The sequence below is a fragment of the Dokdonia sp. PRO95 genome, assembly GCF_000355805.1.
Lineage (GTDB): Bacteria > Bacteroidota > Bacteroidia > Flavobacteriales > Flavobacteriaceae > Dokdonia.
Window position 1 is genome coordinate 1,278,777 of the sequence record NZ_CM001837.1, and the last position, 115,343, is coordinate 1,394,119.

Annotated in this window: 125 protein-coding genes (2 of these 125 cut by a window edge); 61 read left to right on the forward strand and 64 right to left on the reverse strand. The window is 38.0% G+C overall.

The genetic code is table 11. The annotated features are described in order from the left end of the window. The 13 genes from atpH to D017_RS05615 all read left to right on the forward strand — a co-directional run. A protein-coding gene (atpH, locus tag D017_RS05555; RefSeq protein WP_035335154.1) for an ATP synthase F1 subunit delta crosses the window boundary here: on the forward strand, positions 1–2 show a 2-nt sliver of it. The gene continues 535 nt to the left of window position 1, outside the view; just 2 of its 537 coding nucleotides fall inside the window; its start codon lies off the left edge, out of view; only part of the stop codon is in view: it crosses the left edge, with 2 bases visible at positions 1–2. A 62-nt stretch (positions 3–64) separates the two neighbouring features. Then, entirely contained in the window at positions 65–1,642 is a 1,578-nt protein-coding gene (gene atpA, locus D017_RS05560) for a F0F1 ATP synthase subunit alpha (RefSeq protein ID WP_035326318.1), read from the forward strand. Between the two features lie 121 nt (positions 1,643–1,763). After that, positions 1,764–2,627 carry an ATP synthase F1 subunit gamma gene (gene atpG, locus D017_RS05565; protein ID WP_035326320.1) on the forward strand — a complete coding sequence of 288 codons (864 nt, stop codon included), beginning with the start codon at positions 1,764–1,766 and terminating at the stop codon, positions 2,625–2,627. 197 nt (positions 2,628–2,824) lie between these two features. Then, on the forward strand, positions 2,825–3,355 hold the full coding sequence (locus tag D017_RS05570; protein WP_035335157.1) for a hypothetical protein: 531 nt from the start codon (positions 2,825–2,827) through the stop codon (positions 3,353–3,355). 47 nt (positions 3,356–3,402) lie between these two features. Further along, positions 3,403–4,866, forward strand: coding sequence for a polysaccharide biosynthesis C-terminal domain-containing protein (locus D017_RS05575; protein WP_035335159.1), 1,464 nt, complete (start codon positions 3,403–3,405; stop codon positions 4,864–4,866). Between the two features lie 55 nt (positions 4,867–4,921). Beyond that, positions 4,922–5,356, forward strand: coding sequence for a dUTP diphosphatase (gene dut / locus D017_RS05580; RefSeq protein WP_035335161.1), 435 nt, complete (start codon positions 4,922–4,924; stop codon positions 5,354–5,356). 6 nt (positions 5,357–5,362) lie between these two features. Continuing rightward, entirely contained in the window at positions 5,363–5,815 is a 453-nt protein-coding gene (locus D017_RS05585; protein WP_035335163.1) for a hypothetical protein, read from the forward strand. Positions 5,816–5,854: 39 nt separating this feature from the next. Further along, complete coding sequence (locus D017_RS05590) at positions 5,855–6,874, forward strand: sugar phosphate nucleotidyltransferase (RefSeq protein ID WP_035335165.1); 1,020 nt, start codon at positions 5,855–5,857, stop codon at positions 6,872–6,874. A gap of 9 nt (positions 6,875–6,883) precedes the next feature. Beyond that, entirely contained in the window at positions 6,884–8,266 is a 1,383-nt protein-coding gene (locus D017_RS05595) for a tetratricopeptide repeat protein (RefSeq protein WP_035335166.1), read from the forward strand. Then, complete coding sequence (locus D017_RS05600) at positions 8,266–9,048, forward strand: DUF4292 domain-containing protein (RefSeq protein ID WP_035335168.1); 783 nt, start codon at positions 8,266–8,268, stop codon at positions 9,046–9,048. Before D017_RS05595 ends, D017_RS05600 begins: the two co-directional genes overlap by 1 nt. Further along, positions 9,035–10,267: a peptidoglycan DD-metalloendopeptidase family protein gene (locus D017_RS15510; protein ID WP_035335169.1), complete on the forward strand. Its 1,233-nt coding sequence runs from the start codon at positions 9,035–9,037 to the stop codon at positions 10,265–10,267. The genes D017_RS05600 and D017_RS15510 overlap by 14 nt, the downstream gene beginning before the upstream one ends. Before the next feature lie 114 nt (positions 10,268–10,381). Continuing rightward, complete coding sequence (locus D017_RS05610) at positions 10,382–10,891, forward strand: hypothetical protein (RefSeq protein WP_035335170.1); 510 nt, start codon at positions 10,382–10,384, stop codon at positions 10,889–10,891. 112 nt (positions 10,892–11,003) lie between these two features. Then, the gene (locus tag D017_RS05615; RefSeq protein ID WP_035335171.1) at positions 11,004–11,189 is read left to right on the forward strand and encodes a CsbD family protein; all 186 of its coding nucleotides are present in this window, start codon (positions 11,004–11,006) and stop codon (positions 11,187–11,189) included. 46 nt (positions 11,190–11,235) lie between these two features. On the opposite strand, the gene D017_RS05620 is transcribed toward D017_RS05615, so the two are convergent. Continuing rightward, entirely contained in the window at positions 11,236–11,745 is a 510-nt protein-coding gene (locus tag D017_RS05620; protein WP_035335172.1) for an acyl-CoA thioesterase, read from the reverse strand. A 66-nt stretch (positions 11,746–11,811) separates the two neighbouring features. Next, a complete protein-coding gene (locus tag D017_RS05625) occupies positions 11,812–12,747 on the reverse strand; it encodes an SPOR domain-containing protein (RefSeq protein WP_035335173.1) in 936 nt (311 codons plus the stop codon). Positions 12,748–12,848: 101 nt separating this feature from the next. Here D017_RS05625 and dprA point away from each other — a divergent pair, with 101 nt between their 5' ends. From dprA to lysM, 3 genes are all read left to right on the forward strand, one after another. Further along, on the forward strand, positions 12,849–13,952 hold the full coding sequence (gene dprA / locus D017_RS05630) for a DNA-processing protein DprA (protein WP_035335175.1): 1,104 nt from the start codon (positions 12,849–12,851) through the stop codon (positions 13,950–13,952). A 197-nt stretch (positions 13,953–14,149) separates the two neighbouring features. Further along, positions 14,150–15,112, forward strand: a complete 963-nt coding sequence (locus D017_RS05635; protein ID WP_035335176.1) for a hypothetical protein — start codon at positions 14,150–14,152, stop codon at positions 15,110–15,112. Positions 15,113–15,390: 278 nt separating this feature from the next. Next, positions 15,391–15,891, forward strand: a complete 501-nt coding sequence (gene lysM, locus D017_RS05640) for a peptidoglycan-binding protein LysM (protein ID WP_035335178.1) — start codon at positions 15,391–15,393, stop codon at positions 15,889–15,891. 98 nt (positions 15,892–15,989) lie between these two features. Here the strand turns inward: lysM and D017_RS05645 are convergent, their stop codons facing one another. The 13 genes from D017_RS05645 to D017_RS05705 form a co-directional block, all read right to left on the reverse strand. Then, positions 15,990–16,319 carry a hypothetical protein gene (locus D017_RS05645; RefSeq protein WP_035335179.1) on the reverse strand — a complete coding sequence of 110 codons (330 nt, stop codon included), beginning with the start codon at positions 16,317–16,319 and terminating at the stop codon, positions 15,990–15,992. A 5-nt stretch (positions 16,320–16,324) separates the two neighbouring features. Next, positions 16,325–16,903: a nicotinate (nicotinamide) nucleotide adenylyltransferase gene (nadD, locus tag D017_RS05650; RefSeq protein ID WP_035335181.1), complete on the reverse strand. Its 579-nt coding sequence runs from the start codon at positions 16,901–16,903 to the stop codon at positions 16,325–16,327. Positions 16,904–16,921: 18 nt separating this feature from the next. Next, positions 16,922–17,266, reverse strand: coding sequence for a HopJ type III effector protein (locus tag D017_RS05655; RefSeq protein ID WP_035335183.1), 345 nt, complete (start codon positions 17,264–17,266; stop codon positions 16,922–16,924). 7 nt (positions 17,267–17,273) lie between these two features. After that, positions 17,274–17,873, reverse strand: a complete 600-nt coding sequence (gene gmk / locus D017_RS05660) for a guanylate kinase (protein ID WP_035335184.1) — start codon at positions 17,871–17,873, stop codon at positions 17,274–17,276. Then, positions 17,873–18,736, reverse strand: coding sequence for a YicC/YloC family endoribonuclease (locus tag D017_RS05665; protein WP_035335186.1), 864 nt, complete (start codon positions 18,734–18,736; stop codon positions 17,873–17,875). The genes gmk and D017_RS05665 overlap by 1 nt, the downstream gene beginning before the upstream one ends. A gap of 85 nt (positions 18,737–18,821) precedes the next feature. Further along, positions 18,822–19,154 carry a hypothetical protein gene (locus D017_RS05670; RefSeq protein ID WP_035326367.1) on the reverse strand — a complete coding sequence of 111 codons (333 nt, stop codon included), beginning with the start codon at positions 19,152–19,154 and terminating at the stop codon, positions 18,822–18,824. Beyond that, on the reverse strand, positions 19,154–19,915 hold the full coding sequence (locus tag D017_RS05675) for a DUF1080 domain-containing protein (RefSeq protein WP_035335187.1): 762 nt from the start codon (positions 19,913–19,915) through the stop codon (positions 19,154–19,156). The genes D017_RS05670 and D017_RS05675 overlap by 1 nt, the downstream gene beginning before the upstream one ends. 3 nt (positions 19,916–19,918) lie before the next feature. After that, positions 19,919–20,677, reverse strand: coding sequence for a DUF1080 domain-containing protein (locus D017_RS05680; protein ID WP_035335189.1), 759 nt, complete (start codon positions 20,675–20,677; stop codon positions 19,919–19,921). Beyond that, positions 20,674–20,982, reverse strand: a complete 309-nt coding sequence (locus D017_RS05685; protein WP_152023869.1) for a hypothetical protein — start codon at positions 20,980–20,982, stop codon at positions 20,674–20,676. The genes D017_RS05680 and D017_RS05685 overlap by 4 nt, the downstream gene beginning before the upstream one ends. A 59-nt stretch (positions 20,983–21,041) precedes the next feature. Beyond that, a complete protein-coding gene (locus tag D017_RS05690; RefSeq protein WP_035335192.1) occupies positions 21,042–22,094 on the reverse strand; it encodes a sugar phosphate isomerase/epimerase in 1,053 nt (350 codons plus the stop codon). Positions 22,095–22,175: 81 nt separating this feature from the next. Next, positions 22,176–23,312 (reverse strand): Gfo/Idh/MocA family oxidoreductase, encoded by a 1,137-nt coding sequence (locus D017_RS05695; protein ID WP_035335193.1) that lies wholly within the window; start codon positions 23,310–23,312, stop codon positions 22,176–22,178. Between the two features lie 100 nt (positions 23,313–23,412). Then, positions 23,413–24,636, reverse strand: coding sequence for a nucleoside permease (locus D017_RS05700; protein ID WP_035335195.1), 1,224 nt, complete (start codon positions 24,634–24,636; stop codon positions 23,413–23,415). Positions 24,637–24,641: 5 nt separating this feature from the next. Continuing rightward, a complete protein-coding gene (locus D017_RS05705) occupies positions 24,642–25,631 on the reverse strand; it encodes a sugar phosphate isomerase/epimerase family protein (RefSeq protein ID WP_035335196.1) in 990 nt (329 codons plus the stop codon). Positions 25,632–25,821: 190 nt separating this feature from the next. Between D017_RS05705 and D017_RS05710 the strand changes: the two genes are divergently transcribed. The 8 genes from D017_RS05710 to D017_RS05745 all read left to right on the forward strand — a co-directional run bounded on the left by D017_RS05710 (position 25,822) and on the right by D017_RS05745 (position 32,751). Next, entirely contained in the window at positions 25,822–27,501 is a 1,680-nt protein-coding gene (locus D017_RS05710) for a GMC family oxidoreductase (protein WP_035335198.1), read from the forward strand. Position 27,502: 1 nt separating this feature from the next. Then, on the forward strand, positions 27,503–28,147 hold the full coding sequence (locus D017_RS05715; protein WP_035335199.1) for a gluconate 2-dehydrogenase subunit 3 family protein: 645 nt from the start codon (positions 27,503–27,505) through the stop codon (positions 28,145–28,147). 67 nt (positions 28,148–28,214) lie between these two features. Next, a complete protein-coding gene (locus D017_RS05720) occupies positions 28,215–29,165 on the forward strand; it encodes a TIM barrel protein (protein WP_035335201.1) in 951 nt (316 codons plus the stop codon). A gap of 90 nt (positions 29,166–29,255) precedes the next feature. Continuing rightward, on the forward strand, positions 29,256–30,134 hold the full coding sequence (locus D017_RS05725) for a permease-like cell division protein FtsX (protein WP_035335202.1): 879 nt from the start codon (positions 29,256–29,258) through the stop codon (positions 30,132–30,134). Positions 30,135–30,153: 19 nt separating this feature from the next. Continuing rightward, positions 30,154–30,417, forward strand: coding sequence for a DUF3098 domain-containing protein (locus tag D017_RS05730; RefSeq protein WP_035335204.1), 264 nt, complete (start codon positions 30,154–30,156; stop codon positions 30,415–30,417). A 37-nt stretch (positions 30,418–30,454) separates the two neighbouring features. Next, on the forward strand, positions 30,455–31,249 hold the full coding sequence (gene uppP, locus D017_RS05735) for an undecaprenyl-diphosphatase UppP (RefSeq protein ID WP_035326397.1): 795 nt from the start codon (positions 30,455–30,457) through the stop codon (positions 31,247–31,249). 4 nt (positions 31,250–31,253) lie between these two features. Then, positions 31,254–31,979 (forward strand): tRNA pseudouridine(55) synthase TruB, encoded by a 726-nt coding sequence (gene truB, locus D017_RS05740; protein ID WP_035335205.1) that lies wholly within the window; start codon positions 31,254–31,256, stop codon positions 31,977–31,979. 58 nt (positions 31,980–32,037) lie between these two features. After that, entirely contained in the window at positions 32,038–32,751 is a 714-nt protein-coding gene (locus tag D017_RS05745; RefSeq protein ID WP_035335206.1) for a hypothetical protein, read from the forward strand. A gap of 9 nt (positions 32,752–32,760) precedes the next feature. Here D017_RS05745 and D017_RS05750 read toward each other — a convergent pair whose 3' ends face one another. Next, complete coding sequence (locus tag D017_RS05750) at positions 32,761–33,375, reverse strand: thioredoxin family protein (protein WP_035338035.1); 615 nt, start codon at positions 33,373–33,375, stop codon at positions 32,761–32,763. A gap of 68 nt (positions 33,376–33,443) precedes the next feature. On the opposite strand from D017_RS05750, the gene D017_RS05755 reads away from it, so the two are divergent. Continuing rightward, complete coding sequence (locus tag D017_RS05755; RefSeq protein ID WP_035335208.1) at positions 33,444–34,013, forward strand: DNA-3-methyladenine glycosylase I; 570 nt, start codon at positions 33,444–33,446, stop codon at positions 34,011–34,013. An 8-nt stretch (positions 34,014–34,021) separates the two neighbouring features. Here the strand turns inward: D017_RS05755 and aat are convergent, their stop codons facing one another. The 4 genes from aat to D017_RS05775 form a co-directional block, all read right to left on the reverse strand. Further along, the gene (aat, locus tag D017_RS05760; RefSeq protein ID WP_035335209.1) at positions 34,022–34,678 is read right to left on the reverse strand and encodes a leucyl/phenylalanyl-tRNA--protein transferase; all 657 of its coding nucleotides are present in this window, start codon (positions 34,676–34,678) and stop codon (positions 34,022–34,024) included. Between the two features lie 31 nt (positions 34,679–34,709). Then, positions 34,710–35,075: a hypothetical protein gene (locus D017_RS05765; RefSeq protein ID WP_152023870.1), complete on the reverse strand. Its 366-nt coding sequence runs from the start codon at positions 35,073–35,075 to the stop codon at positions 34,710–34,712. Positions 35,076–35,159: 84 nt separating this feature from the next. Next, a complete protein-coding gene (locus D017_RS05770; RefSeq protein ID WP_035335212.1) occupies positions 35,160–35,543 on the reverse strand; it encodes a DUF3127 domain-containing protein in 384 nt (127 codons plus the stop codon). A gap of 36 nt (positions 35,544–35,579) precedes the next feature. Beyond that, a complete protein-coding gene (locus D017_RS05775; protein WP_035335213.1) occupies positions 35,580–36,455 on the reverse strand; it encodes a flavin reductase family protein in 876 nt (291 codons plus the stop codon). A 520-nt stretch (positions 36,456–36,975) separates the two neighbouring features. Here D017_RS05775 and D017_RS05780 point away from each other — a divergent pair. The 4 genes from D017_RS05780 (at position 36,976) to D017_RS05795 (ending at position 40,225) form a co-directional block, all read left to right on the forward strand. Next, positions 36,976–38,115: an SPFH domain-containing protein gene (locus D017_RS05780; protein ID WP_035335214.1), complete on the forward strand. Its 1,140-nt coding sequence runs from the start codon at positions 36,976–36,978 to the stop codon at positions 38,113–38,115. A gap of 61 nt (positions 38,116–38,176) precedes the next feature. Next, the gene (locus D017_RS05785; protein ID WP_035335215.1) at positions 38,177–39,277 is read left to right on the forward strand and encodes a DNA helicase PriA; all 1,101 of its coding nucleotides are present in this window, start codon (positions 38,177–38,179) and stop codon (positions 39,275–39,277) included. A 45-nt stretch (positions 39,278–39,322) separates the two neighbouring features. Continuing rightward, positions 39,323–39,673 carry a tRNA-binding protein gene (locus D017_RS05790; protein ID WP_035335216.1) on the forward strand — a complete coding sequence of 117 codons (351 nt, stop codon included), beginning with the start codon at positions 39,323–39,325 and terminating at the stop codon, positions 39,671–39,673. Between the two features lie 135 nt (positions 39,674–39,808). Further along, the gene (locus tag D017_RS05795) at positions 39,809–40,225 is read left to right on the forward strand and encodes an OsmC family protein (protein WP_035335217.1); all 417 of its coding nucleotides are present in this window, start codon (positions 39,809–39,811) and stop codon (positions 40,223–40,225) included. Positions 40,226–40,304: 79 nt separating this feature from the next. On the opposite strand, the gene D017_RS05800 is transcribed toward D017_RS05795, so the two are convergent. From D017_RS05800 to D017_RS05820, 5 genes are all read right to left on the reverse strand, one after another. Further along, complete coding sequence (locus D017_RS05800) at positions 40,305–40,988, reverse strand: hypothetical protein (RefSeq protein ID WP_035335219.1); 684 nt, start codon at positions 40,986–40,988, stop codon at positions 40,305–40,307. A gap of 21 nt (positions 40,989–41,009) precedes the next feature. Next, entirely contained in the window at positions 41,010–41,960 is a 951-nt protein-coding gene (locus tag D017_RS05805; protein ID WP_035335220.1) for an OmpA family protein, read from the reverse strand. A gap of 290 nt (positions 41,961–42,250) precedes the next feature. Continuing rightward, positions 42,251–43,804: an aldehyde dehydrogenase family protein gene (locus D017_RS05810; protein ID WP_035335226.1), complete on the reverse strand. Its 1,554-nt coding sequence runs from the start codon at positions 43,802–43,804 to the stop codon at positions 42,251–42,253. A gap of 185 nt (positions 43,805–43,989) precedes the next feature. After that, on the reverse strand, positions 43,990–44,526 hold the full coding sequence (locus D017_RS05815) for a 3-hydroxyanthranilate 3,4-dioxygenase (protein WP_035335227.1): 537 nt from the start codon (positions 44,524–44,526) through the stop codon (positions 43,990–43,992). A 122-nt stretch (positions 44,527–44,648) separates the two neighbouring features. Further along, the gene (locus tag D017_RS05820) at positions 44,649–45,143 is read right to left on the reverse strand and encodes a CAP domain-containing protein (protein WP_035335228.1); all 495 of its coding nucleotides are present in this window, start codon (positions 45,141–45,143) and stop codon (positions 44,649–44,651) included. A gap of 216 nt (positions 45,144–45,359) precedes the next feature. Between D017_RS05820 and D017_RS05825 the strand changes: the two genes are divergently transcribed. Genes D017_RS05825 through D017_RS05835 form a run of 3 tightly spaced genes read left to right on the forward strand, consistent with a single transcriptional unit; the run spans position 45,360 to position 47,396 of the window. Next, the gene (locus D017_RS05825) at positions 45,360–46,430 is read left to right on the forward strand and encodes an isoaspartyl peptidase/L-asparaginase (protein ID WP_035335229.1); all 1,071 of its coding nucleotides are present in this window, start codon (positions 45,360–45,362) and stop codon (positions 46,428–46,430) included. Positions 46,431–46,489: 59 nt separating this feature from the next. Next, positions 46,490–46,837, forward strand: a complete 348-nt coding sequence (locus D017_RS05830; RefSeq protein WP_035335230.1) for a hypothetical protein — start codon at positions 46,490–46,492, stop codon at positions 46,835–46,837. A 31-nt stretch (positions 46,838–46,868) separates the two neighbouring features. Continuing rightward, the gene (locus tag D017_RS05835; protein ID WP_035335233.1) at positions 46,869–47,396 is read left to right on the forward strand and encodes a GNAT family N-acetyltransferase; all 528 of its coding nucleotides are present in this window, start codon (positions 46,869–46,871) and stop codon (positions 47,394–47,396) included. A 4-nt stretch (positions 47,397–47,400) separates the two neighbouring features. Here the strand turns inward: D017_RS05835 and D017_RS05840 are convergent, their stop codons facing one another. Further along, complete coding sequence (locus D017_RS05840; RefSeq protein WP_035335234.1) at positions 47,401–47,865, reverse strand: CBS domain-containing protein; 465 nt, start codon at positions 47,863–47,865, stop codon at positions 47,401–47,403. Positions 47,866–48,066: 201 nt separating this feature from the next. Between D017_RS05840 and D017_RS05845 the strand changes: the two genes are divergently transcribed. After that, entirely contained in the window at positions 48,067–50,364 is a 2,298-nt protein-coding gene (locus tag D017_RS05845) for a M28 family peptidase (RefSeq protein ID WP_225969334.1), read from the forward strand. 91 nt (positions 50,365–50,455) lie between these two features. Continuing rightward, positions 50,456–51,259: an NAD(P)H-binding protein gene (locus tag D017_RS05850; RefSeq protein ID WP_035335236.1), complete on the forward strand. Its 804-nt coding sequence runs from the start codon at positions 50,456–50,458 to the stop codon at positions 51,257–51,259. Positions 51,260–51,332: 73 nt separating this feature from the next. On the opposite strand, the gene D017_RS05855 is transcribed toward D017_RS05850, so the two are convergent. The 4 genes from D017_RS05855 to D017_RS05870 form a co-directional block, all read right to left on the reverse strand. Then, a complete protein-coding gene (locus D017_RS05855) occupies positions 51,333–53,393 on the reverse strand; it encodes a M13 family metallopeptidase (protein WP_035335238.1) in 2,061 nt (686 codons plus the stop codon). 96 nt (positions 53,394–53,489) lie between these two features. Then, positions 53,490–56,885, reverse strand: a complete 3,396-nt coding sequence (locus D017_RS05860; RefSeq protein ID WP_035335239.1) for a T9SS type A sorting domain-containing protein — start codon at positions 56,883–56,885, stop codon at positions 53,490–53,492. 142 nt (positions 56,886–57,027) lie between these two features. After that, positions 57,028–57,531, reverse strand: coding sequence for a nuclear transport factor 2 family protein (locus D017_RS05865; protein ID WP_035335241.1), 504 nt, complete (start codon positions 57,529–57,531; stop codon positions 57,028–57,030). Position 57,532: 1 nt separating this feature from the next. Next, positions 57,533–58,135, reverse strand: a complete 603-nt coding sequence (locus D017_RS05870) for a hypothetical protein (RefSeq protein WP_035335242.1) — start codon at positions 58,133–58,135, stop codon at positions 57,533–57,535. Positions 58,136–58,248: 113 nt separating this feature from the next. Between D017_RS05870 and D017_RS05875 the strand changes: the two genes are divergently transcribed. Genes D017_RS05875 through arfB form a run of 3 tightly spaced genes read left to right on the forward strand, consistent with a single transcriptional unit; the run spans position 58,249 to position 59,741 of the window. After that, positions 58,249–59,199: an NAD-dependent epimerase/dehydratase family protein gene (locus tag D017_RS05875; RefSeq protein ID WP_035335245.1), complete on the forward strand. Its 951-nt coding sequence runs from the start codon at positions 58,249–58,251 to the stop codon at positions 59,197–59,199. Positions 59,200–59,208: 9 nt separating this feature from the next. Continuing rightward, complete coding sequence (locus D017_RS15165; RefSeq protein WP_081804642.1) at positions 59,209–59,343, forward strand: DUF2256 domain-containing protein; 135 nt, start codon at positions 59,209–59,211, stop codon at positions 59,341–59,343. Then, positions 59,340–59,741: an alternative ribosome rescue aminoacyl-tRNA hydrolase ArfB gene (gene arfB, locus D017_RS05880; protein ID WP_035335246.1), complete on the forward strand. Its 402-nt coding sequence runs from the start codon at positions 59,340–59,342 to the stop codon at positions 59,739–59,741. Before D017_RS15165 ends, arfB begins: the two co-directional genes overlap by 4 nt. Positions 59,742–59,839: 98 nt before the next feature. On the opposite strand, the gene azu is transcribed toward arfB, so the two are convergent. Next, positions 59,840–60,346 carry an azurin gene (gene azu, locus D017_RS05885; RefSeq protein WP_035335247.1) on the reverse strand — a complete coding sequence of 169 codons (507 nt, stop codon included), beginning with the start codon at positions 60,344–60,346 and terminating at the stop codon, positions 59,840–59,842. A 47-nt stretch (positions 60,347–60,393) separates the two neighbouring features. Then, positions 60,394–61,251, reverse strand: coding sequence for an alpha/beta fold hydrolase (locus D017_RS05890; protein WP_343215432.1), 858 nt, complete (start codon positions 61,249–61,251; stop codon positions 60,394–60,396). A gap of 290 nt (positions 61,252–61,541) precedes the next feature. Between D017_RS05890 and D017_RS05895 the strand changes: the two genes are divergently transcribed. Together D017_RS05895 and D017_RS05900 are read left to right on the forward strand one after the other, a co-directional pair. After that, on the forward strand, positions 61,542–62,132 hold the full coding sequence (locus D017_RS05895) for a TetR/AcrR family transcriptional regulator (protein ID WP_035335250.1): 591 nt from the start codon (positions 61,542–61,544) through the stop codon (positions 62,130–62,132). Between the two features lie 93 nt (positions 62,133–62,225). Then, positions 62,226–62,702 carry an acyl-CoA thioesterase gene (locus D017_RS05900; RefSeq protein WP_035335251.1) on the forward strand — a complete coding sequence of 159 codons (477 nt, stop codon included), beginning with the start codon at positions 62,226–62,228 and terminating at the stop codon, positions 62,700–62,702. A 65-nt stretch (positions 62,703–62,767) separates the two neighbouring features. Here the strand turns inward: D017_RS05900 and D017_RS05905 are convergent, their stop codons facing one another. The 4 genes from D017_RS05905 to D017_RS05920 all read right to left on the reverse strand — a co-directional run bounded on the left by D017_RS05905 (position 62,768) and on the right by D017_RS05920 (position 65,797). Next, on the reverse strand, positions 62,768–63,136 hold the full coding sequence (locus D017_RS05905; RefSeq protein WP_035335252.1) for a nuclear transport factor 2 family protein: 369 nt from the start codon (positions 63,134–63,136) through the stop codon (positions 62,768–62,770). Between the two features lie 284 nt (positions 63,137–63,420). After that, positions 63,421–64,551, reverse strand: a complete 1,131-nt coding sequence (locus D017_RS05910; protein ID WP_035335254.1) for a peptidogalycan biosysnthesis protein — start codon at positions 64,549–64,551, stop codon at positions 63,421–63,423. Next, positions 64,544–65,437 (reverse strand): DMT family transporter, encoded by an 894-nt coding sequence (locus D017_RS05915; protein WP_035335255.1) that lies wholly within the window; start codon positions 65,435–65,437, stop codon positions 64,544–64,546. Before D017_RS05915 ends, D017_RS05910 begins: the two co-directional genes overlap by 8 nt. A gap of 6 nt (positions 65,438–65,443) precedes the next feature. Further along, positions 65,444–65,797 (reverse strand): ArsC/Spx/MgsR family protein, encoded by a 354-nt coding sequence (locus tag D017_RS05920; RefSeq protein WP_035335258.1) that lies wholly within the window; start codon positions 65,795–65,797, stop codon positions 65,444–65,446. Between the two features lie 84 nt (positions 65,798–65,881). Between D017_RS05920 and D017_RS05925 the strand changes: the two genes are divergently transcribed. After that, a complete protein-coding gene (locus D017_RS05925) occupies positions 65,882–66,346 on the forward strand; it encodes a DinB family protein (protein ID WP_035335259.1) in 465 nt (154 codons plus the stop codon). On the opposite strand, the gene D017_RS05930 is transcribed toward D017_RS05925, so the two are convergent. Continuing rightward, positions 66,336–67,058, reverse strand: coding sequence for a hypothetical protein (locus tag D017_RS05930; RefSeq protein ID WP_152023871.1), 723 nt, complete (start codon positions 67,056–67,058; stop codon positions 66,336–66,338). The genes D017_RS05925 and D017_RS05930 overlap by 11 nt on opposite strands. Positions 67,059–67,213: 155 nt before the next feature. On the opposite strand from D017_RS05930, the gene D017_RS05935 reads away from it, so the two are divergent. Next, a complete protein-coding gene (locus tag D017_RS05935; RefSeq protein ID WP_035335263.1) occupies positions 67,214–68,356 on the forward strand; it encodes a cystathionine gamma-synthase in 1,143 nt (380 codons plus the stop codon). Between the two features lie 67 nt (positions 68,357–68,423). Here the strand turns inward: D017_RS05935 and D017_RS05940 are convergent, their stop codons facing one another. Then, positions 68,424–69,266, reverse strand: a complete 843-nt coding sequence (locus D017_RS05940) for a hypothetical protein (protein ID WP_035335264.1) — start codon at positions 69,264–69,266, stop codon at positions 68,424–68,426. Positions 69,267–69,477: 211 nt separating this feature from the next. Between D017_RS05940 and gdhA the strand changes: the two genes are divergently transcribed. The 4 genes from gdhA to D017_RS05960 all read left to right on the forward strand — a co-directional run bounded on the left by gdhA (position 69,478) and on the right by D017_RS05960 (position 76,405). Beyond that, positions 69,478–70,821: an NADP-specific glutamate dehydrogenase gene (gene gdhA / locus D017_RS05945; RefSeq protein WP_035335265.1), complete on the forward strand. Its 1,344-nt coding sequence runs from the start codon at positions 69,478–69,480 to the stop codon at positions 70,819–70,821. A 173-nt stretch (positions 70,822–70,994) separates the two neighbouring features. Continuing rightward, positions 70,995–73,274: a two-component regulator propeller domain-containing protein gene (locus D017_RS05950; protein ID WP_051583818.1), complete on the forward strand. Its 2,280-nt coding sequence runs from the start codon at positions 70,995–70,997 to the stop codon at positions 73,272–73,274. Further along, positions 73,274–73,993: a DNA repair protein RecO gene (gene recO / locus D017_RS05955; protein WP_035335267.1), complete on the forward strand. Its 720-nt coding sequence runs from the start codon at positions 73,274–73,276 to the stop codon at positions 73,991–73,993. Before D017_RS05950 ends, recO begins: the two co-directional genes overlap by 1 nt. Next, entirely contained in the window at positions 73,994–76,405 is a 2,412-nt protein-coding gene (locus D017_RS05960; protein ID WP_035335269.1) for a TonB-dependent receptor, read from the forward strand. It begins immediately after the preceding gene. 36 nt (positions 76,406–76,441) lie between these two features. On the opposite strand, the gene rsmI is transcribed toward D017_RS05960, so the two are convergent. The 4 genes from rsmI to D017_RS05980 are packed head-to-tail and all read right to left on the reverse strand — an operon-like array spanning position 76,442 to position 78,741. Further along, the gene (gene rsmI, locus D017_RS05965) at positions 76,442–77,116 is read right to left on the reverse strand and encodes a 16S rRNA (cytidine(1402)-2'-O)-methyltransferase (RefSeq protein WP_035335272.1); all 675 of its coding nucleotides are present in this window, start codon (positions 77,114–77,116) and stop codon (positions 76,442–76,444) included. A 41-nt stretch (positions 77,117–77,157) separates the two neighbouring features. After that, positions 77,158–77,520, reverse strand: a complete 363-nt coding sequence (locus tag D017_RS05970; RefSeq protein ID WP_035335275.1) for a DoxX family protein — start codon at positions 77,518–77,520, stop codon at positions 77,158–77,160. After that, positions 77,517–77,873: a hypothetical protein gene (locus D017_RS05975; protein WP_035335276.1), complete on the reverse strand. Its 357-nt coding sequence runs from the start codon at positions 77,871–77,873 to the stop codon at positions 77,517–77,519. Before D017_RS05975 ends, D017_RS05970 begins: the two co-directional genes overlap by 4 nt. Positions 77,874–77,892: 19 nt before the next feature. Then, positions 77,893–78,741: a hypothetical protein gene (locus D017_RS05980; protein ID WP_035335278.1), complete on the reverse strand. Its 849-nt coding sequence runs from the start codon at positions 78,739–78,741 to the stop codon at positions 77,893–77,895. Between the two features lie 113 nt (positions 78,742–78,854). On the opposite strand from D017_RS05980, the gene D017_RS05985 reads away from it, so the two are divergent. The 8 genes from D017_RS05985 to D017_RS06020 all read left to right on the forward strand — a co-directional run bounded on the left by D017_RS05985 (position 78,855) and on the right by D017_RS06020 (position 86,776). After that, positions 78,855–79,514, forward strand: a complete 660-nt coding sequence (locus D017_RS05985) for a thymidine kinase (RefSeq protein ID WP_035335279.1) — start codon at positions 78,855–78,857, stop codon at positions 79,512–79,514. Further along, positions 79,514–80,611 carry an alanine racemase gene (gene alr / locus D017_RS05990; protein WP_035335281.1) on the forward strand — a complete coding sequence of 366 codons (1,098 nt, stop codon included), beginning with the start codon at positions 79,514–79,516 and terminating at the stop codon, positions 80,609–80,611. The genes D017_RS05985 and alr overlap by 1 nt, the downstream gene beginning before the upstream one ends. Before the next feature lie 83 nt (positions 80,612–80,694). Next, positions 80,695–81,099 (forward strand): large conductance mechanosensitive channel protein MscL, encoded by a 405-nt coding sequence (gene mscL / locus D017_RS05995; RefSeq protein WP_035335283.1) that lies wholly within the window; start codon positions 80,695–80,697, stop codon positions 81,097–81,099. Between the two features lie 230 nt (positions 81,100–81,329). Then, positions 81,330–82,319, forward strand: coding sequence for an aspartate-semialdehyde dehydrogenase (locus D017_RS06000; protein ID WP_035335284.1), 990 nt, complete (start codon positions 81,330–81,332; stop codon positions 82,317–82,319). Between the two features lie 81 nt (positions 82,320–82,400). After that, positions 82,401–83,033: a CatA-like O-acetyltransferase gene (locus tag D017_RS06005; RefSeq protein WP_035335287.1), complete on the forward strand. Its 633-nt coding sequence runs from the start codon at positions 82,401–82,403 to the stop codon at positions 83,031–83,033. Positions 83,034–83,092: 59 nt separating this feature from the next. Beyond that, positions 83,093–83,467: a DoxX family membrane protein gene (locus D017_RS06010; protein ID WP_035335290.1), complete on the forward strand. Its 375-nt coding sequence runs from the start codon at positions 83,093–83,095 to the stop codon at positions 83,465–83,467. A gap of 111 nt (positions 83,468–83,578) precedes the next feature. Further along, positions 83,579–85,747, forward strand: a complete 2,169-nt coding sequence (locus D017_RS06015) for a prolyl oligopeptidase family serine peptidase (RefSeq protein WP_035335291.1) — start codon at positions 83,579–83,581, stop codon at positions 85,745–85,747. Between the two features lie 30 nt (positions 85,748–85,777). After that, complete coding sequence (locus tag D017_RS06020) at positions 85,778–86,776, forward strand: NAD(P)H-dependent glycerol-3-phosphate dehydrogenase (protein WP_152023918.1); 999 nt, start codon at positions 85,778–85,780, stop codon at positions 86,774–86,776. Between the two features lie 35 nt (positions 86,777–86,811). Here the strand turns inward: D017_RS06020 and D017_RS06025 are convergent, their stop codons facing one another. The 3 genes from D017_RS06025 to D017_RS06035 all read right to left on the reverse strand — a co-directional run bounded on the left by D017_RS06025 (position 86,812) and on the right by D017_RS06035 (position 88,793). Beyond that, positions 86,812–87,207, reverse strand: a complete 396-nt coding sequence (locus D017_RS06025; protein WP_035335296.1) for a hypothetical protein — start codon at positions 87,205–87,207, stop codon at positions 86,812–86,814. 86 nt (positions 87,208–87,293) lie between these two features. After that, entirely contained in the window at positions 87,294–88,310 is a 1,017-nt protein-coding gene (gene pheS / locus D017_RS06030; RefSeq protein WP_035326534.1) for a phenylalanine--tRNA ligase subunit alpha, read from the reverse strand. Between the two features lie 120 nt (positions 88,311–88,430). Continuing rightward, the gene (locus D017_RS06035; protein WP_035335302.1) at positions 88,431–88,793 is read right to left on the reverse strand and encodes a hypothetical protein; all 363 of its coding nucleotides are present in this window, start codon (positions 88,791–88,793) and stop codon (positions 88,431–88,433) included. A 179-nt stretch (positions 88,794–88,972) separates the two neighbouring features. Between D017_RS06035 and D017_RS06040 the strand changes: the two genes are divergently transcribed. Then, positions 88,973–89,530, forward strand: a complete 558-nt coding sequence (locus D017_RS06040; protein ID WP_035335304.1) for a CvpA family protein — start codon at positions 88,973–88,975, stop codon at positions 89,528–89,530. A 51-nt stretch (positions 89,531–89,581) separates the two neighbouring features. On the opposite strand, the gene D017_RS06045 is transcribed toward D017_RS06040, so the two are convergent. From D017_RS06045 to D017_RS06100, 12 genes are all read right to left on the reverse strand, one after another. After that, positions 89,582–91,459: a SulP family inorganic anion transporter gene (locus D017_RS06045; protein WP_035335305.1), complete on the reverse strand. Its 1,878-nt coding sequence runs from the start codon at positions 91,457–91,459 to the stop codon at positions 89,582–89,584. Between the two features lie 146 nt (positions 91,460–91,605). Continuing rightward, positions 91,606–92,232, reverse strand: a complete 627-nt coding sequence (locus D017_RS06050; protein ID WP_035335307.1) for a carbonic anhydrase family protein — start codon at positions 92,230–92,232, stop codon at positions 91,606–91,608. A 3-nt stretch (positions 92,233–92,235) separates the two neighbouring features. Beyond that, entirely contained in the window at positions 92,236–93,825 is a 1,590-nt protein-coding gene (locus D017_RS06055) for a SulP family inorganic anion transporter (RefSeq protein WP_035335309.1), read from the reverse strand. A 123-nt stretch (positions 93,826–93,948) separates the two neighbouring features. Continuing rightward, positions 93,949–94,248, reverse strand: coding sequence for a hypothetical protein (locus D017_RS06060; protein WP_035335311.1), 300 nt, complete (start codon positions 94,246–94,248; stop codon positions 93,949–93,951). Positions 94,249–94,486: 238 nt separating this feature from the next. Next, positions 94,487–95,251 carry a tetratricopeptide repeat protein gene (locus D017_RS06065; protein ID WP_035335312.1) on the reverse strand — a complete coding sequence of 255 codons (765 nt, stop codon included), beginning with the start codon at positions 95,249–95,251 and terminating at the stop codon, positions 94,487–94,489. Position 95,252: 1 nt separating this feature from the next. After that, positions 95,253–97,016 (reverse strand): BatD family protein, encoded by a 1,764-nt coding sequence (locus D017_RS06070; protein ID WP_035335315.1) that lies wholly within the window; start codon positions 97,014–97,016, stop codon positions 95,253–95,255. Further along, complete coding sequence (locus D017_RS06075; protein ID WP_225969335.1) at positions 97,016–97,918, reverse strand: tetratricopeptide repeat protein; 903 nt, start codon at positions 97,916–97,918, stop codon at positions 97,016–97,018. Before D017_RS06075 ends, D017_RS06070 begins: the two co-directional genes overlap by 1 nt. An 89-nt stretch (positions 97,919–98,007) precedes the next feature. Continuing rightward, positions 98,008–99,042, reverse strand: coding sequence for a VWA domain-containing protein (locus D017_RS06080; protein WP_035335321.1), 1,035 nt, complete (start codon positions 99,040–99,042; stop codon positions 98,008–98,010). 28 nt (positions 99,043–99,070) lie between these two features. Beyond that, entirely contained in the window at positions 99,071–100,075 is a 1,005-nt protein-coding gene (locus D017_RS06085) for a VWA domain-containing protein (protein WP_035335323.1), read from the reverse strand. Continuing rightward, on the reverse strand, positions 100,075–101,739 hold the full coding sequence (locus D017_RS06090; RefSeq protein ID WP_035335327.1) for a hypothetical protein: 1,665 nt from the start codon (positions 101,737–101,739) through the stop codon (positions 100,075–100,077). Before D017_RS06090 ends, D017_RS06085 begins: the two co-directional genes overlap by 1 nt. Positions 101,740–101,790: 51 nt before the next feature. Further along, positions 101,791–102,657, reverse strand: a complete 867-nt coding sequence (locus D017_RS06095; RefSeq protein ID WP_035335329.1) for a DUF58 domain-containing protein — start codon at positions 102,655–102,657, stop codon at positions 101,791–101,793. A gap of 61 nt (positions 102,658–102,718) precedes the next feature. Beyond that, positions 102,719–103,723, reverse strand: coding sequence for a MoxR family ATPase (locus tag D017_RS06100; RefSeq protein ID WP_035335332.1), 1,005 nt, complete (start codon positions 103,721–103,723; stop codon positions 102,719–102,721). Positions 103,724–103,891: 168 nt separating this feature from the next. Here D017_RS06100 and D017_RS06105 point away from each other — a divergent pair, with 168 nt between their 5' ends. From D017_RS06105 to D017_RS06135, 7 genes are all read left to right on the forward strand, one after another. Further along, the gene (locus D017_RS06105; RefSeq protein ID WP_035335334.1) at positions 103,892–104,758 is read left to right on the forward strand and encodes an aldo/keto reductase; all 867 of its coding nucleotides are present in this window, start codon (positions 103,892–103,894) and stop codon (positions 104,756–104,758) included. 28 nt (positions 104,759–104,786) lie between these two features. Continuing rightward, positions 104,787–105,536, forward strand: a complete 750-nt coding sequence (locus D017_RS06110) for an SDR family NAD(P)-dependent oxidoreductase (protein WP_035335336.1) — start codon at positions 104,787–104,789, stop codon at positions 105,534–105,536. Positions 105,537–105,563: 27 nt separating this feature from the next. Then, the gene (locus D017_RS06115) at positions 105,564–106,700 is read left to right on the forward strand and encodes an ATP-binding protein (protein WP_035335338.1); all 1,137 of its coding nucleotides are present in this window, start codon (positions 105,564–105,566) and stop codon (positions 106,698–106,700) included. A gap of 19 nt (positions 106,701–106,719) precedes the next feature. Next, entirely contained in the window at positions 106,720–107,448 is a 729-nt protein-coding gene (locus tag D017_RS06120; protein WP_035338039.1) for a metallophosphoesterase family protein, read from the forward strand. Positions 107,449–107,529: 81 nt separating this feature from the next. After that, positions 107,530–108,723, forward strand: coding sequence for a HAMP domain-containing sensor histidine kinase (locus D017_RS06125; protein WP_035335340.1), 1,194 nt, complete (start codon positions 107,530–107,532; stop codon positions 108,721–108,723). Beyond that, positions 108,720–109,307: an NUDIX domain-containing protein gene (locus tag D017_RS06130; RefSeq protein ID WP_035335348.1), complete on the forward strand. Its 588-nt coding sequence runs from the start codon at positions 108,720–108,722 to the stop codon at positions 109,305–109,307. Before D017_RS06125 ends, D017_RS06130 begins: the two co-directional genes overlap by 4 nt. A gap of 22 nt (positions 109,308–109,329) precedes the next feature. Continuing rightward, the gene (locus tag D017_RS06135; RefSeq protein WP_035335350.1) at positions 109,330–109,674 is read left to right on the forward strand and encodes a hypothetical protein; all 345 of its coding nucleotides are present in this window, start codon (positions 109,330–109,332) and stop codon (positions 109,672–109,674) included. Between the two features lie 2 nt (positions 109,675–109,676). Here the strand turns inward: D017_RS06135 and D017_RS06140 are convergent, their stop codons facing one another. From D017_RS06140 to D017_RS06170, 7 genes are all read right to left on the reverse strand, one after another. Continuing rightward, the gene (locus D017_RS06140) at positions 109,677–112,319 is read right to left on the reverse strand and encodes an outer membrane beta-barrel protein (protein WP_081804644.1); all 2,643 of its coding nucleotides are present in this window, start codon (positions 112,317–112,319) and stop codon (positions 109,677–109,679) included. 236 nt (positions 112,320–112,555) lie between these two features. Next, positions 112,556–113,287 carry a GLPGLI family protein gene (locus tag D017_RS06145; RefSeq protein WP_035335355.1) on the reverse strand — a complete coding sequence of 244 codons (732 nt, stop codon included), beginning with the start codon at positions 113,285–113,287 and terminating at the stop codon, positions 112,556–112,558. A 12-nt stretch (positions 113,288–113,299) separates the two neighbouring features. Then, positions 113,300–113,521: a hypothetical protein gene (locus D017_RS06150; RefSeq protein ID WP_035335358.1), complete on the reverse strand. Its 222-nt coding sequence runs from the start codon at positions 113,519–113,521 to the stop codon at positions 113,300–113,302. A 140-nt stretch (positions 113,522–113,661) separates the two neighbouring features. Further along, positions 113,662–114,381 (reverse strand): GLPGLI family protein, encoded by a 720-nt coding sequence (locus D017_RS06155; protein WP_035335360.1) that lies wholly within the window; start codon positions 114,379–114,381, stop codon positions 113,662–113,664. An 85-nt stretch (positions 114,382–114,466) separates the two neighbouring features. Then, complete coding sequence (locus tag D017_RS06160; RefSeq protein ID WP_035335361.1) at positions 114,467–114,700, reverse strand: hypothetical protein; 234 nt, start codon at positions 114,698–114,700, stop codon at positions 114,467–114,469. 127 nt (positions 114,701–114,827) lie between these two features. Beyond that, positions 114,828–115,217, reverse strand: a complete 390-nt coding sequence (locus D017_RS06165) for an HIT family protein (protein WP_035335363.1) — start codon at positions 115,215–115,217, stop codon at positions 114,828–114,830. Positions 115,218–115,269: 52 nt separating this feature from the next. Then, a protein-coding gene (locus D017_RS06170) for a four helix bundle protein (protein WP_035335365.1) crosses the window boundary here: on the reverse strand, positions 115,270–115,343 show its end. The gene runs 277 nt beyond the window's last position; 74 of the gene's 351 nt are visible here — the last part of the coding sequence; its start codon lies off the right edge, out of view; the stop codon is at positions 115,270–115,272.

The following is a 115,343-nucleotide window of genomic DNA, read 5'->3' on the forward strand; positions in this document are numbered from 1 at the left end:
AAATAAACGGCTCATCGTGAGGTGAGAAAAATTTCGCGAAAGCGAACTTATAAATTTAGATCAAATGGCAGAAGTTAAACCAGCAGAAGTTTCGGCAATTTTAAAGAAACAACTTTCAGGTTTTGAAGCAACAGCTTCCCTTGACGAAGTAGGAACAGTACTAACTGTGGGTGATGGTATCGCTCGTATTTACGGACTTGCAAACGCACAATATGGTGAGCTTGTAGAGTTTGAAAGCGGTCTTGAGGCAATTGTTCTTAACCTTGAAGAAGATAACGTAGGGGTTGTACTCTTAGGTACTTCTTCATCTATTAAAGAAGGTGATACCGTAAAACGTACACAACGTATCGCATCTATCCAGGTAGGTGAGGGTATTACTGGACGTGTGGTAAACACGTTAGGTCTTCCTATTGATGGAAAGGGACCTATCGCTGGAGAAACTTATGAGATGCCACTTGAGCGTAAAGCGCCTGGTGTTGTTTTTCGTGAGCCAGTAACAGAGCCATTACAAACAGGTATTAAGGCAATTGATGCTATGATACCAGTAGGTAGAGGGCAGCGTGAGCTTGTAATTGGTGACCGTCAGACAGGTAAGTCTACTGTTTGTATTGACACTATCCTTAACCAAAAAGAATTTTACGATGCTGGTGAGCCAGTACACTGTATATATGTAGCTATTGGACAGAAAGCTTCTACTGTTGCACTTATTGCACAGGTACTAGAAGATGCTGGAGCAATGGCATACACAACTATCGTAGCGGCAAATGCATCAGATCCTGCAGCAATGCAAGTATATGCACCATTTGCTGGAGCTGCAATTGGAGAGTACTTTAGAGATACAGGTCGTCCTGCATTAATCATTTATGATGATTTATCTAAGCAAGCAGTTGCATACCGTGAGGTATCACTTCTTCTTCGTCGTCCACCGGGACGTGAGGCATACCCTGGAGATGTATTCTTCTTACACTCTAGATTACTTGAGCGTGCTGCAAAGGTGATTAATGATGATGCTATTGCAAAAACAATGAATGATCTTCCAGATAGTCTTAAGCCTATCGTAAAAGGAGGAGGATCACTTACTGCACTTCCTATTATTGAGACACAAGCAGGTGACGTATCTGCTTATATCCCTACAAACGTAATTTCTATTACAGACGGGCAAATCTTCTTAGATGGAGATTTATTTAACTCTGGTGTACGTCCAGCTATTAACGTAGGTATCTCGGTATCACGTGTAGGAGGTAACGCGCAGATTAAGTCAATGAAGAAAGTATCTGGTACACTTAAGCTGGATCAAGCAGCTTTCCGTGAACTAGAAGCGTTTGCAAAGTTTGGATCAGATTTAGATGCTGCTACCCTTAACGTAATCGAAAAAGGAAAGCGTAACGTAGAGATACTTAAGCAAGCAGAAAATACGCCATTTACAGTAGAGGATCAGATTGCAATTATTTATGCAGGATCTAAAAACTTATTACGTGACGTGCCTGTAAACAGAGTTAAAGAATTTGAAGCAGAATATATCGAGTTCTTAAACGCAAAGCACAGAGGTATCCTTGATACACTTAAGTCTGGAAAGCTTACAGATGAAGTTACAGATACACTTGTAGCAGTAGCAAAAGACCTATCTGCTAACTATAACTAGTAGAATTTCGCTTTGGCGAAAAATATAATTCAACAACTCCCGCGCAAGCGGGAGACTTGTCAAAATTAAAGACAAATCGTGCCTAGCAAGTCTTACTTGTAAACACGGGAATTTATACAAGATGGCAAACTTAAAGGAAATAAGAAACAGAATTTCATCAGTATCTTCTACGATGCAGATTACCAGTGCTATGAAAATGGTATCTGCTGCAAAGTTGAAGAAAGCACAAGATGCAATTACAGCAATGCGCCCATATTCTGATAAGCTTACTGAGCTTTTACAGAACTTAAGTGCAACGCTAGAAGGAGATTCTGGAAGCAAACTCGCAGAAGATCGTGAGATTAATAAGGTACTTATTGTAGCTATTTCATCAAACAGAGGTCTTGCAGGAGCTTTTAATACAAATATTATTAAAGGTGTAAATGCACGTGTTGCTGCAAAGTATGCTGGCAAAGAAGTGCACCTAGTAACCTTAGGTAAAAAAGCAGATGCTATACTTGGTAAGACTTTTAAGGTAATCGAAAATAATAATGATATTTACGATGATCTTACTTTTGATAACGTATCAGCTATTGCAGAAGATTTAATGGCTCGTTTTGAAGCTGGTGAATATGACCGTATAGACATCATTTACAACAAGTTTAAAAATGCAGCAACGCAAATTGTTACTCCTGAGCAGTTTCTACCTATCGTAGCAACCGTACAAGAAGAAACAACTGCCACTGCAGATTATATCTTTGAGCCGTCTAAAGAAGAGATTGTAGAAGGATTAATTCCTAAAGCATTAAAGACACAGCTTTTTAAAGGTATAAGAGACTCTGTAGCATCAGAACACGGTGCACGTATGACTGCGATGCACAAAGCAACAGATAACGCAACAGAGCTTAGAGATGCACTTAAGTTGCAATATAACAAAGCACGTCAAGCGGCTATTACAAATGAGATACTCGAGATTGTAGGTGGTGCAGAAGCTTTAAATAACTAGTATTGATTTAAAATATCACTATTATAACTTATAGAGTAAACCCCAATCGGAAACGGTTGGGTTTTTTATTGCATATTTACTGAGGGAACACGCATATTACTTAATAGTTATGCATAAGGATTTATTTAATTTTCTTAATAATAATCTTTACTATCTTTATGGCAAGGGTTTTGAATATTAACCCAAAACAACCAATTATGAAAATGTACAAACTACTAGCGCTTTTAAGTATAGGTTTTTCCTCTTTATTATTAACCCAATGTAAGTCTAGCGCTGTGTCAGAAGCTCAAGAAACTATGGTACTATCTCAACCATCCTTTGCATCAAGTCCAGCATATTATAATACGTATGTGGCCGGTATGGCTCAAGCAGGCTCGGGAGTAGAGTTTTATTTAGATATAGAAGCATTAGAAGCAGATGTGGTATTAGAGAATGTTTATTTTCGCGAAAGCGTTGGAAAATTTATGCGTGGTAGTGATAATTATGTTGCTCGTTTTAGAACGGACCAAGGTCGCAATCAAGATCTAGTGATGTCTGATAACATAGAAGATGAGGCGGTAAATACTCCTCCTGTTCAAAATGACGTATTTCCATTTAAATTATCACCATCTGAAGCTGGTATAACGTATCGCGATAACGGAGTGCTTAAATACGCTAAAATCACAAACGTTATAAAGAAAGAAACTAAAGCCTACCCTAGTCAGAAACCACGTGGTGGTCGTAACTAGTTGCTAGTATAATTTCTGTACTTTTGGCTACTTAAATACAAAATTATTTGAGTTCTCTTAAAAGCCTTTTCAAACACACCTTTGTGTATGGTCTAGCGACGGTATTACCGCGCGTGCTTACGGCTTTACTCACACGTCTCTATACCGGATATTTACCAGATAAGGAGGCCTTTGGAGAAGTGACAATCGTATTTTCTTATGTGATGATATTCAACGTGCTTCTGACGTACGGAATGGAAACCGCTTTTTTTAGATTTTTTAATGATGATAAGTATAGTGCTAAGACGCTATCTACATCGCTCATAGCCTTACTGGTCTCTACTGTTGCATTCACAATTATAGCATTTTTGGGTATTGACACGCTATCTCAAATATCCGACGTTCCCGTTACATACTGGCGATGGGTTATCCTCATTATTGCATTTGATACACTCACCGTGATCCCTTTTGCATACATGAGAGCGCAAAAGAAGTCTGGAACATATGCACTTATAAAATTGCTCAATGTTGTTATCTCAACAGGACTCTCTGTACTTCTTTTAGTATGGCTACCTGGTTTAGATGGGGTTGCTACTTGGTTACCCTCAGACAAGATAGAGCTCGTTTTCATAGCATTTTGTTTACCAAGTATTCTCACTTTTTTAATTGTGATCAAGCCATATTTTGTAAAGTGGTCTTTTGATGCAGACTTGTGGAAAAAGATGCTTACCTATGGAGCGCCTGTATTACTGGCAGGTTTAGCTTTTACAATTAATGAATCTTTTGACAAGATTCTATTAGAAAAGTTACTACCAGAAGACATCGCCAAAGGGGAAGTGGCTATTTATGGCGCCTGCTATAAATTATCGATTGGTATGACACTGTTTGCTACTGCATTTAGAATTGGGATTGAACCTTTCTTTTTTAGCGAAGCAAAAAATGAAAATGCACAAGTCATGTATGCTCAGATTACAAAGGCATTTGTAGTCTTAGGCTCTATTGCATTATTTGCTTATGTGGTCCTCGTAGACGTTGTAAAAGTAATGTTACTCGATGGAGAAGAGTACTGGGAAGGCATGTACATCGTGCCACTTATTCTCGTAGCATACCTGTTTTTTGGAATTTATCAAACGCTGTCCGTTTGGTATAAAGTGACAGATAAAACTAGATATGGCGCTTATATTTCAGTTGCAGGGGCATTACTTACCATAGTGATAAATGTCTTACTCATCCCAAAAATAGGATATCTCGCCAGTGCCATTGCTACCTGTAGTGCTTATGGATTAATGATGGTCGTATCTTATCTCATGGGACGTAAACATTTGGCAGTTCCTTATGATGTAAAAAATATACTTTTGTATCTAGTCATGAGTATTGCATTTTCTTGTCTTTTCTTCTATGGTTTTAGAGATTATTTTGGTGTTGGGAGCTTACCATTGTATCTTGTAGGAGTCGGTATGATTGTAGTGCTAATAGGCTTTATTAGCTTTCGCGAAAAAGAGCTTTTATTAAGATTGTTAAAAAGAAAATAAAGTCAACTCTTAGTTTAATAAAAACACCGCAGCTGCGGAATTGAAATAGATTATAATGAAGATTAAAGTCATTAATAAAAGTGCACACGCACTTCCTCACTATGAAACCATTGCTAGTGCAGGAATGGATTTACGTGCAAATATCACAGAGTCAATCACGATAGGATCATTAGAAAGAGCCATCGTTCCTACCGGGATATTTATGGAACTTCCTATAGGTGTTGAGGCGCAAGTAAGACCACGTAGCGGACTAGCTGCCAAAAAAGGAGTCACCGTACTCAACGCTCCAGGAACCATAGATGCAGATTATAGAGGGGAAGTGGGAGTAATCCTTGTGAATCTATCTAATGAACCGTTTACTATTGAAAATGGTGAACGCATAGCACAGATGGTAATTGCAAAACATGAGCAAGGACAATGGGAAGAAGTAACAGAACTTTCAACCACAGATCGTGGTGAAGGCGGTTTTGGGAGTACTGGTGTAAAATAGATAACTATGAAGAAATTTATAACTTTATTTATAATATTAATATCATTTAGCCTTAATGCACAGTCTAATCCTGAGCAAATTATTGAGGATTTTTTTAGTGACTATCAGTCTAAAGGTGTGGTTCAAGCCATTGACAATATTTATGCAAGTAATCCTTGGATAAATACTCAAACTGACGCAATAATTAACTTAAAGAATAAAATGAGTGACCTCACCGAGGAATACATTGGTAAACTGCACGGTCGAGATTTAATAACTAAGAAAGAATTTTCGGATAAATATGTGATTTATACATATTTAGTAAGATATGATAGGCAACCTGTAAGATTCACCTTTGAGTTTTACAAGCCTAAGAATGAATGGCGTATACATTCATTTAAATATAATGGGGATGAATTTGAGTCAGAACTTGAAGAACTAACCAGATTGTACAATTTAGACTTAGAGAATAAAAACTAAGTAATCCATATAAATGGAATAAATAAAGATTTATAAAAGATGAAGATAATAGTACCAATGGCCGGACTCGGCTCGAGATTAAGACCACATAGTTTAACAATACCTAAACCACTAATTCCTGTTGCAGGAGCACCTATTGTGCATCGTTTAGTGCGTGATATTGCAAAAATTTTAAAGCAACCAGTAGACGAGATTGCTTTTATACTTGGTGATCCTACATTTTTTGGGGATGCTGTAATTGCACAACTTGAGGAACTTGCACAAAGCCTTGGTGCAAAAGCATCTATTTATCGTCAGGGAGCGCCATTAGGAACTGGTCACGCTATTATGAGTGCAGAGCCTTCTTTAAGTGGTCCAGCAGTAATCGCATATGCAGATGCACTAATACGTGCAGATCTGGAGCTAGATCCAAAGGCAGATAGTGTAATCTGGACTAAGAAAGTGCCTAATCCAGAAGCTTACGGAGTTGTAAAACTTAATGAGAAGGATGAGATTGTAGAGCTTGTAGAGAAGCCAGAATCATTTGTATCTGATCAAGCTGTCATAGGTATATATTATTTTAAGGATGTAGCCGTTCTTAAAGAGAAGCTTCAAGAAGTGCTAGATGAAAATCTAATGAATGGAGGTGAATACCAGATTAACGATGGTATAAAGAAAATGATGGCAGAAGGTCGTATTTTCAAAACTGGAACCGTAGATGAGTGGATGGATTGTGGTAATAAAGAGGTTGCCATAGATACTAATTCTAAGATGTTACAGTTCTTACACGATGAGAAGGAAGAGCAACTCATAGCAGACTCTGTTGTAAATGAGAACTCAACGATTATTGAGCCTTGTTTTATAGGTAAAAACGTAGTTCTTAAAAATTGTACCATAGGTCCAGGTGTTGCGATTGGAGCTGGCACAACTATTGAAGATAGTACCATAAGCCATAGCTTAATCCAAAAGGATAGTGTTATTAAAAACGCACAGTGGACAGAAGCCATGATAGGTAACAAAGTACAGTATAACGGGGAGCACACACGTGTAAGTCTTGGAGACTACACAGTGATGAAATAATCTAAAGTGATGAATAAAGGAATTTACATACTCATATTAACGGTGTTTTTTACGCTTTCGCGAAAGCGTATGAACGCACAGCAACCGCAAGAGATAACACCTTTTGCAGATGAGAATGTAGATGACTTAGGTGATGTGTCAGATGCTTTTCAAACCGCTTTTTTTGAAGCTCTTAAGCAAAAGGGGATTGAAAATTATGAACGCGCCATTACCTCACTAAATAAGTGTATCGCTCTAGAACCTGAACTTGCCATATTGTTTTTTGAAAGAGGTAAAAACCAAGTCTTTCTCAAAAACTATGATGAAGCTGCTTCAGATTTTAATACGTACTTAGATATTAAACCTAATGATGTAGATGTTTTAGAGGCGCTATATGAGGTCTACTTTCAGCAGCAGGACTATGAGTCTGCTGCCTCCACAGTAAAAAAACTTATAGGTTTTGATGTGCAGTACAAGGAAGATCTTGCGCGTATTTATACTAGCACAAAGCGATACGAAGAAGCACTTGACCTCATAGAAGAGCTCGATAATGAGATAGGTGGTGATATATATCGAGATCGCTTGAAAAGTAAATTATACAGACTTTCTGGTAATACGAATAGACAGGTAAAGGAGATAGAAAAAAACATTGCATCAAATCCAAAGAGCGAGGCAGAGTATCTCAAACTTATATTACTGTATAGTGAGCAAGGCGACACGCAAAAGGCATACGAAACAGCACTTGAGCTGCAAAAGGTAAACCCATATGCAGACGAGGTCCACCTAGCTTTATACAAGTTTAACCTTAATGATGGGAAGATTGATGACGCAATTAGCTCTATGCAAAAGGTACTTGAGAGCACTCGAATGAGTCCGCCAGCGAAGCATCGCGTGCTTAATGATTTTGTACTCTTTGTAAATAGAAATCCCAAGTACGAGCCAGCGCTTGAGCGAGCTATTGCAATTTTTGACACCCAAGTAGCAGATGCAAATATTTATCAAGAACTAGCTACATATTATATCCAAAAAGGAAATAAAGCTAAGGCCTTACCATACCTTACTAAAGCGTTAGATAGTGAGCCAGAAAATCTCGAGCTTATAAAAAATACAAGTTTATTATTGCTAGATGCAGGTGATTTTGAAAAAGTAGAAGATGTAGTGGCAGACGGTCTTGATTTATACCCATCGCAGCCGTTATTGTATCTTACTTATGGCGTGGCATTAAATAAACAGGGTAAGTTCAAAGCTGCTATTAATCAGTTGGAACTTGGTGTAGACTATATTATTGAAGATTTGTTGATGGAGATGGACTTTTACAAGCAACTAGGTGATGCACATACTGGTGATGGTGATGCTGTAAAGGCAGCTCGTTATTACAGTAAGGTAAAAGAACTTAAAGCACAAGGAAATTAATGAAGAAGCTAGGCTACATATTATTAGTAATAGTGCTCGCAAGTTGCGGAGGGGCAAAGAAAGTTACTACCACAGAGACGGTAGAAGATATTTCTTCTAAGCGCCTTGTAAAGGAATATTATAATAATGCGATAGATTTTACAACTTTTGACGCTCGTACAAAAATTAAGTATAGGGATAAAAAAGGAACTAAACCTACAGTTACTCTTACTATCCGTATTGAAAAGGATAAACAAATCTGGATGAATGCATCCTTGATAGGTTTTTCTGGTGCTCGTGCTTTAATAACTCCACAAAAGGTGCAGTTTTATGATAAGCTCAACAATCAGTACTTTGACGGTGACTTTGCATTTTTAAGTCAGTATCTCGGTGTAGAAATAGACTTTTTCCAATTGCAGCGTTTACTTACTGGGCAAACTGTGTATGACTTGAGAGAAGGGAAGTATACGTTTAAAGAAACTCAAAATGGCTACGAGGTTACTCCAAGAAAGCAACTTGATGAAGTTAGTTTATTTTTTGGGATTAATACTCAAAACTTTGTTACTCAAGAACAACGCATAGAGCAAAAGGATAATGGAGGATCACTTGATATTGCATATGGTGATTATAAAGAAGTAGGAAATAAAATCTTTCCTTTCTTGCTAGATATCCTCGCAGATGATGGTAAGAATCAATCACAGGTTCAAATTGAGTATCGCGATATTGATTTAAACGGAGAAGTACGCATGCCATTCTCTATTCCTTCTGGTTACCAAGAAATCAAGCTCAATGCAAAAAAGTAAGTTAGCATACACCTTTATTGTAAGCTGTTTCTTGACGTTGTTTATGTCTCAAGCAGCCTTTGGGCAGAGTGCAAAGCAAAGACAGCTAGAACAACGCAGAGAGGCTCTTAAAAAGGAAATGCAGCAATTGCAACGCTTGCGCGAAACAAATAAGAAGAAAGAAATATCTATCCTCACACAAGTAGAAGATCTAGATACAAAAATTAGACTGCGATCAGACCTTATTAAAATAACTAACAGTCAGGCCAACTTGCTCACTCGTGAGATTAATGAGAACCTCGAGAAAATGGAAAATCTACGCAAGGAACTTGCTATTCTCAAAGAAGACTATAGTGATATGATACGTAAGTCTTATAAAAGCAAGAGTGGTCAGAGTAAGATTATGTTCCTCTTATCTAGTGAGAGCTTCAAACAAGCATATAAGCGTACGCAATACATGAAGCAGTATGCAAATTACCGCAAGAAACAAGGCTTGCAAATTAAGGAGCGCACCACACTTATTCAAGAAACAAATAAGAAGCTAGTAAAACAAAAAGGTGATAAGGAAGCCCTTATTGCAGAGAATCGTATAGCTAGACGAGAGCTTGATAAAGAGAAAGAACGTCAAGATGAGCTTGTAAAAGAGATTAGAAAAAAATCAAGTAGTTACATTGCCCAGATTAAAACTAAACAACGAGAGGCAGATCGCATAGATAGACAAATAGATAAACTCATTGCAGATGCTATTGCAGCAAGTAATAAAAAGGCAGGAAAGTCGGCTAGCAGTAAGACATTTGCTATGACTCCTGCAGAGGTTGCACTAGCTAAAGAGTTTTCTGGAAACAAAGGAAGATTAATATGGCCAGTAGTGCGAGGTAGAGTCACTCGTCGCTTTGGTAAATCTGCACACCCTACGCTACCTGGAATCACACTTACTAATAGCGGTGTAGATATTGAGACAGCACCAGACGCAGCAGTGAGAGCCGTGTTTGCCGGAGAGGTTACTCAAATACAGGATATGCAAGGAGGTGCCATTACAGTTTTTATACGTCATGGAGATTATCTTACTGTCTATACAAATCTTAAGAGTATCAAGGTGAAGCAGGGCGACCAAGTTTCCTTTAAGCAAGAGATAGGACAAGTAACGCGCAATGCCTTTAGCGGTAAGAGTATTCTTAAATTTTCGGTACGTAAAAACACTTCAAAACTCAATCCAGCAGACTGGGTACTTAATATGTAATGTTCTTTTTGCGCTTTCGCGAAAGCGTACTTCTAAATATCATTTGGCACTTCATTTATGTTTTTTGTAATAAGCTTAACATAAGCGTGTTGTATAAGTTTTAAATTTAAGGCTATGAAACATCTTAGCCTCTTACTCTTAATTTTATTCGCTTCAATTATTAGTGCTCAAAACACTACAACCACGGCAGAACCTCGTTTTTCTCTAAACTCGATAGGTGCGCTACCTAGTAATGTAGGAGAACCCAATAAAGAATTTTATGATCAAACACGCACGCTACTTGTGGGTACATCTTTAGGTTATAAGTCTAGCTTGCAAGGTGGGATATCAAGGTCACGTGTAGGTAATGACGAGGTGCTTGAGTTTCCTCTTATTTTTAGATATCAAGCCACAAAGGGTATAAGTGCATACCTGGGCGTACAAGGACAAGTGGTGAGAGGACCTAATACTAATGGGGCGTTGTTTACAGAACTTTCTCCTACCATGGGAGTTGATGTGCAATTTACACCAGAGTGGGATGCAGGTATTCAGTTTGTGGCACCCGTATATCAAAATAGTGCTGCGCCTGCAGTAAGCTACGAGCTATCACACCCTATGAGATTAAGAACAGGGATTAAATTTTAGTGTTTACTAGGCTTGCAAACTTTAGCACAACCATAACACTTTTTAATACTCTCTTATTACAATAAAGCGCTCATTAAAAGTAATTTAGTGGTAAATTTAAAAAGAGAAGATTATGAACAGCACAGAACTAGAAGGAAAGTGGAATCAAGTAAAAGGAGAGTTTAAACAGAAATACGGAAAGCACTTTGACGACGACGAGACATTTGCAGATGGAAAATTTGATGAAGTTGTAGGTCGTATCCAAGAAAAAACTGGAAAAACCAAAGAAGCTATTAAAGAAGAAGTAGAGAAGTGGTAAACACCACAAGCATAAAAAAAAGCCTCGAATTGGAGGCTTTTTTGCGTTATATAAATAAAGCTTTAAGCTCTGTTGCGTCTTCTGGTTTCATCTTACCAGCGAGCACAAGAGATAGTTGCTTACGTCGCAGTGCGGCGTCATATCGTTTCTTCTCAAGATCAGACTCTGGAGTTACCTGTGGTACTAGAACTGGGATTCCTTGCTCATCTACGGCAACAAAGGTATAAATTGCTTCATTAGCCTGCGATTTTAAGCCGCTTTCACGGTCTTCTATCCACACATCAATTACTATCTCCATAGAGGTTCTAAAAGCGCGAGAAATCTTTGCTTCTACAGTTACTACACTTCCTAGAGGAACCATGCGGTTAAAGGCTACGTGGTTTACAGATGCAGTTACTACAATACGACGAGAGTGTCGTCTTGCAGCAATACTTGCAGCTCTATCCATACGAGCGAGTAACTCACCTCCAAAGAGATTACCCAAAGGGTTAGTCTCACTAGGTAGTACTAAGTCTGTTAGTATAGTTTTTGAATCAGTAGGCGTACGTGCTTCCATTACATTTCAATTTTGGCGCAAAGGTACGTCAAACTCGAAAGGTTAAAAATGAAAATGTGAAAAGGATTAATTCATTTCTTGTACAAGAAGCCATGCTTCTTTGTTATCTGTACTGCGTATTGATTTTAATGCAGCTAGTGCTTCTTGTGAGTCTGTATAGCTTCCATACACTACTTGATGAAGGCCATATTTATTAGTTCCTATCTTGCGAGCCTTAAAACCTTGTTCTGTAAGTTGGTCCACACGTGTTTGTGCATTTTCTTCCATACGGAAAGCTCCTGCAACAATGTGATAGCTCCCTACAGGCTTTGTAAGTGATAGCTTAATCGCTGGTAGCGGATTAGGTATCTCAAAAGTAGCTTCTTGAATTTTATCTTCAAGTTGCTCTTTTGCCTCTTGATGAGACACATAGTTATGCTGCTCTACATCTTTTACATAGTTAAATCCTACAGCGCCTATAAGTCCAAAAGCGATTACAGCCGCAGCTGCATACTTCATCCACGAGCTCGTTGCCTTGCGTTCTGGAGTAAAAGCTATAGGAGTTGTGCTTTCTAGAGCAGTAACTTCTTCTTTGTATACTTCTCTTAAAATCTCTGGAGAGGTAAATGAAGAAAGACCAAAAGAATCTGTAAGATAATTAAGGTGGTATGATGGCTCAAACTGTAACCTGCTTTCTGTGTCTAGAGAAAGAGTACCTATGTTTGATAGTGTTTGTGCTTCTCCCTTATGAAGACTGTCAAATAGAAAACGAACGTATGTTTTAATACGAGTACTCGCTTCCTCATGAGGGATCATCTCAGTTTTAGAAATATAATTTGCTAGCAATCCATCGCTATCTGTAAGTTGCGCGTTAAAAGAAAGTTTCTTCTTGGGCGGGTAGAAGGCATGGGTTGTTGAGTGAATCTGTGCACTCTGGATCTGAGTCAAAAAAGCCCCAAAACCAGGTAATATCACACATTCATATCTATATAATAAATCGCTTATGTACTGATCTAACTGCATAATTCAAAATTAATCAAAATGCATAACCCTCCAAGATTTAGTGATTTATTTTATTAACAGATATAATAGTTGTTACTTAGATGTCTTAAAATCAACAGTTAATGTCCGAAAAAGAATTACTTTCCTTGCTTACATTACAACATACTCCTAATCTAGGTGATGGTACCATCAAGAAATTAATACAACAATTTGGGAGTGCAGAGGAGGTACTAAAACAGTCCAAAACCACGCTTCTCAAAATAGATGGGATAGGAAATCATAAACTTAGTGCCTTCGGTGAGGAGAAGTATTACGCTTTCGCGAAAGAAGAACTTTCTTTCATTCAGTCTAATGATATTAAGCCAACTACCTACACAGACCCAGACTATCCACAGCGGTTGAAATATTGTATAGACGGACCAGTTGTTCTCTTTTCTCGAGGGAATATTAACTGGAATAATCCGCGAGTCATAAGTATTGTGGGAACTCGTAAAATCACTACTTATGGTGAGCATTTCTTAAAAAAGTTCATAAAAGAGATAGCTCCGCTCAATCCACTTATTATTTCGGGATTTGCTTATGGAGTAGATATTACAGCTCATAAAGCGTGTATTGACCACGGTTTACAAAACATAGGCGTACTTGCTCACGGCCTTAATCAAGTGTATCCTAAAGTACACAGCAAGTATATGAGCGGAGTAGAGGCAAACGGAGGTTTTGTTACAGATTTCTGGAGTCGTAGTAGTTTTGTGCATACTAACTTCTTGCAGCGCAACCGGATTATAGCAGGCCTCTCTGAAGCGACTATTGTGATTGAATCTGCCGAGAAAGGAGGTTCTCTTGTCACTGCAGATTTTGCAAATGGCTACAATCGCGATGTATTTGCGGTACCAGGTCGAGCAGACGATAAGCAAAGTTTAGGGTGTAATAATCTCATCAAACAACAACGAGCAAATCTCATGACAAGCGCAGCCGACCTTGTGTATATTCTCAACTGGAAACTAGAAGAAAAACAGCAGCCAGCCGTTCAAAAACAACTTTTTGTAGAACTCACAGAAGAAGAAAAGGTCGTGTGGCGATTCCTTAACGAGAATGGAAAAGAGCTTATGGATATTATTGCTCTCAACTGCAAGCTACCCACTTTTAAAATCGCGAGTATATTATTGCAAATGGAACTTAAAGGAGTGGTAAGACCATTGCCAGGGAAGTTGTTTGAGTTGACTTAATCTTTGAAATATTTTAAGAGGTTTGGTTATGAGTTAGTTACTCTCATCGTAAGTGTGTACTTTATAGATAATGCACTTATAAGAGGTTGAGAACATTTTCGCGAAAGCGAAATTAAAACACAATGACCTAATAGTTAGTTGTTTATATTTTTGGCACGCCGTTTGAATACTGTTAAGGGAATCAAAAAACAAACAGTATGAAAACGATCAAACATTTTTTTGCAGTAGCGCTCGTCGCCGTGTTGTTTACTTCTTGTTATACAGAAGAGATCGTAGTAGTAGATCCTTATGTTGAAGTAAATAATGGACCTTCACTTAACCAAGTGTTAAGTCAGTATGAAATATTTTATGTAGATATTGATGCCTCTTCCGGTAACCTTACCGTGCCGTTTTTACAAAAGGCATTTACAGTATCCTTTAGAAATGGAACCATCTTTGCAAACAATAACTTATCTGGTCTAGGTCAGAACGGTGGAGGATTTGGTATTGATGTAGGAGCATATGACACCTTTGACTATGAGCTAGATGCATACCATGATCTAGATGGTGATTATTCCTTTGATGTTCGTGTATTATCTAGCAATGAGATAGAGTTATTTCACCCATCAACTGGAGCAGTTTATATTCTAGTAGGATACCAGAGAAGCACTTTTGATTATGACTTGGTTTTTTATAACAACATCCATTACTTCTTACAGGAATTTGAAGCTTGGGAGAAAATATACACCAGTGAAGAAGGAGAAATAAATCCTTTTGATAATGAGAATTTCTTACAGTTTTTACCTGCGGGACAGTCTGGAAACTTTAGAAGCTCTGAAGATGGAAACGGAACATCTACAAATAATATCTTTTGGGACTATGATGGAATCTATGATGTAAATGATGTGCCTGGAGATTTCTACTTAAAGACTTTAACATTAGATTATAATTTTCCAGACAATGAGTTCTTTGACCTTACCGTTATTGATGATGAAACGATAGAGCTGTTTCAAGTAAATACAGGAACTACTTACCAGTTTAGAGGTAGAGGTTATATCCAGTTTAGAACAGCAACAGATGGAAAGAGTAAAAATGCTCCGAAACTTCGTAAGAAAACGGCAGACATTAAAGCAGAAATAAAAGCGCTTACCGAAAAGAAAGCAGCAGCGCTTAAAAAGTAACAATCACTGCACTAACCATAGCAGTGTAGTTTAAGATTTTTTGGTTGGTTATTTAGTTGGAGAATCCTCACCTAAGTGTTACTTAGTGTGGGGATTCTCTTTTTTATGAAGTGACTCATGTAAGCAAGATTTTACAGAAACATAGATAATCTACTCAAATGTTAGGTAAGGGTTAATATACTTTCAGATTTACTAAAGTCATCATAACAATGTATTGATAACTCTAGGTTTTTTGTAAATTGACTACACAATAAAAACACTAACTAAATATTATAATTATGGGATTATTTTCATTCATTAAAAATGCAGGAGCAAAAGTTTTTGGAATAGGAAAAACAGATGCAGAAGAAGCAGCAGAAGCAGCAGCGGTAGCTGAAGAAAAGATTGCAATGGAAAATGCAAAAGCAGCAAGTAACATGGCAGAAACTATTAATGACCTTGGTCTTGATGTTGATAACCTTGATATCTCAATAGATGGAGATGTTGCTGTAGTTACTGGAAGTGCAAACGATCAAGCAACTAAAGAAAAGGTAATCCTTGTAGTAGGAAACTCTACAGGTATTGCAACGGTAGACGATAGACTTACTGTTGAGAACCCAGAGCCAGAAGCTCGTTTTTATACAGTAGAAAAAGGAGATTCTTTAAGTAAGATCTCAAAAGCGATGTACGGAGACCCAATGAAGTACCCACAAATTTTTGAAGCAAATAAGCCTATGCTTAAAGACGTAGATTTAATTTATCCAGGTCAAGTATTACGTATTCCTCACTTAGAGAAATAAAAGAAAGCGCTCAAGCGCGATTATAGACTAATTAAAAGAACAAATATGAAGGGCGATAGTCTGGAATGTTTGTTCTTTTTTTTATGTAATAAATTCATCTAGTTTAATGAACCAAAAATGTGCAGAACCTCTTTGCTCATATTCATTAAGACTAATATCCAGAATACTACAGCGAGCCCTGCAAAGAGTTTTGCTTTGCCCAGGTGAGTATTATGAGGTTCTTTTCGAGCCTTGACGTATTTTATAATTGTAAAGACACTGGAAACAATAAATATTGCCGTGGCAAAACCTGTTAAAAAATCAGGTAAGTCATTACTTGATTTAATGACTCTGTTTAATACAAAATATACTAGAAAAGACACAACCATCATAAGTCCATAGTAAGTGGCTTCTTTTGTATTTTGGTCAGTGAGATCTCTTTTAGGCATCAGGATTATCTATAAAAACTCATCTCGTCTATAAAGGTGTAAACTTCTGGAGGAAGTAATGGTCGTATGTTTTTATCCTCCTTAATCGCCTTACGTATCATTGTAGATGAAATCTCCATTATAGGAGCGTCTACTTTGTGAATCTTTGGATGATTATCAAACTGTGTTTCAACCGTACCTTCAGAGATTCTAGGGTATACATAGATGTCGTGACGCTCCAAAATAACTTCATAATTTTTCCACTTATGAAGGCTTTTAAGGTTGTCCTCACCCATTATTAAACAAAACTCGTGCTGAGGATACTTTTCTTCTAGATGAGCTAGCGTGTATACCGTATAGTTAGGTTGTGGTAGGTCAAACTCAATATTACTTGGCTCGATTTTATCATAATGCTCTACAGCCTCCATAACCATCTGGTAGCGGTGGTGATTGTTAAGAAGACTACTCTTCTTCTTAAAAGGGTTGTGAGGCGTGATAACCATCCAGATTTTATCTAGATCACTATACTCTGCCATATGATTTGCAATAGCAAGATGCCCTATGTGAATAGGGTTAAAAGTTCCAAAGTATAGACCTATTTTCAAGGGATAGTAAGTTTTGAGTTATTTCTTTTGGAGCGGTTTTGTGTCAAAGGCAATTCCGTCCCAACCGTATTTGATAAAATTTCTAATATTTTGGTGATCTATACCCTCTGGGTTTTGTAACACATCTTCTCTGTAATATGCGCCAAAACATTGTAGCGTATCACTTTTACTTAGTCCTTGTTCTTGTGCAAATGCAAACAGCTTACAAGAGCCATTGTTCTCACCTGTGTCATTATGAATATCACCATTCTTAAAAGAGCTAGGCGTAAAAGTATATAGCGCTTCTATAACAGCTATTGTATCTGTAAACTCAATCTCAGTGGGTGCGCTGGTAAGTTTGGTATTAAAATCTTGTAATGTCATTGAGGTACTATTTTACAAAATCGGTAACAAGTGTGACCGCCTCTTTAAGAGCTTTTTCTAAATTATCATTAAGGATAATATGATCAAATTGTGGTGCTGTGGCAAGCTCAACAGAGGCTTTTGCAACACGCATATTGATTTTATCCTCACTTTCTGTACTACGTTTTTTAAGACGTATTTTGAGCTCGTCTACACTAGGTGGTTTTACAAAAACGGCAAGTGTCTTATCTGGAAACTTTTTCTTTATGCGTAAACCGCCTACTACGTCTATATCAAATATAACGTGCTTACCCATCGCCCAGATACGTTGTACTTCTTTCCAGAGTGTACCGTAAAAGTTGTCACGATAGACCTCTTCCCATTCTAGAAAGTCGTCTGCTTTGATATGATTTTTAAACTCCTTAAGAGAGATAAAGTAGTAATCTGTGCCGTGTACTTCTGTGCCACGAGGTTCTCTACTAGTCGCAGAGATACTAAACTCTAGATTGAGCTCTGGTTGACCCAAGAGATGTCTTACAATTGTTGTTTTACCACTACCAGAAGGCGCCGAAAAAACAATGAGTTTCCCCGTGTGATTTAGTTCTTGTGCGTCAGGTTGTTTTCCCATTAGAGTACGTTTAATACTTGCTCTTTTATTTTTTCTAGCTCATCCTTCATTTGCACCACTAGCTGTTGCATAGGTGCATAATTAGATTTTGAGCCTATGGTATTAATCTCACGACCTATTTCTTGACCTATAAAGCCCAGTTTTTTACCGTTAGAATTATCAGAATCTAGTGCTTCTGTAAAGTAATCTAAGTGATTTTTAAGACGTACCTTTTCTTCTGTGATGTCGTATTTCTCTAGGTAATAGATAAGCTCTTGCTCAAACCTATTTTCGTCAAGATTAACCTTGAGATCTGCAACGGCCTTTTCTAGACGTACTTTTACATCTGCAAGACGATCTTTATCAAGAGTGATAACTTCATCTAGTAAACGCTGTAGATTTTTAATGCGCAGTTCAAACTCAGTCTTGAGAGAGTTACCCTCATCTAGTCTGTAAGCGTTTATTTCCTTAAGCGCACCTTCTAGATTAGTTACAATGGCTTTGTACTCATTTTCATCCAGTTCTTCACGCTCAGTTTTGAGAGCATCTGGAAGTCTCACAGCCATTTTAAGTAGCTCTATCTCGCTAGGCTCACCAGCAACAGCGTTTGACAGCTGTTTCATATACGTGTTTACAACAGATTCATTAATCGCTGTATTAGTGTTTTCGCCAGTGCTTTCTATGTAGAGACCTACATCTATCTTACCACGTTCTAGAGCTTTTGCCACCATATTGCGTAGTGCGAGTTCCTTCTCACGATATGTAGAAGGGATACGTGCATTGAGATCAAGGTTTTTGCTGTTAAGCGATTTGATCTCGATAGTAATCTTTTTTCCGGGAAGCTGTACGACACTCTTCCCAAAACCAGTCATTGATTTTATCATAGCGCAAAGATAATGGTTCAGTAAGTAATGAAAAATTAAGAATGACTGTGGTTTTTTTACGCTTTCGCGAAAGCGTAATCACATCCTATTTTACTTTTTCTTGCATATAAGAGCGCACCTGGTAGTTAGCCAGCACAACATATGCTACTAATGCTATATAACCACCGTATGCGGCATAAGGGCTTTCTAAAAAGAGAAGACAACTACAAATTGCAAAAAGTGCAATGGTGCCTATCCCATACTTTTGAGCAAGAAAAGAGTATGCTTTATCCCAAGTGGCTTGATCTCTCATCCACCATTCTGGAGCTTTTGATAAAAAAGGATTACCCAGCGATGGCGGAAAGTAACGTGTATTTATAAATAATGCCAGACTTATGAGTGCTGGGGCAAATGTTGTAAGGAGTGCAGGGAAGTTCATTAATCTAATTTACGTAACCAAATATTTCTATATCCTACACCACTCATATCTCCGTGATCTTGCAGTACAATTGGGCCGTCACCGTGAGCATTGTTTTTTGGGAAACCTATGTATTCTGTACTTCCTTTGATCTCGTAGTGATCTTGTATGAGTACACCATTTAAAAATACGGTGATTGTAGCAGCTCTTGTTTTTTTACCTGCAGCATTAAATGCTGGCGCGTGAAAAACAATATCATAGCTGTTCCACTCTCCAGTAGGTTTTGCAGCCATAACGTCTGGAGCTTTTTGCTTATAAATAGAGCCTACCATACCGTTTACATAGGTGTCATTATCATTGTTGTTTAAGATTTGCACTTCGTACAAGCCTTGAAAAAACACACCACTATTACTTCTGTTTTGGTTAGTCTGTGTGTTGTTTGGGTCACTGCGCCATTCTAGGTGTAATTGTACACTCCCGAAGTCTTCTTTGGTCACAATATCTCCCGTTTTATCCTTTACGGTCATACTCCCGTCTTGATTAATCGTCCACTTAGGAGCGCCGCCGTCATTTTTACTTTTCCAAGCGTTGAGGTCTGTGCCGTCAAACAATACTACAGCATCACTAGGGATACCGGTTTGCCCGTTTATGGCAACCTTTGCAGGTTTTGGACCCCATACTTCTGTTTGTTCTGGTTTTGTAGGTTCGTCACCCACATTTCCTGAGCCGCAAGATGTAATGGTTAGTGCTGTTGCGATAATTCCTAAATGGTATAATTTCATAATCTATAATTCTTTTATTGTAATGTTGCGGTACCATACTTTATCTCCGTGATCTTGGAGACCTATGTGACCTTCTTGGTATTTGCCAAAGCCTTTCCAGTCTGCAAACTTAGTCTTTGCAACCATAGCATCCCACTCTTCGCCATTTACGGGGAAGGTATATGCTTCTTTACCGTTAAGGCTTACTTTACCTAGGTTGCTATCGTGATTGATATAAAGCGTTACTTTGTTCCACTCACCAGCGGGATTGATCATACCGTCTGCAGGTTTTATCATATCATAAAGAGATCCTGCTTTGTGCGTTCCATTTGCCACCTTTGCATCTGGGTGACGCTCGTCATCTAGCACTTGTATCTCTGGGCCAGTTTCATAAGCTTCTTTAAACTCTGGTGATTCCTTTACACCCCAAAAGATGCCACTGTTACCACCTTCAGAAACTTTCCACTCTAGATTGAGTTCAAAGTTTTTATAGGTGTTTTTTGTAATGATGTTTTTACCACCTTCTTCACCCGGTGCAAATGCCATTGCTCCATCTTCTATGGTCCAGTTGTCGTGCATACCGTCTGTACCATATCCTTTCCAAGCGTTGAGGTTAGAGCCGTCAAAAAGAACAACTTTATCACTAGGATCGGCAATTTTTTTGCCACCTATAGAGAAAGTGTTTCCTTCTCCGCTCCTAATGTCTACAACCGTGGTTTTAGTCTCGTTTTTACAAGCAAGTGCCATTAAAGCTACTGCTGCGATATAGAATGTTGTTTTCATAAGTAATTTTTTGATTTAAGATTTACTATGTGTCCATCAGGATCTCTAAATGTCATATATCTGAAATTATTTTCGTTCCAAGGTTGTGTAATAATCTCAAGATTGAATTTTTTAATGTCTTCTAAATATCCATCTATTTCATCAATCACTAGAGTAAACTCCAAATTGCGTGTGACTTCATCTTCTTTAACTACTTCAATTAGACAAAATTCAAAATAATTGTTCGAATAAGTGAAAAACTCCCGTTCGTCTTCAGATGTCCATTTATTAAAAAGCATACCTAGCTGGAAATAGAAATCTTCCATAACTTCAGTATTTGTAGTTCTTAAGGTAATGGTTGTAAAACTTGGAGGTGGAGCAAACATTATAATCCCAATATCTTCTTTAACTGCTCTTTGTCGATATCCTCACCTGCAAAATCATCAAAGCGTTTTTGTGTTGCCTCAATAATATGTGAAGCGATAAATGGCGCACCTTCTCTAGCCCCTTGCTCAGGACTTTTTACACAACATTCCCACTCCATCACTGCCCAAACGTCACAGCCGTATTCTGTGAGTTTTGTAAAAATAGTTTTAAAGTCTATCTGTCCATCTCCCGGAGAGCGGTAACGCCCAGCGCGATCTTGCCAGTCACTGTAACCGCCAAAAGTACCACGCTTCCCATCTGGTTTAAACTCAGAATCTTTTACGTGAAAGGCCTTTATAAACTCGTGATAGTGGTCTATGTATGCGATATAATCGAGTTGCTGCAATACAAAGTGACTCGGATCATATAAAATATTACAACGCTTGTGATTACCTGTAGCTTCTAGAAAACGCTCAAAAGTCACACCATCGTGTAGATCTTCACCAGGGTGGATCTCATAAGCCACATCTACACCACACTCATCATAAGTGTTGAGTATAGGTAACCAGCGTTTGGCTAGCTCTTCAAACCCCATTTCAACAAGTCCTGCAGGACGTTGTGGCCAAGGGTGCATTGTATGCCAAAGCAGCGAACCACTAAATGTCGCACTCACATCAAGACCTAGATGTTTACTTGCGTGTGCTGCGCTTATTACTTGCTTGCGAGCCCACTCAGTACGCTTCTTTGGATTGTTTTTACAATCGTCTGGAGCAAAATTATCAAACATCAAGTCATAAGCAGGATGTACTGCAACCAGTTGCCCTTGTAGGTGTGTAGAGAGCTCAGTTATCTCAAGCCCATAGTCATTTACTTTACCCTTAAGCTCATCACAGTAGGTTTTACTCTCTCCTGCTGTGGTGAGGTCAATTAATCGGTTTTCCCAAGTTGGTATTTGTATTCCTTTATACCCAAGGTCTGCTGCCCATTTACACAATCCATCTAGTGAATTAAATGGTGCTTTGTCATCCATAAACTGGGCGAGAAATACTGCGGGTCCTTTTATTGTTTTCATTGGATATATTTATTTTATTCCCGCGAATGCGAGAATCTTTTCTATTGTTGTTTTTTACGCTTTCGCGAAAGCGTACTTATACTACTCTAAATCTACCCACACATTTCCATCACGATGAGATTGCACGGCTTTCTCTATAAAATTCATTCCTCGTACACCATCTGTCATCCCTGGAAACTCTCCAGAATTGTAGTCTTCTCCACGTAATGCCTTTGCAACGCCTTTATAGATATTACCCATCGCGTCAAAAATACCTTCTGGGTGTCCCGGAGGTAGTTTTGTGCCATCTAGCGATAGCGCACTGTTATAAGCGTGGCCTGGCTTAAGCACTCGCATAGGTTGTCCATCTTCTAGTAAATAAAGATAGTTAGGGTTTTCTTGCTCCCACTTAAGACCTGCTTTTGTACCATAAACAGCTACGGTAAAGTTGTTCTCTTCTCCTGTTGCTATTTGACTAGATCGCAATACACCTTTTGTGTATTCATCTAGGCGTAGTAATACGGTGCCGTCTATATCCATCTCATTATCTGCATACAGATGGTTGAGGTCTGCAAGTACAGATTTAATTTTTTTGCCAGTTACAAACTCTAGCATCTGGTAAGCGTGAACGCCTATATCGCCAAGACAGCAAGAAATTCCCGATTTTTCAGGCATTAAACGCCAGGTGCTATTGCGCTGCTCCTTGTCGTGTATGAGGTTATTAATCCAGCCTTGGTAATACTGCGCGTCTACTTTTTGTATCTCGCCTAGTTCTCCATTTGCTATCATTTCCCTCATTTGGCGCACCATAGGGTAGCCTGTATAGGTATGCGTAAGTCCAAAGACGTTACCATTTTTCTTTTGGATAGCCTCAAGCTCTAGCGCCTCTGCGTGCGTCATTGTCATAGGCTTCTCACAAATCACGTTAAAGCCAGCTTCTAGAAGCTGCTTTGCCATCGGGAAGTGTAAAAAGTTAGGCGTTAGTATAGATACCACTTCCATACGCTGGTCTGCTGGGAGTTCTGTTTCCTTTTCTACAAGCTCCGTTAGATCTTTATAAATACGATCTGTCGGGATGCCTATTTGAGCAGCAAAGTCTTTACTTACCTCAATATCTGGGTTAAAAGAACCACCTACTAGCTGGTATGCGTCAAACATACTTGCCGCCACGCGGTGTAACACACCTATTAAACTATCTCCGCCGCCACCTAAGACGCCCCATCTTATTTTATTGCTCATTGTGTTGTGTTTTTATTTTTTAATTATATCAAGTAAATATGCTTTTTCTAAGAAAAGTCCGCCCTTTAGGGTAGGGGAAAGACTTTTTAAGACTTTGCTACTACTCCGTATATTCTATTTTCTCACTCTTAAATAACAGTGCAAAAATCACAAATACTGCTGCTGCAAAAATCGCTGGGAATACCCATACTGAGTTCCAGTCGTGACCTTCACCTACAATGTTTGCATCTGTTATTTTTCCTGCCACATAAAAACCTACAAGCATACCTACACCGTAAGTAGCAAGTGTGATAAGTCCTTGAGCGGCACTTTTAATTTTTGGTCCAGCTTTACTGTCTGTATAAATCTGTCCAGACACAAAGAAAAAGTCATAGCAAATACCGTGTAAAACAATACCTGTAATAATCATAAAGAAAAGGTCTCCCGTGTTACCATAAGCAAACAGTAGGTAGCGCAATGTCCAAGCGAGCATCCCTACAAGGATAGTTTTCTTAAACCCAAATTTCTTAAAGAAGAAAGGAAGTAATAACATAAAGACTACCTCAGATACTTGACCTATAGAAGCAAGGGCTGTAGACTTTTCTACACCAGACTCCGTTAGGAACGGACTTAAATTTTGATAATAAAAAGCAAGTGGAATACAAATAAGTACCGAAGAAAGGAAAAACACTAAGAAGTTTCTATCCTTAAGTAAATCTAAAGCTTCAAGACCTAAAATATCTTTAATTGCAACTTTCTCTCCTTTTGCACTTGGTGGTGTTTTAGGAAGTGTAAAACTAAAAACTCCTAGAACTGCAGAAGCAATAGCAGTCATTACAAATGTATTTTTAAGTAAACCTGCAGCGATAGATTCTTGAGAATCCCATCCAAAAGCAAAACTTATTAATAGTCCTGCCACAATCCAACCGATGGTTCCCCATACACGTATGAATGGGAAGTCCTTTGATGGGTCTTTCATCTGGTTAAATGCAACCGAGTTTACTAGCGCCAGTGTAGGCATATAAGCAATCATATACCCTAAAACATATGGATAAAACACAGCCGAGTCTGTTGCTTGTGACATCAAATACATAAGTACAGCACCTATAATATGTAATACTCCCAGAATGCGCTCTGCATTAAAAAATCGATCTGCAATAAGACCTATAATAAATGGTGCTATAATAGCTCCCCAAGATTGTGTAGAAAATGCTGCTGCAATTTCTCCTCCTTCGGCGCTTAGGTTATTACCCATAAAGGTACCCAAGGTTACAAACCAGCCTCCCCAGATAAAAAACTCGAGAAACATCATTAGGGATAATTGAAACTTAGTCGTTGATTTCATATTGCTTATTTAAGATTGTCTATTGATTTTTGAACTAGTGCTTTAGTCAGAGCGATACCTTCTTTTGGGTCTTCTAGTGGCCCTTCATATTCTGTACCCACATATCCTTCAAAACCGCTATCGGCAACGATTTGCATTAATCGTTGATAGTCTAATTTTGTCTCATCACCATTTTCATCAAAGTTATATGACTTTGCAGACACTCCTTTTGCATACGGCATCATTTCTTCTATTCCTTTATAGGTATCATATTCTAAAATACAAGGCGCGCCCCAGCGTTCTCCACCTTCACGTTTTACACAAAAGTTTCCAAAATCTGGTAAGACACCTACTGTTTCCATATTAACCTCTTTCATCACAGCAACAAGCTTTTCTCCATCACTAGACCATCCTCCGTGGTTTTCTATAATTACGTTTACGCCTACTTCTTTACCGTAAGCTCCTAGTTCTTTAAGAGATGCTACAGATAGTGCGTGCCATTTTACAGGATCTAGCTCTCCAAAGAGATTTGCCCTTACCGAATGTGCTCCCATAAGTTTTGCAGCATCCATCCATATTTTGTGATTTGCAATAGCTTCTTCTAGTTTTTTAGGATCTGGATCTGCTAGTTCACCAGCGTGATCAACCATAATAAGAACGTTATCCATTCCTGCAGCATTTGCCTTAGTATTAAGGTCGTTTGCAAGTTTCATTACACGTTCTTTGTAACCTGTCCCTACTTCAGCAACAGATGGATATAGTTGTGTCACATATTCTACTCCGGTAAAACCAAGATCTTTGGCAATTTGCGGGAATTCCATCGGGTCCATAGTACCATCTTGAAACGGTTTGTGAAGTGACCATTGAGCTAGCGAATGTTTGAAAGTTGGAGCTGTTTTTTGAGAATTTTCAATTTCTGCTTTCGCGGAAGCGTTATCACCCTCTTTTTTTTGATCTGTTTTACAAGAAAAGAGTGTAAATGCGCATAAAAATGCTCCTAGAAGATATTTTTTCATAATATAATTTAATTGGAGGGTAGAACTATAACGTTTTCGCCCGTGAATTACTGTTAAATCTAGTGTTTGACTAAGGTAACCTTTTTCTCATATTAACAAAAAACAACTTAAAATTTATATATTTGGTAAACTACATCACAATTTTTTTTCATTAATACAATATATAGTGAACACAGCCAACGAAAACGAAATGTACGACGCAATCGTCGTAGGCTCAGGAATCTCCGGAGGATGGGCAGCAAAAGAGTTATGTGAGAATGGTATGAAAACGCTTGTTTTAGAGCGTGGTCGTATGGTTAATCACATTGAAGACTACCCTACTATGCATAAAGACCCTTGGGACTTTGAGTTAAAGGGTAATAATAGTGTAGAAGTAGAGGCTCGTTATGAGAAGCAAGCTCGTACGGGTTATGTTCATAAAGCAGAGAGTCGTCACTTTTTTGTAGATGATGTAGATCATCCTTATAATGAGACAAAACGTTTTGACTGGATACGTGGATATCACGTGGGAGGTCGTTCTATTATGTGGGGACGCCAGAGTTACCGTTTATCTGATATTGATTTTGAAGCAAATAAAAAAGAAGGCATAGCTGTAGACTGGCCAGTGCGTTATAGCGATATTTCTCCTTGGTATGATAAGGTGGAAGAGTATATCTCTGTTTCTGGAGAGAGTCTAGGTCTTGAAGTATTACCTGATGGTAAATTCTCACCTCCTATGGAACTTAACTGTGTAGAGGAAGTACTTAAGAAAAACATGGCCGAAAATTATAAAGACGGTCGTTTACTTACTATTGGGCGTGTTGCGCACATTACAGGAGCAAAAACATATGATGGTCGCTCTGCTTGCCAGTTTAGAAATCGCTGTGTGAGAGGATGTCCTTTTGGAGGGTACTTTTCAAGTAACTCATCTACTTTACCAGCTGCCGAACGCACAGGGAATATGACGTTACGTCCATTTTCTATCGTGACAGAAGTGGTGTATGATGATAAAACAGGGAAGGCAACAGGAGTAAAAGTTACCGATCAAGAGACCATGGAGACTATGGAGTTTAAAGCAAAGACCGTTTTCCTTTGTGCTTCTGCAATTGCCTCTGCTAGTATTCTTATGAACTCTAAGAGTGAGCGTTTTCCTAACGGGATGGGTAATGACTCTGGAGAGCTAGGACACAACTTAATGGATCACCACTTTAAAGCAGGAGCAACTGCAAAGTGGGATGGTGATAAAGACAAATATTACAAAGGACGTCGTCCTAATGGGTTATATATTCCTCGTTTTAGAAACATAGGCGGAGTAACAGATCAAAAAACCTTTAAGCGTGGTTACGGTTATCAAGGTGGTGCAGGTCGTGGTGATTATCAACCACAAATTGCCGAAGCAGGATACGGAGCAAAGCTTAAAGAAGAGATTCAAAAACCAGGAGGATGGACTATGAGTCTTATGGGCTTTGGAGAGTGTCTTCCTTACCATGAGAACAAAATGACGCTAGATTATAATGATCTTGATAAATGGGGACAACCTAAGGTAAACTTTGACGCAGAGTGGAAAGAGAATGAGTGGGAAATGCGTAAGGATATGATTGCAAGTGCAAAAGATATGCTTAAAAAGGCTGGGTTTACAGATATCCAGACTATGGATGATCCTAGTGCTCCGGGTAACGGAATACATGAAATGGGTACGGCTCGTATGGGTCGTGATCCTAAGACATCAGTTTGTAACGGTAATAACCAGTTACACGCTGTTCCTAACGTTTATATTACAGACGGAGCGTTTATGACCTCTGCAAGTTGTGTAAACCCATCACTCACATATATGGCTTTTAGCGCACGTGCTGCAAATCACGCTGCTGCTCAAATCAAAAAAGAAGCGTAAGATGAATAGAAGACAATTAATAAAGAACTTAGGATTAGGTGGAGTAGCACTTGTTGCAACACCTACGATATTGAGCCTTTTACAAAGTTGTAAAGCAGATGGACCGGTGTTTGAGCCTGTATTTTTAAGCAAGTCTCAAGGTAAAGCATTGCGCCATATGGTAGATCTTATTATTCCTTCTGACGAGATGATCCCAGGAGCGGTAGATGTAGGTGTACACAAGTTTATAGATACTTACTGGAATCAAGCAGTAGATGCAGAAGGTAAAACGCAAATTCTAGCAGGGTTTGACGCACTTGCAAATAGATTGCAAGACGCCTCTGGAAAGACATTTGAAGAGGCCGAAGCAGAAGATTATGATGCCTTACTCACAAAGTACCTTAATGCATCTCAAGAAGAACAAGCTATTTACAATAAAGGTTTAGGTGAGTTTTATCAAGTTTACGAGAATGACAAGACGGTAAAAGTAGATCCAGATGCTGGTTCTTTTAGCCTTTTAGGAAATATAAGAGGAATGACTATATGGGGATGGAAAGCCTCAGAAGAAATAGGAGAAAATGTACTCGCTTATGAGCCTATTCCAGGTAAACAAGTAGGTTGCTTACCACTAGAGGAAGCAACAGGAGGAAAGACATATTCTCTATAAATTACATCAGATGTAATTAATAAATGGAATGCTATAAATGACAATGTTGCAAGAATTTTAATAAGTTATGGACAGAAGGAAATTTATACAAAAAGGAGCTCTCACGGGTTCCTTTTTAGGTTTAGGTAGTATCGGGGTAAACGCTATGGTTAATGGGATAGGAGATGTTTCCGCTTTCGCGAAAGCGAAAAATGGAGCACACTCTTTTAATCTCAACTATGCTCCACATGTAGGGATGTTTAAAGAGCTCGCTGGCGAAAATGTGATCGATCAGCTTCACTTTATGGCAGATCAAGGATTTACCGCCTTCGAAGATAATGAGATGCGCAACCGTCCCATTGCTGAACAAGAGGCCATGGCACTTGTTATGAAAGAACGTGGGATAACCATGGGAGTATTTGTGGCTCATAAGATATACTGGACAACACCTCATCTAGCGAGCGGAAAGCAAGAATGGAGAGAAGAGTTTCTAGGTGATATTAAGAAATCTGTTACTGTCGCCAAACGTGTAAATGCAAAGTGGATGACAGTCGTACCTGGTCATGTGGATATGCGTCAAGACATGGCATATCAAACGGCAAACGTGGTAGAGACTTTAAAACAAGCTGCAGCGATTCTAGAACCACATGGAATTGTAATGGTGCTTGAACCATTAAATTTTAGAAACCACCCAGGACTCTTTTTATCTAAGTCGCCGCAAGCATATCAAATTTGTAAAGCAGTAGATAGTCCGTCCTGTAAGATTCTATTTGATATTTACCATCAGCAAATTCAAGAAGGAAACTTGATTCCTAACATAGAGCAGTGCTGGGACGAGATTGCTTATTTCCAGATAGGAGATAACCCGGGGCGCAATGAGCCTACCTCTGGAGAGATTAACTATAAAAATGTATTTAAATATATTCATAGCCGCGATTTTAAAGGAGTTTTAGGAATGGAGCATGGCAATAGTATAAAAGGGAAGGAAGGCGAGCAGCGTGTAATAGATGCGTATGTGGAGAGTGATGGATTTTTGTAAATCGGTATATTTAATAATAATACAATCAGAATCTCTTCGTTTGATAACGGAGTGTGTAGGATTTACTACTTTTACTCAAAACCCTAGCAAATGAGTTCATCTTTTGAAAAATACCAGAAAAGACGATTGATTACCTCCTATTTTTCGGTGGTGATTAGTATTGCTTTGGTTCTTTTTCTGTTGGGAATTTTGGGGTTACTAGTCCTCAATACCAAGAAGGTAGCAGATTATTTTAAGGAGACTATTGCCGTAGGTGTTTACTTTAAAGACACTGCAAAAGATGTGGAGATGAAACAGCTAGAGAAAACACTTTCTCTTGCAGCGTACACAAAATCTATAAAATTTGTTTCAAAAGAAGAGGCTGCGGCAGCTCATAGTGAAGCCTTGGGAGAAAACTTTGTAGATTACCTTGGGGAGAACCCGCTTCAAAATAGCATAGACTTATACCTCAATGCAGATTATGTATCTGCAGAGAAAGTAGAAGAAATAGCAAATGAAATCGGATCAAAAGACTTTGTAGAAGAAGTAACTTATGATAAACCGCTCATATCATTGCTTAACGATAATATCAAAAAAATAAGCCTGTGGATACTTATTATCTCTGGCATATTTACATTTATTGCAGTACTGCTTATCAATAGCTCTATACGATTATCTGTGTATGCAAAGCGTTTTACAATAAAGACAATGCAAATGGTGGGCGCGACAAAACGTTTTATAAGACGTCCTTTTGTGTGGAAGAGTGTGCGCCTCGGGATTATAGGTGCGCTTATCGCTATAGCAGGGATGGCAGGAGTTTTATACTATGCAAATAAAGCATTTCCGCAACTTACACTACTAGATGATCCCGTTGTACTAGGAGCATTATTTGGAGGTGTGTTTTTAATGGGAATACTCATTACTTGGTTTAGTACCTTTCTGGCAACACAACGTTTCTTAAATTTGCGCACAGACGAGCTATACTACTAGCCGAATTACTAGATGTATTATGGGAGAACAAAAACGTAAAGAAGTATCAAAACAACCTACCGAATTTATATTTGGGAAGAAAAATTTTACGTGGATGCTTATAGGCCTTGGAGTTATAGCCTTAGGTTTTATACTTATGTCTGGAGGAGGTAGTGATGACCCTAATGTGTTTAACCCAGAGATTTACTCTTGGAGACGCATACGTCTTGCCCCAGCAGTAATACTTATAGGTTTTGGTATAGAAGTATATGCCATCTTATTAAATCCTAATAAAGGGAAGTAACACTTGCCGCTTGTAACTACAGTTTTATCTTTGCCCTATGAATAATCTTGACGCATTTATCCTTGGTGTCATTCAAGGACTTACTGAGTTTTTACCTGTTTCATCTAGTGGGCACCTCGAGCTAGGTAAAGCCATACTAGGAGATACTTCTGTACCAGAAGAGAGCCTTATGTTTACCGTAGTGGTACATTTTGCAACAGCACTTTCTACCATTGTAGTCTTTAGAAAAGATATCATAGAAATTTTAAGCGGATTGTTTTCATTCAAGTGGAATGAAGAAACACAATTTTCGGCAAAAATCGTTTTGTCAATGATACCTGCTGTCATTGTAGGACTCTTTTTTGAGGAGCAACTAGAAGCACTTTTTGGAGGAAATATTATGCTTGTAGGCTGTATGCTACTTGTAACAGCGGTACTACTATACTTTGCAGATAGAGCAAAAGACACTCAAAAGAATGTAACTTTTTCTAATGCATTTATAATTGGTGTTTCTCAAGCAGTCGCTATGATACCTGGTATCTCACGTAGTGGAGCGACTATATCTACCTCTGTATTACTGGGTAATGATAAGAGTAAGGCAGCACGATTTTCATTTTTAATGGTGATTCCACTTATTTTTGGAAAAATTGCAAAGGACCTTATGGACGGAGCAATTACGACTCAAACGGGTAATGTCTCTGTACTAGTGATAGGTTTTATATCTGCCTTTGTTGCAGGACTTATAGCTTGCACCTGGATGATAAAACTTGTGAAGAAAAGTAAACTCTCTTGGTTTGCTATATACTGCCTCATTGTAGGAGTTATTGCGATAGGTTTCTCACTTTATAACTAAGTCTATGTCTGAGATAACGAGCCTTACAGATCAAGATTTTAGAGATGGCCAAGTGCTTATTTTTGACAAGCCTCTTGAGTGGACTTCCTTCCAGCTAGTAAACAAAGTGCGCTGGCTTATACGTAAGAACCGAAACATAAAAAAGATCAAAGTAGGGCACGCAGGCACACTAGACCCGCTCGCTACTGGTCTTATGATTATCTGTACAGGTAAGTTTACAAAGCGTCTACACGAGTTTATGGGTCAGGAGAAGGAATATACTGGCACCATCACTCTAGGTGGCACCACGCCTAGTTATGACCTGGAGACAGCCATAGATAAAGAATACCCTACCGAGCATATCACTGAGGAGGATATATACGCTTTCGCGAAAGCGTACCAAGGAAAAATAATGCAACGTCCACCTGTATTTTCTGCACTAAAAAAAGAAGGGAAGCGTCTGTATGAATTTGCAAGAGCAGGTGAGGAAGTAGAAATTCCGAAGCGAGAGATACACATCTCATCTTTTGAAATTACACGTATTGAAATGCCCGAAGTAGATTTTAAAGTAAGCTGCAGTAAAGGTACTTATATACGATCACTAGCGTTCGATTTTGGAGAAGGGCTTAAAAGTGGTGCCCACCTTACGGCGCTTAGAAGAACCAAAATAGGCGATTATAGCGTAGATAATGCACATCTTCTAGATGACTTTATAAGAGAGATTACTCAAAGCAATCCTGGCGATATCTAGAGGCGCGCCACCTACGAGTCATAACTTATGGCTTATTTTTTGTAACTTTTAAATACCTATGAAATTATCCCCATCAGATAAGGCACTACTCATTACCGTTTTTGGAGCGAGTTTTTTAGTGCTTGTATTTTTCTTTTTGGGAGTAAAACCATATCAGGGTGAGATAGCAGAGGAGTTTATAGAAATACCGGTTATTACTCAAAATCTAGAAGAACCGGAGGAAGAAACCAAAACACCAGTACAGCAAAGAACTCGTTTATCTAATCAAGCATACAACTCAAGTGAATTATCTAAAGCGCTGCAAGAGGAGGACGAGATAAGAAAGGCAATTGCACAGCGCCAGCAAAGCAGTGTTGAAAATCTTAATGAGCGCACAAATAATCAACTTAACGCCTTGCAAGAGGCTAGAGAAGCTGCTCTAGAAGAAAAGAAGAAAGAAGTACAAGCCGCAATAGAGGCAAGAGAGGATGCTAGAGACATTAAGAAAAAGAGCGCTTACAGACAGAGTACTGTTTCTTATAATTTAGTAGGTCGTACAGCAATTGCTTTACCTAACCCCGTGTATACTTGTGACGCTTTTGGCAAGGTGGTCATAAATATTACTGTAAATAATAAGGGGGTTATTGTAAAGAAAACGTTTAATAAAAATGCTTCTACAAGCGCAAATGGCTGCCTTATAGACCAAGCTATGAAATATTTAAACAGGGCCTACTTTGATAAAGGAACAAAAGCCACACAGCTAGGCAGTGTGACTTTTGATTTTCAAGGATAAGCTTATAATCTATTTTAATAGATGAAGTAAATCTTCTACAGTGTTTTGGCCTTTGTCTTTATTATACCACACTTGTAAGTCTTGTTTAAACTCTGGTGTGAGTTTACCGTGAGCTTCTTTATAATCATTTACCATTTTTGTAGCTTCAGATGGACGTGGTCCCCAGTCTCCAAGTACTTCTTGAGTTTCATTGTCAAAGGCAATAAGTCTTGGGATAGACCGACCACCGTTATATAAAAAACGATCCATAAGCTCAAGATTTTCATCTCTTAGAATGACCTTAAAATCAATGTTAGGGTTGAGGTCTGCAAACTTTTGCATTACAGGCATTGTTTGTGCCGCGTCACCACACCAGCTTTCTGTTAGTACAAGCCAAGTGGCTTTAACGTTATATTGCTTTATTGCGTTTTGAGACTCTTCAGACAGTTTTATGGTCTTATCTAGACGCTTCATACGTTTGTGATTGAGCATTGTATAGTTGTGCAATGCCTCTGTGACTTCTGGACCTGTATTTGTGCCTTCTAGGGCGTGAGTTTCTGTAAGTACTCTATAATCTTGGTAAGAGATTGCCTCAGAGAGACTTTCTTTGACTAGTTGTGTTGTTGTTTTTTGCATAGTTTCCATAGCCATTATGTCGCAGGCTTTACTACAAACTTACTATCTTTCGAGTTAGAAAAACAAATTGTAACCGTATGGAAAAACATAGATGTGGCTGGTGTGTGGGTGATGACCTATATGAGGCTTATCACGATAACGAGTGGGGAACTCCGCTTAGAGATGAAGATCTACTCTTTGAGTTTTTGGTTCTTGAGACTTTTCAAGCGGGATTGAGCTGGATTACAATTTTAAAAAAGAGAGAAAACTTTAGAGTTGCCTTTGATAATTTTGATTACAAGCGCATTGCCGCTTATAACGAAGATAAAATACAATCACTCTTGCAAGATGCTGGTATTATAAGAAACAAGCTAAAAGTACGTGGTACGGTTACAAATGCAAGGCTGTTTATGGAGATCCAAAAGGAATACGGCAGTTTTTCAAAATACCTATGGGATTATGTAGATAACACACCCATAAAAAATCACTGGAATGATTATAAAGAATGCCCAGCAAATACGCCTCTAAGTGATAAAATATCTAAAGATCTAAAAAAGCGAGGCTTCAAGTTTGTGGGAAGTACCATTATCTATGCATTTATGCAGGCCATAGGGATGGTAAATGATCACGATGTAAACTGTTTTAGGTACGAGATGGTACAAGAGTAGTAAAGCTACTATTTAAGATATTCTAAAAAGGTTTCTCTAGGTATTTCATCGGCGCCTAGGCTTGCGAGATGGTCTGTGTACATCTGGCAGTCTATGAGCTTGTATCCGTTTTTAGTAAGCTTTCGCGAAAGCGTAATAAACCCCACTTTACTGGCATTACTCATGGTTGCAAACATACTCTCGCCACAAAAAACACCTTTATCTTGCAAGTCTATACCATAGAGGCCTCCTACGAGTTTGTCTTCATGCCAGACTTCTACAGAGATTACATGACCTAATTCGTGTAATCTGAGATACGCGTCTATGATATCATTAGTAATCCATGTGCCGTCTTGACCGTTACGTTTAATACGCTTACAAGCGAGAATTACCTCTAAGAAATTTTTATTGTAAGTGACTTCAAAGTGGTTATCACGTAACACTTTGCGCATGGATTTAGACACATGAACGTCGCTAGGTTTTACGACCATACGTGGGTCTGGACTCCACCACAAGATGGGTTGCCCCTCATTATACCAAGGGAAAATACCAGATTTGTAGGCGAGTAATAACCAGTCTGTAGTAAGATCTCCACCTACCATAAGTAGTCCTTCTTCGTCTGCCAGATGGTGTTCTGGAAACCAAGGGTCATTATTCCAATGTTGATCTTCTGGGAGTAAAAGCACGAGTATAATTAATAGCTATGCACAAAGATAACTAGGCTTTGCTTCTATTAAAAGTATCGATTAACTTAAAATTTCTTCTTGTATGCCACACATAACCTAAAGCAAGCGGTGTATAAAAAGCAATAATTAAGGCCATGTAGGTAATATCTGTGAGAAAGTAATAGCTAGAAAAGAGCACAACAACACCTACAATTGCAACCTCTAAAACCGCATGACGAATGCGCTTTGAGAGTTTTGCTTTGAGCTGGTTTATACTAAAGGTGGTAGTAACACCACAGCGGTCGCATTTTTTTGAAATGCTTACACCTATTTGTTTTGAGAGTTCCGCACGTGTGCCAGCAAGAACATTTAGGCTCAAGTGGTTATGACAACTTTTACAAACTCCGTATACAATCATAGATTGATAAAGGTGTAAAAATAAAGAACCCAAAACAAGTTAATTGTTTTGGGTTCAAATCTCAATTTATTGAGCTTTATCGTCTTAAAATGGTAGATCGTCGTGATCGTCGCTATTAAGGTTTGTTGCAGGCTCAAATGAATCTGCTGGAGGCATAGGAGGTAATGGTTGTCCTCCACCAGCATTTGCTGCTGCAAGATTCTCTATGCGCCATCCTTGTATAGAGTTAAAATACTTAGTTTCACCTTGTGGATTTACCCACTCGCGACCTCTTAAGTTAATGCTTACTTTTACGTTTTGGCCAACAGCATAGTTGTTCAAAAGATCTGTTTTATCTTGTACAAACTCCACCATAATGTGCTGTGGGTATTGCTCTTCTGTCGTTACGACAAGTTCTCTTTTTCTAAAGCCGTTACTCCCAAATGTTTGAGTCTCACCTATCATTTTTACTTTACCTTGTACTTCCATCGCGTTCAATTATTAGGGTGTAAATTTATAAAAATCCTAGCGTTTTGCGAGCAGAACTCTCCACGCATTATCCACATTTTTTTTATCTAAATATTCCTTTGCTATTTTGTGCAGCGTTTCTTGCGTTGTTGTGGTGAGATTTGTTCTTAAATCCTGATGCTGTGCTATAAAACTAGAAATCTCATCTGCTGTAGGCAATTGCTCTACATTACCCAGCATACCTAGATCATTACCAGTAAGTATCGTACTATTTCTTATATCTTGAGGAATCATATCTACGCCTATTCCTGTTCTTAAAACAGGTTTAGGTACTTCAAAAAGTCCGTCTTTTGCACGGCTATACCAGTTTGCGCCCATACGTGATACTTGATCTATCTTGAGAGGATCTATTGCGCCATGAGCATCTAGTATCTCCTCATCAATATGCATTTTTAAAATTTCGCAAATCACAAGGTTTCCTGCACCCCCTTGATCACCTAGTGGCTTTACCTCAATTACTTTACACTCAAACTGTACTGGCGCTTCTGCAACGCAAGGAGGTTGTACCATCTCAGATGGCTTTTCTGTTAGCCCAGATTTTGTAAACTCATTTACTCCTTTTGCATAAGCCGTACTTGCCAGTGACATTTGCTGTACCATTGCATAGTTTACAATGTTTACAGTACATTCAGGTACTTCGAGTACGTTATCAAGTGTGTGTTTTGTGGTGTTATCACGACCACTTCTAGAAGGAGAATACACAAGAATAGGAGGATTTGCCCCAAAGACATTAAAAAAGCTAAAAGGAGCGAGATTTACTTTTCCATCCTTATCTACAGTACTTGCAAATGCAATAGGACGTGGTCCCACGGCGCCTGTAAGGTGGCCAAATAATTGTGGAACAGGTATTTCTTTAGGATCTATCGTGAGCATACATATCTTTTTAAAAAGTGTATCAAAAATAGGAATTCTTTAAGGGTATTAATAACGCTTTCGCGAAAGCTTAACAACAACCTCAACATCATTATAAGAAAAGCTGTCTAGCGGCTCTATTAATAAGTCTTTTGTGTAGGAATTTTAAGAATGACTTAGAAATATAGGGGTATAGACCCTTACATACTCACGTCATTATATCCCTAATAGATTTAGAAATCTGGATCATATTTGTAATGTATTAATCACTTAAAAAGATATGTCATGAATACAAATACGGAAGAGTGGGGACTTCTAGAAGAAATTTTTCAAGATGAGGAATTTGATGTTTCTTATTTCTCAATTGAATTTTCAGATGGTAGCTCATATGAGTACCAAGGATAGATGATAAGCCACTATACATTGTTTTGAGTTGCCTTTATGTAGGCAATTAAGACCTGCTATTGTTTGAGGGAACAATAGCAGGTTTTTTGTAACATTTTGTATCTTCAAGCCACCAATAGTTAAAACAACACAACCTATGGATATTTTTAGCAAGATTAAAGAGAAGCTCAGCAACGAGTTTATAGATATTGTAGAGTGGCTAGACTACACAGATGACACGATTGCACATCGTTTTGAACGTTATCAAAACGAGATTAAAAACGGTGCAAAGCTCATTGTAAGAGAAGGACAGACAGCAGTATTTGTAAACGAGGGCCAACTTGCAGATGTTTTTACACCAGGTACATATGACCTTACTACTCAAAACTTACCAATATTATCTACTATTAAAGGGTGGAAATATGGCTTCAACTCTCCATTTAAAGCAGAAGTTTATTTTGTAAACACACACTTATTTACAGACGAAAAGTGGGGAACTAAAAACCCTATAACATTAAGCGATGACCGTTTTGGACTAGTTGAGATTCGCGCTTTTGGTACCTACGCCTTTAAAATTGCAGATGCTGGAAAGTTTATTGTAGACATCGTAGGGACAGATAACAACTTTACAAATTTTGAAATCAACGAGCATCTCAAAAGCCTTATTGCAACTAGGTTTACAGATACAGTAGGAGAAGCAAATCTGCCTATAGAGCTCTATGCGGCAAATACTACTGAGCTTTCTGAGACGTGCCAAGAGGTGATGAAGCCAGAGTTTCTGTCTGTGGGTATTTCTCTTGAGAAATTTTACATCGAGAATGTATCGATGCCAGAAGATCTCAAGAAAGAAATATTTGAATATAGCCGTATCGATAAGCTTGACCTAGATAAGCTTACTAAGTTCAAAACTGCCAAAGCTATAGAAGCTGCAGCAGCAAATGAAGGTGGTACAGCAGGTGCAGGAATGGGAATGGGAATGGGCTTTGTACTCGCACAACAAATGGGAGGAATGATGTCTCCACAAATGGGAGGACAACAACAAGCAAAACCACAAATGAATCAAGGCGGAATGATGCCGCCACCTATGCCAGCCGCTGTACAATATTTTTATGCGGTAAAAGGTGCACAACAAGGACCCGTAGGTATCGATCAGCTCAAGGCTTTATTTGCAAACCGTACTATCAATAAAGAGAGCCTTGTGTGGAAGCAAGGTATGGCTGGATGGACAGCCTTGCAGGAGGTAGAGGAGCTTAAGTCGTTCTTAGGAGGTAACACACCGCCGCCACTGCCGGTTTAAAAATTTTACAATGTAATAGCCTATGTGCGCTTTCGCGAAAGCGTAATTACTCTATGCCTATATGGAAGAAAACCCCATACATAAAACCGAACTCAAAAAGGCCTGCATAAATTGCGGCGCAGAGCTCAAGTATAAGCCCGGTACCACAGCCATCACTTGTGAGTATTGCGGTCATAAAGAAGAGATATCACTAGCCACGAGCAAGTTTGAAGAGCTGGAGCTGTATCCATACCTAGAAAGTATGGGTGATCAAAAAAACAGCGAAGAGATCTCTATGTTGCATTGCAAAAATTGTGGAGCAAACCAGCACGTAGAAGAAAACTATAAATCCCTACACTGCGTGTATTGCAGTATGCCACTCATACTTGAAGATGCCCGCAAGGAAGACTGGATTTTACCAGGAGCTGTCTTGCCATTTCAGATAGATCAGAGTGCCTCTTTTACTATTTTTAAAAAGTGGGTAAACGGTCTCTGGTGGGCGCCTAATAAACTTAAGAAAGCCTCACTAGATCCTCAGTTTACAAAGGGGCTGTACCTGCCATATTGGACCTTTGATGCACAGCTTGCTGCAAACTATACGGGACAGCGTGGTGAGTATTACTATGAGACGCAAACTTATCGCGATAGTAAAGGAAAAACGCAATCAAGGCAAGTACGTAAAACGAGATGGTATCCCGCCTCTGGTCACGTGTCTGGATTTGTAGATGACACGCTCATAAAAGCATCAAAACAACGCGCTGGTAGAGTTCCTTCTAAAATTGCTAGATGGGATCTCAAAAAATTACAACCATTCAATAGCGGATTCTTATCTGGTTTTGTGACAGAAAAATATACCATTCCTCTTAAAGACGGTTATGGTAAATCTCGTGATGTAGCAGAGCAAATAGCATCTACTTGGGCAGCTAGAGACATAGGCGGTGATACACAACGAGTATCATCCATAGACATGAAGCTCGCAGAGGAGACGTTTAAACATATTTTATTGCCAGTATATGTGAGTTCATACCGCTATAACGGTAAGGAATATAACTTCTTTGTTAATGGAGAAACGGGAGCACTCTCTGGAAAGCGACCGTATTCATTCTGGAAGATTTTCTTTGCGATACTAGCGGGTCTTATTGTGATAGGAGTTATTGTTCTGCTAGCTAATAATGGCCAGTAGTAGTGTAGATTATTAACTAATTTGCTACTGATTAAAAAAATAATCATGGAAGATAAGGAGCATAAAAATTTGACCTGGAGTGATTTTACTAAGGTAGAAATGCGAGTAGGCACCATTTTATCTGCAGAGGTTTTTGCAGAGGCTAGAAATCCATCCTATAAAATGGTTGTGGACTTTGGTGAGTACGGTAAAAGGAAAACATCTGCACAAATCACGCAGTTATATACGACTCAAGAACTAGTAGGAAGGCAAGTGATTGCAGTTGTTAACTTTCCACCTAAGCAAATTGCAACAATGATGAGTGAGTGTCTTGTTCTGGGTGGTTTAGGCAATGATAAGGATGTTATTTTAATAGCTCCAGATAGAAAAGTAGCAAATGGCACTCAAATAGGATAGCCACTTTCAACTTCTTCAAAACAAATGAGGAATAATAGTTCAGGTCATTATAAACCTTTGTTAAACGCATTGTTATAAGGTGTTAATATCGCTTTCGCGAAAGCGGAATACTCATATCTTTAAATAAAAAAAACAATGAAATTTACAAGAAGCGCAAGCGCACACTGGGAAGGAAGCGGAAAAGAAGGAAAAGGAACAATCTCTACCGAAAGTACCGTGCTAGATAAAGCACAATATGCCTTTGGAACTCGATTTGAAGACGGAGTGGGTACAAATCCAGAGGAACTTATAGGAGCAGCACATTCTGGATGTTATACAATGCAACTTAGTTTTTTACTCAATGAAGAAGATTACGTAGCAGATGCTCTAGATACAAGTGCAGACGTAACTTTTGAAGATGGGGAGATTACAAAAATTCACCTCACCACAAAAGGTAAGGTTCCAAATATCTCAACCGAAGAATTTGAAAAAATAGCAACTAAGGCAAAAGAAGTGTGCCCGCTATCTAAGCTTATGAAAGCAGAAATAACACTAGACGCTACATTATTATAGAAGAGAACTGTTTATAAAATTAAAGTCCGCTATGAAACATATCATAGCGGACTTTTTTATATGGAATATATAGAGCTATTTACGCTTTACCGTAATCGTGCTCGTCTTGCCATTTTTTAAGCTCTGCCCACTTTCCTAGAGCGGCCATTTCGGCTTGCATAGGCCAAGTGCCTGGACGATGTATCTCAAAGCGTTTACCACCAGAATTGAGTACCTCTTGACACTTCTCTACAGAAGTGCTTGCAAGTGCTGCCCACGTTTTGATATCGTGGTTATGGAAGAGCTCAGATATTTTCGGACCTATTCCTTCTACAATAGTAAGATCGTCTTCTTTTATTCTTTTCTTACCATACACGCCTTTTGCCGCTGCAGCATCAAACGGTACACCTATAATACCTATAGATGGTGATGGTATACTTGTATTTGTATTTTGAATAACTGTTTCACTAGTAGCCACACCTGCTGCAAATGAACTTGCGATGCTCGCGGTACTAGTTGCTGCTAAGGGAGCTTTTTTTGCTAGATTAAGTTTAGACTCACTTGAAGCTAAATCTGCTTCTAAGGATGCAGTTTTACGAGTACATGCATCGAGATCTGCTTGCAGAGATGCAGTTTTGCGCCTGCAATCTTCAAGATCTGCACTGTAGTCTATTGTTTTATCATTATTACTGCCAAAGAGTCGACCCAATAAATATCCTAAAATACCGCAGATAACACCCGCGATGAGTGGCCATATCCAGCAAGCTATGTTTGAAAAATCCATAATTATTTTGTTTTTGATCTGTTAGTTTAGTGTGATGACTGCGCGTCTATTTTTATTACGTCCTTCCTCGGTATCATTTGTTTCAATAGGGTTGCGCTCTCCCTTTGTAACAGTTTTGATTTTTGATCCAGAAATACCGTTGTTTACTAGATACGCCTTTGCAAATTCTGCTCTTTCTAATCCTAGTCTATCGTTAGTAGTGAGGCTACCTTGACTGTCTGTGTGTCCTTCTACAGTAATGGTTGCACCTTCTTTTTTATCAAGATAGCGGCTTATGTCTCCTATTTGTAAGCGTTGTTTTTCGCTTAGAGTTACAGAGGCTTCTCCATAATCGAAGTACAAGACAAGTGGGTCTGCTCTAAGACTCTTTTCTATGTCTAGTAGTGCTGCATTAGTAGCATCAAGATCATCATTTGCTTGATTAAATATTCTGTATTCTATAGGGCCTTTGTACACGTTGCCATCAGGAACTAATGATGAGCGTAGCTCTCCATATGCATTTATATGACTTGAAGAAATTCCTTGATTAACAAAATAGTTTTTTACAGAATTTGATCTTGCAAGTCCAAGATTTGCAAATGCTGAGGTGTTCTTTTCTCCACTGTCATAATACCCTACAATGTCTATCATTTTATCTTCGTTACCAGTGGTCTCAAGATATGTTTTGAGCTCACCTACACCTTCTGTAACTTTTTCAGAAATAGGAGGTAGGATGGTAAATGATGAATTGTTAAAGTTAAAATTGTCATTGCTGTTGAAGGCAAAATTACCGTCAGGTCCTTTTAGATTAAAGGCCATTGAGGTTGCTGCTTCTGGAGCAGCTACTGCTGGAGTATTGTCAATAGTGGTCTCTCGTTGATTATTTTGTGAATCACTATTACTAGTAGTGCCACAACAAAAAATCCAGGCGAGAATCATACAAATAACAATCGTAACCAGCATACTTAGGAGGTATCCCGTTTTCTTACTCATTTGGTTGTTTTTTAGGTGATTACTGTTTCTTAAAGTTAGTTAAAATATTAACACTTACAACTTTTTATAGTTGATATTCAATAGATTATGTATTTGCTCGGTATTTTTATGAGATTAATCGAGTAAAAATGATCAAATTTCAGTGTAAAACGTAGGTTTTATAACGTTTGGCTTATTGTGAGAAGATTTTTTGTTATGGATTCAATTTTTCGCGAAAGCGCATAAAAAAACCGCTTCCTATTAATAGAAGCGGTTTAAAGTATAAGTGTTTTTTAAAAAGATAAAGACTCTTATAAGTCAAATTTAATTCCTTGAGCAAGTGGCAGCTCTGTCGTATAATTGATAGTGTTAGTCTGCCTTCTCATATATACTTTCCAAGCATCAGATCCAGACTCACGGCCTCCACCAGTGTCTTTCTCACCACCAAAGGCTCCACCTATTTCTGCCCCAGATGTACCTATATTTACGTTTGCAATTCCACAATCTGATCCTGCAGCGCTTAAGAAACGCTCAGCCTCGCGTAGGTTATTAGTCATAATAGCAGACGAAAGTCCTTGTGCCACACCGTTTTGAAGCTCTAAGGCATCTGTAACGTCACCTTTGTATTTTAATAAATATAATACGGGAGCAAAAGTCTCATGTTGAACAATTTCATAATCATTACTAGCTTCTGCAATAGCTGGTTTTACGTAGCATCCACTCTCATAACCTTCACCAGACAGTACACCACCTTCTACTAGAATGTTTCCTCCTTCTGCTACTACGCGTTCTAGAGCTTTGTTATAATTTGCTACGGCATCTTTATCTATAAGTGGTCCTACGTGATTATTTTCATCAAGCGGATTGCCTATGCGTAGTTGCCCGTATGCCTTTACAATAGCATCCTTTACCGTGTCATACATACTCTCATGTATAATAAGGCGTCTAGTAGATGTACAGCGTTGTCCAGCTGTTCCTACAGCACCAAAAACAGCACCTATCACGGTCATTTTAATATCTGCATCAGGAGTTACAATAATAGCATTGTTTCCTCCTAGTTCTAGAAGTGATGTACCTAAACGTTCCCCTACGGTTGCAGATACTTTTCTACCCATACGAGTAGAGCCTGTAGCAGAGATAAGAGGTAGACGCCTATCTGTAGTCATCATCTCACCTACTTTATAGTCTCCATTTATAAGGCAAGAGATACCTTCTGGCATATCGTTAACCTTAAGAACTTCGGCAATAATGTTTTGACAAGCAACACCACAAAGCGGTGTTTTTTCTGATGGTTTCCAGACACAAACATCGCCACAAACCCAAGCAAGAGCTGTGTTCCACGCCCATACTGCAACTGGGAAGTTAAAGGCAGAGATGATACCTACTACACCTAGTGGGTGATACTGCTCATACATTCTATGTCCAGGACGCTCCGAGTGCATTGTAAGACCGTGTAACTGGCGAGAAAGACCTACTGCAAAGTCGCAGATATCTATCATCTCTTGTACTTCACCTAGTCCTTCTTGATATGATTTACCCATCTCATAAGAAACGAGTTTACCTAATGGCTCTTTTACCTCACGAAGCTTGTTTCCAAACTGACGTACCATTTCTCCTCTTGCTGGAGCAGGCATTGTTCTAAAGTCTTTAAACGCTGCTGTAGCAGAGGTCATTACTTTCTCGTAATCTTCTTTTGTGGTAGTTTTTACTTTACCTATTAATTGCCCATCTACTGGAGAGTAAGATTCAATAATGTCTCCACTACCAAAACTTTTTTGACCTGTAGAGGTTCCTTCATTTATATCAGAAAGGCCAAGTATCTTAAGCGCTTCGTCCATTCCAAAATCTTTTGCTACTGTGCTCATAGTTTTTTGAATTATTGAGTGAAGAAAACATACAAAGCGATCTTACTCAATGGTTAATAATTTCTTTATTACATACCTGCTACGATGGAGGTAATGTTCTGAGTCAAATCTAAGAATAATTCAAAGGCTTCCATAAAAAAGGGCGTGTTATTAAACACACCCTAAAAATTATTCTGTTTTTTTTACTAATCTGCAGTAAATCGCTCATCTACTTCCATAACGGTTCCGCAGTTACTACAAGTTCTATGTTCTAAACTCCCATAGAAATCTTTAAAGTGTCCTAAAAAGTCTTTTTCTATATTATGAAGCTTAAAGAAAACTTCATATAATTTATGATTACAGTTATCGCAGAACCAGAGTAAACCATCCTTTCCGTCTAGATCTACTCTCTTTCGTTCTATCACTAAACCTATAGAATTTTCATGTCTTACTGGAGAGTGTGGTACACCAGCGGGATGTAAATACATATCGCCAGGACCTAGTTGCATAGTACGTTTTACTCCCTCATCTTGCACATGTACTTCAATAGTACCTTCTATTTGAAAAAATAGTTCTTCGGTCTCATTGTAGTGGTAGTCTTTACGAGCATTTGGGCCACCTACAATCATTACGATATAGTCACCAGCGTCTTGGTATAAGTTCTTATTACCTACGGGTGGCTTGAGGAGATCTCTGTTTTCTTCAATCCACTTATTTAAATTGAACGGTTGTTGAATTGCCATAATCTTATTCTTTGTATAAAAATACAATTTATAGAAGTACGCTTTCGCGAAAGCGTAAAAAAACAACCCCGCCTACTATTGTACACGGGGTTGAAAATCAAAATTGATTTGGGGGTATTTTTTTATCGAATAAATAATTGTGTATAGTAAGGTATTCCTGTTTCTGTCATGACGATGCCTACACCTGTGTGTGTGTAATCTCCTTCTATTGCTTGCTTGTGCGCAGGACTGTTAAGCCATCCTTCTAGAACTGACTCTGCATCTCTAAACCCATAAGCTACATTCTCACTCACCATGTCTGCCCCTTTATCCTGTAGTATAGCAGCACGCTCGTAAAAATTATCATGACTTGCTTCATTTTGAATCACCATGTAGTTAGAATGAGCTACGGCAAGATTTTCTGAATCTGTATGCCACTCGAGTGCATTAAGACCTATAGATGCCCTATAGTCATTAAGTACATCAAGTACCTCTTCGGCAAGCTCAATGTTATTTTCTACCTCTATAGTAGTTTCTAAATTTGCAAGAGTTTCTATCTCTGAAGACTCTTCGCTGGTGCACGCGCTTAGGAGGCACAACGCAACTAGTGCGTATAAAGTTTGGCTAATCAATTTCATAATTTGGGGTTATGAGTTTATTATGACTGCAAGATATAATTATTTTGCACTTAAACGTACATTTTGTGTACTTAATCGATGAAATACACAAAAAAAGTTGATTTGTAAGAAATTTCAAAGAAATAACTGTGTATTTCATCGATTTTTTTGAAAAAACCAATTCTTTTTAAAGATTCTTTCTCCTTATATTTAGACACTTACAAAATCGTAATCTCTATGAAAAAATTAGTTTTTGGCATTATTTCATGTCTTTTAATAATGTCTTGTGACATGCCAGTTAAAGAAAAAGCTTCTAAGGAAGTTGAAAATACTATTCCCGCAGATCAAAAATTTGGTCTTGTTATACATGGAGGAGCTGGTACTATTCTTAAAAAGAATATGACAGATTCACTAGAAAAAGCATATCGTCTTAAGCTGGAAGAAGCTACAAAGGCCGGTCATAAAATTCTAGCCGATGGTGGAACTAGTATGGAAGCCGTAACAGCAGCTATAAATATTATGGAAGACAGTCCTTTATTTAATGCAGGAAAAGGTGCGGTTTTTACACATGATGGTACAAATGAGCTTGACGCAAGTGTAATGGATGGTAAGACGCTTAATGCTGGAGCCATCTCTGGAGTAACAACAGTAAAAAATCCTATTGATCTTGCAGTAGCGGTTATGGATAAATCTGAGCATGTGATGTTGAGCGCAAAAGGAGCAGAGCAATTTGCAAAAGAGCAAGGACTAGAAATTGTAGATCCTTCTTATTTCTATACAGAAAGACGCTTCCAGTCATTGCAGAAAATTATAGATAAAGAAAAAACACAACTCGACCACGATGGTGATAAGAAGGTTGCATTTATGGATCCTTATATAAAGGACAGTAAATTTGGAACCGTAGGTTGTGCGGCGTTAGATAAGTATGGCAACCTTGCTGCAGGAACTTCTACAGGAGGAATGACTAATAAACGATATAATCGCATAGGTGATGCTCCTATTATAGGTTCTGGAACGTATGCAAATAATGCTACGTGTGCGGTAAGTAGTACAGGATGGGGAGAATTTTTTATAAGAGCTCAGGTAGCTCATGATATTTCGGCAATGATGGAATATAAAGGAGTAACACTTCAAGAAGCTGCTAGCGAAGTCATTCAAGAAAAAGTTCCAGCTTTAGGTGGCGATGGAGGAATTGTAGCGATAGATAAGGATGGAAATGTAGCTATGGAATTCAATACTGCTGGAATGTATCGTGCGCATATGAATGCTACTGGGGATCTAGACATCAAAATTTACAAGAATAATTAAAGAGTATTAACCTCATTAAATGGATAACTGAGCTTTGAGCTTAAGTGTTCAGCAATTTTATGGAGAGAGCTTGTCCTGAATGTGGAGATAAAATAATAGGTCGCGCAGATAAAAAATTCTGTAGTGACTCATGTCGTAATTCTCATAATAACAAACAAAATAAGGACTCAAAGAATATCATGCGCAATACTAATAATGTATTGCGCAAGAATTATCGCATCTTAGAGCGTCTCAATCCAGAAGACAAAACGAGAACAACCAAGTCCAAGCTCAACGCAGCTGGATTTAACTTCAATATATTTACCAGTATTTATACCACAAAGGCTGGGACAGTATATTACTTTGTGTATGATCAAGGCTACTTGCCGCTTGAAGGTGATTTTTATGCGCTTGTGAAGCGTGCATAAATCTTAGTATTCGCTCATTTTTTTAATATTTATGACCTACCATATAGAAACAGAACACCTAATCTTACGCGAGGTGCGTATAGAAGATACGGGAAACATGTATCGACTAGATAGCGATGCCTTAGTGCATCAATATCTAGGTAAAAATCCTATTAAATGTATGGGTAAGGCAAGGGCGTATGTAGATTATATACGTATGCAATATGAAACTTACGGTATAGGACGCTGGGCAGCGATAGAGAAAAGTAGTGGAGACTGGATAGGGTGGACAGGACTTAAATATAACTTTGAGCAGGAAATGAATGGCCACACTAATTTTTATGATATTGGCTATCGTTTTATGCCTGAGTATTGGGGTAAAGGTTATGCAACCGAATCTTCAATTGCGGCAAGAGATTACTTTTTTGAACATTTTCCAAATACAAAACTCTGCGGCATGGCAGAGTTAGGGAATAAAGCATCTTGCAGAGTACTAGAAAAGATAGGCCTCGAGCGCAAGAATAATTTTATATATGAAGCCCAACAAGTAAAACTCGCCTGGTTTGAAAAAATGCCATAACAGCTTATTTCCAAGTCTGACCGTTGAGTGCTAGAGCAGCTTTAAGAACGTCTTTCTGGCTTATTTGGCCTACAAGCTTGCCGTTTTCTACAATAGGAAAACGCCTGTGTTTTGACTCCAAAAATTTATTTGCTGCATCAAAAACATTCATATTACCATCTATCGTATCTACATTTGTGACCATGTGATTAGATACCTTCATATTATCCATAGGCATATTGTAATAGCGGCTTTCAGAGATTTGCTTCATACAATCACCTTCAGAGATAATACCCAGTAGTTCGTTATTTTCATTAACCACGGGACCACCAGAAATCTTATGTTTGATTAAGTTGTTCATCACTTCAAGCACCGACTGATCAGGAGAAAAAGTAATGAGCTTTCGGCTCATGTAATCACTTACTTTAATGTCTGTAGCGTTGCTTTTAACATCTTTTGCACGCTTACCCATAAAACTTTTAATTGCCATAACTTGCTGATTTTGTTCTCTTAAAGTTAGTGATTTAATTTTAATCTTTGAGGTTACGCTTTCGCGAAAGCGTACTCAAGCCCATAAATTCGTATTTTACAAGCACCAAACCAAAAGATTACCTTTTTGATGAAACGTTTATCTCATATTTTTTCATTTTTCCTAGTGTTGTTTTTAGTGTATGTGAGCTTTTACTCACTCATGCCCAAGAATATAAGTGGTAAAGAAGCCCCGCTTACAGAATTTTCTACGGCAAGAGCATTATCACATTTAAAAGTAATCTCGGCCAAACCTCATTTTGTGGGTACACCAGCACATACAGAAGTGCAGCAATATATAGTACAAGAACTTCGCAAGCTTGGTCTCGAGCCTCAAGTGCAAGAAGGTTTTGTAAATGAGGAATGGAGTGGGTATAGTAACCTTACAAAGCCTCAAAATATCTTAGCACGTATTAAAGGAAGTGGTAATGGTAAAGCGTTATTACTCATGTCACATTATGATAGCGCACCACACAGTGCATCTCATGGCGCAAGTGACGCAGGTTCTGGTGTGGTAACTATATTAGAAAGTGTGCGTGCTTATATTGCTAGCGGAGTCACCCCAGTAAATGATATAATAATCTGCATCACAGATGCCGAAGAAATAGGATTAGATGGCGCTCAGCTTTTTGTGGACGAGCATCCATGGGCAAAAGACGTGGGACTTGCCCTCAACTTTGAAGCCCGTGGTAGTGGTGGTCCTTCTAATATGATTGTAGAAACTAATCACGGTAATAAAAATCTCATAAAAGGATTTATGGATGCGGGAGTGGAGTATCCCGTAGGAACTTCATTGATGTATAGTATTTACAAAATGTTACCTAATGATACAGACTCGACGGTCTTAAGAGAAGATGGTGATATCGATGGGTTTTTCTTTGCATTTATAGATGACCATTTTGATTATCATACAGTAAATGACACTTTTGAAAACTTGGATCGAAAGACGCTAGAGCACCAAGGAACCTATTTAATGCCTTTACTCAAGCATTTTGCAGCTACAGACCTTACCAATATTAAGTCTGATGTAGATTATGTGTATTTTGATGCTGCTGTGGCCAACTTTATTGCCTATCCATTTTCTTGGATCTGGCCTATGGTTGCAATTGCAATTGTTCTATTTGTGGTCTTACTAGTTTATGGATTTAAAAAGGAAAAACTAAGAAGAAAATATGTTTCTAGAGGTTTCAGCGCGTTTTTCCTTACACTAATCTTAGGTGGAGGACTTTTTTATCTATTATGGGAATTATTAAAGTATGTATATCCTAGCTATGAAGACATGTTGCCTGTTTTTATTTATAATGGTCACTGGTATATTATTGCCTTTGCCTTATTAGGTTTTAGTCTATGTATGGGTATTTATCATAGGCTCACCGTGGCACAAAACACGGCAAGTAATATGGTAGCTCCACTCATGATGTGGCTCATCATTAATATACTTGTTGCCGTTTATTTAAAAGGTGCTGCCTTTTTTATCATACCTGTATTCTTTGGGTTAATAGCTTTTTATATACTAATAGCACAACGTAAGCCTAGTGTATTGTTGCTTGTTTTATTGTGTGCTCCAGCGATTTTTTTACTGGCTCCACTAGTGCAATTCTTTCCCGTAGGTTTGGGGCCAGATATGCTCTATGCTAGTGTTATCTTCTTAATACTACTTTTTGGGTTGGTTCTACCAGTATTTGGTTTGTATAGAAACAAGAAGTTTATTGCATATTTGAGTTTACTAGGAGCGCTTGTTTGTTTTGGAGTTGCACACATGAAATCTGATGCTACGGTAAAACGACAAGCGCCTAACAGTCTTATTTATTATCAAAATAAAGATACAAATCGAGCCTACTGGGCAACATATAATAAATCACTTGATGACTGGACTAAAGGATACCTAGGCGAAAACCCAGAACAAGCAGCTATGTACATTGGTAATGCTGCAGGTAGTAAATACAATACACCATACACCTATGCTAAGGAAACAGCGGTAATCGATTTGCCAGAAAGTACTGTGCAGTTAGATAGAGATACAATAGTAGATGGTTTAACGCACATGACACTTACAGTCAAACCTAATCGCACCGTGCATCAAATGCGTATGTACACAGCTATAGAAACTCCTTTACAGCATATCTCTTGGAACGGTGTTGCTGTAAAAGCAGATAGTACTGAGACGCTTTATAAAAAACGAGGTAGTAAAGGTATTTTAAGTTATTACAGAGGCGAAAATGACAAACTGGAGTTTAAATTTGCCGTTCCAGAAGGTGTAAATCCTAAATTTACGCTCAAGGAGTTCTCGTACGATTTATTAGAAAACCCAAAATTTACAGTTTCGGGGAGACCTAATACTACGATGCCAAAACCATTTGTACCTAACGATGCTATTATAGTCGAGCGTACTATTGATATTGCTGAGTACGCTTTCGCGAAAGCGAAAAAAGATACCATCAATGCTGGTGTAGAAGAATAATGTAATTCTCGGTAAGAGTACAGAAGTAGCTAATTATTATTGCTGCTGCTGAAGATTTAAACAAAAAAACCTAGTTATTGCTAGAAAATAGATGAATAAAAAAATTACAATTGCAGGTTTAGGGTGGCTTGGTAAAGCACTAGCCACGAGGCTTCAGCTTATGGGGTACACGGTAAAAGGAAGTGTAACAGATGCAGAGAAGGCAAAAGATCTTACAAGAAGCAATATCGCTGCATATCCCGTAATAATCTCAGAAAGTGGTGTCTCAGGTTTAATAGAAACTTTACTAGCAGATACAGACGTCTTACTTATTATGATACCGCCAGGCTTGAGAAAGAATACAGGCGCAAACTATGCTCTGAAAATGGCACATTTTTTACATGCAATTGAGCGCTCTGAGGTTAAAAAAGTGATTTTAATAAGTAGTACCTCGGTCTATGATGATGATCAAGGTGAAGTGACAGAGAAAGATGCTCCACAACCCACCACAAACGCTGGGAAGCAATTGTATGATGTAGAGCAGATATTCTTTAATACCACTGCTTTTGAGACAACGATTGTTCGTTTTGGAGGATTATTTGGTGGTAGTAGAAACCCTGTGAGGTTTCTTGCAGGACGTAAGGGACTCACTAATGGTGATGCTCCGGTTAATATGATACATCGTGATGACTGCATCGGTATTTTGATAGCAATTATCAAGCAAGATGCATTTGGTCATGTTATAAATGCCGTGTCTCCTAATCATCCAACAAAAAAGGAATACTATACAAAACAGGCTATTGAATTAGGTCTCGAGCCACCAGAATATAGTCAAGAAGAGTCATTGACCTTTAAACAGGTAGATAGCATTACAGTAAACAGTGTTTTAAATTACGATTTTACGGTACAACTCTAGTGACGTAAATAATTAGTATAAAAAAACCGCCTCAATCGAGGCGGTTTTTGTTTTCGCGAAAGCGAGCGTATTATTACCAGATGCGAACTCTCTTCTCAGGAGCTAGATAATTTGCATCTCCTTCCTTAATATCAAAAGCTTCGTAAAAAGCATCAACATTTAATAAAGGTTGTACCGCACGTACCATTCCTGGAGAGTGTGGGTCTGTCTTTACTTGTGTTCTTAATGCTTCATCACGGCTCTTAGTTCTCCATACTGTTGCCCAAGACATGAAGAAACGTTGCTCAGGAGTAAACCCGTCAATGTTTTCTGGACGTCCATTCTCTGCATAGTATTTCTGTAATCCATCATATGCACCAAGTACACCACCTAAGTCACCTATGTTTTCACCTAACGTGAATTTTCCATTTACGTAAACGCTATCAAGTACCTCTACAGCGCTGTACTGCTCTGCAAGTGCATTACCACGAGTTGTAAATGCTTCAAGATCTTCGGCAGTCCACCAGTTTTTTAGGTTTCCATCTGCGTCAAAACGTGATCCGCTATCATCAAAAGCGTGAGAGATCTCGTGACCAATTACAGCTCCAATTCCTCCATAATTTACAGCCTCATCTGCTGTGTAGTTGTAGAATGGTGGTTGAAGTATTGCTGCTGGAAATACAATCTCATTATTAAGTGGATTGAAGTAAGCATTAACAGTCTGAGGAGACATTCCCCACTTAGACTTATCTACAGGCTCACCTATTTCATCAAAGTTTTTAAGTTGACCCCATTTACCTACAGCCGTCATATTTTCAAAGTACGTCTTATCTGCCGCTACGTCCATTGTTGAGTAATCTTCCCACTTGTCTGGATATGCGATTTTAACGGTAAATTTATCAAGCTTTTCGATAGCCTTTTCTTTAGTCTCTTCACCCATCCAATCTAATTTTTGGATACGAGCTTTATAAGCATCAATAACATTTGCAATCATTGTTTCTGCTTTTGCCTTTGCTTCTGGTGGAAACTTTGCATCTACATATAATTGTCCGAGCGCTTCCCCTACAGAACCATTTACGGTTGCTAGTGCACGCTCATCTGCTGGGCGTTGTTTTTTTGCACCGCTTAAGTACTTACTGTAAAACTCCCAATTTGCAGTTTCTATTTCTGTACTTAATCTGCCTGCAGCACTATTAAATGTATCCCAACGAACGAGCGTTTTGATATATTCAAGAGGAGTTTTTTTAAGGAATGTATCTAGAGCCTCAGTATATTTTAATTGTGTCACAAGAAGCGTGTCAAAATCTTTCTTAATACCAAGATCTGCAATCATCTTTTTAAGATCTATAGATGTAAGCATTTCATCGGCTTGTGCCACAGAACGTGGGTTGTTAAAGTTACGAGCGTCACGGCTCTCTACTTTATCTAATCTTGGAGTAGCTAGTGCAGTTTCCATTGCAAGGATTTTATCGGCAGCTGCAGTCGCATCTGCTTCAGAATCTCCTAGCATTTGAAGCATGCGTGAGATATGTTTTACATACTCTACACGAATTTCCTTAGACTTACCATCTTCTAATAGGTAATAATCACGATCTGGTAAACCAAGACCGTTTGCACCTAAGTACACAGTGTTCATAGAGCTATCATTAAGATCTGCTCCTGCTCCTATGCTCAAAAATGGTGATGATACAGCAGGGTTAGTAGCTAGTACTGTCTGTAATTCATTTAAGTTAGTTACACCAGCAATTGCATCTAGTGCAGGTTGTAGTGGTGTAAGCCCAGCTTTATTACGTGCTACGGTATCTAGCTTAGTATTATAAATCGCCAGCGCTTTTGCTTGGTCTGTTCCGGCAGTGTATTTTCCGCTTTTTTCAGCCTCTGCAAGTATTTCCAAAACATCTGCATCTGTAGCTTTACGCAGTACAGAAAATCCTCCCCAGCTAGTGCGGTCATCCGGAATTTCAGTGTTTTTCATCCAAGATCCATTTACATAATTGTAAAAGTCTTGATTAGGAGCAACCGTAGTATCCATATTCTCTAGTACTATACCAGGAATTTTTTCAACTTGAGCTGTCTCTTTAGTTTCTTCTGTCTTACAGCTTACAAGCGTAAGAGCACAAGTAGCCACAATTGCAGCCGATTTATAGAGTTTCATAGAGTAATATTATTAGATTATTTGAATAGGACGAAATTAAATTTTAAATGTTACATAAGCAATCAAAAAAGCCCTCTGTGAAGAGGGCTTTTTTGATTATTTCAAAATTAATTTTTGAGTAATTTGTTGTTTGTCAGTGTTTAGTTTAATGAGATATAAACCTGATGCAAATGTGCTCATGTCAAGTGGGTAGTTACTTGATCCTTGAGGCATATTAAACCTTTTAACAACAGACTTCCCTAAAATATCAAACACCTCTATAGATAATGATTCTTGTGCAGGCCACTGTATATTAAATATAGAAGTTGATGGATTAGGGTAGATACTTAGTCCTTCTAGTACGGTATCGTCAACAGAAAGCTGTTCGGCCCCTATCTGTAGATCATCTATTACAACCCCTTCTTCGGTTACCGCTTGATCAGAGTGAAATACAAACCTAAAAATCATACTAGTTTCTGATGCAAATGCACTAAGATCGTAGCTATAATCATTAAATGATGCGCTAGTTCCTGTCCATTGTGCTCCTGGGCAATTAATACAATTGTTTCCTGGGAGAGTATTACTATTGTACCAGTTAGGGTCATTTGCGGTACCTAGAATATTCCAAGTAGATCCGTCATCTAAAGTATATTCTACATACATAATATCCCAATCCAATTCTAATTCGAAAGCCATTTTGAAAGATAATTCTGGTACTGCCAACGATGAAATGTCATAGCATTTAGTAGTAAGATATTCTTTTACGTTGTTACTGTATTCTCCATTTAGATTGGTAGCGTAGGCACTATCTCCTGATACAACTTGATTTAATAGTGTACCGTTCGGAATTCCTCTCTGCCATGTTTGTCCGGAAGTATCACAAGACGCATTTGCATTGTCTGTGAGAACAAGTAAATCACTCTCTGACGTTTCAAAATCATTTGTTACATCAATTTCTCCCGTTTCATTAATCGCTATAGAAGTTCTTTTCTCATTGTTACCATCTACTTGATCACTATCAATACTTATTTGAGCAATAAGTTCATAGGTTCCAACAGGCAGACCTAATATAGGAAGCTCTAGAGTAACTTCCTCTTGAGAATCTAGATTTCCTGTCCATTGCAGTGTATTTTGAATGCCACCAGCCTCGTAGTTAATAGTCGCTTCGGTTATAGGAGAAGTACCGTTATTTCTAAATGTAATTTCAGTAGGATTTTCTCCACAAGATATTACCTGATTATTTAGAGGTGCTAGCGATGTCGCTGCAACGTCCGACGATAGCGGCTGTGTGTCAATATCTGTTTGCCAGATACCACGTCCATAAGTTCCTGCGGTAAGAACCCCGTTAAATTCGTTTACATCTAAGTCACGTACGGCTGTGTTTGGCAGTCCATTATCAAATCTTATCCAATCAGTAGTAGTATCATCATACTTCCAAACGCCAAGCGCAGTTCCTAAAAACAATGGATTTTCAGAGTGATTACTTTGATGTTTAATAACTAATTTAGGTACTTCTGGTAGAGAACCAGTAATATCATTTACTGTGATTGCATTATCTGTTATTGTTCCTTCGTATACTTTACCCGCAGTTCCTCCGGTAACAATATAAAGTGTATTGCTATCACCATTTTTTACTTCAAGTGATGAAATATCTCCTTGAAATGCTCTTAATATGGTAAAATTAATACCACTGTTCGAACTTTTGTATAAAGTCCCATTTACGGCAACATACATAATTGATGCATCATTGGGATCCGTTTGCAGTAAATCAATTTCTGTATTAAACGTGTTTGAACGTTGAACCCAAGAATTAGAGCAAAAATCAAGCTCATACACACTTTTATAACCAGCATATAAGCGTTTATCTTTTGCAAAAGCGAGTGGTGTTATCCAGTTACCATCTTCTGGAGATGTAAATGAGCCAGAAAGTGAAGCACCCCCATCATTTGAGAAGAAAGGTCCTCCCCCAGATTGTATAAATCCATATACTTTAGATGGGTCATTTGGATCATATATGTTTTCCATACCGTCTGCTCCATAATAGTTTTGCCACATACCATTTTTACGAGCGTAGCCACCATTATCTTGAAGCCCTCCAGATATAATAGAGGCATCTTCTGGTGCTACATCAATCCTATAAAATTGACCAATAGCCAGACCATCTGTATGACTCGTAAAGTTAACTCCTCCATCAGTAGAACTATAGAAACCTCCATCACTTCCACAAAACAAAGTTCCATTAATAAATCTTAAATTATGAATATCTGCGTGAGTGTAAGACGGTGTGTCAGGAGCATTCCAGTTATTCAATTTTGTGAAGTTAACACCACTATCTGAAGATTTCCATACATTGAGTACTCCCGTGTAAATTTCATTTTCATCAGTATCTGATACTGCAAAAGCAAAGTCAAACCATGCCTGAGTGCTTTCAAAAATATCCTGTCCTCCTCTAAATGTTTGTGTAAAAGAATCTCCGCTATCTGATGACTTAAAAATAGTTCCGGCACCAAATGAATTATCTGATCTAAAAACATACAAAACATCCGGATTGGCAGGAGTTACGTCAATAACTAACCTAGCTGCTCCAATAATACTTCCTGTAGAGATACTTATCCAGTTATCTCCTCCATCAACTGTTCTATAAACTCTTGATGCATCTGCTGCATAAAGAACGTCAGAACTACCTGGCTTGACTTTTAAATCATCAAACTCACCGTTGAATACATTAGTCCAATTTACACCACCATCTGTAGTTTTGAAAATACCGATATTTGTAGCAACCCATAGTGTCTTGCTATCTGCCGGATCAAAGTAAATTTCATTCATACTTGTAGGGCTATTGCTTTCATTGAGACCCGTAGTATTCCATGTTACACCTCCATCTGTAGATTTCATAACACCTATACTTGTTGAGTCACCAGCATCATCATCTCCCGTAGCAATGTAAATGATATTAGTATCGGTAGGATCGATAGCAATACCAGATACCCCTATTTGAGGGAGTTGATCTGTAAGTGGAGTCCAAGAATCTCCAGCATCTGTAGATTTCCAAATTCCTCCGGCAGGCGTTCCTACGAAGAGTATATTCGGATTTGTAGGATCTACTGCAAATGCATTTACACGACCTTGACCAGCAGACCAAGATCCAGTGTTAGTATGTGTAAGTGGGCCTATGTTTTTCCAGTCACTATCATCTGCTTGTGTAGATTTTGATTGACTATTTATTTCTTGCCAGACATCCCAAAGTTGCTTTTGTGACATGACAGTGCCATCCTCATTTAAGTAATTTGCATACAGAGATTCCCATCTTTTAAAGGGTTTGTAGCCACTTCCCTTAACTGTTTCATCTTTGCCTTTCCAATAAGTCTCAAAGGAGTCAACAATTTCTTGAAAAGTAGGTTCTATGCTTCTATTAGAATCATTAAACGGCGCCATCCATGGCGCAGTCGATCCTATTTGAGCATTGGTCATAAATGTGACCAAACATAATGTAAATAGTAGTAGTTTTTTCATAGTTTATTTTATTAAATCTCAAATATAATACGCGTAGTTATTTTTGCATAATTATATTGATGTAAAATGCTTAAAAAGCTATGAAATACTTAATAAATATATTGTTAGAGTGAGATTTTAACAATAAAGGTCAGCGTAGCGCTTACATTTTATTATGTGATTTTGCTATATACTTAGTATCCCAATCTTTTTTAAGATTTGTAAGTGCCGAGACGTTTTCATTAGGAACAGCGATAGAAAGTACATAGTGTTGTACTTTCCATTTATCATCTATTTTCTTCATAATTCCAGATCCTCTGCATACACCCATTTGCGTACTAAGGTGTTCATCAAACCAAGCGATGGTATCATCACTAGTAGATAAATACACATTACGCTCAATAGCTGTAAAGCTCCATGCTTTACCTTTGTCAAAATAAGGTTTTGAAAAGGATTTAAATTCTTCTAATTGCCAGTTTTCTGTTGCGTCTGTACCTATGAATACAGCATCACTTGTCATTAGTCCAAAATAGGCTTCAAAATCAGCATCTGCAGCTGCTTTGTGCCAAGAATTAAGAGAGACTTCTATATCTTTTTTTATAAGAGATGTGTCTTGACTGTATGCGGTACTAATAGTTAGCGCAAAGAATACAAATAAGATTTTCATGTTAGTTAGGTGTTTGCTCGTCTGCCTTTTCGCTAGCAGCCTGTTCATTTTCTTGTTTTATCTCCTCTAGCAAGTCTTTAAAGCTAGTATCAAAAAGTTCGTTAAGCTGTAAATTCAGATCTTGGTAGGCATTATATAGTTCGCCAATTTTTTTAGATATATCCTCTGCTACTGGAGTGTTGAGTTGGGCGCTATTTTGTAGCACTTTTGCCTTAGTTTCTATAGCAACTAGGCGCGCATTTACGGCTTTAGTTTTTACAGCCTCTGGTGTTACTGGGGCTAGATCTTCCTCCGCTTGTTCCAGATTTACATATAAGGCATCTATATCTATTAACTTGAGACGTAATTTGCCTAGAGTATTTATTGGTGGTAAACTATCAACAGCGGCAGAGAGATCCTTATAAAACGACCAGTTTTTGACTCCTTCTCGTGCTTGAGTGGTAAGGCGTATAGTGGCTTTTAGATTTTTTGGAGAGGGAAGTTGTAAGGTGTCATTACCCACCAAGGCTACATTCTCTTTCGGTTTTTGAGAATCTTCTTTTTGGCTGCAAGAAGTGGTGATAATAAATGAAAGAATAATTAAAAAAGGAAGTAACTGTTTCATAAAATCTTATACTGAGGGCTTAACAAAAGTAGGTTAATTGGGTATATACGCGCAATATTTATGATTAAGTTTGCATACGCTTTCGCGAAAGCGTACCACTAAAAACACACAATATGAAATCTAGAATACTCATCATAGGAGCTTGCGGTCAGATAGGAACGGAGCTAACCATAGCTTTACGTAACAGATTTGGTGCAGATAAGGTTGTAGCCAGTGACATCCGTGAAGGAAACGAAGAGCTTATGAGTGAGGGGCACTTTGAGCTTCTAGATGCAACAGACTTTGCCGCGGTAGAAGATGTAATTTTTAGATATAAAATTGATACAGTGTACTTAATGGCGGCTATGCTATCTGCAATTGCAGAGCGTTTTCCTGCCAAAGCTTGGCATCTTAATATGACAACATTATTTCATATTTTAAACTTAGCAAAAGACAAAAAGGTTAAAAAGGTATTTTGGCCATCAAGTATTGCTGTTTTTGGAGAAACAACTCCATCAGAAAATACTCCCCAACTTACGGTTATGGAGCCATCAACCGTATATGGAATATCAAAACAAACTGGGGAGCGCTGGTGTGAGTATTATCACAAGAAATATGGTGTGGATGTGAGAAGTATACGCTATCCAGGACTTATAAGTTATACAACAGAACCTGGCGGAGGAACTACAGATTATGCAGTAGATATATATCACAGAGCACTTAAACATGGTAACTACCGTTGTTTCTTACAGAAGGGAACAGTGTTACCTATGATGTATATGGAGGATGCAATTAGAGCAACTATAAATATTATGGATGCTCCTAAAAAGGACGTAAAAATACGCTCTTCATATAACCTGGCAGGAGTAAGCTTTGCGCCAGAAGATGTAGCTCAAAGTATTAAAAATGTACTTCCAGAGTTTGAGATCGAATATGAACCAGATTTTAGACAAGCCATAGCAGATTCTTGGCCAGGCTCCATAGATGATAGTGAAGCTCGTAAAGACTGGGGATGGGATCATAAATTTGATCTAGATGCCATTACTAAGATCATGCTTGATAATCTTAAATCACAATACAGCTAAGATCATATTTTGAAAAAGCAGCACCTTCCTACAAAAGTATGTCCCGTTTGTGAAAGACCCTTTGCATGGCGAAAGAAATGGGAGAAAAACTGGGATGAAGTAATTTATTGCAGTGAGCGATGTAGAAGAAATAAAAATCAATGAATAAGGAGTTACTACTTACCGAACTTACTTTTAAGGCAACGAGAAGTAGTGGGCCAGGAGGACAGCATGCAAATAAAACAAGTTCAAGAGTAGAGTTGTCTTGGGCTATGTATGAATCTGCTGCAGTAACAGAGGTGGAGCTTGAGTTACTCAAAGAAAAACTTAGTCATAGACTTACAAAAGAGGGAGTTTTGCTACTCGCTTCTCAAACTTCACGTAGCCAGCATAAAAACAAAGAGTACGTGATAAAACGACTGTTTGCATTACTAGAGGTAGCTGTACAAAGACCTAAAATTAGAATTAAGAAACGCCCTTCTAAGATGGCAAAACTTAAACGCCTTAATGCTAAAAAAATACAATCTGAAAAGAAAGCAAACAGACGCAAACCGTCGTATTAATTGACATTCGGTTTACTGTAGAAGAATATAGAGTAATGAAAAAAGCCATCATGAGTTACAACTCGCGATGGCTTTTTTTAATATAACTGTGGTGTGATTTACTCCACAATAAATTTTCCTTTCATTAATCCAGAGTGTCCAGGGAAACTACAGATAAAGTCATAAGTTCCAGCTGCTGGAGCAGTAAATGTTACAGAGGTAGTCTGGCCGCCACCTATCATTTTTGTGTGTGCTATAATCTGGTCTTCATTTGCAATCCAGTCTTTTGCTTCTCCGGCGGTAGCTGCTGCTGCCGAAAATTCTGGTATCGACGTACCTTGCTTAAGTAGTACAAAGTTATGTCCCATAACCTTAATCCCTATTTTTCCAGTATGACGGAAGGTAAGAGTTACTTCTTGTCCAGCTTTTGCCTTAAGCTCGCTCTTATCATATTTCATTAGGTCATTACCTGCAAGCGCTAGATTTACAGTGTTCTCATCTACTTTTTTAGCAGCTTTTTTTGATCCTATTTTTACCGTCTCTTTAGTTTCTTTTTTTTCTCCTTCACCACAACTTACCATTATAGTAGCAAGTGCTATCACTGCTAGAAATCCTTTAATTCTCATATTTTATAGTTTTGTTTATTAATATAAAGATAACTAACGCTTACTTTTTACTCCATATTTTTTTGAAAAAACTCTAGAGTACGCAGTTCATTATAGTAAAATTCTCCTTTCATATAGAATCCTACATGACCTCCATGGTCTGGCATTTCTAAGTGTATAATATTAGAGTTTTTTGCCTGTGCAATAGGATAGCAATCACCATGAAGAAAGCTATCATTCTTTGCATTGAGAATAAGGGTAGGTACAGTAATCTTATCAAGATAGTCAAAGCTACTTGCTCTAGCATAATAATCAAGAGCATCTTTAAAGCCATGTGCGGGTGCGGTATACAGATCGTCAAAACGTTTTAGGCTATTTATTTTTCTGTATTCTTCCTTATTCATTTTGTCTGGAAATAGTTGCATTTTTTTGCGATACTTAGCTCTTAGGTGTACTAAAAATGAGGTTCGGTATATGATGTTTTCTTTTTTAGAAAGTTGCTCAAGGGAAGCCTTAAGATCTGCAGGAACTCCTATACAAGCTGCACACTTAACTTGTGAGGGTATCTCATCTTGTTCCCCTAGATATTTAAGAGCTGCATTACCGCCTAGACTTACTCCATATAGATTAATATGATTATAAGCTCTAGTAACAAGTGTGTTGATTACAAATCTAATGTCGCCAGTATCACCACTGTGATATGATCTATACAGTCTATTCTGGCTGCCGCTGCAACCTCTAAAGTTAATAGCAGCTACGTCATAACCATGATTGCTCAACAATTTTGCAGTACCTAGTATATAAGGTCGCTGTGCATCTCCCTCAAGTCCATGAAGTAAAACGGCAACCTTTTTAATATTGCCTTCTTGTGGCGTCGCGGCTAGTGTCCAGTCTACATCTACATAATCTCCATCTGGGAGTTCCATACGCTCACGAGTTTGTTTGATTCCCTTGACGCGTCTAATTTTAGCAGAATAAATGGTCGAAAAATGTGGATCTTTAAAAAGGCCGCTTGCGCGAAAACGAGAGGGTACAATGGGCATTATGTAAGGTGGTGTACTATTAGTAAAAAAACTATTAAGAGATTATAAAAATAGGTAGAATTAAGCTTTCGCGAAAGCGTAATAATCAAACCTGTAAAAAGTAGTTTTATGAAGTACTTTCTTTTTTGAAACATTCATTCCACTTATATTTATGCATATTCTAATCATTAAAAATGCCTAGATCCGAAGATTTTGATAGAGAGCTTGTACTTGCCATAGCAAGAGATTTGTTTTGGCAAAAGGGATATCATGGTACTTCCATGAGCGATCTTGTTGACGCAACAAGCCTTAACAGATCTAGTATTTATAATTCTTTTGGCAATAAAAAGGCCATTTATAAAACCTTGTTGATACAGTATCAAGAAGAAAATGAAAAGATATATACAAACGCTTTAATACGAGCTTCTAATCCGCTAGAGGGAATTCGTTTTATATTTGAAAATTTTATAGAGGAGATTGTAAAAGATACCCAAGGAAGAGGTTGCTTTAGTATCAACTGTAAAGTGGAGCTTAGTAGGGAGGACGAGTCAATAAGAGATTACCTTGAGAAAATGCAAGAGCACAGAATAGAGTTTTTTAAAGGCTTAGTGCAAGAAGGGCAAGATGCACATCTTATAAATACAAAGCAGTCTGCGTCTCAATATGCTTATTTTCTATTCTGCACTTTTCAAGGACTGCGCACTACGGGAATGTTTTTAAGAAATCGCGATATTTTACAGCAAATAGTAAGTAATGCACTTAGTGTATTGCGCAGGGATTCTTAACCTATTCTTAAGTTGATATAAGGTTTTGAAATTGTAATTTTACAAATGAAACATCACTAACTATAGCGCACAAGCGCACTAAATACTTATAATATGTACACAAAAGAATTTGATATACGATGGAGTGATATAGATGCAAATCGTCATCTAGCAAACTCTGCTTATGTGAATTTTATGTCTCATACTCGTATGGGCTTTATGATTGAGAACGGGTTAAGCCAGAAAGAAATGGTTGCTTATAACATAGGTCCAGTAATTTTTCACGAGCAATTGTTTTTCTTTAAAGAAGCTTTTCAAGGTAAACCTATTACTGTAACCTTTGAATTGGGAGGAGCGAGTGAAGATGGTATGTTCTTTAAGTTTGTACATAATTTTTACGATTATAAAGGAAGAAATCTAGCTCGCGGAAGCATGATGGGAGCGTGGATTGATCTTACTACGCGTAAAACTATAGGCCTACCAGAAGCCTTGACACCTATGCTTGAAAAGGCACCAAAAACACCAGACTTTAAAGTCCTTACTAAAGAAGACATGCGCTCACATGGGCAAGTGCCTATGGATAAGGAATAAAAAAACTAGAAATTAAATCCCAAGTTTATGGTGTAGGGTTACATTATGAACTTGGGATTTGTGATTTATTGTCCAGGCATGTCATAGAAAAACTGCTCTTGTACAATTTTTCCATCCTTTACTTGATAAACGGCAAGCTCAGATGTTTGTGAACGTTGCTGGCTAGCTTTATGTGTAGTGTCCATATCAAAACGCACAGAAAACCAATTATCTGCTACCGTAGGTTCGCTGGCTTTACTGCTGTGTACTTCAAAAGTATTTTCCCACCATTCTCCTTTCTTTGCAACTTCTTGCATTCCTTCTGCACGTGCATTTTCTGCCCAAGATGGTTCTAAGCTTACAATATTAGGACTATATAGTTCTTTATAGCAACGCTCATAATTACCCTCATTACACCAATTCACTAAATTATTTGCAATTTCATTAGTTTTCATAAGTATTTGATTTTAAGTTCTTAGCAATAAATGTAGTAAAGTTATTTTATAAATATGATAGCAAATTATATAAATGTTAAAAAAAGTGTTAAAAATTTTAACACTTTTTTACTATATTTAGCAATATCTGATTTGCAAAATGATGAATGTGAAAGGGATTGCTGAGGTTAGAACATAAGTATTACCAATAGCAGCTTACTTTAATTTTTCAATATTAGTGTAGATTGATAACCATAATTTAATGAAGATTTAATCGTATCTACTCTAAGTACATGCTTTCGAATTTAAATTTTAAATGGATTATGCTGTTTATATTCTGTCATTTTAATCTGGCGTATAAACGGTTTAAAAAACAAATTTGCTACAGTACGCTGGTGTTTTATATAACATCTTAAGTGCTCTGGCATTGCTCCTAGAGTACTTTTGATTTCAGATGCAGTTCTGCCTAAGTTAATGTCTTTCACCCCTAGTAAAAGACCTAATCGAATATAATCGTTTAACATTCTTGGGTAGATGGCATCTGTTTTATTTACAGTATAATCAAGCCCAACATAATGAGCACTGAGCTGGCCGTCATGTAAAAAAGCGGTTGAGAATCCTACTATTTCCCCTTTCTTACTGTAGGTGTTCATGATTACATTTTCGGGAAATCGCTCTTTGAGTAATGCGTAGGTTTCAATGTCAATAAAAGCGGTGTTAAACAAGGCTTTCTCTGCAACACCTAGATATAAGGATTTAAGTTTTTCTTTATGAGTTCTTATTTCGTTCGCTGTAAGTGAATTTTGTATAAGAGCACTACTGGACGAGTCTGCCTTATTAACTTTTATACGGTATTTTGATTTTAAAGAGCTTTTGTAATCCTCAAAATCTTTCCAAGCAACATTTACGTGCATATTAGGTTCGACGGCAAATGATTGAAAGTGCTGTTTTTCTACTACACTTGCAGCGGTGTCTTGTGTGGCATTAAAGTCTTTCAAAAAGCAAACACTTGATTTAGTGGTTTTTTGTAGTGTTTTAAGCTTTCGCGAAAGCATATCATAAATACGTCTTCTATCTATTCCTTGTTTAACCCATATCCCATACTCACCGCTTAAAAATACATTCCCGCAAACTAGAATATGCGTTTTTTTATTGCTTAGGTAGCATTGTAGTGTTTTGGCTAGCTTTTGATAGTAGGGAAGGTTACTTGGTGCTCTTTCAAGGGAAACACGTACACGTTGAAGAATAGCCATAGCAACAGGCTGCTCTCTCCTCATGAAAATTAAATACCGATATTCAATCGTGCTATTTGCCTCTTCAAATGAAGCCAAAAATAGTTTTGAAAAATAAAAGGTATGATCACAACCTAATTCTCTGAAGGTGGTTTCAGGGATGTCGTTTATGGTAAAAAACTCTTGAGTGGTGATTTTAGGCAATTGCTTTTTTTCGTTTAGTACTTAAATATACACCTAAGAAAATAAGTGCAGCAGCAATAATTCTAATAGTAGTAAGCGTATCTGCACCTAAGATAATCGCTACAATGGTTGCGATAAGAGGTTGCAGGTATATAAATGCGCCTATAGTTGATGGTTTAAGCTGCTTTAAAGCAAATACATTAAAAAGATATGTAAGATAGGTCGTACCTACTACTACAAAAGCCATGACTCCTATGACATTAGGAGGTAATGTACTCCAGGATACCTCAAGAAATTGAGGAAGCCCGATAGGTGCGTTTGTAAATACCGCAATAAGGAAAAACCATTTCATTAAGGTAATTGACGAGTACTTTGCAGTGAGTGGTTTTACAAGAATTAAATAGACAGAGTATGCGGTAGCATTAATCATAAATAACATGTTACCTAATGGAATATTAGGGGCGTTATCTTGTGTTTGTGCCCCAAACAGGATTAAAACAAGTGCGCCCACTAGACCTATAGCAATACCAGAACCTTTGAGCCAAGTGATCTTTTCCTTTAAAAATATAGCAGAAAGCACAAGCAATATAACGGGAGATAAAGTAATCACCACACTACTATTTATGGGTGTAGATAATTCCAAACCTTTAAAGAACATGAGCATGTTTATGGTCATCCCAAATAGCGCGCAAAAAATCATACGCCACCAGTCTTTACGTTCTATTTTTTCTGAAGGAAAAAACAAACTTGTAATCCAAAATAGAACTGCTGCTCCCAAAACCCTGAGCATAATAAATCCATATGCCTCGATGTAGGTAGGCATTAAATCCTTTGCTAGCGTATGATTAATACCGTAAATAAAACTAGCGCCAAAGGCTGCAAGAAAGGCGAGGTGACGCTTGCTCATAGATTTTTATTTTGCAAATGCTTCAACGGCAGCAGCCACTACTTTTTTACTATTGCCCACAAAGATTTTATCTTCTACAATCATTACAGGTCGCTTTAAAAAAGTATAGTGCTCTAGAATAAGATTTTTGTAGTCATCTTCAGATAGTGTCTGTTCATTAAGACCGCGTTTGCGATATAATTGCGCGCGCTTGCTGAAGAGAGCTTCATAAGACCCTTCCATTTCTTTCATCTCTTCTACTTGAGATAACGTTATAGGATCAGATTTAATGTCTTGCATAATGACATCATCATTTGGGTTAATTTCAGAGATGATGCGCTGGCAAGTATTACAGGTAGAGAGGTGGTAGATTTTTTTCAAAATAAAGTGGTGTATTTCAATTACAGTATAAAAATACCGCCTATCTCTACCAAAATGAATTATTTTTAGGGAAAATTAAACCCAATGGAATACACCTTTGATATTTGCCTAAAAAACCGTCATCTTCTAGAACGTTTTATTAAGAGTCATACTCTTGAAGAACTTAATAAAATACCTGATGGCTTTAATAATAATATTATCTGGAATATAGGTCATAGCATCGCAACACAACAACTTCTTACCTACGGACTTTCTGGTCTCACACCACCAGTATCTATGGAGTTTATTAATAACTACAAGAAAGGTACAAAGCCAGAAAGAGATGTTACTCAAGAGGAGCTTAGCCTTATGCATGAGATGCTCTTTGACACGCTCAAAACACTTCAAAAGGATTATGAAGCAGGTATATTTAAGGATTATAAAGAATACACGCTCTCTACCACGGGAGGAACATTGTCAAAAGTAGAGCATGGACTTGATTTTAATAACTTTCATGAAGGATTACACCTAGGCTGTATTATCCAACTGTCAAAACTCGTTAAAGGTTAAGGTAATCTTGAGAAAGCTCCCATGGGATTGTTATTTGTTTATCCTCCATATTAAATGAGGACACACCCATATCATTATAAATAAGAACAATACCTTCTTCGGTAAATCCTACTTCTTTTAGGTAGCTATCGGGAAGATTTGATGGAGTAAGGTCAAATGTTTCTTGCGGATATTCTTTTTCAAATTGCGCTTTCGCGAAAGCGTAAAAATCATCATCCAGCAACTCGTCATCACTATATTCCTTACCAGTTTGTGGATTGATATTGAGATACATTTCGTTGTCAAAACCACTCGCACCACCCATGAATTGATATGAATAGAATACTACAGATAGTAAGTTGTTAGAACCAAATGATATGGCAGATTCTATAGTTATTTCATGAGCGTCTGAAAGTTCTGTTGTTTCCGGATATGAGATTTGTGAGTTGTTAATATAGAGTTCAATGGCGTCATTAATTGAGCTAGGTAAACTTTCTGTCTCGTTATAAAGTGTATTTATAGTAGAAGTTTGAACCCAGTTATTAACAGTGATAGCAGCTTCTTCAGGTGTTTCCATATGCAGAACAGATAACATAATCTCCGGACAGGGCTGGCTATTACAAATAGTAAAATCTTTTGTAGAATAACTATCTGTACTAGATGTATAGGTGATCGTCTTTTCGCAGCTTATAAAAAGAATAATTACAAGTATGGAAGGAAGCAGTTTTTTCATAAGATAAAGGTAGTTGATATGCTCCCAAAATAAAAGCAACATATACTAGGAGACCACTCCTTCTTATAATCATGATTGCTTGTGATCAGTTATTGTATTTTTATATTTCTTAGCAGGTAAGGAGAGAGAGCTTTTTTACTTAAAAAAACACTACAATGAAATTTAATACTAAGACAATACATGGTAAACAGCATCCAGATAAGGCTTATGGATCTGTGATGCCTCCCATATACCAAACTTCTACTTATGCACAATCTACGCCTGGCGGTCATAAGGGATATGAGTATAGTCGCTCTGCAAACCCTACGCGTCATGCACTTGAGCAGTCGCTTGCGAGTATAGAAAATGGAGACTACGGAATCGCTTTTGCATCTGGACTTGCTGCAATAGATGCAATTATGAAGCTACTCAAGCCGGGTGATGAGGTTGTCTCAACGAGTGACCTTTATGGAGGTACGTATCGGCTTTTTACGAAGATATTTGAAGGTTTTGGCATAAAGTTCCACTTTGTTGGAATGCAAGATGTAAAGAATATAGAGACATATATAAATGAAAAAACAAAGCTCATTTGGGTAGAAACGCCTACAAACCCGATGATGAGTATTATTGATATTGAGGCAGTGTCAATAATTTCAAAAAAGCATAACGTTCTGTTTGCGGTTGATAATACTTTTGCAACCCCTTATTTGCAATTACCACTAGACTTAGGTGCCGATATTGTGATGCATAGTGCTACAAAGTATTTAGGAGGTCATAGTGATCTGGTGATGGGTGCTCTTATTGTAAAAGATAAGGAGCTAGCAGATAGATTATATTTTATACAAAATGCAAGCGGAGCGATAAGTGGACCTCAAGATAGCTTCTTAGCATTGCGTGGTATAAAAACATTGCATGTGCGTATGCAACGACACTGCGAGAATGGAAAGGCTGTTGCTCACTATCTTAAGTCTCATCCTATGGTTGATAAGGTATACTGGCCTGGGTTTGAAGATCATCCTAATCATCATATTGCCAAAAGACAGATGAAGGATTACGGAGCTATGATTTCATTTACTACTAAGCAAGATTCTCTTGCTGGTGCTGTAAACTTTGTAGAAAAACTACAAATTTTCACCCTCGCCGAAAGCCTAGGAGGTGTCGAGTCGCTTGCAGGTCATCCAGCATCAATGACTCATGGCTCTATCCCTAAAGAAGAACGAGAAAAACTCGGAATCAAAGATTCCTTAGTGAGGTTAAGCGTAGGTATTGAAGATGAAGAAGATCTCATAGCAGATCTTAAACAGGCACTAGAAAACTAAGCTTGTAAAACAGAAAAGCGACTTTGATAGTATCAAAGTCGCTTTTCTGTTTATTCTTTATAATAGATTAATCCAGATAATAGATATATCCTACATTAATCCAGAAAATCCAGTCATTTACTTTATTGTCAGGTCTTGGGTCAGGGTTAAGCCCATCTACCCAGTTAGAAAAGTAGTAGTGCCATCTCAAATCTAAATTAAGATCACTTAGTACGCTTAGCTTATATCGTGTTCCTATACTTCCAGCGATTGCCCAAGTTGTTCCAGGTCGTGTGTCAACTCCAGTACCAAACTCGCCATCACCTACATTAAAGCCTTCGATTATAGCTGGTCCCGTGTCAAAAGGATCCTGAGTGTAAGGGTTGAGTACTTGTCCAAAAATATTTCCATCAGGTCTCAAATCAGTCGTAGCACTAGGATTATAAGAAACAAAGTGAGCACCAAGACTCACATATGGAGCAAATTTAAAAGCTCCTGCTGCAAAGTCTCTTATGCTAAGTGGGTAATATTCTAGATGAGAGCCTATTTCTAAAACACTAGCTTTTCCTTTGTGATTACGTAGTCTTAAACCACCAAAATCGTTGTCATCTGTTTCTGGACCAAAGTTGTCGAGATTCGTAAAATGATAATCAATTTCATTACGAACTTTAAAGTGATCATTAAAATAGGTGTATCGAGAGTAACAGTTACAATCTGCTTGATATGAGAAGTTGAGGTAGTGAACGATACCTACTCCAAATCCTGTGTTTCCTATGTTTGTTTCTTGATTTCCACGCTCACCATAGTCAGCTTGAAATGCAACTGGTCCCGCAATAACTCCAAGTTCATGCGAAAATCCAAATTGAGCATTTAAGCTCTGATGCGCCATCATAAAAGATAGCAATGCCAATAGTAGGTGCTTGGCTTTCATAAGTTAGGTTGTTTGAGTGTGACAAATATATACAATAATGTCAAACACCGAAATTTCTAAGAATATTCTACATTTTCTGTAAGTTTAATCTTACAAACTAATTTATCCATTGTGATATTCTAAAAAAAATGCACATAAAATCAAGGATACCGTATATTTGTACTCAGTAAAAATTGATTTGTAAAATACATTCTCACAATAGATTAAACTTATGTCAGACAGCATTAAAAAATTTGTCGATTATGTTGCTAAGAGCAACCCGAATGAGCCAGAATTCATGCAGGCCGTTCACGAGGTAGCAGAAACTGTAATACCTTTCATAGAAGAAAATCCTAAATATCAAGGGAAGAAACTTCTTGAGCGTATGGTAGAGCCAGAGCGTACGATTATGTTTCGTGTGCCATGGACAGATGATGCTGGAGAGATACAGGTTAATAGAGGTTACCGTGTGGAGTTTAACAGCGCCATTGGTCCTTATAAAGGAGGGCTTCGTTTCCACCCATCTGTAAATCTTAGTATTCTTAAGTTTTTAGGTTTTGAGCAAGTTTTCAAAAACAGCCTTACAACATTACCTATGGGTGGTGGTAAAGGTGGATCTGATTTTAACCCAAAAGGAAAATCTGATGCAGAGGTAATGCGTTTTTGCCAAAGCTTTATGAGCGAGCTTGCTCGTCACATAGGTCCTAATACAGATGTACCTGCGGGAGACATTGGTGTAGGTGGTCGTGAGATAGGATATATGTTTGGACAGTACAAGAGACTTCGTAATGAGTTTACTGGAGTTCTTACTGGAAAAGGATTATCATACGGTGGCTCATTAATAAGACCAGAGGCAACAGGTTACGGAGACGTTTACTTTGCACAGAGTATGCTTAAAACTAAAGGAGAAACTTTTGAAGGTAAAAAAGTAGCAGTTTCTGGATCAGGAAATGTTGCTCAATACGCTACAGAAAAAGTAACTCAACTAGGTGGTAAAGTAATCACTATATCAGACTCTGGAGGATATATCGTAGATAACGATGGTATTGATGCAGAGAAGCTTGCATTTATAATGGAACTTAAGAATGTAAAACGTGGCCGCATAAGCGAGTACACAGAAAAGTATACTTCTGCAGAGTATCATGAAGGTAAGAGACCTTGGGGAACAAAAGTAGATGTAGCTTTACCTTGTGCAACTCAGAATGAGCTTGACGGTGATGAAGCAAAAACTTTAGTAGATAACGGATGTATCTGTGTTGCTGAAGGAGCAAACATGCCTTGTACACCAGAAGCAATTGAAGTATTCCACAAAGCAAAAATCTTGTTTTCACCTGGAAAAGCTTCAAACGCAGGAGGAGTTGCTACTTCTGGACTTGAAATGTCACAAAACAGTTTACGTTACAACTGGACGGCAGAAGAGGTAGACGAGAAGCTACACAACATTATGCTTGATATACACGAAGCATGTGTTGAGTACGGTAAAGATGAAGATGGTTACGTAGATTACGTAAAAGGAGCAAACGTTGCCGGATTTGTAAAAGTAGCAGATGCAATGCTAGCACAAGGAGTGGTTTAATTACTGTTTCATATAATTTTTTAAAAGGGTAGCTTAGGCTGCCCTTTTTTGTTACGCTTTCGCGAAAGCGTACTTCTACATGATGTCGTACTAGCATATGTGAGTGCCTCATTTCGATTCATAGTACAATAATTGTACATTTGATCGTTTTAAATAAATAAGATTTTCTTGCTGTGAACATACGTTTTCTTCTTATTGTATTCTTGGTTTCATCTATTGCGGTGGCACAAGATTTTTCTGAAGATTGGACAGCTCATTTTTCTTATAATCAAACCGTTGGTATCACCTCTGGCAATGATAAGGTGTACGTAGCATCTGAGAATGCGGTTTTTATCTATAATACACTAGACGGCACTACCACAAACAGGACTACAGTAAATGGTCTTTCTGGTAATTTAATCTCTTCTATATATTATAGTGAGAGTTTTGACACGCTCTTCGTGGGTTATGAAAATGGAGTGATAGATGTTATTGTAGGTAATAATTCTGATGTACTTACGGTTGTAGATATTTTTAATAAACCAGCCATTCCGCCAGATCGCAAGCGTATCAACCACTTTGAAGAATATAATGGGTTTGTTTTTATAGCTACAGGCTTTGGTGTGTCACTTTATGATGTAGGTAGGCTTGAGTTTGATGACTCGTATTTTATAGGCAATAATGGAGGGCTTTTAGATATAGGTAGTACTGCTGTTCAAGAACCATATATTTATGCCGCAACCCTAGATGGTGGATTACGTAGGGCACTCGTTGCAAACGAGAATCTTATAGACTTTAATAACTGGGAGACAACTCGAAATGGCGCTTTTGAGAAGGTTATAGAATTTGACAATAACCTTTACTTACAAGAGGATAATGGTCTTCTAATCTCATCTAACGGGTTAGATTTTTCTGTTTTTCAAAACTTTCCCACTTCCATTATAGATGTCCGATCTAGCGCTGAGAATATTATAGTCACACTAAACGCTAGTGTGTTTTTGTATGATGTAACTGGCACCCTAGTTCAAAATTATGGGGCTATAGCAGATTTCAATCCTAAATATGCCACTGCACTTGTAGAAGATAGTGCTGTGTATATAGGTACTCTAGGGTCTGGTGTGGCTCTCTTTGATATCGCAACTCCGGGAGACATAACTCGTTTATTACCTAATGGACCGTTAGAAAATGCACATTTTGACGTAGCGGCAAGTACAGGTTCTGTGTGGTCTGTTTTTGGTGATTATACTGTTTCATACAATCCATTCCCACTTAAAAGGCAGGGGATAAGTCGTTATAGTGAGGCAGAGGGATGGAGTTCTATTCCGCAGGAAGATTTCTTTGGGGCGAGCAACTTTGTGCACATTGCCATTAATGATCAAGATCCATCACGATTATATGCTAGCTCTTTTAATGGAGGACTTGTGGAAATCATAGATGAAACTCCAAGTATTCTCTATGATGAAAATAATAGTTCGCTTTTACCGGTGGCTACCACGACAAATGATGTAAGAGTGAACGGAGGAGCATTTGATAATGATGGTAATTTCTGGGTGACTAACGCGCGTTCTGTACTAGGTTTACAACGAGTTTCTCCTAGCGGACAGTTTACTCCATTTAATACAGAAGAGATTCTTGCTGGTGAAGATGCAAACTTGGATGCTGTTGCTATTACCCCAGATGGTAAAATTTTTGTAGGAACAGATAGAAGAGGTGTTATTGGTTTTAATCCAAGTACAAATACATTTGCTCGTCTAGCAGGCGAAGATGGTGCTGGAAACTTACCTATAGATGATATACGATCACTAGCGGTAGATAGAAACGGAGCGCTGTGGATAGGCACAAGATTAGGTTTGCGAGTGCTATTTGCTCCTTCACAACTCTTTGAAGATCCTCAGTTAAGCGCAAATGCTATTATAATATTACAAGATGGTATTGCTCAAGAATTACTTAATGATCAGGTGGTAACAGATATTATTGTAGATGGCGCAAATAATAAGTGGCTTGCTACTGCAGATTCAGGAGTGTTTTATGTGAGTCCGAATGGTCAAGAAACGATTTTTCATTTTACTACAGATAATTCGCCGCTTCCTTCAAATACGGTGCAATCTGTAGCAATTGATCCAGAAACTGGTAGTGTGTACTTTGGTACGATAAGAGGAATGGTAGCTTTTGATGGCTCCTCTACTGCACCAGCCGAAGATCTTGAAGAAGTGCTCGTGTACCCAAACCCGGTAAGGCCTGGGTTTAACGGTAATGTGCGTATAGAAGGGCTTACTGCAAATACTAATGTGAAGATTACAGATCTAGTGGGCAATCTTGTCTATGAAGAAAATACCACGGGGGGAAGCATTGAGTGGGATACAACCGCTTTTGGGCGACATAAAGTAGCATCCGGAGTATATCTCATTATTATTACGGGACCACCAGAAGAGCTGCAAGAAACTACCATTAAGAAAGTCATGATCATTAGATAATGCTAGTAAAAACAGAAGCCATTGTATTTTCTGCTCTTAAATATGGAGAGGCAGATCTCATTGTAAAAGCATTTACACAAAGTAGCGGACTCAAATCTTATCTCATTAGAGGAGTTTTAAAATCAAAGAAAGGTAAGCTTCGAGTTGCCATGTTTCAGCCGCTCACACATTTAGAGATTGAAGCAAATCATAAGGATAAAGGCACGCTGGAAAGTATACGCGAGGCAAAAGTGGTCACGCATTACACAAGCTTGCATACGGAAGTGGCAAAAAGTGCCATTGTTTTTTTTATTGCAGATGTACTTAGATCTTCTGTGCAAGAGGAAGAAGAAAACGTTCCTCTCTTTGATTTTATAGTGAACGCTAGCTTATGGCTAGATTTAAATAATACGATTGCAAATTTTCATTTACTATTTCTTTTGAAGCTAAGTGGCTACTTAGGTTTTTATCCAGATGACTCAGAGGTTCAGCATGAGTACTTTAACTTGATAGATGGAATGTTTGAAAATGCTGAGACAAGTATTTACTGTCGTTCTGGGCAGGATATTGAGTTGTTAAAGTTATTCTTGGGCACAAATTTTGATGCATTAGTTTCTATCAAACTAAACCAAAAACAGCGCACCTCTTTTCTCAACATGCTATTACAGTATTATGAGTTACATTTACACGGTTTTAAAAAACCTAGATCACTAGCGGTGCTCAATTCAATTTTCAGCTAAATGCGCATACTTTTTACCCTACTCTTATTAGTAGCTGTCTCTGTACAAGCCCAAAAAATCACGGTGCTTGATGTAGACACGCGCGAACCTATAATAGGAGTTGCTATTTTTAATAAAGATAAAAGTAAAAGTGCCCTCACAGATTTTGATGGGAGAGCAGATGTGACCGCTTTCGCGAAAGCGGAAATCCTTTATTTTCAAGAAGTCGCACATAAAGATGCGCAATACAGCAAAGCTCAGATCATAGCCCTTTCTAATAGAATCTTCTTGAAGCAGAAGGATAATCAGCTTACGGAAATTGTGCTCTCTGCAAGCAAATTTGCACAAAGCCGAAAGAACGTTCCACAAAAAATAGTAGGAATCTCTTCTGAAGATATACAGCGCGCAAACCCACAAACTGCAGCAGATTTACTACAGGCAAGTGGCTCTGTGTTTGTTCAAAAAAGTCAGCAAGGTGGAGGTAGTCCTTTGATAAGAGGATTCTCTACAAATAGGTTACTCATCACGTTAGATGGCGTTCGTTTTAATACCGCAATCTTTAGAGGTGGAAACGTACAGAATGTAATCTCAATAGATCCATTTACTATAGATCGCACAGAGGTGCTACTAGGTCCAGGATCCGTAATTTACGGTAGTGATGCCGTGGGAGGAGTAATGAATTTTTATACAAAGCAACCTAAGCTTTCATTTACAGAAAATCACTTAGTTACTGGTACTGCTGTCGCACGTGTAAACACTGCAAATAATGAGAGGACAGGGCATTTTGATATCAATATAGGGAAGCGCAACTGGTCTTTTCTTACTAGTGCAAGCTACTCAGATTATGATGACCAGCGTCAAGGGAAGCATGGCCCAGATGATTATTTACGTACTGATTTTGTAAAAATTATAGACGGCGTTGATACCGCCGTGGTTAATGATGATCCTTTAATACAAGAAGGCTCAGCTTTTAACTCATTAAACTTGATGCAAAAAGTGCGTTTTAGGCCTAACGATACTTGGGATTTTAACCTAGGTCTTATTTATGCCACTACATCAGATTACGATCGTTATGATAGATTAACGAGAAAAAGAGATGGAGAGTTTAGAGCTGCAGAGTGGTTTTATGGTCCGCAACAATGGTTTATGACTAATCTGCAGATTGATAAAGAGGGTTATGGGAGTTTTTATAATCGTGCAAGAGCAACCATAACGTACCAAAACTCTAAGGAAAGTAGAAACGATCGGGATTTTGGCGGAACAGATTTTTTTGAAACAGATGAGAATGTAGATGCTTTTTCTGTAGGCTTAGATTTTACAAAAAACCTGAAGTCAAAGCGCAATAAAGTCTTTTATGGACTAGAGTATGTATATAATAAAGTAGGATCTAATGGTCAAGTAACAGATATCACTACGGGAACTATAAGCAATCAGGCTTCTCGTTATCCAGACGGATCTACATGGCAGTCTCTTGCTGCTTACGGTACTATACAATTAGAACTTACAGAGAAGACACGCCTGCAATCTGGATTGCGTTATAACCACATATTTCTTGCAGCAGACTTTTCTGATAATAATGAGTTTTTTGCACTGCCTTTTGACAAAGCAGATTTAAGTACTGGAAATCTTACAGGAAGCATAGGTGTCACTCATGAAATATCTAAAACAGTAAGCCTCAAAGCAAACCTCGGAACAGCGTTTAGAGCACCTAACATTGATGATGTAGGTAAAATATTTGATAGCGAGCCAGGATCTGTAGTTGTGCCTAATCCTAATCTTAAATCTGAGTATGCATACAATGGCGAACTAGGATTTAATTTCAATTTTTCTAACGCACTAAGGCTGGATGTAAACGGTTATTACACATTGCTAGAGAATGCATTAGTACGTCGTGATTTTGATCTTGATGGCGTGACAGAGATAGCATATCAAGGTGAATTAAGCAATGTACAAGCGATACAGAATGCCTCAAAAGCTGAGGTTTATGGTATAGAAATAGGTGCAGATGCAAAGCTCTCTAAAACCTTAAAGCTTACAGGGCAGTTTAATTATACGAGTGGTGTAGAACAAGACGAAGATGGTAGTTACATACCTTTTAGGCACGTGGCACCGCTTTTTGGTAATAACCATTTAATATGGACTAGTAATAAATGGACGCTAGATGCTTCGGTGGCTTATAGTGGCTCTTTTGATTTTGATGAGCTCGCTCCTAGTCAGCAAAGTAACTCACACCTTTATGCACTAGACGGAGATGGTAATCCTTACTCGCCTAGCTGGTATGAACTTAGTTTAGGGAGCCGTTATGTGCTTTCAGATAGTTGGTCTTTTACAGCAAATCTTGATAATATTACAGACCAGCGATACCGTACATATTCATCCGGAATAGCTGCTGCGGGAAGAAATCTAATACTGGCGGCGACTTATAATTTTTAATGTTACGCTTTCGCGAAAGCGTAAAAAACCATTTAACTACTTGCTTTTACCACCTACTATGATGACAATCTCACCCTTAGGAGGTTTGTTTGTGTAATGGGCAAGTACTTCTGTAGCAGTCCCGCGCACGGTTTCCTCATGTAATTTTGTAATCTCTCGAGAGACAGAAACCGGGCGATCCTCTCCAAAATATTCTATAAAATGGCCTAAGGTCTTTACTAGCTTGTGAGGAGACTCATAAATAATCATCGTGCGTGTCTCTTCTTGAAGAGCTAGAAAGCGAGTTTGGCGCCCTTTCTTTACAGGAAGAAAACCTTCAAAAACAAACTTATCATTAGGGAAGCCGCTATTTACAAGTGCAGGTACAAATGCTGTTGCACCTGGTAAACAGTCTACCTCTATACCTGCCTCTACACAAGCTCTAGTAAGTAAAAAACCAGGGTCAGAAATGGCAGGTGTACCTGCGTCACTTATACAAGCTATGGTCTCACCGGCTGCAATGCGTTGTACGATAGCATCTACAGTTTTATGCTCATTGTGCATATGGTGACTCATCATCTGCGTGCCTATTTCGTAATACTTAAGTAGTTTGCCGCTGGTGCGTGTATCTTCTGCAAGAATAAGATCTGCTTCCTTAAGTATGCGAATAGCACGGAAGGTCATATCTTCAAGATTACCAATAGGCGTAGGAACTAAGTAGAGTTTTGACATGCCGCAAAGTTAGTGATTAATGATAGTTTGTAGTTGTAAAACTAGCGATACATAGGTCTCACTTCTTTCCCAAAAAAGTAAGAAGCAAGAAGTAATACTAATGCAACGAGCGTCAAAGTAATATCATGATCTGCCTTGTAGTGGGCGGCAGCTGCGAGAACTACGTCAAAAAATATTCCAGCATAAGCCCACTCCGTAAGCCAGGGTATACCTCGCCACAATAACATGAGGATTGCACATATTTTCAATACCGCTAGCGGTATTACAACGTACGTAGGATAATTAAGAGCCTTAAAAAAACCTTCAACCATCTCTGTATTTCTAAAATACATTTGAGCAGAGTAGAGCATGATAGCACAAATGCCTATTGTGGTGATCCAATAAATAATACGTTGTACTTTCATGGTAAGCTAGTTTTGATTTTAGAATTAAACTCTTTGAGTTTTGTTTTAAGAACTTTGCCTTCGTCGTAACTAATCCTAAAAGCTTTTAATGAATGTGTGAAAACTTCATTATTGGTAGTAATTAATAGTTGTTCTTTTAATCCGTTATAGCTTACAGCGTCAATTTTCTGAAATTTTTTATGCAGTACCATCCTGTTTTCAATAATAAACATAAGATCAGTCTCGGAAAGAGTGATTTTATCAACCTTGGCTTTTTTGAATGTCAACAATAGTGATAAAAAAATATTATTATTTATAATGGCACTCTCTAAGAACGTGGATGCAGATTTCTTCTTTAAAATAGTTGTTTGCAAAAGTCAATAGGGCATTTATCTACGAATACCGTCCTTCCACAATTTCAAGAAAGCGAGTTTCTTGTGCTTCTTTACCTTCCCAGTTATTATAATCAGGTTTTACCATCTGAGATATAAAAGTGTTAGCTTCTGCTGCAGAGCCAAAAGTTTCTAGTTGGCTTAAAACTCTATTATAGTCTGAGGTGCTTCCAGCGAATAGATGTTTTATGAAGGAGAGCTTGTCGTTAAGTCCAATTTTTAAACCGGTTTTTAAACGGTCATTAAGATTCTTAGGCTTATCATTTACACTTTCTTTGTTAGAAGTTTCCTTAGGTTCAAAAATGGGCATTTGGCCATATTCATTCCCAATTTCAAAACTATCGGCCTTTCCTACTGCTGGTTGAGGTGGTATGATTGCGTCTATTACCTTATCAATATCTGCAGCTTCAGGAGTCATTTCTGGCCACATATCTTTTATTTTTTCAATTACAGGCTCATGTACAGGCTCATCATTATCATTGTATTGAGTGCCATCTGGTCTGTGATGATCGTCTGTTCCTTTTGCTTCGGCATATCTAGCTTGGTTATCTGCTAGTATCTCGGCAGGCGTTCTTGTAGGTGATGGAGTCGTCGTGGTTTGAGTTTCTAGATTAGTTAGTGACGCTTCGCTTGCTGGCGCAAGTTCCTCATTTACCATTACTTCCTCTAGTTCTCTTAGTCCCAAGGTAGGTTTTCCTGCATTTTCAAGTTGTTCTGCATAAGCTAGAACAGTGAGCTTTTCGTGCAGTTTTCTAGTTGTATCTGCCAGTTGTTTATAATCTGCATTGTCGCGTAGTTGTAGAATTTTATGAGCTATGCTTACGAGTTCTGCCTTGATAGTTTTCTTCATAACTTTGAGATATGTGGAGCGGTTTCAACGTAATTTTGATACATTTACCTCTGCCTTAATCATTGGGATTAATAAAACGGAATTATTACCGTTTTGGTCTAGAAAAGTACAAAATGTTTCTCGAAAATACAGTAAATCATAAAGAGCAATTTGGCTGGATTGAAGTCATTTGCGGATCTATGTTCTCTGGTAAAACAGAAGAACTCATCCGTAGGCTCAAACGCGCACAGTTTGCAAAACAAAAAGTTGAAATCTTTAAACCTGCGGTAGACACCCGTTATGATGAGGAAATGGTGGTCTCTCACGACTCAAATGAGATACGCTCTACTCCAGTTCCAGCGGCTGCAAACATCCCTATGCTTGCAGATAATTGCGACGTTGTAGGTATAGACGAAGCACAGTTTTTTGACGATGAGATCGTAAAGGTTTGTAATGATCTTGCAAACCGCGGTATACGAGTAATCGTAGCTGGACTTGATATGGATTTTAAAGGAAACCCCTTTGGGCCTATGCCTAACCTTATGGCAACAGCAGAGTATGTGACTAAGGTACACGCAGTATGTACTCGCACAGGTAACCTAGCTCAATATAGCTATAGAAAAGCACAGAGTGAAGATATCGTTATGCTAGGAGAGACCGAGGAGTATGAGCCCTTATCACGTGCAGCATATTATAAAGCTATGCTGAGAGATAGATTACGTAAAATGGATGTTCAAACTCCTGAGGAAATCACAATAAATAACTCGAGGCAAACCCCTCAAGACCCTAACTAATGGCAATTACACGCTTAGAAATAGATCTAGCTGCTTTACGCCATAACTATTCTTATTTAAGGAAAAAGGTAGCACCTTCTGTTAAAGTGATGGCAGTAGTAAAAGCCTTTGGGTACGGGAGTGATGCAGGAGCTGTGGCTCAAGAATTAGAAATTCAAGGAGTAAATTATTTTGCTGTAGCATATGTGTCAGAAGGTGTTGCACTTAGAGATGCTGGTATAACAACACCTATACTAGTATTACACCCGCAACCAGATAATTTTGAAACGTTGCTAGAGCGCTGTTTGGAGCCTAATATTTATAGCAGGAGAATGCTGGAAATGTTTTCCGCTTTCGCGAAAGCAAAAAAGCAAACAGCATATCCCATTCATCTTAAGTTTAATACAGGACTTAATAGACTAGGTTTTTTAAATACAGATGCGCCATGGATTCTTGACCGCTTAAGCGAAAATATGAGCCTAAAAGTAGCATCGCTCTTCTCACATCTAGTAGCAAGCGAAGATCCCACCGAAGAAGAATTTACCTTAAATCAAATCCTTCAATTTACAAACATCTCAAAAGAACTCTTGCAAGGGCTAGATTATGTGCCATTTATGCATATGACTAACACTTCTGGGGTTATTAATTATCACAGAGCTCATTTTGATTGTGTACGTATAGGTATAGGTTTATACGGATACGGTAATAATAAAGAGGAGACAGAAAATTTAAAGCCTGTAGCTAGATTAAAATCTGTAATTTCACAGATACATCATATTAAAGCTGGGCAAAGTGTAGGATATAATCGTGCTTATAAAGCTACCGAAAATATAATTACCGCTACATTACCTATAGGTCATGCAGATGGAATCTCTCGTTCCCTAGGGAAAGGTGTTGGTTATGTTATGATTGCTGGGCAAAAGGCTTCTATTATTGGTAATGTTTGTATGGATATGATTATGGTTGATATCACAAGCATAGCCTGCCATGAAGGCGATGAGGTAGAGATTTTTGGAGAAGTTACAAGTGCCGAAACACTAGCCAGCGAGATGCAGTCTATTTCATACGAACTTTTAACGGCCATCGGTCAACGGGTAAAACGTGTCATTCTTCGATAAAGTGTGTTTCTTAAATATTTGTTAAGCAATTTGAGAAAAATAGTTACCTTCGATTCATATTAACTTAAAAAACAGACTTGACAATGTTAAAAGAATTTAAAGATTTCATCATGACGGGTAACGTCATTGACCTAGCAATAGCAGTAATACTAGCTGGAGCAATTGGACTTGTAGTAAAAGGATTTGTAGGAGACATCATGATGCCTATAGTAGGACACTTTGCAGGAGGTGTAGATTTTGCAGATTTAAAAGTAGTTCTTGACGAAGCAGTAATGGTAGACGGTGCTGTAGCAACTCCAGAAAATGCAATTATGTATGGAAACTGGATTAATGCAATCATTAACTTAATCATCGTTGGTTTTGTACTTTTCATGATTGTAAAAGCTTACAACAAAACTAAGAAGCCAGTTGTAGAAGAAGTAGCAGCAGATCCAGGACCATCTGAGATTGATTTATTAAAAGAGATCAGAGATTCTCTTAAGAAGTAATTACTCGTAGCAACCGCTACACTATTATATTCTAACTTAAACCACCTTGTTTATCTAACAAGGTGGTTTTTTTATGCAATTAAAACAAAGTTTGATGTATTGTTATATATCTAACTAACTTTTAAGATTTCAACGGCTTATAAATCGTTAATGCGTGCTAACTTTGACGTTCTATAAAGTTTTCGCGAAAGCGAAGCTCATTTTTAAAACAACCTCTTTAAAACGATACTATGAAAGTAGCGGTAGTAGGAGCCACCGGGATGGTAGGCCAAGTGATGTTAAAAGTTCTTGCAGAACGTGATTTCCCAATTACAGAGTTAATACCTGTAGCCTCAGAGCGCTCTGTAGGTAAAAAGGTTACTTATAAAGACAAGGAGTACACGATTCACTCTATGGAAGATGCCATTGCAGCAAAGCCGCAAATAGCAATCTTCTCTGCTGGAGGAAACACCTCAAAGGAGTTTGCACCTAAGTTTGCAGAGGTAGGTACAACAGTAATAGATAACAGCTCTGCCTGGAGAATGGACCCTACAAAGAAGCTTGTAGTGCCAGAAATAAACGCTACCTCACTAACTAAGGAAGATAAAATTATTGCAAACCCTAATTGCTCTACCATACAGATGGTGCTAGCAATGTCTCCTTTACATAGAGAGTACGGTATAAAGAGATTAGTCATATCTACTTATCAATCTATAACTGGTACGGGAGTAAAAGCAGTAGAGCAACTAGAAAATGAATATGCGGGTGAAAAAGGTGAGATGGCATACCCATACCCTATACACCGCAACGCCATACCAGCGTGTGATGTTTTTGAAGAAAATGGATACACAAAGGAAGAACTTAAACTAGTAAACGAAACTCAAAAAATACTAGATGATCGCTCTATAGCTGTTACAGCTACTGCAGTACGTATTCCAGTAGTAGGAGGGCATAGTGAATCTGTAAATGTAGAGCTGCGTGCGCCTTTTGAAGAGAAGGACATTCGTAAGGTTCTTAATGAAACTTCTGGAGTAACTGTACAAGACAACCCAGATACAAATACGTACCCTATGCCTATTTATGCAGAGGGTAAAAATGATGTTTTTGTAGGTCGTATACGTCGTGATTACTCACAAGAGAATACGGTTAATATGTGGATTGTGTCTGATAACCTTCGTAAGGGAGCAGCAACAAATGCAGTGCAAATAGGTGAGTACCTAGTAGCAAACGGATTAGTGTAAATCCAGCTTTAACATATCTTAGTGTATAAAAAGTCCCTCATCGCGAGGGACTTTTTATATTTGTGATAAATACCTCAAGCATTGAAAAAAATAGACATCACCACCTGGAAACGTAAGAAGCATTTTGAGTTTTTCTCACAATTTGAAGAGCCTTACTTTGGGATCACCTGGCAAGTAGATATGACACTTGCAAAGCAGCGAGCAAAAGAGCAGGGTATCTCACTTTTTGTGTACTACCTGCATAAATCTCTTGAGGCGGCTATGGCTATAGAAAACTTTAGATACCGCATTAGGCCTAATGGAGAGGTGGTGTTGCTAGATACTATAAGCGCTAGCGCTACGCTTATGAGAGACAATGAGACGTTTGGATTTAGTTACATTCCTTACGATGCAGATATGACGGTTTTTACAAAATCTGTAGAGCGTGAGGTGGAGCGTGTAAAGGAATCAGATGAGCTTTTTCCGCCTATTAATACAGATGATGTGATGCATTGCTCTGCCATACCCTGGATGGATTTTACAGCAATCACACATTCAAGACTCTTTAAAGCAAAAGACAGTGTTCCAAAAATTTCTTACGGCCAGATTACTCAAAAAGAGCCAGGAGTTTACACAATGCCTGTTGCCTTATATGTACACCACGGTCTTATAGATGGTTTGCATCTCTCTAGGTATAAGATCAAATTTCAAGAGCTGCTAGACGGTAAAGAGTAGGTCTTGTAATTAAGTGCTGCTCACTTCGTCTAAGGTTAGGAACAATAAAACCAACCATAATGAAATTAGCACACACAATTATAAGAATAGGCCTAGGACTTATGTTATTTGTCTTTGGTCTGAACAAATTTTTCTGGTTTATGCCAGATTTTGAATTTGGTGATAACATAGGCGCAGCAAATCTTTTTCAGGCATTTACAGATAGTGGTTATATGTGGCCACTTGTGGGAGGGCTTGAAGCGATTATTGGAGTATTATTTATTACTAAAAAAGCATTTCCTGCGGCATTACTAGCACTTATACCTATTTCGGTAAATATTGTGCTCTTTCACGCAGTGCTTGATCCGCCTAATATTGCGCCAGCTTTACTAGTTGCTATCCTCAATGGTTACTTCATTTATCGCAACTGGTCTTATTACAAAGATTTAGTGTAGGTAGTGCGCACCATAACATATTTATACCCACTTATTTAAGTGGGTTTTTTTATGCTTTCGCGAAAGCGTAATAACTCGTATCTTGAATCTCCATTCAAACACCCACACGTTATGAAAAAACTAGTTCTATTTGCACTGGCTACAACCGCAATAATAAGCTGTAATCAAGACGCCGAAAAACAATCAACATCGATGGCTGTAACTTATACTGAAACAAAAAAAGTAGATACGGTAGACACCTATTTTGGCACAGAAGTGCAAGATCCTTATCGCTGGCTAGAAGACGATCGCAGTGAGGAAACAATGGACTGGGTAAAGCGTGAAAATAACACTACGCAAGACTACCTCAAGAATATTCCTTTTAGAGCAGAGCTTAAAGATAGACTCGCTACTTTATGGAACTATGAGAAAGTAGGTTCACCTTTTAAAGAAGGTTATTATACATACTTCTATAAAAACGACGGACTCCAAAATCAATATGTAATTTATCGCTACAAAACAGGTGAAGATCCTAGTACAGCTACGGTATTTCTAGATCCAAACACCTTTGCCGAAGATGGTACTATTTCCTTAGGAGGAGCAAGCTTCTCTGAGGATGGATCTATTCTTGCTTATGCCATTTCTGAGGGAGGAAGTGACTGGCGCAAGATTCTGGTAATGGATACAGAGAAAAAAGAAATTGTAGAAGATACCCTAGTAGATGTAAAATTCTCAGGAATGTCTTGGTATAAAAATGAAGGTTTTTATTACTCTAGTTATGATAAGCCTAAGGGCAGCGAACTATCGGCAAAGACAGATCAGCATAAATTATACTATCATAAATTAGGTACAGCACAGTCTACAGATAAGCTCATTTTTGGCGGCACAGCTGCAGAGAAGCATAGATATGTAGGTGGTAGTGTTACAAAAGATAACCGCTATCTGCTTGTGAGCGCTCGTAGCTCTACCTCTGGAGGAAAGTTATTTATGAAAGACCTTACTAAGCCAGGTAGTGACTTTCTAACCATACTTGGTCACGAAGATTCTGATAGCTACGTGATGGAAAACGTAGGGAGCAAGCTTTTTATAGCAACTAATCTTGATGCGCCTAATATGCGTGTTGTAACGGTAGATGCATCTAACCCTACACCAGAAAACTGGGTAGATTTTATACCAGAAACAGAAAATGTATTAAGCCCAAGTACTGGCGGAGGATCATTTTTTGCACGTTATATGGTAGATGCAGTTTCAAAGGTAAAACAGTATGACTACAGCGGTAAGTTAGTGCGCGATGTAGAATTACCAGGAGTAGGAAGCGTAGGAGGTTTTGGCGCAGAAAAAGATGAAAAAGAACTGTACTATAGTTTTTCAAATTATAAAACGCCAGGGAGTATTTATAAATATGACATCGCATCTGGTACCTCAGAATTATTTATCAAGCCAGATATAGATTTTGACCCAGAAGCTTACGAGAGCAAGCAGGTGTTTTATAACTCAAAAGACGGTACGAAAGTACCTATGATTATCACATATAAAAAGGGAACTGAGCTCAATGGTAAGAACCCTACTATTTTATATGCTTATGGAGGTTTTAATGTAAGTCTTACACCTAGCTTTAGCATTGCAAATGCTGTGTGGATGGAGCAAGGTGGAGTGTATGCAGTGCCTAACCTAAGAGGTGGTGGTGAATATGGTAAAAAATGGCACGATGCAGGAACTAAGATGCAAAAGCAAAATGTCTTTGATGATTTTATTGCAGCCGCAGAGTATCTTATTGATAACAAATACACCTCAAAAAAGTACTTAGCAATACGCGGTGGTTCTAACGGAGGTTTACTTGTAGGAGCAACAATGACACAACGTCCGGATCTTATGCAAGTAGCATTACCAGCAGTAGGCGTAATGGATATGTTACGTTACCACACCTTTACAGCAGGTGCAGGATGGGCATATGATTATGGTACAGCAGAGGATAGTAAAGAAATGTTTGAATACCTTAAAGGGTATTCTCCAGTACATAATGTAAAAGCGGGAACGTCATACCCAGCAACAATGGTTACTACGGGAGATCACGATGATCGTGTAGTACCTGCTCACTCATTTAAGTTTGCTGCAGAGCTTCAAGAAAAGCAAGCAGGAGATGCCCCAGTACTTATACGTATTGAGACAGACGCTGGTCACGGTGCTGGTACGCCAGTAGCAAAAACTATTGAGCAATATGCAGATATCTTTGGGTTCACATTATATAATATGGGCTACGAGGTACTACCAGAAAAGGTAGGCAACGTGATGAAAAAGTAACTAGCATAATTAAGACATAAAATACAGATGATGAGTAAACCCACATTTGGAGTTATAGGAGGAGGAAGCTGGGCAACCGCTATTGTAAAAATGCTATGTGAAAACCTAGAGACTGTAGGTTGGTATATGCGCAGTAACTATGCACTTGAGCACATCAAACGCGAAGAGCATAACCCAAGTTACCTAAGCTCTGTAGAGTTTAAGCCAGAACAACTTAAGTTAAGTAATGATATAAACGAGATTGTTGCTTATGCAGATGTAGTCATCTTTGCAGTGCCATCTGCTTTTATAGGCGGTGAGCTAGCAAAGCTCACGGCTTCTTTAGAAAATAAACTCATTATTTCTGCTATAAAAGGCATAATGCCAGAGAGTGGTAAGCTGGTGGGTGATCACTTTCACAATGTATATAACATACCTTTTGAAAATATAGGCGTTATTGCTGGCCCTTGTCACGCAGAGGAGGTAGCACTTGAGCGTCTGTCATATCTTACAATAGCTTGCGCAGATAAAGAAAATGCAAAGCTGGTGGCAAAAAACCTATCTAGTGATTATATAAAATGTACCACTAGTGATGACATTATCGGAATTGAGTATGCTGCTACGCTCAAAAATATTTATGCCATCGCGGCTGGTATTGCACACGGTTTAGGCTACGGAGATAACTTTCAAGCGTTGTTAATGAGTAATGCTATACGTGAGATTAAACGTTATGTAAAACGTGCTCATAAGATGAAGCGTGACATTAATGGCTCTGCTTATTTAGGAGATTTATTGGTGACGGGATATTCTGTCTTTAGCCGTAACAGAATGTTCGGTAATATGATAGGGAAGGGCTACACGGTAAAAAGCGCACAGATGGAAATGTCTATGATTGCCGAAGGCTATTATGCAGCAAAAAGTGCTTTAGAACTTAATGAGTCTCGTGAAAAACAAGCCAAAATCCCAATTATTGAAGCCGTGCATTGTATTCTCTATAAAGGAAAAGATCCTAAGAAGGTATTTAAAAAGCTTACAGAGAAGCTTAATTAAGTTGTAGTGTTGCGCTTTCGCGAAAGCGTAATAAGTTACACTGCTAGTACACCATCTTTATCCATTACAGGAAGCGCTACGGCGCTTTCTGCTTTTATGGTATGTGCAGGAAACTCAAAACGCTTCTCATACATCTTGTTATCTAGAAAATATGTAACCGAGTAGAAGTTATCAAGCTTAAAGATATCTTCTTGCATAAACTCAATCTTTGCAAACCCCTTTGCTGGTAGCACTTTTATGGTGTGACGCGTGTGCGTGGTCATTTGCTTATCATTATAGCCTTGTACGGTAAGAAGTACCATCTCGAGTGGAGCTAGGCCATCGTTTATGATATATGCATTCCAGTCTAGTGTTTTAAACTCCTCGTGCATTTCTTGCACAGCAGCGATATAAACGTCCTTTACTTCTGGTATGATAATGTCTTTGCGCATAGCTCTAATCTGGTCAAGCGCAGTAAAGACCTATTTAATAAAGAAATGATGTTTCCCACGACTGCGCTCGAGGGGATAGTATGACTTTAAAAAGCAGATTTAAACTGCTCTAAGAAACGAGCATCGTTCTCACTAAGCATTCTAATGTCTGAGATCTGGTGTAGTAATAGAGCAATACGATCTATACCCATACCAAACGCAAAGCCACTGTACTCTTTTGAGTCAATACCACAGTTTTCAAGTACATTAGGATCTACCATACCACAGCCCATAATCTCAAGCCATCCGGTTCCTTTTGTCATTTTGTAATCTGTCTCTGTCTCAAGACCCCAGTATACGTCTACCTCTGCACTAGGCTCTGTAAATGGGAAGTATGATGGACGTAAACGTATTTTACTTTTTCCAAACATCTCTGTAGTGAAGTACTGCAGTGTTTGTTTAAGATCTGCAAATGATACGTCTTTATCAATGTATAGTCCTTCTACTTGGTGAAAGAAACAGTGTGAACGACCACTTATAGCCTCGTTACGGTATACACGACCTGGAGAGATCGTACGTATAGGTGGTTTGTTATTTTCCATATATCTCACTTGTACAGATGAGGTATGCGTGCGTAATAATACGTCTGGATCTGTTTGAATAAAGAAGGTATCCTGCATATCACGTGCTGGGTGATATTCAGGAAGGTTTAAGGCAGTAAAGTTATGCCAGTCATCTTCTATTTCTGGACCTTCTGAAACGTTGAATCCTATGCGAGAAAAAATATCAATAATTTGATTTTTTACAATAGAGATAGGATGGCGTGCTCCTATTTCAATAGGTTCACCTGGACGTGATAAATCTCCGGTAGCCGTTTCTTCTTCGGCGCCTTCTAGCTTTTCTTTAAGCTCGTTTACTTTTTCAAGAGCACTCGCTTTAAGGGTGTTAATTACCTGTCCATACTCGCGCTTCATCTCATTAGGCACATTGCGAAAATCTGCCATAAAATCATTAACGAGCCCTTTCTTTCCAGAATACTTAATTCTGAACGCCTCTACCTCTTCTAAAGTTTGGGCATTAAAGGCCTTTACTTTTTCAATGTGTTCTTTGATTTTATCTAACATAACGGATGATTTTACCCTCTAAAAGGAAAGCGCAAATTTAAGAATAAAATTGGGGTGTAGCCTTAAAAAGAACGTGCGAAAATAAACACCCACAAAATCTAAGTTTGCTACTAGTAAGATTTAAGAAATAAGTCCTTTTTCTAAAAAGTACTGCACGATGGCATCCTTCATAAGTATTTGTTGCTCACCGGCTTTAAGTGGTGGTAAGGCTTCTAGTACTTTGTAATGTGGCCATCCATCTGGATCATCATAATCGTACTGGTAGTACCCAAAAGGTTCTAGTAAACGGCATATGGCTATATGCATCAAGTTCATCTTTTCATCCTTCTTAAAGGTTTTATCTAGTTGCCCTAGCTCTTGTATACCTATGAGGTATATAATGCTGTCTAGATCCATCGCTCCCGTATCTCCCTCTGCAAAGCGGTCGGCTAGTTTTTGTACTACCGCTTCATATCTCTCTTTAAGTTGCTCGTCTCTTGCCATAAATGTGCATCATCGGGAGTTTGGTCCCGCAGTTGTGATCCTATTTTATTAAGAAAATATAGATGGGTCTTACAAGTTAAGACATCCATCAAGTGTAAGATAACAAAGATACAATGCGTAGGTGAGCTACTTGCACAATATCAAAATTCATTAATCTGTAAAAAACTTATCTTAGCCATATGAACACAATAGACATCGTTTTTGGGATCATTTTGATTCTAGGTTTAGTACAAGGGATACGTAAAGGCTTTTTTGTAGAACTTGCCTCACTGGTAGGTCTTATTGCAGGTATTTATGGAGCCATACATTTCTCATATTATGTGGCAGACTGGCTTGTTGAGAAAACGGCGTGGGGAGAGCAAATTATAAAGCTTACCTCATTTGCAATAACATTTGTAATTATTGTTTTGGTTGTTTCGCTCGCAGGAAAACTGCTTACTAAAGTTGCAAATTTTGCAATGCTAGGTATTGTAAATAAGCTACTAGGCGCTGCATTTGCGGTTATAAAATTTGCCTTTTTACTAAGTGTGGTTCTTATGTTTATAGATGCAGCAGACCGCCAGATAAGTCTCATAGGTGATGATAATAAAGAAGAGTCTATTTTATATCCTATCGTACAGCCACTTGCTCCTGCATTACTTCCGGCAATTATAAAAACTGCCAAAGACGAGGATATCTATAACCCAGATAAAGAAAAAGAGCCGACTGAAACAGACGACTCTTCTAGTATTAAGTAATGTTGATAGTTACGCTTTCGCGAAAGCGTAATTACACCCTATATCATCTATTTAATATCTGTCTTTTACCTGCGTGTTAAGAGAATTGATGCACTCTTCAAAGGTGTCATAAACCTCTGTTTCTGGTATTAACTCAGGGATGATTTTAATACGTTCTAGCATATACTTAGGCTGTTTTCTAAGGCCTACAATATGCACATTAATTCCGCCTTGGTTAAGTTGGAGAATCGTGTCTTCTATCGCATATACACCAGACTGATCTACATAAGGTACACGCCCCATACGCAAGATAACATCTGATGCCGTCGCTGGAATTTGCTTAGTAAGTGCCGAAAATTCACTCGTATACCCAAAGAATAACGGCCCACGAAGGTGCTTTATAAATACCTCCTCCTTGAGATGGTCTGGAAAAATAAGTTCGTCACTCCATAATACTTTATTCTTTTCGGCGGCGCGTAGGTCAAAAACTTTAGACTGTCTAGCGGTGAAGTCCCCCATCTTTTTCATAAACATAAGACACGATAACACAAGACCAATTCCTACTGCAGCCACTAGGTCCCACACTACAGATAGCACAAGCACCACAAGCATTATAATTACCTCAGAACTTAGTTTAATAGGTCCCATCTTTAAATCCTTAGGAAGGTTAGGGATGGCTTTAAGACCTTTGTAATCCATCACTCCTATACCTACGGTAATAAGTATACCTGCAAGTACTGCTGCCGGTATTTGTGAAGCGATAGGACCTAGGGCTAGGAGTATAAAAAGGAGTAATACACCAGCAATCATTCCTGATAACTTGGTTTTACCACCAGAGTTAATATTTACTACCGTTCTTATGGTTGCACCTGCTCCAGGAATCCCGCCAAAGAAAGAAGCGATGGTGTTTCCTATACCTTGGCCTATAAGTTCTTTGTTAGGCTTATGTCTAGTCTTCGTCATATTATCTGCTACAACAGAGGTAAGCAGCGAATCTATTGCTCCAAGAAACGAAAGCGACAGTGCCGTGAGTATATATGGTGATATGATGCTAAACTTAAAATCTGTTATGATAGAAAGCTTAGGTACCGGAAATCCACTTGGGATTTCTTGAATTGCTCGGTATTCAAAAGGTGCAACATATGCTACTCCAGATACTACGAGCAGAGCGACAAGCGTACTAGGTACAACGGTTGTTATGCGTTTAAAGCCATAAATAATAAAAATCGTGGCAAGCGCAAGGGCAAGCTCTATCCAGTTTATGTTTTGCAAGGCGCGTCCCATCACTTTAAAAGTACCTACTACCCCAGAAGAAGATGCTTTTGCAAGAGTTACGGCCTCCTTGTAAATGTCGGTATCGTCTGTAAGTTTTGCTCTGCGTATGGTTTCTTCAAAGTTTTCTAAAACCAGAAGACCTTCACCTGCTTCGTCTTGTAAAATCTTATCGAGCACAATTTCTTGCGCCTGTGGTTTAAAACTATCTACATAACTTTCATCTTGATTAGGATAATACCCCACAGCTGGTAAAAGTTGCGTGATAAGAATCATCACACCTATAGCGGTCATAAATCCAGATACAACGGGGTAGGGGATGTATTTTATGTATTTACCTATGCCCATTACTCCCAGTACAATCTGGAAGAGACCTGCAAGTAAAAATACGGTAAGTATGGCTGGTAATGCCTTATCTACATCGCCATCAAAAGTTGCAATAATACCTGCGATAACTACCATACTCACTGCGGTCATAGGGGCAGTAGGTCCCGAGATTTGAGTAGGAGTTCCTCCAAAAAGTGCAGCAAAAAATGCTATAAAAATAGCACCATATAATCCGGCACTTGGCCCAAGTCCAGAAGACACACCAAAGGCGAGTGCTAGTGGTAGAGCTACAATACCTGCTGTAATTCCTCCAAAGGCATCGCCTTTAAGGTGTTTAAAGAAGTTTTTCATAATGGTTAGGTTGGTGTCAAAATAGAAAGTTAATTCTTTGCATAAAAATAGGGTGGCTTCTTAACGGAACCACCCTACTAATTTAACATTTTAGTTTGTATGAAGCGTATACTGTTATGAGTTACGCTTTCGCGAAAGCGGTTTTACTACATAAATGTAACTCTACCGTCAGTTATATCATACATAGCGCCTACAATCTTGATTTCGCCATCTTTTTCCATCTCATTTAAAACAACACTTCTAGATCGGATGTTATCAATAGCAATTTTTACATTTTCACGAGAAACTGTGTCTACAAAGTCTAAGTTTGCAGAGGTTCTCATACTTTCCTCTTTAGGTTCTTTTACAGCTGCTACGGCAGGCTCAATTTTATTAATAAGAGCCGTAAGGTTTCCTAATCTTACGTGGTCACAAGCACCTTTTACAGCACCACAACTTGTGTGTCCTAAAACGACGAGAAGTTTTGTGCCTGCTACTTTACAAGCAAACTCCATACTCCCTAGTATATCTTCGTTTATAAAATTTCCTGCAATTCGAATACTAAAGATATCTCCTAGACCTTGATCAAAAACTAACTCTGCAGATACTCTAGAATCTATACAACTTAAGATAGTTGCAAACGGATACTGTCCGTCAGAAGTGTCATTTACTTGCTCTAGTAAATTACGATTTGCTTTTAAATTTTTTAAAAAACGTTCATTTCCTTCTTGTAAAAATTCTAATGCGGTATCAGGCGTCATTTTTGCCTGTGTGATTTTTGTGTGTGCTTTCATAATTTATGCTGTTTTAGGTCTTAGTTTAAAGAATTCAATATAACTAGGTGGGTTCTCTACAATACCACGTTCTGAGATAAGCTTGATATTGATGTTTCGGCTCTTTGCTTTAAGAGCAAAATCTTCTAGTATCTCTATAATATCGTTATCTAAGAATCTCGTTTTACGTACATCTAGTTCAAGGTAAGAGTTTTCTGGAAGGTTGTCAAGTTCCTTTAAGATAGCTCCTTTGTTAAAGAAAGTAACCTCCTCGGCAAGGGTCATTTTCATTTTTTGAGAACCGTTACTTATATCTTCTTTGTTTAAGAAGTGCGAGTTCTTGTAACTCTTGTAAAGTACCACTACGATACCTACGGCAAGACCAAGTCCTATACCCCATAAAAGATCGATAAATACTATACCTACTATAGTAACTATAAACGGTACGAACTGCATCCAGCCTGCTTTCCACATTGCTTTAAAAGTAGCTGGTTTTGCAAGTTTATAACCAACGATAAATAATATTGCTGCAAGAACAGATTTTGGTATTAAATTTAGCAATGTTGGAATGGCAATGACAGATCCTAATAAAAGAAAACCGTGTATAATAGCTGCCATCTTTGTCTTACCACCAGACTGTATGTTTGCTGAGCTACGAACAATTACTTGTGTTATAGGAAGTCCACCAATAAGCCCCGAAATTACGTTACCAGTTCCTTGGGCTAGTAATTCTCTGTTTGTTGGTGTTACTCTTTTTTCTGGATCTAGTTTGTCTGTTGCTTCTACACAAAGTAGTGTCTCAAGACTGGCGACTAGTGCTATAGTAAATGCAGTCACCCATATGGCTGGATTTGTTATTGCTGAGAAATTAGGAGTGCTAAATTGACCAATAAAGCTGTCAAACCCGTCAGGTACAGGCACCGCTACAAGGTGGTCATTTGTTATAAACAGGGAGGAATCTTTTGTTAACGTGTAGAACAAAATACCTATAACTACTGCTACTAAAGGTCCTTGGACAAGCTCAAAAATCTTAGCTTTTTTTGATAGAACAGAACTCCATAAAATAAGAATTGCCATTGAAATCAAAGCTATTACTGTAGCTCCAGTACTAAAACTTCCACTTAAAATTGCATTTAATGCATTTAAGATTTCTGTAAACGTATTTTCTCCATCTATTTGTAAAAAAGCAAAGTCCCCTTCTGGATCTTTGTCAATACCAAAGAAATAAGGAATTTGTTTTAAAATAATAATGATACCTATACCCGTAAGCATTCCTTTTATAACTGAAGATGGGAAATAGTACCCAATAATTCCTGCCTTAAGCAATCCAAAGGCTATTTGTATGATTCCTCCTAGAACAACTGCAACTAGAAAGCTTTCATATCCTAATGTTTCTATAGCTACAAGAACAATAGCAGCGAGTCCTGCTGCAGGACCACTTACACCTATTTGAGAGCCACTCAAGGCTCCTACTACAATACCTCCTATAATACCGGCTATAAGACCTGTAAATGGAGGAGCGCCACTGGCAAGTGCAATACCAAGACATAATGGTAAAGCAACAAAAAATACAACGACACTAGCGGGTAAGTCGTTTTTTAAATATTTGAACATAATTAATAATTTGAACACTTCTATTAAGGTAGAGGTGCAGTTTTAAAATAAAAATTTGGGTTTGCTTACGCGAAAATGAAACGTAAGATTACGCCTCTACAAGTACCTGATAAAGAGCCAGGATTAAAGTAAACTATAGTCCGGCGGTGGAATATTAATATCTTGGGTATGATCATAAGTGCTCATGAAGTAGGAATAGCTACACAGATCTGCAGTTTCATCTACTTCAATCGAGTATAAAACAAGGTCGCTTAAGAATTTTTCATACTCTTCAAGCTCTTTCTTGGTCTCGTTTTTCTCTTCTTCAATGTCTTGTACGACTTCAATATCTGCTTCATTATCAAGTAGCGCAAGAAATGCTGGTCCCAAAATTGAGAAGGACAGCGTGAGCGCTAGTGAATATAGAGTAAAAGCCTTAAGCATTGTTTAATTTAATTAATGATAAAGATAAATAAATTTAATACCTCTTAAAAGATAGATATAGTTTTTATAAATCACATGCGTGTTTCTATGGAAAATTCTGATAAACGAATTTTTACTTTAGATAAGTAACGATAAAAGGCAGCTATTATATCTCTAGGTAAAATTTACTATGCATGGTTCATGCAACCTATCTCTGCTGAGAAGGGTTTTGCAAATAGATGTAGAAGTGGGTGTTGTTTTACAATTCCCTAATATCTGTAGTGGGAATCCAACCAGTTCTTCCGTCTGCGAGAAGTATTTTTTTCCAATTGTCTACAGTTTCAAGTACCATTATTTTAGTGCCTTCATGCAATAAAAATGCTTCTTGACTTGATAATGTAGGCTCTCCCTTCACTTGGGATTCTTTGGCAAAAACAATGGCTGGGTTATCCTTGGATATTTTCGCGAAAGCGGAATAAGCAAACAGCAAAGAACATATAGCAAGCACGAGACTAACTAATGATGACACAAATAAGGCACGTTTATTAGTAGAACTAGCGGTAAAGTAGTACCCTAAAAATAGCAGTGTGCACAACGCAGCAAATATTACCGTTGCATACGCCCACCCGTCTGTTGTGAGTAGTGTAAGGACGCTGTTGTACCAGGTTTTAAAGGTGTTTTCTGGTAGCGGGGTGATAGCGTCTATGGTCATCTTCTCTGCAAAAGATGCGTTATTTTTTATCTCTTGATCTGCAGGAGCTAGTTGCTTTGCTTTCTCATAATAATAGATGCTTGGAGCAACATTGTTGAGTTTAAAATGTGCGTTTGCTAGATTATAATAAATAGCAGCGCTTTCTTGATTTGCGTCTAGTACCTTTCCGTAAGTATCTATCGCTTCTTGAAACTGCCCATTTGCATAATGACTATTGCCTTGCTCAAAAAGTTGTTCTGGTGTTTGTGCAGTGGTAAAAATGGCCGTTAGCATAAAAACGGTCACTACGAGATAATTATTTAAGTTTCTCATGTTACAGTTGTTTATCTAAAGTGCTTATTACTCGTACAGCTTTATCATAATCTTGCTGCATGGCTACATCACCAGTAGGAGTGTATCTTGCAAACTCACAGCTTTCTAATAAGCTTATGAACTCTATAGTAGTAGCTTTTTCTACATTTCTCTCCTCTAGGAGTCTTGTGATGCGGTCTTTAGACATCTCACTAGTAGTAATGTTTAGCTTTGCTTTGAGATAGTTATGCAGTGCTCTTTCCATTGCGATATAAAACTCTTTCTGGTTGCCTAGATTTTTCTTTGCTGTACTTAAAAATTTGCGAGCTAGCTTGTCTGCTTTTCTAATTCTATTTCCTGTGACATCACTGGCATAAGCATCTCGCTTTTTACGAACAATCATCGCAAGCGGAATCAAAAGAAAAGGAACAATCACTAAGGTCCAGAACGTATTACTTTTAAAAAACTGTTCCTTTAAGACAGGAGTTAAGTTGGCTTTTGTCTTAATATATTGAAACTGATTTTGAGCAGCAACTGCTTCTTCACCACTTGGAGTACTGCTATCTGTGGCTGCCGAATTTTCTAAAGGTCCTTTATTTACATTAACAACAATATCATCAGATGTGAGACGCTCGTATGTTTTAGTCTTAGGGTTAAAATAAGAAAAAGAGAGTGGTGGTATTGGATAGGTACCCTTAAATTGAGGAACTACCGTGTACGTATTTTTTTTCATACCACTCATCCCTGCCAGATTAGTGCGTATTCGGTCGCCATTTTCTGGTTCGTATACTTCTAGGGAGCTTGGTAATTTAGGTTCTGGTAGCTCAAAAAGTTTTAAGTTTCCTTTTCCTTTTACTTCAACACTCATCTGTAATGCTTCGCCAGCATCAAGTGAGTCTTTATCTGTAGTAACGGCAAATTCAAATTCTCCTACGGCTCCACCAAAATACTCGGGTTTCCCCGCTTCTGGCAGTGGTTTTACATTTACAGTTCTCTTTGCAGCACTTACTGTAATATTTGCACTTTTACTGAGTGGCCTTCCAAAAATGTCTCTACGACTTGTAGGAACGCTCACAGCCACGCTGAGGCTAAGGGGTTCTATCTCTAGCTTACCAGTTTTTTGAGGATAAAGTACGGTGCGTCTTAAGATGACATATCTATAAGGCTTGCCTTGATAGGTGCCATCGTATATTTTAAACTGTTTCTCATCTGCACTTTGATTCCAGAAATCGGCAAATTTTGGTGATTCAATTTCGCGCCAATTGTTTACAGATGTAGTTTCAGAGACATACAGTTTGTATACTACCGTAAAGGCTTCATTTAGGTAAGGACTTGTTTTTGAAACTTCGGCTACGAGGTGTACATTTTCTTTGGCTAGATAGGTCGGGTCATTTGGGTCTTTAGGTATTTCTACAGCAGCAGTGACTACTACAGGTACTGCAGGTGACTTATACACCTGGCCATCTACAGTTATTTCTGCTTGGCCTATTTCTAAATTCCCCTTTCGTGTAGGGGTTAAGAAATAAGAAAATGTTTTTGAAAAACTACCTTTCCCATTAATCCACTGTCTGCTTGTAGTTTGACTAGGACCACCCACTACTGTAAAGCCGTCAAAATCTGGTGACTTAAAGTTGTCGCCATCTTGATTCATGGTAAAATCTACACGTAAACGTTCATTTACGCCTAGTCTGTTTTTACTCAGTTTTGCGTTAAACTGTACATCTTGTGCAACGGTTGTTATTGTTGCGAGTAAGAATAGAATTAGTATGTTTAATTTCATCTTCATTACCAGTCTTTCTCTGTTTTGACTTTAGCACCTTTTACTTTCTGTGCATTCATCTTTTCTTGCGTTTTCTTCTCTTGATCCTGCATAGCTTTTAGTAAGCTTTGCACTTGTTGAGGAGATAACTGTCCCTGTTTAGGCTGTGGTGGAGGTTGTTTTTTATCTTCTTCACCGTCGCCACCATCTTGTTTTTTATCCTTGTCTTCAGGCTTTCCATTATCATCTTCCTTCTTTTCGCCATCATCTTCTTTTTCCTCGCCTTTATCATCGGTTTCATCTTTGTCACCGTCTTCTCCTTCTTTCTTATCTCCATCACCTTCTTCGTTTTCCTTCTTCTCGTCTTCTTTTTTGTCCTCGTCTTGATCTTCTTTGTCATCGTTATCACTACCGCCGCCACCATCATTTTCTTTCTCTTTCTTGGCTAGTTGTAAATTATAACGAGTTTCTTCATCTGTAGGATCTGCACGCAACGCATTTTTATAAGCCTCTACTGCGCCATCCCATTGCTTTTGTTGGAATAAAGCATTCCCAAGATTGTGAAACGCTTTATGTTTCTCTTTCTTAGTTTGAGCAACTGCAGTGGCTTTAACCAGCGCATCTGTGCTTTCTTCCCATCTTTTGTTCTTGTAGTAATTGTTACCCGCATTATACTTTGCAGGAACACTCTCTGGTGTCAATGAAATTGCTGCTCTTAAATTTGATTCCGCTTTCGCGAAAGCGTTAAAATCAACCACTCCACCTTCTTGATTACCCATAGCTTCTGTTCCTTCTACAATGAGCTCTCGAGCTTGATCTGCATAAGGATTTTCTGGAGGTGCTGCTTTTTTATCTTGGGCTGTTGTGGTAAACGAAAGGAGCAAGGCAACTATAAAAAGTATGTCCTTAGCACCTTGTAAAGGAGCCATCGTTATGTGTGATATGTTAGTTATAAACTGTTTCATTGTACATTTCACTATTACTTCACTCTTGTTATGGAGTGGATTGGTGAGGATGTTTAATTATCGTTGAATAGGTTTAGTTTTTTAAGCCAGCTAGTCTTACGGTCTAGTAAAAAGATGTCTAAAAACAATAGTAATAATCCAGCTCCTAAAAACCATTGAAACTGATCTTCAAAGTCTGCAAATTGCTTTGCCTCAAACTCTTTCTTATCCATTCCGTTGAGCAAATTCTGTACCGTTTCTACTACCGTGGCAGTATTGCTCCCATCAATATATTCCCCATTTGCTCCCGAGGCAATCTCTTTTAATGTGGTGTCATCTAGACGAGTAATTACAGTCTCGCCATTTTGATCTTTTTTATAAGACTGTACGATACCATTTCGTTTTAATGGAATAGGGCCACCTTCTTGTTTACCCACACCTATTGTAAATATGCGTATACCTTCATCGTTTGCTTGCTCTGCTATATTAGAAGATTCACCTACGTGATCTTCACCGTCAGAAATGATAAATAATACTCTATTGGTTTGTTCTTCGTCGTTATAGTAGGTTTTGGCAAGTTCTATGGCTTCACCTATAGCTGTTCCTTGACTAGATAGCATATCTGTGTTCATCTGGCTTAAGAAGAGCTTTGCACTACTATAATCTGTAGTAATAGGAAGCTGCGGGTAAGCACTACCAGCATATGCGATGATACCTATACGATCACTGCCTAGATTATTAATAATCTGAGTAACGAGTTGTTTTGATTTTTCTATTCGATTAGGAGCGATATCCTCTGCAAGCATAGATTTTGAGACATCTATAGCAAAAACCACATCTACACCTTCTCTTTTTACCGTTTCTAGTTTAGTTCCTATTTTAGGATTTACAAGCCCTACGACTAGAAATAATATGGCAAAACATACTACTATGACTTTAAGACCAGTCTTAAAGTAGGACCTGTTTGGACTTAGTTTCTTAAGTAACTTAGCATTGGCAAATTTCTTCTGTGCATTGCGTTGCCAGATTATTACACCAAGGTACAAGAGTATCACCGCCGGAATAGCCAGCAGTAACCAAAACCATATTTTTTCTTCTAATAGATACATAGTTGCTTTCTTGAAGCGCTATTTATTTTTAAACAAAACTCTTGAAGACCGTGTATTTCAACAGTAATTCTATGAGTAGTAGTAACCCAGCAAGTAAAACCAGCGGGCGATATTTTTCTTCGTAGTTCGTGTATTTGAACTCCTCTACATCTGTACGTTCAAGCTTATCTATCTCATTATAGATTTCTTGTAGCTTCTCATTATTAGTTGCTCTAAAATATTGCCCACCTGTAGTAGCTGCAATTTCTTCTAGTAGCTCCTCATCAATAGTTACTTGGATATTCTCATACACAAATGTTCCATTGGCATTACGAGCGTACGGTGATAATGCCATCCCGTTTGTTCCCATCCCGATGGTATAAACTTTAATTCCAAACTCTTGAGCAAGTTCTGCAGCAATACGAGGGTCTATTTGCCCTGCATTATTCTCACCGTCTGTCATTAAAATAATCACCTTACTCAGTGCCTTACTGTCTTTAAGACGGTTTACACCAGTGGCGAGTCCCATGCCTATGGCAGTTCCTCCTTCTATAATGTTATTGTATTGAATACTTTTAAGTGCACTAAGTACAATACTCTTATCACTGGTGATAGGAGTTTTTGTAAAACTCTCCCCTGCATATTCTATAAGACCTATACGATCATTAGGGCGTCCATTTATAAAGCTGGCAGCTACTTTTTTAAGAGCTTCTAGTCTATTAGGGCGCAAATCTTTTGCTAGCATACTGGCAGATACGTCTATTGCGATTACAATATCAATACCCTTTGTAGTCTTTGTCTTAGTAGATACCTCCACATTACGAGGTCTTGCTAGTGCGATGATTATTAAGCTTAATGCAGCAAGGCGTAATATGAATAATAACGGTCTAAGCTTAGGTAGTAAGCTGCTTCCAGTTTTAAAACCTTTGATGCTTGAAAGCTTTACGGCTGGGGTTTGCTTCTTGCGTTTCCATATATACCAAGCAATGGCAACTGGCAGTGCTAGAAACAGCCAGAAAAACTCAGGATTAGTAAATTCAAAATTGCTTAGCATTAGTTCTCTTCTTTTTCTTTGGCTTGGAGTTCGATACTTTGCATCACGCGCTCTGCGATTTCTTTTCCGTAGGGATCTTCATCGTGCCAACTAATAAATAGTTGCTGAATCACATTTTCTGCTTGAAATGTTATGAACGCATACTCTCCAGCATCTACAGTTCCTTTTTCTTGATCAATTACTTGAGATCCACTACCAAAAGTTTTGATACCTTCTGCACCATTCGGTGTTGCAAACTTCTCACTCTTAAGAATATCTGCCGAGAATCCGTTTGCTTCAAACATAGCAAGCTGGCTAGATATTAATTGTTCCACTTTCACGTCGGCTCCTTTTGGGAACTTAAATTGGTATACACCAATAGTCACATTTGCAGGAAGCGTTTGCCATCCAAATGCCGTTGCTTCAATCTTTCCTTGAGCCTCTGGTGGTAATGGAACTTCTTGACGTGTAAGAACTTTTGGAGTACTTACTACCATAGAAGGGATACCATATTCACTCGTGATCCAGTTACCTTCGGCGAGCTCTCTTGTCATGTTTCCAAAAACAAAATCCTTCACTTCACTATACCCTTTAACAGCGATTCCTATTCCTGTAGCTAGTAGTAAAATTGCGAGGATACCGCCTATTCCAGAAAGCCAAAGTTTCCTTTTACGCTTTCGCGAAAGCGCCTCTCTATAATCTTCCTGCATCATTAATTCCTCAACAGTAGGAGGTGGTAATGCTTCTCTGGTTTGTTTTACAATATCTTCTACCGCAAGCCTATCTGCTTGTGCCTTTCCTTCTGGTGGATTCACACGCGCAAATTTTACAAGGTCTGCACGTTTAAAAATATCTTTTATACTAGCGATAGTATGCTTGCTGAAATCTATGTGACCACTAGCACGTTCCATCTCAAGACGGGCAATAAGCTCGTCTGTGGTGCTTTCCATAGAGCGGTCATACACCTTTTCTTCATAATAGCGGCGTATAGCGTCTGTGAGTACAGAGTAGTATTCTTTGTATTTAGCTTCGGCAATGAGGTTTTTATTATCTAACTCTGTAAGCGTAGCCATTGCTTGCTCAAAAGGAGGGATATATTGTTCTGCCTCTTTTTGCTTTTTATTACGACGTAATAACCACCATAAGAATAATGAAATCGCTACCCCTACTGGTATAATCCATAACAGATATTTCCACCAGTTGCTGTAGTCTCTTGGCAGTTCTATGATAGGTTTAATGTCATATAATCCTTGATTTACGGTGTCAAGAATCACATTGTTTACTTCAACAAGAAAGGTGTCTGTCTCAACCGTTCTTGTGCCTATAATTACTTTTTGTTTTGGGATTACATAGCGACCACTGTCAAACTGTGTCAGGCCATATTTTTTAATAAGCTTCATCCTAGCAGAGGTAGAACTTGCTGTATCAATTGCGTAACTCTCAATAACCTCCAGGGGACTAAAAGTCTGTCCTTCTGGAAAAATAACAGCTTCACCATCATTTGCTAGCGCCTCAATGGTGTAATTGATTTGCTGGCCTATGAGAATATTTGTAGAATCTATTTTTGCACGCACATCATCTTGCGCTTGAACCTGAAGTGAAAGAATAAATAGCAATAAGAATAACGATAACGCACGAAGAATCGCATTCTTAGGAGTTGTTATGTATGTTATGTTGTTATTCATTAATTGTTGTCATCTAATGCGAGATCATTTTTAATCTTGCTTTTTTTAACCTTATCCTCTTCTCTTGAAATAGCCTAGTAACTTCTTTACATAGCTCTCATCTGTCCTTACGTCTATCACTCCTGCACCACTACGTTTAAAGGTTTCTTTAAAATAATCTACACGTTCTCGGTAATAAGTAGTGTAATCATTACGTACTTTTTTTGAACTTGTATTTACAAGCATGAGTTCGCCAGTTTCTTCATCTTCCATCTGTACAATACCTAAACTCGGTATGCTTTCTTCACGCTGATCGTAAATGCGTATACCTGTGATATCATGTTTATTTGCGGCGATTTTCATAGTTTGCTCGTAACCATCTGTAATAAAGTCTGAAAGCACAAAAACAATTGCTTTCTTCTTCATTACATTGCTTAAGTACTTAATAGCTTGAGAAAGGTCTGTTTTCTTAGATTTTGGCTTAAACTCTAGTAGTTCGCGTATGATGCGGAGTACGTGGGACTTTCCTTTTTTAGGAGGTATAAATAATTCTATCTCATCTGTAAAAAGGATGAGACCTATTTTATCATTATTCTGCATGGCGCTAAAGGCTAGCGTCGCAGCAATTTCTGTCACAATCTCGCTTTTAAATTGCTTATCTGTACCAAAAAACTCTGATCCAGACACATCTGCCACGAGCATCATGGTGAGCTCGCGCTCCTCTTCAAATACTTTAATGTACGGTTCGCTATAGCGAGCAGTTACGTTCCAATCGATGTTACGCACATCATCGCCAAATTGATACTGGCGCACCTCAGAAAAAGTCATACCACGTCCTTTAAATGTAGAGTGGTACTCACCACCAAAGATATGATCAGACAGTCTACGTGTCTTTATCTCAATCTTGCGTACTTTCTTTAAGAGTTCCTTAGTATCCAATGGTTCTTATTGCCTTTTATGTAATAATATGAGGGTTACAAATGGTCTTTTAATCTAAAGACTATGGTACTTCAATCTGATTTACAATCTTGTTGATAATGTCTACAGAGGTGATATTTTCTGCTTCTGCCTCGTAGGTGATTCCTATACGGTGGCGTAAGATATCATGTACTACGGCTCTTACATCTTCTGGAATTACATATCCTCTACGCTTTATAAAGGCATAACACTTTGCAGCAGTGGCTAGGTTAATACTACCACGAGGAGATGCTCCAAAATTAATAAGAGGTTTAAGATCTGCTAGTCCGTAATTTTCTGGGTAGCGAGTTGCAAAGATGATATCAAGAATGTACTTCTCAATTTTTTCATCCATGTATACTTCTTTTACAGCTTCTTGTGCACGTAAAATTTGTGCTACTGTAACTACAGGTTTTACTTTCTCGTAAGACCCTTTTAAGTTTTGACGCACTATAAGTTGCTCGTCTGCTATTGTAGGGTAATCAATTACCGTTTTAAGCATAAAACGGTCTATTTGTGCTTCTGGAAGTGGGTAAGTACCTTCTTGCTCTACAGGGTTTTGAGTTGCCATTACTAAAAATGGCTTGTCAAGAACAAAGGTTTCATCACCTATGGTTACTTGCTTTTCTTGCATCGCCTCTAGGAGAGCAGATTGCACTTTGGCAGGGGCACGGTTAATCTCATCTGCAAGCACAAAGTTTGCAAAAATAGGACCTTTCTTGATGCTAAAGTCTGCAAGCTTCATATTATAGATAAGTGTTCCCACTACATCTGCTGGAAGTAAATCTGGAGTAAACTGTATACGAGAGAAAGATCCGTCTACCGCTTGTGCAAGCGTATTAATCGCGAGCGTTTTTGCAAGTCCTGGAACTCCTTCTAAGAGAATATGACCACGACCTAAAAGACCTATAAGTAAACGCTCGATCATGTGTTTTTGACCTACGATTACCTTGTTCATTTCCATTGCGAGAATGTCTACAAAGGCACTCTCTCTTTCTATCTTCTCATTGATAGCCTGTATATCAATAGCAGTAGTATTTTCTTCCATAATTTCAAATTCTATTAAGCAGATACTTCTAACGTCGCAAAATCACATTTTATTCCAATAAAGCTTGTTAACATTTGGTTAAAAATAAAGGAAAATAAAGGGCTTCGCACACATTTAGCTAGTTTTAGAAGCAGTAATTTTATTCTGAACGCAAATTAAAAAACGATAATGAAATTTTCAAGAATTATTCAAGGTTGCATGACGTGGGGCGTGTGGGGTAAGCAATTCAATCAGCAGCAAATGATTGAGACTATGAACCATTGTTTAGAGAAAGGCATTACCACTTTTGATCATGCAGATATTTATGGTGATTACACGACAGAGGGAGAATGGGGTAACGCTTTCGCGAAAGCGAATATCTCCAGAGACACCATACAGATCATCAGCAAATGCGGTATCCAGATGAAAGGCGATGCACGTGCAGAGAATACCATAAAACATTATCAATACGACAAAGAATACATTATCTCAAGCGCCGAAAGATCGCTGAAAGAGCTGCGTACTGAATATCTAGATTTATTCTTATTGCACAGGCCAAGCCCACTTCTAGATCCAGACGAAGTGCAAGAGGCCGTGAGCCTATTGCAGCAGCAAGGGAAGATTAAAGATTTTGGGGTATCTAATTTTACACCGCGTACTATTGATTTATTGGCTACAAAATGTGAGGTAACCGCAAATCAAGTTGAGATTTCTATTACCGAGCGTTCTTCACTTACAGATGGAACGCTTGACTATATGATGACTCACAATATAACTCCTATGAGTTGGAGTCCGCTGGGGTCTGTTTTTAGAGAAGACACACCCCAAAATGTACGTATCACGAATAAATTGAAAGAACTGGGTGATAAGTATAACGCAACCGAAGACCAACTACTACTAGCGTGGTTACTTAAACATCCAGCAAATATTCATCCAGTTATAGGAACTACAAGTAAAGATCGTATCACAAATGCTGTCGAAGCAGTAGCGATTAATCTTGAAAGAAAAGATTGGTTTGAACTGCTGGAGGCCAGCACAGGAGAAGAGGTGGCGTAGATTATAAATAAAAAAATTCTCAAAAGAAATGAAAACAGCACTTATAACAGGCGCAACCAGCGGGATAGGTAGAGCCACAGCAATACGCTTTGCAAATGAATCTATAAATCTTATTCTATGTGGGCGACGTCAAGAAGAACTAGATACGCTCAAAAATGAACTAGGTAAACTTGTTCAAGTACAGACACTCAATTTTGATGTGAGAAATAATGAGGACGTACAAAAAGCAATTTCAAACCTGCCTGAAAATTTTAAGCAAATAGACATACTAATTAATAATGCAGGTAATGCTCACGGACTCGATCCTATTCAAACAGGTTCTGTAGAGGATTGGGACGCCATGCTTGACATTAACGTAAAAGGATTGCTTTATGTGAGTAAAGCTGTCATCCCACAAATGACCGAACGTAAAAGCGGACATATAATCAACATAGGATCTACCGCGGCAAAAGAAGTGTACCCTAACGGAAATGTATACTGTGCAAGTAAACATGCTGTAGATGCTATTAATCAAGGGATGCGCATTGATTTAAACAAACACAACATTAGAGTAGGAGCAGTCCATCCTGGAATGGTCGAAACGGACTTTAGTAAAGTTCGCTTTAAAAATGATGACGAGCGAGCAGATAAGGTGTATCAAGGTTTTGATTGCCTACAGCCAGAAGATATTGCAGATATTATTCACTTTGTAGTATCAAGACCTTATCATGTAAATATTGCCGATCTCGTGGTGCTTAGTACAGCACAAGCATCTAGTACAATTGTAAATAAAAGCTAATGGCAAAGCGGTTAATTAACTAAAGCGATGATCAATAAACGCCTTCTCGTAAAGAACTTACTCGCTCATCATGACGAGAACAGTTTTTATGACAAAAAGCGTAAGATTGACATTAGTAACAAAGAAGGGAAAGCAAAATTTTTAAAGCACATTTGTGCGCTTTCCAATAGTAATCCAAAGAACAATTCTTTCATAGTAATAGGAGTAGACGATGGTGAAAACACTATTGTAGGTGTACCTTTTTTTGATGACAGCAAACTGCAGAATCTCATAAATGCATACCTAGATAATCCTCCTATAATATCTTATGAGAATATACCTTTTCCTACGTTGCCGCAGGATAAAGTAGTGGGACTTGTTACCATACGAGCACAAGATAAGCTTACCGCATTACGGCGTAATATCTGGAAATACTGGGGCGGCACGGTCTTTTTTAGAGATGGGAGTATATCTATGCCTAAAACATTTAAGTCGGATATTGTAGATGTAAATAGTGAGATTGTTGCAGCAATAGAAAATCACGCAAAAAATAGCATAGGTCTTACGCTAGATGGTGTAATGGATTTTGTAAATCACCGTCACAAAGACATGGAGAGCACTTATAAAGTGTTTAAAGAGCAGTTTGTGTTGTGCTGGGCTGGAAATAAAAAAGTGGTTAAAGGTCAGGCATATTACTCTCGGGTGGATATAGAACTCATTAATGAGCAGGTAAAGCTATTTTACTCAGCACTAGATGAGGTAACGATTACTTATGATGAGGATTGCTTCAAAATTCAAGAGTTTGTACACTTGGGAGTACAAGAGCAATTTAAATATTATCCACTTGAGGAGGTTGAGATACGCTTTCGCGAAAGCGGTACTTATACCATTGACACTAAGCTAGTTTTTGAACCACCAGTATTTGATAAAAAGACGTTGTATCATATTTTTAATAACAACAATGTTATTTTTTATAAGCTGAAAAGGGGAATACACCTTAATCAAGAGGAGTGGAATGATTTATATAATCTAGCTAATACCTATTTAATTTGTTATTTAAATGGTTTTGAAACCGCCATACAGAAGTTGGTAGATTTAAAACCTTATTTGAAAGCGTTAGACGGCGCTGTCTACGGCAGATATAAGGAGGCAATGCGTATTTTAAGAAAAGTACGTTATGAATAAAAAAAGAAAGAAAAGAAGTATGAGAACATTAGTTTTCGGAGATATACATGGAGGTTACAGAGCATTAGTGCAGGTTTTGGAGAGAGCAAATGTCACACAAGATGACCATCTCATTTTTTTAGGAGATTATGTAGACGGCTGGAGTGAGAGTGATGCAGTGATTGATGAGTTAATGCGCCTTAAAAAAGAACACAAAAAAGTCACTTTGATACGTGGCAACCATGACGACCTTGTACAGCAATGGCTAGAAGGAAAAACGATGTCTCCTAAGTGGTTACAGCATGGCGGGCAAAGTACAATAAATTGCTATGAGAAGAGATCTGCTCAAGAAATTAAAGAGCATATAAAATTTTATAAAACTTTTGAAGATTACTATTTAGATGATAAAAATCGCTTTTTCTGTCATGCGGGTTTTCAAAATTTAAACGGTCCAGACTACGAGTGGCACAGTACCGCATTTTATTGGGATCGTACACTCTGGGAGATGGCTTGTGCCATGAGAGAGGATCTCAAAAAGGAAGACCCATTATATCCTAAACGGTTACAATTATTTGAAGAGATTTATATAGGTCACACACCCACTACGCGTATTAATTCCTTGGTTCCTGTAAATAAAGCAAACATTTGGAATCTTGACACTGGAGCAGCTTTTAAGGGTTCACTTACAGTAATGGATGTGGACACGAAGGAGTTTTGGCAAAGTGATGCACTTCCATCATTATATCCAGATGAAACAGGTCGAAATTAAGAGTTGTTATTGCAAGAAGCAATTAATAAGGAGGTCCGGCGTTTTTAATTTCTCCCGTATCTTTAACACAAAGAATACTTTATGAATTTTAGCGCCCAGCCGCACATTGCGAGATGGTTTATTATCATCGCTTCGCTTATCATTACCACACTCATCTTGTGGAATGTGTCGCTGTTTTTTGATCAGCTCAAGGATGCAGAGCGTTCTAAGGTAGAGATCTATGCCGCTGCCTATAGGGCATTTGCAAATACGAGTGATGTAAATCTAGAAACTAGAAATAGGGACACCCGCATTCTTTCTGACGAGCTTATATCCTTACAGCAATTTATAATAGGAGATAATAGAACAATCCCTATACTTTTATACAGCATAGAAGAAAATCACTATACACCCAGAAATATTAAGAGAGAAGATAAGCTCACTCAAGAAGACTTTAAACGACTTGCAGAGGAGTATGCACTCATAAACGAGCCTATTGTGATAGGTTATGACGGAGTAGATAGCCAGATTTTGTACTACGGGAACTCATCTGTTATTAATCAGCTTAAGTATTTTCCTATTGCGCTTATTGTGATTGTCATTCTCTTTGTGGCATTGATTTACTTCTATTATTTAACCTCAAAAGCAGGAGCTCAAAATCTGCTTTGGGCAGGTATGGCAAAGGAAACTGCGCACCAGATAGGTACACCACTTTCATCCCTTGTAGGCTGGACAGAAATTCTCAAAACAGAAAATGTAGATCCAGATTATATTGCAGAGATGACAAAGGATATCAATAGGCTAGAGACGATTACAAATCGTTTTAGTAAGATAGGCTCTGTCCCAGATCTAGAAGAAGTAGATATTATAGCAGAGACACAAGAGGCTTATGATTATCTAAGTAAGAGAAGTTCAAAACTCATAAACTTTACACTAGACGTTCCTCAAGGGGAGTTGCCTGTAATGCTCAATAAAGAGCTTTATGGATGGACTTTTGAGAACCTCATTAAAAATGCGATTGATGCCATGAAAGGTAAGGGAGCATTGACAATTGCTATATCACGTGACACGAGATTTGCCAAAATACTCATTACAGACACAGGTAAAGGAATCCCAAAATCTAAGTTTAATAGTGTCTTTGAACCAGGCTTTACTACAAAAAAGCGTGGTTGGGGTCTTGGTCTTTCCCTCGCGAGGCGCATTGTAGAGGAGTATCACGATGGGCGCATTAAAGTATTAGAATCTGAAGTAAATAAAGGAACCACTATGCAAATTTCCCTACGACTAGCCGAATGAATACACGTATAAAAAATATAAAGGAAGAGCTCATAAGTGACCAGTGGGCAACGCTTAAAAAAGTCCATTTTGATTATCAGAATGAAGATGGCTCTTGGGATCAGGTGCGCCGCGAAGTTTATGATCGTGGTGATGGAGCTTGCGCGCTGCTTTATAATGTAAATAGGCAAACGGTATTACTCATAAAACAATTTAGACTGCCAGCTTATCTTAATGAGCACGATGGTTTCCTCGTTGAGGCATGTGCAGGCATGATAGAAGATGAGACCCCAGAGCAAACGATTATTAGGGAGATAGAAGAGGAGATGGGTTACCGCATTGATAGCCTTACGAAGGCGGGTGACTTTTTTATGACTCCTGGCGCAAGTACGGAGCGTATTCATATGTTTCTTGCGTCATATGAGGAAAAACAAAAAGTAAGTGATGGTGGTGGTTTGGCAACAGAACATGAAGATATTACTGTGGTTGAGTACGCTTTCGCGAAAGCGTTAAAAGCATTAAAAAATGGTGAGATAAGAGATGCAAAAACCGTAATCTTGCTGCAAAATTTGGCGCTTTCTGGAATCATGGAAAGATCTAACTAGCCAAATACATCGTACTTCTTTTATGACAACCGAATTAAAGACCATACAGACGACTATTTTACAATGTAACTGCCCAGAATGCTACAGTAATAGTGGCCTTGAATTAAGTTTCAAACAAGAGTGGAAAGACACTTTCTGGGTAAAAAAAGCGACAGATGTTGTACGTGAAGAGATATACTGCAAGCACTGTGAGTTCCCTATTTATCCCGTAAAATGGACCGAAGATATTGAGCGTCTCTATGAGTACAATCTAAAACGCGCCGAAAAAGAAACCTTCTTTAAAGTAAAGTCACAAACCTATGTGATAGGGGCAATAGCTGTAGCAGTTATCGCTATTGTGGTTTTTGCGTTGGTTAGTAGTTTGTAAATTTAAAATCCATAAGCTATTTTAAACAGTACCGTACGTTCTTGTATAAATGTACGTGTGTCACTTATGAGAAATTGATTAAAGCTATTTTCGTTTTTAAAACGAGTATCAAATATATTATCTACATCGATAGTAAACGTCCAGGGGCTGTCTTCTTGAGCATATAGCAGAGAGGTATTCCCTAATGAGAACCTATTAATCTGACTAAGTGATTTATTTTCGTAGTATGTAAAGTTATAATCTGCATCAATCACAAAGTCCTTAAAAAATCGATACTCTAGATGTACAGATGGGTTGATCTGAGTAAAGTTTGAGCTGGTAGTTGCAGACTCAAATATATTAAAACGCTGGTTCCAATTGAATTCAACGTTTGGTGCATTTTTAAAGCGGGTTTCTAAACCTAAAGAATACGAATAGCTTTGCGATTCAAAATCTTGAAGTACCGTGTTTATCACACGCGAATAATCTGATAAGGATGCGGTACTTCCTACCTTTATCTTATAGTCTCCTAGTAGTTTTGTGTATTGAATATTGCCACTATAGCTGTTTTCTGGTAGCGATGTATAGACAAGTGTATTAATTTGATCGATACCTTCTATTACAGTATTATTTCTAATGGATTGTAGCCTGTTTGTATAATTAAAACCAGCATTTAAGAAGGTTCCCTTAAATAGGCTAAATTTACTATAGGTAATCCTGGCACTATGATATAACTCATTTTCTAGCCGCTCATTACCTGTAAATACTTGATTAAAGGAGCTAAGCCTCAATCTATTTGCAAACTGGCTTGCTTCTCCAAAACGTGAGTTGAGATTGTAGCGCAGCTTCACTTTATGTGAGCTGTTAAGTTCCCAGTCTACGCTGAACTCTGGAAGTACTACAGTTTTTCCAGTTTGACGAAGCTCGGTGTCCAGCTGCTTTATTTTCCAATCATAATAGTGATAGAAGATACCAGGTTTAAATATAAATTTACCTGCTTTTGCTTTGTACTGCATCCCTGCATAGGTGTCAGAAAGGCGATAGTCTAGGTCATTATCAAATCCAGCAGATGTAAAGTTATTAGTACTATTTTCTAGCTCTTGAGAATCGCTAGTATCATATTGCTGATCAATGTAGCGTATGCCAGCTTCTGGGTAGATGTGGTGAAAACGGTGTAACACCCAGTAGTGCTTTACATTAAAGTTGAGGTCATGCCCCTTGTTTTTGCGCACTTGGTCAAGCAGGATAGCATCCCCAGTGTTTTCTATAGGAATGACACCTGTAAAAATAGGTCTATTAAAATTCCAATCTCCTCGAGTATCAGTATCTACATATTTATGACTTAGATTTATAGATGTAGTATGCTTGCGAGTAAATTGTTTATTGACACTTAATTTTTGCGTAATATCTGAAGAGCTTGGAATGTTTTTTTGATTTAAAAAGGTGCTCTCTGTAGCTGTAAATGAATCCAAAGAAGAGTTTCCCTCACCACTATTAGTTTTTAAGAATACTTCATAGTTCATATCAAGGTTTTCTTCTCCCATGTAGCGTAAAGAAGCTTTAGTAAGACTAAAAAACAAGCTGTTCTCTTGAGTTGTCGTGCGCTGTTCATCAATGTTTTGACCAGATAAATAGGTAATACTATTTTCTTGACGCGTTTTTAAGTCGCCACCAGATAGGATGGTATAACCACTAAGGTCAAGTTGAGGAGTTAAGGTCTGGTTTATAGATAATGCCCCAAAGTTATTGCGATTAAAGGTAAAGTCACGTTGTGATAAGAATCGTGCAAACTCATCATTATATAATTTAAAATAGGCACTAGGATCTTCTGCTAAGCGAGAAAAGCCTCCCTCAAAGTCTATATAATCTTTAGTGGTGAATGACTTCTTACCTATATTATTAAAGTCACCTATAACATTTACGCTCGTTTTTGGACTATAATAAAATAAGGTAGGGTGCAAGAGGTAGCGGTCTTCTATACCTCCACCCGCTTCTAGTTCTCCAAAGGCAAATTTCTTCTTACCTTCTTTGAGTTTAATGTTAAGAGCCAGTTGCTCGCTATCACTTAGCCCCTTTAAGAAGGAAACTTCGTTATAATTATCTAGTGCTTCTATCTCATCTATTACATCTGCCGGGATATTATTAACACCAAGTTTTTCATCACCCGTAAAGAATTCTTTGCCGTCTACAAGAAGCTTGGTTACTTCTTTCCCATTTACCGTAACATTACCGGCGCGGTCTACATCTAGTCCAGGTAATTTTTTAAGCACGTCACGTAGTTTACGCTCTTCACCCGTTAAGAATTTTTCTGGGCGGTACGTGATGGTGTCTTCTCGTATTTTAATGGGTGTGCGCTCTGTGAGAATAATCTCTTCAAGGCTTTGGGTAGATGGTTTGAGGGTAATGATTTTTACCGTGTCTTGAGTAAGTTGTATGGTGTCTGTATAAGTTGCAAATCCCAGATAGCTAATCTCCATTAAATACGATATGTTTTCCTTAAGAGTAACTTGATAAAAACCCTCTTGATCTGTAATGGAGAAACGTACTTTATCTTCGTTTTGAATAGTAGGGAAGAAGAGGATGTTTGTATTAGGTAAAGGACTTTGCAGGGTGTCCAGTATTTTACCATTTATTACAATAGTTTGAGCAAAAGAAGAAAGTCCCACTAATAAAAGTAGGACTGTAGCTGAGGAGTTCTTTAAAACTTGATTGAGCAAATTAGATTTTAATTTTATTGATTGTTAATATATCATAATTAGCTGATTCATTGAAAGCTCATCTTTTATTGAGCAATATGCTGCTTATTATCTTCTGACCTATGACTTATTGGATCTTCCTTCTAAATATAGAAAGGAAGATTTTGCTTATAGTACTATAAGATGAGAAGCAGCAAAGTAAAATCTTAATTACCGTCTATAAACTTACCAGTTAAATCCTTGATTAAATTGTGATACTCATTTGACGTCATAGCCTTAGAATCATCTATCTTATTTATCTCAAGGTTTTTTATATCTTCTAATTTTTCAACAGTTACTATAGCTCCTTTTAATTCAACCTCGGCAATGAGACCAGGTAAACCCATAAATATGTCTGGCCCTCCAGCAATTGGAATTGAAGGTACATACCATGCTATTACAACGGCTTCCTTGTTTTTAATGGGATCAAAATAGGTTCCAACTGCTTTGTAGGCATTAAGGTTTGCTATAGTTTTCTCTTCATTAATTAATTTCCATTTAAAATCAATAAGATCTGTTTTGACAATAAAGTCTTTATCAACCAAGTCTTTAACAAAAGTCATTTTCTTATTTGAATAGTTACTATAGATCTCCTTGTTAAATGAGGTAGTTTTTTTAGCTAAATCAAAATAGATTTGGTCAAGACTTGTACTCTCTCCTATGCTAAAGAAATCATCTGCGCTAAAATAGGAGCTTTTTTCATTTATTGTAAGGGTATAACGTACGCTTTTTGCAGCATCTAAAAGTTTTTGTGACATTTGTTTTGCTTGCGTGCTTAAGTTGTCAATAGAGCCATGAGGTGTCGTCCTAGAGATAAAGTAAGAAACACTATACCCATCTTGAGAAAAGATGGGCATTGTAAACATAACTAAGATAAAAAATATTACATTTTTTTTCATATCTGATGTTGGTTACTGTTGTTGAGCTTCACAGTAGGCAACTAAGCGATTAAAAGCACCTACATTACTTATGTTAACACCTCCATAATAATATGTGAAAAGACTATGAGCTCCTTCAAAGCAGCTTAGATCTTCTATTGGGAACTGTTCATTTGATACACTCTCATTCAGATTCGTTGTTGTGAAACTACTTAGTGCTAGACAAATTGTTAAGGCAAATAATACTTTCTTCATAATATATTGGTTTTTAGATTAATGAGTTTCAAACCTAAAAAAAAAAACGAACCAACAAAGAAAAATCTTACAAATAGTTTACGAAGTTAGAAATATTATCGATTGAAGTACAGGTGTGTACGTGTTTTATTTGTCAAGTGTTACTTGTTTTTTATGTTATTATAAGCTAAAGAAGTTATTTTGTTAAATTCATCCTCAGTAACCACTTTTCCATTAGATGGTTTAATTATTGCTTCGGTATTTTTTTTAGAAAACAGGATTTCTTTTAGTGTGGTTGTAGTGCCATTTTTTTCTAATTTCATAATGATTCCAGGCAATCCTCCATAACCGTCGGGTCCAAATGACAATGATATTTCAGGAGAATACCATGCAATAATCTTTATTTGTTGCTCCTTTCCTGAATAAGATATGTTTTCAATAGTTGTGGCCTTATAACAAAGGTAATTGTCAATTTGAAGAGTATCTTTTGACAGTGTCCAATTGATTTTATTTTTTTTTATAATATATTTTTCTCCATCAAATTCTTTAATGTTTAATACAATATCTTGTGCGGTGTCGAAATAAATACTACCTGAAAAATTAGCAAAACCCAAGGTCATAGCATTTATTACCGGATTAGTTTTTATATGGAGGGATTCTTGTTTTGCGTAGCTAGCTTTTTTATTATTAAAATCTAATTGATAATTCCAATTTTGAAGATTCTTCAAAATCTGTTTTCTATATGATTTTTGTTTAAGGCTAAGATTTGATATATCGTTGTTGAGCGATGTTAATTCTTTACTATAGATAGCTTTGCCAGATTGGGCAGTTAAGGATGTTACACAAAAGAATAGAAGTCCTATAAAGCACTTTGATTTCATAGTTGTCAATGTTTAATAAACCAGATACTGTCAGAATTAATAGTAATGTTAGTATCTGGTTTTGAAAAATGTAAAGACTCAAGTATTAGTTTTGAGTTTCATAACAGGCGTCAAATGCAGCTGCGAAAACACGAAAAGAAATTTCAGCAGAGGGTATTGCATGTTGATTTGCCATATTATCAAGGAAATCTTGTTCTGTTTGAGATGCAACAGTAAAACAATCTGCATCAAAAAACTCCTCACTAACAATATTAGCGTTTAGATTAGTAGAAGCTACTATAAGTAGTGCAACAAATGATGAGCTGATAATTTTCTTCATAATATATTGATTTTTAGATTAATGAGTTTCGAACCTAAAAAAAAAAAAACGAACCAACAAAGAAAAATCTTACAAATAGTTTAGAAAGTTAGAAATATTATTGATTGAAGTACAGGTGTTTATGTTTCTAAAACTCCCCTTTTATAACCTCTACAAGCTCTTTAAACTCGCCATCGGTAAGTGTTACTTTTTTCTTAAACTGGATATCTTCCATAGTTTGTAGCGGTACAAGATGTACATGTACGTGAGGAACTTCAAGACCTATTACAGAAACGCCTACGCGTTTACAAGGCACTGCTTTTTCTAGAGCAATTGCAACCTTGCGAGAGAATAGCATGAGATCGAGGTATTCTTGTTCTTCAAGATCAAATATTTTATTTACCTCTTTTTTAGGAATACAAAGTGTGTGTCCTTTTGCATTAGGATTTACATCTAGAATGGCGATGTGCTTATCATCTTCGGCAACGATGTGTCCTGGGATTTCTCGGTTTATGATTTTTGTGAAAATGCTTGGCATAATTTGAAATTGAAATTGAAATTGAAATTGAACTCGAACTCGAACAAGCTCCTTATTTACTATTTTTAATTCTGGTGACGATTATTCTTATGAGTTGATCGTTTTCATTCCTGAGCGATGCGAGAT

Coding starts and splice junctions, on each gene's coding strand:
- atpA (WP_035326318.1), top strand. CDS start 65: ATGGCAGAAGTTAAACCAGCAGAAGTTTCGGCAATTTTAAAGAAACAA.
- atpG (WP_035326320.1), top strand. CDS start 1,764: ATGGCAAACTTAAAGGAAATAAGAAACAGAATTTCATCAGTATCTTCT.
- D017_RS05570 (WP_035335157.1), top strand. CDS start 2,825: ATGAAAATGTACAAACTACTAGCGCTTTTAAGTATAGGTTTTTCCTCT.
- dut (WP_035335161.1), top strand. CDS start 4,922: ATGAAGATTAAAGTCATTAATAAAAGTGCACACGCACTTCCTCACTAT.
- D017_RS05585 (WP_035335163.1), top strand. CDS start 5,363: ATGAAGAAATTTATAACTTTATTTATAATATTAATATCATTTAGCCTT.
- D017_RS05590 (WP_035335165.1), top strand. CDS start 5,855: ATGAAGATAATAGTACCAATGGCCGGACTCGGCTCGAGATTAAGACCA.
- D017_RS05595 (WP_035335166.1), top strand. CDS start 6,884: ATGAATAAAGGAATTTACATACTCATATTAACGGTGTTTTTTACGCTT.
- D017_RS05600 (WP_035335168.1), top strand. CDS start 8,266: ATGAAGAAGCTAGGCTACATATTATTAGTAATAGTGCTCGCAAGTTGC.
- D017_RS15510 (WP_035335169.1), top strand. CDS start 9,035: ATGCAAAAAAGTAAGTTAGCATACACCTTTATTGTAAGCTGTTTCTTG.
- D017_RS05610 (WP_035335170.1), top strand. CDS start 10,382: ATGAAACATCTTAGCCTCTTACTCTTAATTTTATTCGCTTCAATTATT.
- D017_RS05615 (WP_035335171.1), top strand. CDS start 11,004: ATGAACAGCACAGAACTAGAAGGAAAGTGGAATCAAGTAAAAGGAGAG.
- D017_RS05620 (WP_035335172.1), bottom strand. CDS start 11,745: ATGGAAGCACGTACGCCTACTGATTCAAAAACTATACTAACAGACTTA.
- D017_RS05625 (WP_035335173.1), bottom strand. CDS start 12,747: ATGCAGTTAGATCAGTACATAAGCGATTTATTATATAGATATGAATGT.
- dprA (WP_035335175.1), top strand. CDS start 12,849: ATGTCCGAAAAAGAATTACTTTCCTTGCTTACATTACAACATACTCCT.
- D017_RS05635 (WP_035335176.1), top strand. CDS start 14,150: ATGAAAACGATCAAACATTTTTTTGCAGTAGCGCTCGTCGCCGTGTTG.
- lysM (WP_035335178.1), top strand. CDS start 15,391: ATGGGATTATTTTCATTCATTAAAAATGCAGGAGCAAAAGTTTTTGGA.
- D017_RS05645 (WP_035335179.1), bottom strand. CDS start 16,319: ATGCCTAAAAGAGATCTCACTGACCAAAATACAAAAGAAGCCACTTAC.
- D017_RS05655 (WP_035335183.1), bottom strand. CDS start 17,266: ATGACATTACAAGATTTTAATACCAAACTTACCAGCGCACCCACTGAG.
- gmk (WP_035335184.1), bottom strand. CDS start 17,873: ATGGGAAAACAACCTGACGCACAAGAACTAAATCACACGGGGAAACTC.
- D017_RS05665 (WP_035335186.1), bottom strand. CDS start 18,736: ATGATAAAATCAATGACTGGTTTTGGGAAGAGTGTCGTACAGCTTCCC.
- D017_RS05670 (WP_035326367.1), bottom strand. CDS start 19,154: ATGAACTTCCCTGCACTCCTTACAACATTTGCCCCAGCACTCATAAGT.
- D017_RS05675 (WP_035335187.1), bottom strand. CDS start 19,915: ATGAAATTATACCATTTAGGAATTATCGCAACAGCACTAACCATTACA.
- D017_RS05680 (WP_035335189.1), bottom strand. CDS start 20,677: ATGAAAACAACATTCTATATCGCAGCAGTAGCTTTAATGGCACTTGCT.
- D017_RS05685 (WP_152023869.1), bottom strand. CDS start 20,982: ATGGAAGATTTCTATTTCCAGCTAGGTATGCTTTTTAATAAATGGACA.
- D017_RS05690 (WP_035335192.1), bottom strand. CDS start 22,094: ATGAAAACAATAAAAGGACCCGCAGTATTTCTCGCCCAGTTTATGGAT.
- D017_RS05695 (WP_035335193.1), bottom strand. CDS start 23,312: ATGAGCAATAAAATAAGATGGGGCGTCTTAGGTGGCGGCGGAGATAGT.
- D017_RS05700 (WP_035335195.1), bottom strand. CDS start 24,636: ATGAAATCAACGACTAAGTTTCAATTATCCCTAATGATGTTTCTCGAG.
- D017_RS05705 (WP_035335196.1), bottom strand. CDS start 25,631: ATGAAAAAATATCTTCTAGGAGCATTTTTATGCGCATTTACACTCTTT.
- D017_RS05710 (WP_035335198.1), top strand. CDS start 25,822: ATGTACGACGCAATCGTCGTAGGCTCAGGAATCTCCGGAGGATGGGCA.
- D017_RS05715 (WP_035335199.1), top strand. CDS start 27,503: ATGAATAGAAGACAATTAATAAAGAACTTAGGATTAGGTGGAGTAGCA.
- D017_RS05720 (WP_035335201.1), top strand. CDS start 28,215: ATGGACAGAAGGAAATTTATACAAAAAGGAGCTCTCACGGGTTCCTTT.
- D017_RS05725 (WP_035335202.1), top strand. CDS start 29,256: ATGAGTTCATCTTTTGAAAAATACCAGAAAAGACGATTGATTACCTCC.
- D017_RS05730 (WP_035335204.1), top strand. CDS start 30,154: ATGGGAGAACAAAAACGTAAAGAAGTATCAAAACAACCTACCGAATTT.
- uppP (WP_035326397.1), top strand. CDS start 30,455: ATGAATAATCTTGACGCATTTATCCTTGGTGTCATTCAAGGACTTACT.
- truB (WP_035335205.1), top strand. CDS start 31,254: ATGTCTGAGATAACGAGCCTTACAGATCAAGATTTTAGAGATGGCCAA.
- D017_RS05745 (WP_035335206.1), top strand. CDS start 32,038: ATGAAATTATCCCCATCAGATAAGGCACTACTCATTACCGTTTTTGGA.
- D017_RS05750 (WP_035338035.1), bottom strand. CDS start 33,375: ATGGAAACTATGCAAAAAACAACAACACAACTAGTCAAAGAAAGTCTC.
- D017_RS05755 (WP_035335208.1), top strand. CDS start 33,444: ATGGAAAAACATAGATGTGGCTGGTGTGTGGGTGATGACCTATATGAG.
- D017_RS05765 (WP_152023870.1), bottom strand. CDS start 35,075: ATGATTGTATACGGAGTTTGTAAAAGTTGTCATAACCACTTGAGCCTA.
- D017_RS05770 (WP_035335212.1), bottom strand. CDS start 35,543: ATGGAAGTACAAGGTAAAGTAAAAATGATAGGTGAGACTCAAACATTT.
- D017_RS05775 (WP_035335213.1), bottom strand. CDS start 36,455: ATGCTCACGATAGATCCTAAAGAAATACCTGTTCCACAATTATTTGGC.
- D017_RS05780 (WP_035335214.1), top strand. CDS start 36,976: ATGGATATTTTTAGCAAGATTAAAGAGAAGCTCAGCAACGAGTTTATA.
- D017_RS05785 (WP_035335215.1), top strand. CDS start 38,177: ATGGAAGAAAACCCCATACATAAAACCGAACTCAAAAAGGCCTGCATA.
- D017_RS05790 (WP_035335216.1), top strand. CDS start 39,323: ATGGAAGATAAGGAGCATAAAAATTTGACCTGGAGTGATTTTACTAAG.
- D017_RS05795 (WP_035335217.1), top strand. CDS start 39,809: ATGAAATTTACAAGAAGCGCAAGCGCACACTGGGAAGGAAGCGGAAAA.
- D017_RS05800 (WP_035335219.1), bottom strand. CDS start 40,988: ATGGATTTTTCAAACATAGCTTGCTGGATATGGCCACTCATCGCGGGT.
- D017_RS05805 (WP_035335220.1), bottom strand. CDS start 41,960: ATGAGTAAGAAAACGGGATACCTCCTAAGTATGCTGGTTACGATTGTT.
- D017_RS05810 (WP_035335226.1), bottom strand. CDS start 43,804: ATGAGCACAGTAGCAAAAGATTTTGGAATGGACGAAGCGCTTAAGATA.
- D017_RS05815 (WP_035335227.1), bottom strand. CDS start 44,526: ATGGCAATTCAACAACCGTTCAATTTAAATAAGTGGATTGAAGAAAAC.
- D017_RS05820 (WP_035335228.1), bottom strand. CDS start 45,143: ATGAAATTGATTAGCCAAACTTTATACGCACTAGTTGCGTTGTGCCTC.
- D017_RS05825 (WP_035335229.1), top strand. CDS start 45,360: ATGAAAAAATTAGTTTTTGGCATTATTTCATGTCTTTTAATAATGTCT.
- D017_RS05830 (WP_035335230.1), top strand. CDS start 46,490: ATGGAGAGAGCTTGTCCTGAATGTGGAGATAAAATAATAGGTCGCGCA.
- D017_RS05835 (WP_035335233.1), top strand. CDS start 46,869: ATGACCTACCATATAGAAACAGAACACCTAATCTTACGCGAGGTGCGT.
- D017_RS05840 (WP_035335234.1), bottom strand. CDS start 47,865: ATGGCAATTAAAAGTTTTATGGGTAAGCGTGCAAAAGATGTTAAAAGC.
- D017_RS05845 (WP_225969334.1), top strand. CDS start 48,067: ATGCCCAAGAATATAAGTGGTAAAGAAGCCCCGCTTACAGAATTTTCT.
- D017_RS05850 (WP_035335236.1), top strand. CDS start 50,456: ATGAATAAAAAAATTACAATTGCAGGTTTAGGGTGGCTTGGTAAAGCA.
- D017_RS05855 (WP_035335238.1), bottom strand. CDS start 53,393: ATGAAACTCTATAAATCGGCTGCAATTGTGGCTACTTGTGCTCTTACG.
- D017_RS05860 (WP_035335239.1), bottom strand. CDS start 56,885: ATGAAAAAACTACTACTATTTACATTATGTTTGGTCACATTTATGACC.
- D017_RS05865 (WP_035335241.1), bottom strand. CDS start 57,531: ATGAAAATCTTATTTGTATTCTTTGCGCTAACTATTAGTACCGCATAC.
- D017_RS05870 (WP_035335242.1), bottom strand. CDS start 58,135: ATGAAACAGTTACTTCCTTTTTTAATTATTCTTTCATTTATTATCACC.
- D017_RS05875 (WP_035335245.1), top strand. CDS start 58,249: ATGAAATCTAGAATACTCATCATAGGAGCTTGCGGTCAGATAGGAACG.
- arfB (WP_035335246.1), top strand. CDS start 59,340: ATGAATAAGGAGTTACTACTTACCGAACTTACTTTTAAGGCAACGAGA.
- azu (WP_035335247.1), bottom strand. CDS start 60,346: ATGAGAATTAAAGGATTTCTAGCAGTGATAGCACTTGCTACTATAATG.
- D017_RS05890 (WP_343215432.1), bottom strand. CDS start 61,251: ATGGAACTCCCAGATGGAGATTATGTAGATGTAGACTGGACACTAGCC.
- D017_RS05895 (WP_035335250.1), top strand. CDS start 61,542: ATGCCTAGATCCGAAGATTTTGATAGAGAGCTTGTACTTGCCATAGCA.
- D017_RS05900 (WP_035335251.1), top strand. CDS start 62,226: ATGTACACAAAAGAATTTGATATACGATGGAGTGATATAGATGCAAAT.
- D017_RS05905 (WP_035335252.1), bottom strand. CDS start 63,136: ATGAAAACTAATGAAATTGCAAATAATTTAGTGAATTGGTGTAATGAG.
- D017_RS05915 (WP_035335255.1), bottom strand. CDS start 65,437: ATGAGCAAGCGTCACCTCGCCTTTCTTGCAGCCTTTGGCGCTAGTTTT.
- D017_RS05925 (WP_035335259.1), top strand. CDS start 65,882: ATGGAATACACCTTTGATATTTGCCTAAAAAACCGTCATCTTCTAGAA.
- D017_RS05930 (WP_152023871.1), bottom strand. CDS start 67,058: ATGAAAAAACTGCTTCCTTCCATACTTGTAATTATTCTTTTTATAAGC.
- D017_RS05935 (WP_035335263.1), top strand. CDS start 67,214: ATGAAATTTAATACTAAGACAATACATGGTAAACAGCATCCAGATAAG.
- D017_RS05940 (WP_035335264.1), bottom strand. CDS start 69,266: ATGAAAGCCAAGCACCTACTATTGGCATTGCTATCTTTTATGATGGCG.
- gdhA (WP_035335265.1), top strand. CDS start 69,478: ATGTCAGACAGCATTAAAAAATTTGTCGATTATGTTGCTAAGAGCAAC.
- recO (WP_035335267.1), top strand. CDS start 73,274: ATGCTAGTAAAAACAGAAGCCATTGTATTTTCTGCTCTTAAATATGGA.
- D017_RS05960 (WP_035335269.1), top strand. CDS start 73,994: ATGCGCATACTTTTTACCCTACTCTTATTAGTAGCTGTCTCTGTACAA.
- rsmI (WP_035335272.1), bottom strand. CDS start 77,116: ATGTCAAAACTCTACTTAGTTCCTACGCCTATTGGTAATCTTGAAGAT.
- D017_RS05970 (WP_035335275.1), bottom strand. CDS start 77,520: ATGAAAGTACAACGTATTATTTATTGGATCACCACAATAGGCATTTGT.
- D017_RS05980 (WP_035335278.1), bottom strand. CDS start 78,741: ATGAAGAAAACTATCAAGGCAGAACTCGTAAGCATAGCTCATAAAATT.
- D017_RS05985 (WP_035335279.1), top strand. CDS start 78,855: ATGTTTCTCGAAAATACAGTAAATCATAAAGAGCAATTTGGCTGGATT.
- alr (WP_035335281.1), top strand. CDS start 79,514: ATGGCAATTACACGCTTAGAAATAGATCTAGCTGCTTTACGCCATAAC.
- mscL (WP_035335283.1), top strand. CDS start 80,695: ATGTTAAAAGAATTTAAAGATTTCATCATGACGGGTAACGTCATTGAC.
- D017_RS06000 (WP_035335284.1), top strand. CDS start 81,330: ATGAAAGTAGCGGTAGTAGGAGCCACCGGGATGGTAGGCCAAGTGATG.
- D017_RS06010 (WP_035335290.1), top strand. CDS start 83,093: ATGAAATTAGCACACACAATTATAAGAATAGGCCTAGGACTTATGTTA.
- D017_RS06015 (WP_035335291.1), top strand. CDS start 83,579: ATGAAAAAACTAGTTCTATTTGCACTGGCTACAACCGCAATAATAAGC.
- D017_RS06020 (WP_152023918.1), top strand. CDS start 85,778: ATGAGTAAACCCACATTTGGAGTTATAGGAGGAGGAAGCTGGGCAACC.
- D017_RS06025 (WP_035335296.1), bottom strand. CDS start 87,207: ATGCGCAAAGACATTATCATACCAGAAGTAAAGGACGTTTATATCGCT.
- pheS (WP_035326534.1), bottom strand. CDS start 88,310: ATGTTAGATAAAATCAAAGAACACATTGAAAAAGTAAAGGCCTTTAAT.
- D017_RS06035 (WP_035335302.1), bottom strand. CDS start 88,793: ATGGCAAGAGACGAGCAACTTAAAGAGAGATATGAAGCGGTAGTACAA.
- D017_RS06040 (WP_035335304.1), top strand. CDS start 88,973: ATGAACACAATAGACATCGTTTTTGGGATCATTTTGATTCTAGGTTTA.
- D017_RS06045 (WP_035335305.1), bottom strand. CDS start 91,459: ATGAAAAACTTCTTTAAACACCTTAAAGGCGATGCCTTTGGAGGAATT.
- D017_RS06050 (WP_035335307.1), bottom strand. CDS start 92,232: ATGAAAGCACACACAAAAATCACACAGGCAAAAATGACGCCTGATACC.
- D017_RS06055 (WP_035335309.1), bottom strand. CDS start 93,825: ATGTTCAAATATTTAAAAAACGACTTACCCGCTAGTGTCGTTGTATTT.
- D017_RS06060 (WP_035335311.1), bottom strand. CDS start 94,248: ATGCTTAAGGCTTTTACTCTATATTCACTAGCGCTCACGCTGTCCTTC.
- D017_RS06065 (WP_035335312.1), bottom strand. CDS start 95,251: ATGAGAAACTTAAATAATTATCTCGTAGTGACCGTTTTTATGCTAACG.
- D017_RS06070 (WP_035335315.1), bottom strand. CDS start 97,016: ATGAAGATGAAATTAAACATACTAATTCTATTCTTACTCGCAACAATA.
- D017_RS06075 (WP_225969335.1), bottom strand. CDS start 97,918: ATGGCTCCTTTACAAGGTGCTAAGGACATACTTTTTATAGTTGCCTTG.
- D017_RS06080 (WP_035335321.1), bottom strand. CDS start 99,042: ATGTATCTATTAGAAGAAAAAATATGGTTTTGGTTACTGCTGGCTATT.
- D017_RS06085 (WP_035335323.1), bottom strand. CDS start 100,075: ATGCTAAGCAATTTTGAATTTACTAATCCTGAGTTTTTCTGGCTGTTT.
- D017_RS06090 (WP_035335327.1), bottom strand. CDS start 101,739: ATGAATAACAACATAACATACATAACAACTCCTAAGAATGCGATTCTT.
- D017_RS06100 (WP_035335332.1), bottom strand. CDS start 103,723: ATGGAAGAAAATACTACTGCTATTGATATACAGGCTATCAATGAGAAG.
- D017_RS06105 (WP_035335334.1), top strand. CDS start 103,892: ATGAAATTTTCAAGAATTATTCAAGGTTGCATGACGTGGGGCGTGTGG.
- D017_RS06110 (WP_035335336.1), top strand. CDS start 104,787: ATGAAAACAGCACTTATAACAGGCGCAACCAGCGGGATAGGTAGAGCC.
- D017_RS06115 (WP_035335338.1), top strand. CDS start 105,564: ATGATCAATAAACGCCTTCTCGTAAAGAACTTACTCGCTCATCATGAC.
- D017_RS06120 (WP_035338039.1), top strand. CDS start 106,720: ATGAGAACATTAGTTTTCGGAGATATACATGGAGGTTACAGAGCATTA.
- D017_RS06125 (WP_035335340.1), top strand. CDS start 107,530: ATGAATTTTAGCGCCCAGCCGCACATTGCGAGATGGTTTATTATCATC.
- D017_RS06130 (WP_035335348.1), top strand. CDS start 108,720: ATGAATACACGTATAAAAAATATAAAGGAAGAGCTCATAAGTGACCAG.
- D017_RS06135 (WP_035335350.1), top strand. CDS start 109,330: ATGACAACCGAATTAAAGACCATACAGACGACTATTTTACAATGTAAC.
- D017_RS06145 (WP_035335355.1), bottom strand. CDS start 113,287: ATGAAAAAAAATGTAATATTTTTTATCTTAGTTATGTTTACAATGCCC.
- D017_RS06150 (WP_035335358.1), bottom strand. CDS start 113,521: ATGAAGAAAGTATTATTTGCCTTAACAATTTGTCTAGCACTAAGTAGT.
- D017_RS06155 (WP_035335360.1), bottom strand. CDS start 114,381: ATGAAATCAAAGTGCTTTATAGGACTTCTATTCTTTTGTGTAACATCC.
- D017_RS06160 (WP_035335361.1), bottom strand. CDS start 114,700: ATGAAGAAAATTATCAGCTCATCATTTGTTGCACTACTTATAGTAGCT.
- D017_RS06165 (WP_035335363.1), bottom strand. CDS start 115,217: ATGCCAAGCATTTTCACAAAAATCATAAACCGAGAAATCCCAGGACAC.